The sequence below is a fragment of the Streptomyces sp. Y309 genome (genome assembly GCF_056712025.1).
The window spans coordinates 6089417-6204759 of the sequence record NZ_CM160048.1; the positions used below are offsets into that span (position 1 = coordinate 6089417).

Annotated in this window: 90 protein-coding genes and 2 tRNA genes (2 of these 92 running past the window's edge); 66 read left to right on the plus strand and 26 right to left on the minus strand. The window is 72.2% G+C overall.

Annotation, left to right across the window (positions count from 1 at the left end; all coding sequences use genetic code 11):
* Positions 1 to 298, plus strand: the 3' end of a protein-coding gene (gene clpX / locus AC0KTA_RS24975; RefSeq protein ID WP_164325049.1) for an ATP-dependent Clp protease ATP-binding subunit ClpX. 989 nt of this gene lie to the left of the window's left edge; the window shows 298 of its 1287 coding nt (coding positions 990–1287); its start codon lies off the left edge, out of view; the stop codon is at positions 296 to 298.
* A 127-nt stretch (positions 299 to 425) separates the two neighbouring features.
* Here the strand turns inward: clpX and AC0KTA_RS24980 are convergent, their stop codons facing one another.
* Both AC0KTA_RS24980 and AC0KTA_RS24985 read right to left on the minus strand, forming a co-directional pair.
* A complete protein-coding gene (locus AC0KTA_RS24980) occupies positions 426 to 1424 on the minus strand; it encodes a hypothetical protein (RefSeq protein WP_481050456.1) in 999 nt (332 codons plus the stop codon).
* Positions 1425 to 1532: 108 nt separating this feature from the next.
* Positions 1533 to 2537 carry a hypothetical protein gene (locus AC0KTA_RS24985; RefSeq protein WP_481050457.1) on the minus strand — a complete coding sequence of 335 codons (1005 nt, stop codon included), beginning with the start codon at positions 2535 to 2537 and terminating at the stop codon, positions 1533 to 1535.
* A gap of 164 nt (positions 2538 to 2701) precedes the next feature.
* Between AC0KTA_RS24985 and AC0KTA_RS24990 the strand changes: the two genes are divergently transcribed.
* Entirely contained in the window at positions 2702 to 5326 is a 2625-nt protein-coding gene (locus AC0KTA_RS24990) for a valine--tRNA ligase (RefSeq protein ID WP_481050458.1), read from the plus strand.
* A 102-nt stretch (positions 5327 to 5428) separates the two neighbouring features.
* Here AC0KTA_RS24990 and AC0KTA_RS24995 read toward each other — a convergent pair whose 3' ends face one another.
* From AC0KTA_RS24995 to AC0KTA_RS25015, 5 genes are all read right to left on the minus strand, one after another.
* Positions 5429 to 6778: a glycosyltransferase family 2 protein gene (locus tag AC0KTA_RS24995; RefSeq protein WP_481050459.1), complete on the minus strand. Its 1350-nt coding sequence runs from the start codon at positions 6776 to 6778 to the stop codon at positions 5429 to 5431.
* 121 nt (positions 6779 to 6899) lie between these two features.
* Positions 6900 to 8036 carry a non-hydrolyzing UDP-N-acetylglucosamine 2-epimerase gene (gene wecB, locus AC0KTA_RS25000; RefSeq protein ID WP_481056552.1) on the minus strand — a complete coding sequence of 379 codons (1137 nt, stop codon included), beginning with the start codon at positions 8034 to 8036 and terminating at the stop codon, positions 6900 to 6902.
* A gap of 338 nt (positions 8037 to 8374) precedes the next feature.
* On the minus strand, positions 8375 to 9055 hold the full coding sequence (locus tag AC0KTA_RS25005; RefSeq protein WP_481050460.1) for a response regulator transcription factor: 681 nt from the start codon (positions 9053 to 9055) through the stop codon (positions 8375 to 8377).
* Positions 9052 to 10308, minus strand: a complete 1257-nt coding sequence (locus AC0KTA_RS25010) for a sensor histidine kinase (protein ID WP_481050461.1) — start codon at positions 10306 to 10308, stop codon at positions 9052 to 9054. The genes AC0KTA_RS25005 and AC0KTA_RS25010 overlap by 4 nt, the downstream gene beginning before the upstream one ends.
* A gap of 12 nt (positions 10309 to 10320) precedes the next feature.
* Positions 10321 to 10959, minus strand: a complete 639-nt coding sequence (locus AC0KTA_RS25015; RefSeq protein ID WP_481050462.1) for a hypothetical protein — start codon at positions 10957 to 10959, stop codon at positions 10321 to 10323.
* A gap of 220 nt (positions 10960 to 11179) precedes the next feature.
* Between AC0KTA_RS25015 and AC0KTA_RS25020 the strand changes: the two genes are divergently transcribed.
* The gene (locus AC0KTA_RS25020; protein WP_481050463.1) at positions 11180 to 12370 is read left to right on the plus strand and encodes a sensor histidine kinase; all 1191 of its coding nucleotides are present in this window, start codon (positions 11180 to 11182) and stop codon (positions 12368 to 12370) included.
* A gap of 301 nt (positions 12371 to 12671) precedes the next feature.
* Here AC0KTA_RS25020 and AC0KTA_RS25025 read toward each other — a convergent pair whose 3' ends face one another.
* Entirely contained in the window at positions 12672 to 13679 is a 1008-nt protein-coding gene (locus AC0KTA_RS25025) for a rod shape-determining protein (protein WP_481050464.1), read from the minus strand.
* Between the two features lie 237 nt (positions 13680 to 13916).
* Between AC0KTA_RS25025 and folC the strand changes: the two genes are divergently transcribed.
* The 17 genes from folC to obgE all read left to right on the plus strand — a co-directional run bounded on the left by folC (position 13917) and on the right by obgE (position 37610).
* The gene (folC, locus tag AC0KTA_RS25030; RefSeq protein WP_481050465.1) at positions 13917 to 15452 is read left to right on the plus strand and encodes a bifunctional tetrahydrofolate synthase/dihydrofolate synthase; all 1536 of its coding nucleotides are present in this window, start codon (positions 13917 to 13919) and stop codon (positions 15450 to 15452) included.
* 5 nt (positions 15453 to 15457) lie between these two features.
* A complete protein-coding gene (locus AC0KTA_RS25035) occupies positions 15458 to 15808 on the plus strand; it encodes a DUF4233 domain-containing protein (protein WP_481050466.1) in 351 nt (116 codons plus the stop codon).
* A gap of 124 nt (positions 15809 to 15932) precedes the next feature.
* A complete protein-coding gene (ndk, locus tag AC0KTA_RS25040; protein WP_481050467.1) occupies positions 15933 to 16346 on the plus strand; it encodes a nucleoside-diphosphate kinase in 414 nt (137 codons plus the stop codon).
* Between the two features lie 271 nt (positions 16347 to 16617).
* Positions 16618 to 17637, plus strand: coding sequence for a rod shape-determining protein (locus AC0KTA_RS25045; protein ID WP_030362602.1), 1020 nt, complete (start codon positions 16618 to 16620; stop codon positions 17635 to 17637).
* Positions 17638 to 17815: 178 nt separating this feature from the next.
* Positions 17816 to 18763 (plus strand): rod shape-determining protein MreC, encoded by a 948-nt coding sequence (gene mreC / locus AC0KTA_RS25050; protein ID WP_481050468.1) that lies wholly within the window; start codon positions 17816 to 17818, stop codon positions 18761 to 18763.
* Between the two features lie 16 nt (positions 18764 to 18779).
* Positions 18780 to 19454: a rod shape-determining protein MreD gene (gene mreD / locus AC0KTA_RS25055; RefSeq protein ID WP_481050469.1), complete on the plus strand. Its 675-nt coding sequence runs from the start codon at positions 18780 to 18782 to the stop codon at positions 19452 to 19454.
* 117 nt (positions 19455 to 19571) lie between these two features.
* Entirely contained in the window at positions 19572 to 21746 is a 2175-nt protein-coding gene (mrdA, locus tag AC0KTA_RS25060; protein WP_481050470.1) for a penicillin-binding protein 2, read from the plus strand.
* A 3-nt stretch (positions 21747 to 21749) separates the two neighbouring features.
* A complete protein-coding gene (rodA, locus tag AC0KTA_RS25065) occupies positions 21750 to 22946 on the plus strand; it encodes a rod shape-determining protein RodA (RefSeq protein ID WP_481050471.1) in 1197 nt (398 codons plus the stop codon).
* Between the two features lie 71 nt (positions 22947 to 23017).
* Positions 23018 to 24646, plus strand: coding sequence for a CYTH and CHAD domain-containing protein (locus AC0KTA_RS25070; RefSeq protein WP_481050472.1), 1629 nt, complete (start codon positions 23018 to 23020; stop codon positions 24644 to 24646).
* Between the two features lie 95 nt (positions 24647 to 24741).
* Positions 24742 to 26670 carry a TIGR03960 family B12-binding radical SAM protein gene (locus tag AC0KTA_RS25075; RefSeq protein ID WP_481050473.1) on the plus strand — a complete coding sequence of 643 codons (1929 nt, stop codon included), beginning with the start codon at positions 24742 to 24744 and terminating at the stop codon, positions 26668 to 26670.
* An 89-nt stretch (positions 26671 to 26759) separates the two neighbouring features.
* Positions 26760 to 27974 (plus strand): hypothetical protein, encoded by a 1215-nt coding sequence (locus AC0KTA_RS25080; protein ID WP_481050474.1) that lies wholly within the window; start codon positions 26760 to 26762, stop codon positions 27972 to 27974.
* A 136-nt stretch (positions 27975 to 28110) separates the two neighbouring features.
* Positions 28111 to 28911, plus strand: coding sequence for a TIGR03936 family radical SAM-associated protein (locus AC0KTA_RS25085; protein WP_481050475.1), 801 nt, complete (start codon positions 28111 to 28113; stop codon positions 28909 to 28911).
* Between the two features lie 264 nt (positions 28912 to 29175).
* Positions 29176 to 33591 carry an Rne/Rng family ribonuclease gene (locus tag AC0KTA_RS25090; protein WP_481050476.1) on the plus strand — a complete coding sequence of 1472 codons (4416 nt, stop codon included), beginning with the start codon at positions 29176 to 29178 and terminating at the stop codon, positions 33589 to 33591.
* Positions 33592 to 33841: 250 nt separating this feature from the next.
* Positions 33842 to 35215, plus strand: coding sequence for a phospholipase D-like domain-containing protein (locus AC0KTA_RS25095; protein WP_481050477.1), 1374 nt, complete (start codon positions 33842 to 33844; stop codon positions 35213 to 35215).
* 217 nt (positions 35216 to 35432) lie between these two features.
* Complete coding sequence (rplU, locus tag AC0KTA_RS25100) at positions 35433 to 35753, plus strand: 50S ribosomal protein L21 (RefSeq protein ID WP_114036861.1); 321 nt, start codon at positions 35433 to 35435, stop codon at positions 35751 to 35753.
* Positions 35754 to 35767: 14 nt separating this feature from the next.
* On the plus strand, positions 35768 to 36022 hold the full coding sequence (gene rpmA, locus AC0KTA_RS25105) for a 50S ribosomal protein L27 (protein ID WP_030362615.1): 255 nt from the start codon (positions 35768 to 35770) through the stop codon (positions 36020 to 36022).
* 139 nt (positions 36023 to 36161) lie between these two features.
* Positions 36162 to 37610, plus strand: a complete 1449-nt coding sequence (gene obgE / locus AC0KTA_RS25110; protein ID WP_481050478.1) for a GTPase ObgE — start codon at positions 36162 to 36164, stop codon at positions 37608 to 37610.
* Between the two features lie 192 nt (positions 37611 to 37802).
* Here obgE and AC0KTA_RS25115 read toward each other — a convergent pair whose 3' ends face one another.
* Entirely contained in the window at positions 37803 to 39887 is a 2085-nt protein-coding gene (locus tag AC0KTA_RS25115) for a hypothetical protein (protein ID WP_481050479.1), read from the minus strand.
* 310 nt (positions 39888 to 40197) lie between these two features.
* On the opposite strand from AC0KTA_RS25115, the gene proB reads away from it, so the two are divergent.
* The 5 genes from proB to AC0KTA_RS25140 all read left to right on the plus strand — a co-directional run bounded on the left by proB (position 40198) and on the right by AC0KTA_RS25140 (position 45478).
* Positions 40198 to 41331: a glutamate 5-kinase gene (gene proB / locus AC0KTA_RS25120; RefSeq protein ID WP_481050480.1), complete on the plus strand. Its 1134-nt coding sequence runs from the start codon at positions 40198 to 40200 to the stop codon at positions 41329 to 41331.
* A gap of 264 nt (positions 41332 to 41595) precedes the next feature.
* Positions 41596 to 42099, plus strand: a complete 504-nt coding sequence (locus tag AC0KTA_RS25125; protein ID WP_481050481.1) for a hypothetical protein — start codon at positions 41596 to 41598, stop codon at positions 42097 to 42099.
* 166 nt (positions 42100 to 42265) lie between these two features.
* Positions 42266 to 43558, plus strand: a complete 1293-nt coding sequence (locus tag AC0KTA_RS25130) for a glutamate-5-semialdehyde dehydrogenase (protein ID WP_481050482.1) — start codon at positions 42266 to 42268, stop codon at positions 43556 to 43558.
* A 49-nt stretch (positions 43559 to 43607) separates the two neighbouring features.
* The gene (locus AC0KTA_RS25135) at positions 43608 to 44246 is read left to right on the plus strand and encodes an SCO2584 family spore wall biosynthesis protein (RefSeq protein WP_481050483.1); all 639 of its coding nucleotides are present in this window, start codon (positions 43608 to 43610) and stop codon (positions 44244 to 44246) included.
* A 167-nt stretch (positions 44247 to 44413) separates the two neighbouring features.
* The gene (locus tag AC0KTA_RS25140) at positions 44414 to 45478 is read left to right on the plus strand and encodes an SCO2583 family membrane protein (protein WP_481050484.1); all 1065 of its coding nucleotides are present in this window, start codon (positions 44414 to 44416) and stop codon (positions 45476 to 45478) included.
* An 18-nt stretch (positions 45479 to 45496) separates the two neighbouring features.
* On the opposite strand, the gene AC0KTA_RS25145 is transcribed toward AC0KTA_RS25140, so the two are convergent.
* Positions 45497 to 46621, minus strand: a complete 1125-nt coding sequence (locus AC0KTA_RS25145) for a M48 family metallopeptidase (protein ID WP_481050485.1) — start codon at positions 46619 to 46621, stop codon at positions 45497 to 45499.
* A gap of 102 nt (positions 46622 to 46723) precedes the next feature.
* Here AC0KTA_RS25145 and AC0KTA_RS25150 point away from each other — a divergent pair, with 102 nt between their 5' ends.
* The 7 genes from AC0KTA_RS25150 to AC0KTA_RS25180 all read left to right on the plus strand — a co-directional run bounded on the left by AC0KTA_RS25150 (position 46724) and on the right by AC0KTA_RS25180 (position 51236).
* A complete protein-coding gene (locus tag AC0KTA_RS25150) occupies positions 46724 to 46876 on the plus strand; it encodes a hypothetical protein (RefSeq protein WP_481050486.1) in 153 nt (50 codons plus the stop codon).
* Between the two features lie 206 nt (positions 46877 to 47082).
* Positions 47083 to 47247: a hypothetical protein gene (locus AC0KTA_RS25155; RefSeq protein WP_481050487.1), complete on the plus strand. Its 165-nt coding sequence runs from the start codon at positions 47083 to 47085 to the stop codon at positions 47245 to 47247.
* Positions 47248 to 47359: 112 nt separating this feature from the next.
* Entirely contained in the window at positions 47360 to 48010 is a 651-nt protein-coding gene (gene nadD, locus AC0KTA_RS25160; protein ID WP_481050488.1) for a nicotinate-nucleotide adenylyltransferase, read from the plus strand.
* Between the two features lie 16 nt (positions 48011 to 48026).
* Positions 48027 to 49784 (plus strand): LCP family protein, encoded by a 1758-nt coding sequence (locus AC0KTA_RS25165; RefSeq protein WP_481050489.1) that lies wholly within the window; start codon positions 48027 to 48029, stop codon positions 49782 to 49784.
* Between the two features lie 147 nt (positions 49785 to 49931).
* A complete protein-coding gene (gene rsfS, locus AC0KTA_RS25170; protein ID WP_481050490.1) occupies positions 49932 to 50390 on the plus strand; it encodes a ribosome silencing factor in 459 nt (152 codons plus the stop codon).
* A complete protein-coding gene (locus AC0KTA_RS25175; protein ID WP_481050491.1) occupies positions 50387 to 51028 on the plus strand; it encodes a histidine phosphatase family protein in 642 nt (213 codons plus the stop codon). Before rsfS ends, AC0KTA_RS25175 begins: the two co-directional genes overlap by 4 nt.
* A gap of 135 nt (positions 51029 to 51163) precedes the next feature.
* A tRNA-Ala gene (locus tag AC0KTA_RS25180) sits at positions 51164 to 51236 on the plus strand.
* Positions 51237 to 51361: 125 nt separating this feature from the next.
* On the opposite strand, the gene AC0KTA_RS25185 is transcribed toward AC0KTA_RS25180, so the two are convergent.
* Complete coding sequence (locus AC0KTA_RS25185; protein ID WP_481050492.1) at positions 51362 to 52399, minus strand: helix-turn-helix transcriptional regulator; 1038 nt, start codon at positions 52397 to 52399, stop codon at positions 51362 to 51364.
* Positions 52400 to 52492: 93 nt separating this feature from the next.
* On the opposite strand from AC0KTA_RS25185, the gene AC0KTA_RS25190 reads away from it, so the two are divergent.
* From AC0KTA_RS25190 to AC0KTA_RS25200, 3 genes are all read left to right on the plus strand, one after another.
* Positions 52493 to 53956, plus strand: a complete 1464-nt coding sequence (locus AC0KTA_RS25190) for an MFS transporter (RefSeq protein WP_481050493.1) — start codon at positions 52493 to 52495, stop codon at positions 53954 to 53956.
* Positions 53957 to 54044: 88 nt separating this feature from the next.
* On the plus strand, positions 54045 to 54221 hold the full coding sequence (locus AC0KTA_RS25195) for a hypothetical protein (protein ID WP_481050494.1): 177 nt from the start codon (positions 54045 to 54047) through the stop codon (positions 54219 to 54221).
* A 3-nt stretch (positions 54222 to 54224) separates the two neighbouring features.
* Entirely contained in the window at positions 54225 to 54458 is a 234-nt protein-coding gene (locus AC0KTA_RS25200) for a hypothetical protein (RefSeq protein WP_016643127.1), read from the plus strand.
* Here the strand turns inward: AC0KTA_RS25200 and AC0KTA_RS25205 are convergent.
* On the minus strand, positions 54427 to 55695 hold the full coding sequence (locus tag AC0KTA_RS25205) for a glycosyltransferase 87 family protein (RefSeq protein ID WP_481050495.1): 1269 nt from the start codon (positions 55693 to 55695) through the stop codon (positions 54427 to 54429). The two genes, AC0KTA_RS25200 and AC0KTA_RS25205, sit on opposite strands and share 32 nt — an antisense overlap.
* A gap of 115 nt (positions 55696 to 55810) precedes the next feature.
* On the opposite strand from AC0KTA_RS25205, the gene AC0KTA_RS25210 reads away from it, so the two are divergent.
* Positions 55811 to 55883 (plus strand) — tRNA-Ala (locus tag AC0KTA_RS25210).
* 164 nt (positions 55884 to 56047) lie between these two features.
* Here the strand turns inward: AC0KTA_RS25210 and AC0KTA_RS25215 are convergent.
* Complete coding sequence (locus AC0KTA_RS25215; RefSeq protein ID WP_481050496.1) at positions 56048 to 57637, minus strand: ferredoxin; 1590 nt, start codon at positions 57635 to 57637, stop codon at positions 56048 to 56050.
* On the minus strand, positions 57634 to 59208 hold the full coding sequence (locus AC0KTA_RS25220) for a ferric reductase-like transmembrane domain-containing protein (protein ID WP_481050497.1): 1575 nt from the start codon (positions 59206 to 59208) through the stop codon (positions 57634 to 57636). Before AC0KTA_RS25220 ends, AC0KTA_RS25215 begins: the two co-directional genes overlap by 4 nt.
* A gap of 416 nt (positions 59209 to 59624) precedes the next feature.
* Between AC0KTA_RS25220 and leuS the strand changes: the two genes are divergently transcribed.
* From leuS to AC0KTA_RS25250, 6 genes are all read left to right on the plus strand, one after another.
* On the plus strand, positions 59625 to 62543 hold the full coding sequence (gene leuS / locus AC0KTA_RS25225) for a leucine--tRNA ligase (RefSeq protein WP_481050498.1): 2919 nt from the start codon (positions 59625 to 59627) through the stop codon (positions 62541 to 62543).
* Between the two features lie 244 nt (positions 62544 to 62787).
* On the plus strand, positions 62788 to 63609 hold the full coding sequence (locus tag AC0KTA_RS25230) for a hypothetical protein (RefSeq protein ID WP_481050499.1): 822 nt from the start codon (positions 62788 to 62790) through the stop codon (positions 63607 to 63609).
* A gap of 132 nt (positions 63610 to 63741) precedes the next feature.
* Complete coding sequence (locus tag AC0KTA_RS25235) at positions 63742 to 64587, plus strand: DegV family protein (protein ID WP_481050500.1); 846 nt, start codon at positions 63742 to 63744, stop codon at positions 64585 to 64587.
* 695 nt (positions 64588 to 65282) lie between these two features.
* Entirely contained in the window at positions 65283 to 66251 is a 969-nt protein-coding gene (locus tag AC0KTA_RS25240) for a ComEA family DNA-binding protein (protein ID WP_481050501.1), read from the plus strand.
* Positions 66248 to 69103 (plus strand): ComEC/Rec2 family competence protein, encoded by a 2856-nt coding sequence (locus AC0KTA_RS25245; protein WP_481050502.1) that lies wholly within the window; start codon positions 66248 to 66250, stop codon positions 69101 to 69103. Before AC0KTA_RS25240 ends, AC0KTA_RS25245 begins: the two co-directional genes overlap by 4 nt.
* A 429-nt stretch (positions 69104 to 69532) precedes the next feature.
* Entirely contained in the window at positions 69533 to 70432 is a 900-nt protein-coding gene (locus AC0KTA_RS25250; protein WP_481050503.1) for a YceI family protein, read from the plus strand.
* 62 nt (positions 70433 to 70494) lie between these two features.
* On the opposite strand, the gene AC0KTA_RS25255 is transcribed toward AC0KTA_RS25250, so the two are convergent.
* The gene (locus AC0KTA_RS25255; protein WP_481050504.1) at positions 70495 to 70740 is read right to left on the minus strand and encodes a hypothetical protein; all 246 of its coding nucleotides are present in this window, start codon (positions 70738 to 70740) and stop codon (positions 70495 to 70497) included.
* Between the two features lie 137 nt (positions 70741 to 70877).
* Here AC0KTA_RS25255 and holA point away from each other — a divergent pair, with 137 nt between their 5' ends.
* Positions 70878 to 71864 carry a DNA polymerase III subunit delta gene (holA, locus tag AC0KTA_RS25260; protein ID WP_481050505.1) on the plus strand — a complete coding sequence of 329 codons (987 nt, stop codon included), beginning with the start codon at positions 70878 to 70880 and terminating at the stop codon, positions 71862 to 71864.
* Positions 71865 to 72223: 359 nt separating this feature from the next.
* Here the strand turns inward: holA and rpsT are convergent, their stop codons facing one another.
* Positions 72224 to 72490, minus strand: coding sequence for a 30S ribosomal protein S20 (gene rpsT / locus AC0KTA_RS25265; protein ID WP_481050506.1), 267 nt, complete (start codon positions 72488 to 72490; stop codon positions 72224 to 72226).
* 201 nt (positions 72491 to 72691) lie between these two features.
* Here rpsT and lepA point away from each other — a divergent pair, with 201 nt between their 5' ends.
* Positions 72692 to 74557 carry a translation elongation factor 4 gene (gene lepA, locus AC0KTA_RS25270; protein ID WP_481050507.1) on the plus strand — a complete coding sequence of 622 codons (1866 nt, stop codon included), beginning with the start codon at positions 72692 to 72694 and terminating at the stop codon, positions 74555 to 74557.
* Positions 74558 to 74926: 369 nt separating this feature from the next.
* A complete protein-coding gene (locus AC0KTA_RS25275) occupies positions 74927 to 76816 on the plus strand; it encodes an AMP-dependent synthetase/ligase (RefSeq protein WP_481050508.1) in 1890 nt (629 codons plus the stop codon).
* A gap of 105 nt (positions 76817 to 76921) precedes the next feature.
* Here the strand turns inward: AC0KTA_RS25275 and AC0KTA_RS25280 are convergent, their stop codons facing one another.
* Both AC0KTA_RS25280 and AC0KTA_RS25285 read right to left on the minus strand, forming a co-directional pair.
* Positions 76922 to 77506 carry a response regulator gene (locus AC0KTA_RS25280; RefSeq protein ID WP_481050509.1) on the minus strand — a complete coding sequence of 195 codons (585 nt, stop codon included), beginning with the start codon at positions 77504 to 77506 and terminating at the stop codon, positions 76922 to 76924.
* Positions 77507 to 77519: 13 nt separating this feature from the next.
* On the minus strand, positions 77520 to 81590 hold the full coding sequence (locus AC0KTA_RS25285) for a HAMP domain-containing protein (protein ID WP_481050510.1): 4071 nt from the start codon (positions 81588 to 81590) through the stop codon (positions 77520 to 77522).
* A gap of 654 nt (positions 81591 to 82244) precedes the next feature.
* Here AC0KTA_RS25285 and AC0KTA_RS25290 point away from each other — a divergent pair.
* Together AC0KTA_RS25290 and hemW are read left to right on the plus strand one after the other, a co-directional pair.
* Entirely contained in the window at positions 82245 to 84152 is a 1908-nt protein-coding gene (locus AC0KTA_RS25290; protein WP_481050511.1) for a SpoIIE family protein phosphatase, read from the plus strand.
* A gap of 324 nt (positions 84153 to 84476) precedes the next feature.
* Positions 84477 to 85709, plus strand: coding sequence for a radical SAM family heme chaperone HemW (hemW, locus tag AC0KTA_RS25295; protein WP_481050512.1), 1233 nt, complete (start codon positions 84477 to 84479; stop codon positions 85707 to 85709).
* 301 nt (positions 85710 to 86010) lie between these two features.
* Here hemW and AC0KTA_RS25300 read toward each other — a convergent pair whose 3' ends face one another.
* On the minus strand, positions 86011 to 86829 hold the full coding sequence (locus AC0KTA_RS25300; RefSeq protein ID WP_481050513.1) for a DUF3097 domain-containing protein: 819 nt from the start codon (positions 86827 to 86829) through the stop codon (positions 86011 to 86013).
* A 66-nt stretch (positions 86830 to 86895) separates the two neighbouring features.
* Positions 86896 to 87660 carry an MBL fold metallo-hydrolase gene (locus AC0KTA_RS25305; RefSeq protein WP_481050514.1) on the minus strand — a complete coding sequence of 255 codons (765 nt, stop codon included), beginning with the start codon at positions 87658 to 87660 and terminating at the stop codon, positions 86896 to 86898.
* A 309-nt stretch (positions 87661 to 87969) separates the two neighbouring features.
* Here AC0KTA_RS25305 and hrcA point away from each other — a divergent pair, with 309 nt between their 5' ends.
* The 16 genes from hrcA (at position 87970) to AC0KTA_RS25385 (ending at position 105637) form a co-directional block, all read left to right on the plus strand.
* Entirely contained in the window at positions 87970 to 88986 is a 1017-nt protein-coding gene (hrcA, locus tag AC0KTA_RS25310) for a heat-inducible transcriptional repressor HrcA (RefSeq protein ID WP_481050515.1), read from the plus strand.
* Complete coding sequence (gene dnaJ / locus AC0KTA_RS25315; protein WP_481050516.1) at positions 88987 to 90126, plus strand: molecular chaperone DnaJ; 1140 nt, start codon at positions 88987 to 88989, stop codon at positions 90124 to 90126.
* 442 nt (positions 90127 to 90568) lie between these two features.
* On the plus strand, positions 90569 to 91642 hold the full coding sequence (locus tag AC0KTA_RS25320; protein WP_481050517.1) for a nitronate monooxygenase: 1074 nt from the start codon (positions 90569 to 90571) through the stop codon (positions 91640 to 91642).
* Positions 91639 to 92394 (plus strand): 16S rRNA (uracil(1498)-N(3))-methyltransferase, encoded by a 756-nt coding sequence (locus AC0KTA_RS25325; protein WP_481050518.1) that lies wholly within the window; start codon positions 91639 to 91641, stop codon positions 92392 to 92394. Before AC0KTA_RS25320 ends, AC0KTA_RS25325 begins: the two co-directional genes overlap by 4 nt.
* A gap of 88 nt (positions 92395 to 92482) precedes the next feature.
* On the plus strand, positions 92483 to 92884 hold the full coding sequence (locus AC0KTA_RS25330; protein WP_481050519.1) for a VOC family protein: 402 nt from the start codon (positions 92483 to 92485) through the stop codon (positions 92882 to 92884).
* A 94-nt stretch (positions 92885 to 92978) separates the two neighbouring features.
* Entirely contained in the window at positions 92979 to 93572 is a 594-nt protein-coding gene (locus AC0KTA_RS25335) for a hypothetical protein (RefSeq protein WP_481050520.1), read from the plus strand.
* Positions 93573 to 93617: 45 nt separating this feature from the next.
* Positions 93618 to 96881 (plus strand): S41 family peptidase, encoded by a 3264-nt coding sequence (locus AC0KTA_RS25340; protein ID WP_481050521.1) that lies wholly within the window; start codon positions 93618 to 93620, stop codon positions 96879 to 96881.
* Positions 96882 to 97239: 358 nt separating this feature from the next.
* Positions 97240 to 97593: a histidine triad nucleotide-binding protein gene (locus AC0KTA_RS25345; protein ID WP_481050522.1), complete on the plus strand. Its 354-nt coding sequence runs from the start codon at positions 97240 to 97242 to the stop codon at positions 97591 to 97593.
* Positions 97594 to 97608: 15 nt separating this feature from the next.
* A complete protein-coding gene (locus AC0KTA_RS25350; protein WP_481050523.1) occupies positions 97609 to 98517 on the plus strand; it encodes a ribonuclease Z in 909 nt (302 codons plus the stop codon).
* Between the two features lie 88 nt (positions 98518 to 98605).
* Complete coding sequence (locus tag AC0KTA_RS25355) at positions 98606 to 99607, plus strand: adenosine deaminase (RefSeq protein WP_481050524.1); 1002 nt, start codon at positions 98606 to 98608, stop codon at positions 99605 to 99607.
* 144 nt (positions 99608 to 99751) lie between these two features.
* Complete coding sequence (locus tag AC0KTA_RS25360) at positions 99752 to 101053, plus strand: glucarate dehydratase family protein (protein ID WP_481050525.1); 1302 nt, start codon at positions 99752 to 99754, stop codon at positions 101051 to 101053.
* 39 nt (positions 101054 to 101092) lie between these two features.
* Positions 101093 to 102232: a carbohydrate kinase family protein gene (locus AC0KTA_RS25365; protein ID WP_481050526.1), complete on the plus strand. Its 1140-nt coding sequence runs from the start codon at positions 101093 to 101095 to the stop codon at positions 102230 to 102232.
* A gap of 144 nt (positions 102233 to 102376) precedes the next feature.
* On the plus strand, positions 102377 to 103453 hold the full coding sequence (locus tag AC0KTA_RS25370) for a PhoH family protein (protein WP_481050527.1): 1077 nt from the start codon (positions 102377 to 102379) through the stop codon (positions 103451 to 103453).
* 12 nt (positions 103454 to 103465) lie between these two features.
* On the plus strand, positions 103466 to 103963 hold the full coding sequence (gene ybeY / locus AC0KTA_RS25375; RefSeq protein WP_164325182.1) for an rRNA maturation RNase YbeY: 498 nt from the start codon (positions 103466 to 103468) through the stop codon (positions 103961 to 103963).
* Between the two features lie 4 nt (positions 103964 to 103967).
* The gene (locus AC0KTA_RS25380) at positions 103968 to 105284 is read left to right on the plus strand and encodes a hemolysin family protein (RefSeq protein ID WP_481050528.1); all 1317 of its coding nucleotides are present in this window, start codon (positions 103968 to 103970) and stop codon (positions 105282 to 105284) included.
* Positions 105281 to 105637 (plus strand): MmcQ/YjbR family DNA-binding protein, encoded by a 357-nt coding sequence (locus AC0KTA_RS25385; protein WP_481050529.1) that lies wholly within the window; start codon positions 105281 to 105283, stop codon positions 105635 to 105637. Before AC0KTA_RS25380 ends, AC0KTA_RS25385 begins: the two co-directional genes overlap by 4 nt.
* Before the next feature lie 237 nt (positions 105638 to 105874).
* Here the strand turns inward: AC0KTA_RS25385 and AC0KTA_RS25390 are convergent, their stop codons facing one another.
* Entirely contained in the window at positions 105875 to 107341 is a 1467-nt protein-coding gene (locus tag AC0KTA_RS25390) for an MFS transporter (RefSeq protein ID WP_481050530.1), read from the minus strand.
* A 123-nt stretch (positions 107342 to 107464) separates the two neighbouring features.
* Here AC0KTA_RS25390 and AC0KTA_RS25395 point away from each other — a divergent pair, with 123 nt between their 5' ends.
* The 3 genes from AC0KTA_RS25395 to era all read left to right on the plus strand — a co-directional run bounded on the left by AC0KTA_RS25395 (position 107465) and on the right by era (position 109992).
* Positions 107465 to 108370: a helix-turn-helix transcriptional regulator gene (locus tag AC0KTA_RS25395; protein ID WP_481050531.1), complete on the plus strand. Its 906-nt coding sequence runs from the start codon at positions 107465 to 107467 to the stop codon at positions 108368 to 108370.
* A 30-nt stretch (positions 108371 to 108400) separates the two neighbouring features.
* On the plus strand, positions 108401 to 108754 hold the full coding sequence (locus AC0KTA_RS25400) for a cytidine deaminase (RefSeq protein WP_189729738.1): 354 nt from the start codon (positions 108401 to 108403) through the stop codon (positions 108752 to 108754).
* Between the two features lie 275 nt (positions 108755 to 109029).
* Complete coding sequence (era, locus tag AC0KTA_RS25405) at positions 109030 to 109992, plus strand: GTPase Era (protein WP_481050532.1); 963 nt, start codon at positions 109030 to 109032, stop codon at positions 109990 to 109992.
* Positions 109993 to 110221: 229 nt separating this feature from the next.
* Here era and AC0KTA_RS25410 read toward each other — a convergent pair whose 3' ends face one another.
* The 5 genes from AC0KTA_RS25410 to AC0KTA_RS25430 all read right to left on the minus strand — a co-directional run.
* The gene (locus AC0KTA_RS25410; protein ID WP_481056553.1) at positions 110222 to 111484 is read right to left on the minus strand and encodes an MFS transporter; all 1263 of its coding nucleotides are present in this window, start codon (positions 111482 to 111484) and stop codon (positions 110222 to 110224) included.
* Positions 111481 to 112854: a GH1 family beta-glucosidase gene (locus tag AC0KTA_RS25415; RefSeq protein WP_481050533.1), complete on the minus strand. Its 1374-nt coding sequence runs from the start codon at positions 112852 to 112854 to the stop codon at positions 111481 to 111483. The genes AC0KTA_RS25410 and AC0KTA_RS25415 overlap by 4 nt, the downstream gene beginning before the upstream one ends.
* An 86-nt stretch (positions 112855 to 112940) precedes the next feature.
* A complete protein-coding gene (locus AC0KTA_RS25420) occupies positions 112941 to 114221 on the minus strand; it encodes a sialidase family protein (RefSeq protein WP_481050534.1) in 1281 nt (426 codons plus the stop codon).
* A gap of 171 nt (positions 114222 to 114392) precedes the next feature.
* A complete protein-coding gene (locus AC0KTA_RS25425) occupies positions 114393 to 115097 on the minus strand; it encodes a response regulator transcription factor (protein ID WP_481050535.1) in 705 nt (234 codons plus the stop codon).
* Positions 115094 to 115343: the final stretch of a sensor histidine kinase gene (locus tag AC0KTA_RS25430; RefSeq protein ID WP_481050536.1), read on the minus strand. The gene runs 1115 nt beyond the window's last position; 250 of the gene's 1365 nt are visible here — the last part of the coding sequence; its start codon lies beyond the right edge, outside the window; it ends in the stop codon at positions 115094 to 115096. Before AC0KTA_RS25430 ends, AC0KTA_RS25425 begins: the two co-directional genes overlap by 4 nt.

Below are 115343 nucleotides of genomic sequence, written 5' to 3' on the forward strand. Positions count from 1 at the left end.
GCGCAACGCCCTCGTCAAGCAGTACCAGCGCCTCTTCGAACTCGACGGCGTGGAGCTGGACTTCGAGCGCGAGGCCCTCGAAGCCATCGCGGACCAGGCCATCCTCCGCCAGACCGGCGCGCGCGGCCTGCGCGCCATCATGGAGGAAGTCCTCCAGTCGGTGATGTACGAGGTTCCGTCCCGCAAGGACGTGGCCCGCGTCGTCATCACGGCGGACGTCGTCCACTCGAACGTGAACCCCACACTGGTGCCGCGCGAGGTGCGGGGCCCCGGGGCCGGGGAGCAGAAGTCCGCGTAAGCCGCGCGACGGCCCGCACATGAACAGCCAAGGGCGCCCGACGAGTTGACCTCGCCGGGCGCCCTTGCTTGTGTCCTGCTTGTCCGAACGGACGGTTGCTGGTGTCCGGATGGACGGACGGATCAGATCAGATCTTGACGCGCGAGTCCTTGCGGAGCTTGGCGGTCTTCTCCGCGGCGTCCGCGAGGTCGGCGCTCTTGCCCGCCATCGCGCCGGCCACGTCGAGGTTCACGGTGAAGCCGATCGTGCTCTTGTCGCCCCAGATGCAGACAGCCGCGGACATCTCCTTGGGCGCCGAGGCTTCGGTCGACCCGCTCGAGTCGATCTTCATCTCCTGGCACTTCATGATCGCGCCGTCGAGCTCGGAGGGGTTGTACGACTTCGGGCTGCCGACCACCTTCATCTTGGTGCCGCTGCCGGCCTTGTCCTGCTCCTTCTCGGCGTTGGCGAACAACTTGTCCACGACGCTCTCGGGGTCGTCGATCTCGCCGTACACGCCACCGAAGTTCAGGGCCTTCACCGACAGCGGGTTTTCCTTGTTGCCGGCCTGGTAGTCCGCGCCGACGTCCTTGGCGTTCTTGACCCCGGCCTTCTCGGCCTTCTCCGTGTTGATGCCGTTGCCGAACCCGCCGGAGGAGCCGCTGTCCTTCTTGAACTCGCCGTCGATGACGGTCGCGGGCGTCGTGAGCTTGTGGGGGCCGTCGTCCTTGACCGAGCCGGAGCCGCCGCTGTCGCTGCCGCCGATGACGAAGTACGCGCCGACGCCGATCGCGGCGACGACGGCGACCGCGCCGATGATGAGGCCGGTCTTCTTGCCGCCGCCTCCGCCCGGCGGGGGCGGCGGGACCTGGCCGTAGGGGGCCTGGGGCTGCTGCCCGTAGGGGCCGGGCTGCTGGGGCTGGCCGTAGGCGGGCTGGCCGCCGTACGGCTGCTGCGGCGGGACGCCCTGCGGCGCCTGCTGGGGGTAGCCGTAGCCCGGCTGCTCGGGCTGCTGCTGCGGGTAGCCGTAGCCGGGCTGCTGCGGGGCCTGCGGCGGCTGGCCGTAGGGGCCGGGCTGTTGGGGCTGGCCGCCGCCGTAGGGATCGGGCTGCTGGCCGCCGTACGGGCCCGGCTGGTTGTGGCTCATTCGTGGGTTCCCCCTTCGTGATGCGGTTCTGCGTCGCTCATCGTGACGCAGGTGGGCCCCGGCCTCGGCAGCCGGGGCCCGTGCGTGCGCGCGACCCGTGTCTCGGCGTCAGAGCTTGACGCGGACTTCCTTGCGGAACTTGGCCGACTTCTCGGCGGCTTCCTCCAGGTCGGCGGTCTTGCCGGCCAGGGCATCGGCCACGTTCGCGGTGACGACGACGCCGATCGTGCTCTTGTCACCCCAGATGCAGGTGGCCATCGACATTTCCTTCGGGCCCTGGCTGCTGCCGGTCGACGAGCCGGAGCCCATCGCGTACTTCATCTCCTGGCACTTCATGACCGCGCCGTCGAGCCCGGAGGGGTTGTACGACTTCGGGCTGCCGATGACGGTGACCTTCTGGCCGCCGGGGTTGTTCTCCTTGGACTTCTCCTCCGCGCCGGCGAACATCTTGTCGATGACCGACGAGGGGTCCTCGATCTCGCCGTAGACGCCGTTGAGCTGCAGGATCTTCTGCCCGAGCGGGTTCTCCTGGGTGCCCGCCATGTACTGGGCCTTGACCTCCGTGGGGTTCTTCACCCCGTACTTCGCGGCGTTCTTGGTCTGCTCGGAGGACATGCCGCCGCCGTCGGCGCTGCCCGGCTTCTGCTTGTACTCGCTGAGGACGGTCGCGGGCGTCGTGAGTTTGTGGGGGCCGTCGTCCTTGACCGAGCCGGAGCCGCTGTCGCTGTCGCTGCCGCCGACGACGAAGTACGCGCCGACGCCGATCGCGGCGACCACCGCGACCGCGCCGATGATGAGGCCCGTCTTCTTGCCGCCGCCTCCGCCTGGCGGGGGCGGCGGGACCTGGCCGTAGGGGGCCTGGGGCTGCTGCCCGTAAGGGCCCGGCTGCTGGGGCTGGCCGTACGGGGCCCCCGGCTGCTGCGGGTAGCCGTAACCGGGCGGCTGCTGCGGCGGCACGCCCTGCGGCGCCTGCTGGGGGTAGCCGTAGCCGGGCTGCTGCGGGGCCTGCGGCGGCTGCCCGTACGGGCCGGGCTGCTGCGGCTGGCCACCGCCGTACGGTCCGGGCTGCTGCGGCTGCTGCCCGCCGTACGGGCCCGGCTGGTTGTAGCTCATTACTGGGGTTCCCCTCGAACGCCTGAGCGCGCCCACATTCTCCCGCGCGCTTATGTGTTCCAGACATCCTGACCGACGCGAGGATCCCCGTGGGCCCCGGGGCTCCAACCGTTACTGAAGATTCCGGTTTCGGGACCACTCTGTGACACCCCTAAACTGGGCCCGTGACCGAGAACGCTCAGCAGCAGCCGCCAGCGACCACCCCCGAACTCCCGACGCAGTACGCGCCGTCCGAGGTAGAAGGGGCGCTGTACGAGCGCTGGGTGGAGCGGGGTTACTTCGACGCCGACGCGAGCAGCGACAAGCCCCCGTACACCGTCGTCATCCCCCCGCCGAACGTCACCGGCAGCCTGCACCTGGGCCACGCCTTCGAGCACACCCTCATCGACGCCCTGACCCGCCGCAAGCGCATGCAGGGGTACGAGGTGCTCTGGCAGCCGGGGATGGACCACGCCGGCATCGCCACGCAGAACGTCGTCGAGCGCGAGCTCGGCAAGGAGGGCAAGTCCCGGCACGACCTGGGCCGCGAGGCCTTCGTCGAGCGCGTGTGGCAGTGGAAGGGCGAGTCCGGCGGGCAGATCTCCGGCCAGATGCGCCGCCTGGGAGACGGCGTCGCGTGGTCGCGTGAGCGCTTCACCATGGACGAGGGCCTGTCCAAGGCCGTCCAGACGATCTTCAAGCGGCTCTACGACGACGAGCTGATCTACCGCGCCGAGCGCATCATCAACTGGTGCCCCCGGTGCCTCACCGCCATCTCGGACATCGAGGTGGAGTACCAGGACGACGACGGCGAGCTGGTCTCCATGAAGTACGGGGACGGGGACGAGACCATCGTCGTCGCCACCACCCGTGCCGAGACGATGCTCGGCGACACGGCCGTCGCCGTGCACCCCGAGGACGAGCGGTACAAGCACCTCGTCGGGAAGCTCATCAAGCTGCCGCTCACCGACCGGTCCATCCCGGTCGTCGCGGACGAGCACGTCGACCCCGAGTTCGGCACCGGCGCCGTCAAGGTGACGCCCGCCCACGACCCGAACGACTTCGAGATCGGCCGGCGCCACGACCTGCCGAACATCGCGGTCATGGACGAGCACGCCGTCATCACGGCCCACGGCCCGTTCCAGGGTCTGGACCGTCTGGAGGCCCGCTCGGCCATCGTCGGCGCGCTGCGCGCCGAGGGCCGCATCGTCGCCGAGAAGCGCCCGTACACGCACTCCGTCGGGCACTGCTCGCGCTGCAAGACCACCATCGAGCCGCGTCTTTCCATGCAGTGGTGGGTCAAGGTCGGCCCGCTCGCCAAGGCCGCCGGTGACGCGGTCCGCGACGGCCAGGTCAAGATCCACCCGCAGGAGATGGAGAAGCGCTACTTCGACTGGGTCGACAACCTCCACGACTGGTGCATCTCGCGGCAGTTGTGGTGGGGGCACCGGATCCCCGTCTGGTACGGCCCGAACGGCGAGGTCGTCTGCGTCGGCCCCGACGAGCAGCCGCCCACCGGCGAGGGCTGGACGCAGGACTCCGACGTCCTCGACACCTGGTTCTCCTCCGGACTGTGGCCCTTCTCCACCCTCGGCTGGCCCGAGAAGACCGACAGCCTCGCGAAGTTCTACCCGAACTCCGTCCTGGTCACCGGCTACGACATCCTCTTCTTCTGGGTCGCCCGGATGATGATGTTCGGCCTGTACGCGATGGACGGCACCCCGCCGTTCCACACCATCGCCCTGCACGGCATGGTCCGCGACCAGTTCGGCAAGAAGATGTCGAAGTCCTTCGGGAATGCCGTCAATCCCCTTGACTGGATGGACAAGTACGGCAGCGACGCCCTCCGCTTCACGCTCGCCCGCGGCGCCAACCCGGGTACGGACGTCCCGATCGGCGAGGACTGGGTGCAGGGCTCCCGGAACTTCGCCAACAAGATCTGGAACGCCACCCGCTTCGCGCTGATGAACGGCGCCACGGTCGAGGGCCCGCTCCCGGACGCCGCCGAGATGTCGGCTACGGACCGCTGGATCCTCTCCCGCCTGAACACGGTGGTCGCCGAGGTCGACGGCCTCTACGAGGACTATCAGTTCGCGAAGCTCTCCGACGCCCTCTTCCACTTCGCCTGGGACGAGGTCTTCGACTGGTACGTCGAGCTGTCCAAGACGACGTTCATGGCGGGCGGCCCCGCGGCCGAGGTCAGCAAGCGCGTCCTCGGCGAGGTCCTGGACGTCACGCTGCGCCTCCTGCACCCGGTGGTGCCGTTCGTGACGGAGACGCTGTGGACCACGCTCACGGGCGGCGAGTCGGTGGTCATCGCCGCCTGGCCCAAGGACAGTAGCTTCCGAGACGCGGCCGCCGAGAAGGAGATCCTCTCCCTCCAGGACCTCGTCACCGAGGTCCGCCGGTTCCGCGCCGACCAGGGCCTCCAGCCCGGCCAGAAGGTCCCGGCCCGGCTGACCCTGGACGGGACGCCGTTCGCCCCGCACGAGGCCGCCGTCCGCCAGCTCCTGCGCCTCCAGCCGGAGGGCGAGGGCTTCACGGCGACGGCGACGCTGCCGGTGTCGGGCGCGACGGTCGCCCTCGACCTGTCCGGCACGATCGACGTGGCGGCGGAACGCAAGCGGCTCGCCAAGGATCTGGCGGCCGCGCAGAAGGAACGTCAGCAGGCCGAGGCCAAGCTCGGCAACGAGGCGTTCCTGGCGAAGGCTCCCGACCAGGTGGTGGACAAGATCCGCGGCCGGCTCGCCAAGGCCGACGAGGACATCGAGCGCCTCCAGGCCCAGCTCGCCAACCTCCCGGCGGCGTAAGGGAGTTCGGTAGCGTCCTGAGGGACTCCAGCAGCGTACGAAGACGAAGGCGCCCGGAACTCATCGAGTCCCGGGCGCCTTTCGCGCACCCCCATGTGCCGGTCAGGCCTCCGTCGCCACCGGCCCCGTCCCCACGGCCTCCGCGTTGCGCCGCGTCTTCGCCCAGCCGTTGCGGCCCCGGAGCAGGCGCAGGAACCCGCGCGCCGACACGACGAACACGTGGTACGCGTACAGCCACAGCGCGAGCCCCCACAACAGGCCGGTCAGACGGGAGCGGTCAGGGGCGAAGTCCCGGCGGTAGAGCGGGCCCCAGGCCACGAACGGCAGCACCGACAAGGCGCACAGGACCAGGATCAGCGGCCAGTTGCCGAGGAACGCGTCCCGCATCGAACCGCCCGCGACGACGGCGCCGAGCAGCAGCACGCTGAGGACGAGCGTCGCGACGTGCGCGAGGGGCTGCATGAAGGTGTACAGGGTTTCCAGGACGCCACGGCCCGAGTAGTGCCGGGAGCCCACGATGCGCGGCGCGTACCGCACGCACTGCAGATTGCCCTGGGCCCAGCGGGTGCGCTGGGTGAGGAAGCGGCGGGTACGCGGCAGCCCTTCCTGCGAGACATAGGTGTCCGCGATGTGGGCGACTCGATAACCCCCGAGGATCATGTGCAGGCCGAGTTCGTAGTCCTCCAGGAGCGCGTCGCGCTGCCAGGGGCGGCGCTCGGCGGCCGCGATCCGGTCGAGGGCGGTCAGCCGCGTGAACTGCCCGTTGCCGCCGAGACCGACCGAACCCGTACGCGCCCGCAGCAGCTGCATGCCCGCGTTGGACACCGTGAACTCCATGTCCTGCATGCGCACGAGCAGCCGCGCGAAGGCGTTGGCGGCCCGCCCGCGCTCCGGCAGCGGGCGCGCCTCGACGACGTTCCGCATCCGTACGCTGACCTGCACTCCGCCGGTCTCCGGGTCACCGAAACCGGCGTCGCCGCTGACCCGCGCGAGCGCGTCCGGGGCGAGCCGGCCGTCGGCGTCGACGACACACACGACGACGCGGGAGCGGTCGGCGGCCGCGGGCAGGAAGTCGTTCAGGGCGGCGTACGCCGAGTTGAGGGCCGCACCCTTGCCGACGCGGGCGTCCGGGCGGCGCCGCGAGACCAGGTGCACATTGCTGTCACCGTCGGCCAGCGCGGTGACGACGGCCGCGGTGCCGTCGTCACTGTCGTCGTCGACCACCCACACGTGGGCGTCCGGGAAGTCCGTACGCAACTGGGTGACGGTCGCGCCGATGACGGTCTCCTCGTCACGACACGGCACGAAGAAGTGCCAGTCGAAGGCGGCTGGGTCCCCGTCCGGGGTGGGCTCGCGGCGCGTGTACGCGTGCCGGGCGCCGGCCCAGTAGAGCAGGAAGCAGGCGAGGAGGAAGAAGGGCAGGGCGTAGAGGAGGTGGTGGGGGGTGAGCACGGGGTCCTCGGGGGTGTGGTGGTGGAGGGGTTGCGCGGGGTTGTTAAGCCCGTCCGGCGTTTGAGGACGAGGCCCGAAGGGCCGAAAGGCAGGGGGAGAGGGGGTGCAGCCCCCATAGGGTTCAGGCGGCGACAGAGAGACGTGCGGGCCGGCCGGAGGCCACCGCGCCCAGGAGGGCGACAATGCGCTGCGAGGCGAGCCCGTCGCCGAACGGCGAGGGAGTCTCGGCGAGGCGACGCAGGCCGGTGCCACCCTCGGCGAGGCGGCGCCGGACGGCCCGACTGATCGCCCGCCCGGGGGCGACCAACTCGGCGAAGCCGGAGACCACGGCCTCGGGCCGCTCTGTGGAGCGGCGCACCACGACCAACGGCCGCCCGAGGACGGTGGTCTCCTCCTGCACGCCCCCCGAGTCGGAGACGATCACCGCGGCATGCCGGGCAAGCGCGAGGAACTCCCCGTACCCGAGCGGAGGCAGAGAGGTGAGCGCGGCCAGCAGATGGCCGAACCCCGCGGCCTCCAGGCGGGCCTGAGTCCGCGGATGGACGGCGAAGAGCACGGGCAGCTCCGCGGCGAGGCCGGCCAACTCGGTGAGGATCGCGCGCAGCGCGGCCGGGTCGTCGGTGTTCTCGGGCCGGTGCACGGTGGCGAGGAGGTAGCGGTCGGCGGTGACGCCGTGCTCGGCGAGCAGCGCGGCGCGCTCGCCGACGGCGGGCAGGTGCTCGCGTACGGCCTCGACGACGGTGTTGCCCGTGAGGGCGACGCGTCCGGCCGGGACGCCCTCGGCGCGCAGCAAGTTCCGGTTGTCCTCGGTGGCCGCGCACAGCACGTCCGCGAGCTGGTCGATGACGACGCGGTTGTGCTCCTCGGGCATCGCGCGGTCGTGGCTGCGCAGGCCCGCCTCCACGTGGACGAGGGGGATGCCGCGGGAGTTCGCGGCGAGCGCGCCCGCGAGGGAGGCGTTGGTGTCGCCCTGCACGACCACGGCGAGCGGGGGCTCGGCAGCGAAGAGGGTGTCGAGCTGGGTGAGGGCCGTGGAGATCTGTACGGCGCGAGGCTTGCCGCCGACGCCCTGCAGGAGCGTGGGCTCGGGCAGGCCCAGCTCGGTGAGGAAGCGGCCGGAGAGGTCGGCGTCGTAGTGCTGGCCGGTGTGGACGAGGTGTGCAGCGTCGCCTAGGAGGCGGATTACGGGGGCGAGCTTGACCAACTCGGGGCGGGTGCCGAGGACGACCGCCACGGAGTTGCGGGGCAACGCGGGCATGGGGGATATCGGGGTCACCGGGGCGGTGGGCGTCACGGGGGCTCCTGGCGGGTGCTGTGCGGGGCGGACAGCAGGAGCGTGCGGTGCGGGGGTTGTCGCGGTGGGGTGTCTTCGGTTGCTCCCCGGTTGCGAGCCTTCGGCCGAGGCTGTTTTGGGGCGAAGGCCCCGGGCCATGGTCCCGTCCGGGCGGGACCTATGGCCCTGCGGCCCCCCTATGGGGGCTGCGCCCCCTCTCCCCCTGCCTTTTCGGCCCTTCGGGCCTCGTCCTCAATCGCCGGACGGGCTTAATAACCCCCGCTCGCCGGACGGGCTCGGGAACCCCCACTCACTGGACCGGCTCAAACGCCCTCGCCGCGGTAGCGGTAGCCCAAGCCCCGTACCGACTCCAAGGGGTCGTCGCTGTCCTCGACGGCGAGTTTTCTGCGCAGGCGTAGTACCGCGAACTTCACGCGTTCGCGGCCCGTCGCGTCGGGGTCGTCCCAGACGAGGTCGAGGAGTTGTTCGGTGGTGACGACGCGGCCGCGGTTGCGGACGAGGACTTCGAGGAGGCGGTACTCGATGGCGCTGAGGCGGGTCTCGTGGCCCTGCCAGACGGCCGAGCGGCGTTCGGGGACGAGTCTGAGGCCCGCCTCGACGTAGTCGCCGCGCCAGTGCTCGGGGTTGCTGCGGCGCAGCAGGGCCTCGACGCGGGCGAGGAGCTCCAGGTGGTCGAAGGGCTTGCAGAGGTAGTCGTCGGCGCCCGAGCGCAGGCCGCGGACGCGTTCGGCGGGGCTGGTGCGGCCGGAGAGGATCAGGACGGGCAGGTCGGTGAGGTCGCGGGTGCGGTCGAGGACGTCCCAGCCGTCCAGGCCGGGCAGGACCAGGTCCAGGACCATCAGGGCGGGGCGGCGGGCGAAGAGGAGCCGCAGCGCCGCCTGGCCGTCGTCGGCGGCCACGACCTCGTACCCGGCCCGGGTGAACAGGACCCGCAGCGCGAGCCCGAGGTCGGGATCGTCCTCGACGAGCAGCAGACAGGTCATGCCGTGACGGTCCCGGGCGGGCTGTCGGCCGGCGACACGTCGCTTCCGGGCGGGCCGTCGGCCGGTGGGGCACCGCTTCCGGGTGGGCCGTCGGCCGGTGGAGCACCGCTTCCCGGCGGGCCGCCCGCCGGCAGCCACACCTCCACGGCCGTGCCGTGGCCCTCCGTGCTGTGCACGGTCACCGTGCCGGCGTGCATGCGCACCGCGTCCCGTACGACGCTCAGGCCGAGCCCGGTGCCCGGGTAGGAACCGCGGCGGGCGTTCGGGGCGCGGACGAACTCGGTGAACACCTCCTCCTGGAACTCCTTGGGGATGCCGATGCCGTCGTCGCGCACCGTGAACTGCCAGCCGGGGGAGGGGAGTTCGCCGTCGGGGGCGCCACCGCCGCGGGGGCGTGCCGTCACGGCCACGGCGCCGCCCGCGGGCGTGAACTTCACGGCGTTGTCGAGCAGCGCGGCCAGCGCCCGCTCGACGCGGTCCGCGTCGGCGACGAGCGGGGGCCGTTCGGCGGGCAGGTCCAGGCTCAGGAAGACGCCGCCGCGGGTGGCCCGCGGGGTGGTGTCGGCGACGAGGCGGGTCAGGAGGGGGCCGGGGTCGAGCGGGGCGTACGCGGGCGGGGTGGTCGCGGCCTCGGCGTACCGGTGCAGGAGTCCGTCCGCCATGTCCTGCATGCGCTGGGCGCCGCGCCGGATGGTGTCGACGTAACTGCGCTGGGCCGTGCTGAGTGTCCCCGCCGCCGGGTCGGCGAGCAGCTCGCAGAAGGCGAGCACGGTGGCCAGCGGCGTACGCAGCTCGTGCGAGGTGCGGGCGGCGAACTCGGCGCGGTCGTGGGCGAGTTCGCCCAGCGTGTCGATGTGGCGGTGCAGGTCGTCCTCGTACCGGCGCTGCTCGGTGATGTCCTCGACCAGCCACAGGACGCCGAGGCGGGCGTCGCCGGTGTCGATCGGCTGGCGGCTGCGGCGCAGCGTACGGCCGTCGCGCAGCCTGAGTTCCGCCTTGCGGACGAACTGGCCGCGCAGCGCGCGCACCGAGCCGACGTCCACGTCCGGGAGGAGCCGCGCCATCGCCTCGGCGATGGGCTCGGCGGAGGCGCCCGTCGACAGGTCGACGCTCTCGATCCCGCACACCGTCGCGAACTGCGGATTGGCCGCGACGACCCGGCCGTCGTCCCCGACGAGCAGTGCTCCGAGCGGGATCGCCCGGAGCACCGCGTCCGTGAACGGGGCGTGCAGGCCCCGCGGCTCAGTCGTCACGTGGCTCAGCCGTCACGTGGCGGGCTCGGCCACCGGCAGGCCCGCCCGGCCGTGGACGGGTGCGGGCGCGAGGCCGAGGCGCTCCAGCTCGGCGTCCGCGAGCGCCTCCAGTACGCGCGGGTCGGCGCTGCGCCAGCCCTCGGCGAGGCTGCCGGGCGTGGCGTCCGGCAGGCCGGGGGTGCCGGCGAGGGCGGCGGCGGTGGCGGCCACCTCGTCGAGGGGGCGGAGCAGGGAGCGCAGGGCGAGGAGTTCGCGGCCGTCGTCGGACTCCGCGAGCTCCCGCGCGGCGACGGCCTGCCGGACCCAGCGCAGCCGGCGCGGCAGCCAGGCCACGAGGAGCAGGCCGACCGGGACCAGGAAGAGGGAGACCGCGCTCACCACGAGCCCGGCGCGCATCGTCACCGGGTCGATGTCGTCCACGAAGCCCACGACGGAGCGCAGCGCGGCGCCGACGTCGTCGCCGACGACCGGCAGGCGGGCGGCGGGGGAGCCGGAGGAGGCGACGCCCGAGTCCGGGCCGGGCCGGGTGAGCAGCACGGCGAGGCGGTACGCGACGACCGCGGCGGCGGTCCAGGCCGCGGTCCACAGCAGGACCGCGGCGTCACCGGCGAGCTGACGGGTCCGTCGACCCGGGTTCTGGGCATACCACATGGTCCGATTGGAACCCCGGGCCGCGCGGGGACGGGGCAGCCGCGCCGTGCGTACACCCGTTTCGCCGGGCGTGCTCCGGGGCTTCCGGGGGCTCGATGACATCAGATCCCTCAAGGCCCCTCAGGCCCTTCACATCCCTCAGGTACCAGGAGCGCGGGGTGACATCAGGGCCAAAAGTCCGATGTAACCGGGCCGAGGCCGCAGGGATGATGGGAGGACCATGTACGACCTGCCCGCCGCCGAGGCGCTACGCAAGGCGGCGGCCGCGGCCCGTCGCCTCGCCCGGCGTTGCGCGCGCGAACCCCGGGCCCTTGATCTGCTCACCGCCCTGGCCTGCCTCGCCCTGATGGCCCTCGACGTGCCTGGCCTGGCTGCCGCCGGTGACAATCCGCTCAACGGCGCCACGGCCGCCCTCGTCCTCGCGGCGGGCGCGGCGACGCTGCTGCTGCGGCGGGCCGTGCCGTGGGTGCCGTTCCTGGTCGCGCTGGTGCTGCTCGGCTGGCTGCACGAGCTGACGCTCGCGCAGTTCGCGCTGTACTCGCTGGCGCGGTACCGCGGGCGGCTCGCCGGGGCCGTGGGGGTCGTTCTGTACGTGGCGTTCGCGTACGTGATGTTCACGCTGCCTGGTTGGCCGGTGCACCGGGGAGACACGCTCAGCGAGTTCCTCAGCCTGGTCGTGCCGATCGGCGCGCTCGCGGCGGGGGTGGGGGTCGCGGCCAACCGGCAGGACCTAGTGCGGGCGCTGCAGGCGCAGCGGGCCGAGACGCAGGCCCTGCAGGCCGTGCAGCAGGAGCGGTCGCGGATCGCGCGGGACGTGCACGATTTCGTCGGCCGTGAGCTGACGCTGCTGAGCGTGCGCTCGCAGGTGCTCGCGCGGCGGGCCGGGGCCGCGCCGTACGCGGCCGGGTTCGACGAGCTGTCGGAGACCGCCCGGTCCGCGCACCGGATGCTCAACGAGATCATCGTGCAGCGCGGGGTGGACGGGGCGCCGACGCCCGGCCTGGAGGCGTTGCCCGAGCTGGCCGAGGCCAGTGGGCGGGCGGGCAGTCCGGTGGAGCTGGTCGTCGACGGCGCCGCGTACCGGCTGTCGCCGTTGCGGCAGGCGGCGGTGCATCGGGTGGTGCAGGAGTGCCTCACGAACGCGGCGAAGCATGCGCCGGGGGCGGCCGTGGCGGTGTCGGTCCGCGTGACCGGCGGGCGGCTTCGGGTGCGGGTGCGCAACGCCTTGCCGGCGGGGGCGGCAGGGGTGCCCGGTTCGGCTGACCCCGCGGGTTCCGCGCCGGTGTCCGCCGGGACCGGGACCGCCGGGATGGCGGAGCGGGTCCGTACGGTCGGCGGCACCTTCTCCGCGGGCCCTCACGCGGGCGCCTACACGGTCGAGGCCGACCTCCCCGCGGGCGACCTCACGTGACGCCACCGGGGGCTGCCGCCCCCGGACTCCCGCCATCGGCCTGAACGGCCTCGTCCTCAAGCGCCGGACGGGCTGTTCCCCACCCGCCCGCCCCTCCTGGGGCTCCGCCCCAGACCCCGCTCCTCAAACGCCGGAGGGGCTGGATTTTCCCGCCCGAAGGGCGAAAAGGGCGGGCGGGTGGGAGAAAGCCCGTCCGGCGATTGAGGACGAGCCGCGAAGCGGCGATCTGCGGCCACCCCGGCCCAGGGGGACCAGCCGGCCCACGGCAAGTGACACCCCGTACCCCCGCCCGGCCCGAGGGCTACGCCGCGGACATCACCCGCTCGAGCCCGTCGAAGTCCTCCACACACTTCCCGCAGCCCAGCGCCACGCTGTCCAGCGGGTTGTCGGCGACGAAGACGGGGATGCCGGTGGCGGAGGCGAGGCGGAGGTCGAGGCCGGGGAGGAGGGCGCCGCCGCCGGTGAGCACGATGCCGTGCTCCATGACGTCGCCGGAAAGCTCCGGCGGACACTCCTCCAGCGTCACCCGCACGGCCGCGATGATGGCCTCGACGGGCTCGTCGAGAGCGGCCCGCACCTCCGCCACGGTCAGCTCCACCGTCTTCGGCAGCCCGCCGACCTTCTCCCGCCCCCGCACGGTGAACGTCCGCTCCTCGAAGGCGTCTTCACCGGGCACGGGCCACGCCGACCCGATGGCGACCTTCACGTCCTCGGCGGTGCGCTCGCCGATCAGGAGCGCGTGCTCGCGGCGTACGAAGTCCGTGATCGCGGAGTCCAGGCGGTCCCCGCCGACCCGCAGGGACTGCGACGTCACGATCCCGCCGAGCGAGATGACGGCGACCTCGGACGTGCCGCCGCCGATGTCCACGATCATCGACCCGCGCGGCTCGGCCACCGGCAGCCCCGCCCCGATCGCCGCCGCCATCGGCTCCTCGACCAGATGCACGGCCCGCGCCCCGGCCCGCTGCGCGGCGTGCACGATGGCCCGCCGCTCGACCTGCGTGACGCCGCTGGGCACGCAGATCACCATCCGCGTACGCGGCCTGCGGCCGGGCACGGCCTTGCGCACGAAGTGCCGGATCATCTCCTCGGCGGCCTCGAAGTCGCTGATCACGCCGTCCTTCAGAGGGCGGATCGCGGTGATGGAGCCGGGGGTGCGGCCGATGGTCTCCTTGGCCTCCGTCCCGACGGCGAGCGCGCCGCGCGCACCGTCCTTGACGGCGACCACGGACGGCTCGTTGAGCACGATGCCCTGACCGCGGACGTAGAGAAGGGTGTTGGCGGTGCCGAGGTCGATGCCTATGTCCATGATCGCCAAGTTTGCCCGTCACATCCGGGAGACGGAGGGACCAAAGTCCCGAACAGGACAGGCCGAAAGTCCTGACGCGGTCGACGACAGCCCGCCCGAGCCGGAAATAGCCCGTCCGGCGATTGAGGACGAGGCCCGAAGGGCCAACGAAGGGGGAAAGGGGCGAAGCCCCATAGGAAGAGGCGAGCCCAGGCCTGAGGCGCCCACGCCAGACCACGCCCGAATAGACTGGCGTACGTGAGCGACCTCCCTCCGAACGACAGCCCGCGCGACGACGACCACGACCCCGCCGACGAGATCGACCGGTTCGACGAGATCGTCGGCGCCGAGACCGACCGCGACCCCGACCTCGCCGTGATCGAGGCCGGCAGCCGCACCCTGCGCACGCAGGCCGGCCCGCCCGAGGCCGACGTCCCGGCCCGCCCGGCCGACCCGGAGGTGGACAAGGCGCTGCGCGCGGTCGAGGCGGAGCTCGCGGGCCGCTGGGGCGAGACCAAGCTGGACCCGTCGCTCGCCCGCATCGCCGCCCTGATGGACGTGCTGGGCGAGCCCCAGCGGGCGTACCCCTCGATCCACATCACGGGGACGAACGGCAAGACCTCCACGGCCCGCATGATCGAGGCCCTGCTCGGCGTCTTCGAACTGCGCACCGGGCGGTACACGTCGCCCCACGTCCAGTCGATCACCGAGCGCATCAGCCTGGACGGCGCCCCGATGGCCCCCGAGCGCTTCGTCGAGGCCTACGAGGACATCAAGCCGTACGTGGAGATGGTCGACGCCAAGGAGGAGTTCAGGCTCTCCTTCTTCGAGGTCCTCACCGCCATGGCGTACGCCGCCTTCGCGGACGCCCCCGTGGACGTCGCCGTCGTCGAGGTCGGCATGGGCGGCACCTGGGACGCCACGAACGTCATCGACGCCTCCGTCGCCGTCGTCACGCCCATAGACCTGGACCACACCGACCGCCTCGGCACCACGGCCGCCGAGATCGCCGTCGAGAAGGCCGGCGTCATCAAGCCGGACGCCACGGTCATCCTGGCCCAGCAGCCCGTCGACGCCGCCCAGGTGCTCCTGAAGAAGGCCGTCGAGGTGGACGCGACGGTCGCGCGCGCGGGCCTGGAGTTCGGCGTCGCCGCCCGCCAGGTCGCCGTCGGCGGCCAGCTCCTGACCCTGCGCGGCCTCGGCGGGGAGTACGAAGAGGTGTTCCTGCCCCTGCACGGCGAACACCAGGCGCACAACGCCGCGGTGGCCCTCGCCGCCGTCGAGGCGTTCTTCGGCATCGGCGCCCAGCACGCCCGCCCGCTGGACATCGACACCGTCCGCAAGGCCTTCGCCTCGGTCGCCTCGCCGGGCCGCCTCGAAATCGTGCGCCGCTCGCCCACCGTCGTCCTGGACGCCGCGCACAACCCGGCGGGCGCCCGCGCCGCGGCCGCGGCGATCAGCGAGGTCTTCGACTTCAGCCGCCTCATCGGCGTGATCGGCGTCAGCGACGACAAGAACGCCCGCGGCATCCTGGAGGCCTTCGAGCCGATCTTCGCCGAGGTCGTCGTCACGCAGAACTCCAGCCACCGCGCCCAGGACGCCGACGCGCTCGCGGGCCTCGCCGTCGAGGTCTTCGGCGACGACCGCGTGCAGGTCGAGCCGCGCCTGGACGACGCCCTGGAGGCCGCGATCACCCTGGCCGAGGAGGAGGGGGAGTTCGCCGGCGGCGGCGTCCTCGTCACCGGCTCCGTCATCACCGTCGGCGAGGCCCGACTGCTCCTGGGGAGGGGCTGAGAGCTGTGCGCACGCTCTGTTCGTCGACCTTGATCGGCGAGTTCTTCGTCATCGGATTCGCCGGTCTGGTCGCCATGAAGGACCCGGACCTGGCCACGGGCACGGTCTGGACGGTCTGCGGCATCGCCATGGCGCTGTCCGTCCTGCTGTGCGGCATGGTCACCCGGCCGGGCGGCGTCCAGCTCGGCTGGGCGCTGCAGATCGCCCTGATCGCCAGCGGCGTCGTGGTCCCGATGATGTTCTTCATGGGCGCGATGTTCGCCGCCCTGTGGTGGGCGTCGGTGCACTTCGGCCGGCACGTCGACGAGGCGAAGGCTAGGTTCGCCGCACAGGAAGCGGAGAGGGAAGCCGCCTGACCCCGGCCGGACAGTGTCCGAAAGCTGTGGCCCCTGTTCCGCCCTGCGCAACAGCGGCCCGCACCGGGTCGGTATCGTGCTCCGCAATCCCACGTGACCGTAAAGCCACTGCTTGGAGCCGCACATGAGCCAGCGCACTCTCGTCCTTCTCAAGCCCGACGCCGTACGTCGAGGTTTGGTCGGCGAGATCGTCGGGCGTATCGAGCGCAAGGCCGACTGGAAGATCAGCGCGCTGGAGCTGCGCACCCTGGACCGCGCCACCCTGGAGCAGCACTACGCGGAGCACGTCGGCCGCCCCTTCTACGAGCCGCTCGTGGAGTTCATGCTGTCCGGCCCCGTCGTCGCCCTCGTCGTCGAGGGTGAGCGCGTCATCGAGGGCGTGCGCGCGCTCGCCGGGCCGACCGACCCGATCGCCGCCGCACCCGGCTCCATCCGTGGCGACTTCGGTGTCATCGTCCGTGAGAACCTGATCCACGCCTCCGACTCCGAGGAGTCCGCCGAGCGCGAGCTGAAGATTTTCTTCCCGGGCCTCGTCTGAGAACCGCACCCGCGCGACCTGGGACGGCCGGTGAAATCCGGCCGTCCTTTGGCATATGCGGCCCGATTGGGGGAACCCGTCCCCCCGATGGCACGTCTCCAGAAGCGGGGCGGCTCATCATCTGCTGACAATGGCGCAGACCCTCGCGCCGTGTCCGTGCGGGCGAGACTACGATGGAAGCCTCCACGCCACACAGCACCCACCTCGCCTACCTAACAAGCCATCACACGCTCCACTAGGGAAGGCCAGACGCATCCTCATGGGGAACAACATGTCGTTCATCGGCCGTGACATGGCTGTCGACCTCGGGACCGCCAACACGCTGGTGTACGTCAGGGGTCGGGGGATCGTACTCAACGAACCGTCCGTCGTCGCGATCAACACCAACACCGGCGGCATCCTCGCGGTCGGCGCCGAAGCCAAGAAGATGATCGGTCGCACGCCGGGCAACATTGTCGCGGTGCGTCCGCTGAAGGACGGCGTCATCGCCGACTTCGAGATCACCGAGCGGATGCTGCGCTACTTCATCCTGAAGATCCACAAGCGCCGCTATCTGGCCCGCCCGCGCGTCGTGGTCTGTGTGCCCTCGGGCATCACGGGCGTCGAGCGCCGCGCGGTCATCGAGGCCTCCTCGCAGGCCGGCGCCCGCCAGGTGCACATCATCGAGGAGCCCATGGCCGCGGCCATCGGCTCCGGCCTGCCCGTCCACGAGGCCACCGGCAACATGGTGGTGGACATCGGCGGCGGCACCACCGAGGTCGCCGTCATCAGCCTCGGCGGAATCGTCACGGCACAGTCCATCCGGGTGGCCGGCGACGAGCTGGACAACGCGATCATCCAGCACATCAAGAAGGAGTACTCCCTCCTCCTCGGCGAGCGCACGGCAGAGCAGATCAAGATCACCATCGGTTCCGCGTACGACATGGACGCCGACGAGCACACCGAGATCCGCGGCCGCGACCTGGTCTCCGGCCTGCCGAAGACCGTCGTGATCTCCGCGGCCGAGGTCCGCAAGGCCATCGAGGAGCCCGTCAACGCCATTGTCGACGCGGTCAAGACGACCCTCGACAAGTGCCCGCCCGAGCTGTCCGGCGACGTCATGGACCGCGGCATCGTCCTGACCGGCGGCGGTGCCCTGCTGCGCGGCCTGGACGAGCGGCTGCGCCGCGAGACCGGCATGCCCATCCACATCGCCGAGGACCCGCTGGACAGCGTGGCGCTCGGCTCCGGCAAGTGCGTCGAGGAATTCGAGGCACTCCAGCAGGTTCTCGACGCCCAGCCGCGCAGATGATGTGACGCGTCGACGTCCGCCGTACGAGTGCCTGCCACCTCGTGCGGCGGATCGTTGATATAGAGGCAACACTGAGAAAACACACAATGCCGCGGCGCGCTCGCACGCCCGCGGTTTCATAGATTTCTTTGAGTAGTTTTCCGCAGATTCCGACTTGAGGAAGGCACGGCCGCCGCACGTGAGGGACACACGAGAGAGCCGGCTGCTCCTGGTGCTGCTGATCGCCATCGCGTTCGCGCTGATCACGGTGGACATCCGCGGCGGTGAGGATTCGCCGGTCGACGGTGCCCGCCAGGCCGCCGCCACCGTCTTCGGCCCGGTCGAGGACGGCATGTCGTCCGCCGTCGACCCGATCGGAAACGCGATCGGCGCGGTCCGCGACTCCGGTGACCGCCACGACCGCATCGCCGAACTGGAGCGGCAGAACGCCGCGTTGAAGGCCAAACTCGGCAGCGACGACCGCAACCGCAGCCGGGTCAAACAGCTCGACGCCATGCTGAAGAAGGCCGGCGCGGGGCAGTACGGCATCAAGGGCGCGGAAGTCATCGGCATAGGAGCGGCCCAGGGCTTCTCCTGGACGGTCACCATCGACGCCGGCGCCAACGACGGGCTGAAGCGCGACATGACGGTGCTCAACGGCGACGGCCTGGTCGGCCGCGTCACCACCGTCGGCCCGTCCACCGCCACGGTGCTGCTCGCCAACGACCCCGACTTCACCGTCGGCACCCGCATGGAGAAGACCGACGAGCTGGGCTTCGCCTCCGGCCAGGGCGACCGCCCGCTGCGGGTCCAGCTGCTCAACGGCAAGTCGAAGGTCAAGAAGGGCGACCGCCTGGTGACCTTCGGCTCCCAGGCCGACAAGCCGTTCGTGCCGGGCGTCCCGGTCGGCGAGGTCATCCGCGTCGACCCGTCCGGCGGCGACCTCACCCGCAACGTCTACGTCCGCCCGTACGTCGGCTTCACCAAGCTCGACGTCGTCGGCGTGGTCGTCGAGGCCCCGCGCGAGGACCCCCGCGACACGGTGCTGCCGCCCAAGCCCGCCAAACCCAAACCGGCCCCCACGGTGACGGTCACGCCTTCCGGCCAGCCCCCGGCCGACGGCGCAGACAACGGCAACGAGCAGTAGGAGCACTGACACCCCCATGCGCTTCAACCGGATCCTGCTCGCCAGCACCCTCGTCGTCGTCGCCCTCGTCATCCAGGTCAGCGTCCTGGCCCGGCTCCAACTGCCCGGCGCCGTGCCCGACCTGGTGCTCCTGACCGTCCTCGGCCTCGCCCTCGTGTACGGCCACACGGGCGGCGCCCTCATCGGCTTCGGCGCCGGCCTGCTCACCGACCTCGCGCCGCCCGCCGACCATGCCGCCGGGCGCTACGCCCTGGTCCTGTGCGTCATCGGCTATCTGGCCGGCCTCGCCAAGCCCGAGACCGGCCGGCTGCGCTCGGCCAGCGGCCCGCTCGTCGTCGTGGTCGGCGCCGCCATCGGCTCCACGCTCCTGTACGCGGGCGTGGGCGCCCTCGTCGGCGACGACGCGGCCCGCCACGTCGGCCTCGGCGGACTGCTCTTCACGGCCGCGCTGTACGACCTGCTGCTCGCGCCGTTCACCATCCCGCTGATCATCGCGCTCGCCCGGCGCGCCGAGAACGACCCCCTGGGAGAGACCTCCTCGGGCGGCAAGGCGGCCGACGTCTCCTCCGGCTTCCTGTCCTCCGGCACCGGCCTGAGCATCGGCAACCAGCGCGGCGCCGGACTGCGGATGAAGGCGGCCAAGGCCCGGGTGGCCCGCGCCGGACGCATCAAGGGGGTCAAGCGCCTGTGAGCGCACGGCAGTTCACGTACCGAGCCGCCCGGCGGCCGACGTACACCAGGGGAGGAGTGCAGCAGTGACCGCCCACCCGTCGCCCACCACCACCCTTCCAAAGAATGGGCTACGCCCATGACCAATATTCCTGAGACCGGGCGCACGCCCCGCGTCCAGATCCGCCTCGTCATCATCCAGATCCTCGTCGTCTCGCTGCTCCTCACCCTCGGCGGCCGCCTGTGGTACCTCCAGGTCCGCAACGGCGACGAGTACGCCGAAGAGGCCTCCGGCAACCACGTCCAGCAGGTCGTCCAGCCCGCCGTGCGCGGCTCGATCCTCGACGCCCGCGGCGTGCCCATCGCCGACAACCAGACCCGCCTCGTCGTCTCCGCGTCCCGCACGGACCTGATGAAGATGAAGGACGACGGCAAGGGCGTCCTCGACAAGCTCGCCGCGGTCCTGAACATGACCCCCAAGGAAGTCGCCGACAAGGTCCGGCTCTGCGACTCCAAGACGCCCCAGCCCTGCTGGAACGGCTCGCCCTACCAGCCCATCCCGATCACCGACGAGGCCACGCCCAAGCAGGCCCTGCAGATCCGGGAGCGCTCCGAGGACTTCCCCGGCATCACCGCCGAGCCCACCGCCGTGCGCCGCTACGGCGCCCCCGGCAAGTCCAACACCGCGCAGGTCCTCGGCTATCTCTCGCCCGTCACCGACGAAGAGATCAACAAGGCCAAGGACACCGACTCGCCGTACCTGCGCTCCGACCAGGTCGGCCGCTCCGGCCTGGAGCGGACGTACGACAAGCAGCTGCGCGGCAAGGCGGGCGTCACCCGCTACGAGGTCGACAACCTCGGCCGGGTCATGGGGAAGGCCGACTCCGATCAGGCCCGGCCCGGCTCCAACGTCGTCACCAGCATCGACGCGCGTGTGCAGGCCGTGTCCGAGTACTGGCTGAACGACGCTATGGAGAAGGCCCGCAAGGAGTTCGACAAGAACACCGGCGAGAACTACAAGGCCGACGCGGGCGCCGTCGTCGTCATGGAGAACAAGACCGGCCGCGTCGTCTCCATGGCCTCCCAGCCGACCTACGACCCGAACGCCTGGGTCGGCGGCATCTCCGGCAAGGACTACTCCAAGCTCACCGGCAAGAAGTCCAACTACCCGCTCCTCAACCGGGCCATCCAGGGCCAGGCCGCCCCCGGCTCCATCTTCAAGGTCATCCCGACCACCGCCGCCGTCAACGCGGGCTACGAGTTCAACGGCCGCTACCCGTGCCCCAGCTCGTACTCCATCGGCGGACAGGTCTTCAAGAACTTCGAGTCCCAGGGCCACGGCTCCATCACCCTCGGCCAGGCCCTGGAGGTCTCCTGCGACACGGTCTTCTACAAGCTCTCGCACGACCAGTGGGCCAAGGACGGCGGCAACAAGCCGAAGAAGGACCCCAAGGACTGGTTCTACAAGACCGCCCACGAGTTCGGCCTCGGCAAGGAGACCGGCATCGACCTGCCCAACGAGGTCACCGGGCGCGTCCCCGACCGCCAGTGGAAGAAGGACTACTGGCAGGCCAACAAGGACGCCTGGTGCAAGCAGGGCAAGAAGGGCGGCGAGTACGCCGAGCGCATCGCGTACGAGAACTGCCTCGAAGGCATGAAGATGCGCGCCGGTGACTCCGTCAACTACTCCATCGGCCAGGGCGACACCCTCGTCACGCCGATCCAGATGGCCACCATCTACTCCGCCATCGCCAACGGCGGCACCATGTACGACCCCACCGTCGGCAAGGCGATCATCAGCGCCGACGGCAAGCACGTCGAGGAGATCGCGCCCAAGTCCCACGGCAAGCTGCCCATGGACGCGGCCCTGCGCAAGGACATAGACGGTGCCCTCGCGGACGTCGCGACCAAGGGCACCGCCGCCTGGCGCTTCGGCGGCTGGCCGCAGGACAAGATCCCGATGCACGCGAAGACGGGTACGGCCGAGGTCTACGGCAAGCAGACGACGTCGTGGTTCGCGACGTACACCAAGGACTACTCGATCGTGATGACGATCTCCCAGGGCGGCACGGGCTCCGGCGCGTCCGGGCCCGCCGTCCGCAAGATCTACGACGCGATCTACGGCCTGGACGACGACGGCAAGCAGGACCTGAAGAAGGCCCTGCTGCCCGAGCCGCAGAAGACCCTGCCCAAGATCCAGCCCGACGGCTCCATCGACGCCCCGAAGGTCAAGCCGTACAAGCCGGAGAAGCCGAAGCCGCCGACCGAGCAGACGGAACTGGCCGGGGCGCCGGCGAACGGGAGGCGTGACTAGCTCATGGCCGGCACTGGTGGCTTCTCCGTCTCGGGCTACGGCCCCGAACGCTCCACGCTCTCCCGCCTGTTCGCCCGCGACTCGATACTGCGCAGGCTCGACTGGGTGATACTGCTCTGCGCGCTCGCGCTGTCCGTGATCGGCTCCGCGCTGGTCTACTCCGCGACCCGCAACCGCACCGAACTCGTCGGCGACGACCCGTACGCCTTCCTGTTCAAGCACGTCATGAACATCGGCATCGGGCTCGCCCTGATGGCCGGCACGATCTGGCTCGGCCACCGCACCCTGCGCACGGCCGTGCCGATCCTCTACGGCATCTCGGTCCTGCTCGTGCTGCTCGTCCTCACCCCGCTCGGCGCCACCATCAACGGCGCCCACGCGTGGCTGGTGATCGCCGGGTTCTCGCTGCAGCCCTCCGAATTCGTCAAGATCACCATCATCCTGGGCATGGCGATGCTGCTCGCGGCGCGCGTCGACGCGGGCGACCGGGAGCACCCGGACCACCGCACAGTGATGCAGGCGCTCGGCCTCGCGACCGTGCCGATACTGATCGTCCTGCTCATGCCCGACCTCGGCTCGGTCATGGTCATGGTGATGATCGTGCTCGGCGTACTGCTAGCCTCCGGCGCCTCCAACCGCTGGGTGTTCGGCCTGCTCGGCACGGGCGTCGCCGGTGGCATCGCCATATGGCAGCTCGGCGTCCTCGACGACTACCAGATCGCCCGCTTCGCCGCCTTCGCCAACCCCGCGCTCGACCCGGCGGGCGTCGGCTACAACACCAACCAGGCCCGCATCGCGATCGGTTCGGGCGGCCTGACCGGCACCGGCCTGACCAAGGGCTCCCAGACCACCGGCCAGTTCGTCCCCGAACAGCAGACGGACTTCGTGTTCACCGTCGCCGGTGAGGAGCTCGGCTTCGTCGGCGCGGGCGCCATCCTGGTCCTGCTCGGTGTCGTGCTCTGGCGGGCCTGCCGCATCGCGCGCGAGACGACCGAGCTGTACGGCACGGTCGTCGCCGCCGGGATCATCGCCTGGTTCGCCTTCCAGGCCTTCGAGAACATCGGGATGACCCTCGGCATCATGCCGGTGGCGGGCCTGCCGCTGCCGTTCGTCTCGTACGGAGGGTCCTCGATGTTCGCGGTCTGGGTGGCCGTGGGCCTCCTCCAGTCGATCAAGGTGGAGCGCCCGCTGTCGGCGTAGCGGCAACGCCCGCTGCCTGAGCAGCGGACCGAGGACTGCCCAAGTCGGCCGATCGCGTCTAGATTCGGTTCATGGCGGACACGAAGCGCGAGATCGAGCGGAAGTACGACGCCGGCGCCCACGGCGGACTCCCCGACCTCAGGGGAGTCGCCGGGGTGGCCGACGTCCTCGACAAGGGCGTCGCCGACCTGGACGCGGTCTACTACGACACCGCCGACCAGCGCCTCGCCGCCGCCTCCATCACGCTGCGCCGCCGCACCGGCGGCGACGACGCGGGCTGGCACCTGAAGCTGCCGGTGCCCGAGATCGAGGGCGCCCGCGACGAGGTGCACGCCCCGCTGTCGGACGACGTGCCGCGCGCCCTCGCGGGCCTCGTCCGCTCCCGCGTGCGCGACGCCGAGCTCGCCCCGGTCGTCCGCCTCCGCTCGGCCCGCGACCTGCGCCACCTCGTCGACGAGTCCGGCACCCTCCTGGCGGAGGTCAGCCTCGACGGCGTCCGCGCGGAACGCCTCACCGGCGGCGACGGCACCACGTCCTGGACGGAAATCGAGGTAGAACTCGCGGACGGCGCCACCCCGACCCTCCTGGACAAGGTGGAGAAGAAGCTGCGCAAGGCGGGGATACACCGCTCGACATCGCCGTCGAAACTGGCGAGGGCACTGGCGGAGACGGCGGTCAACGAGCCCGTTACCGCTGTGGGCAATCGTCCCGCAGGGCGGGTTCCCGACCCTCAACTGCAGCCCCAGGCCGACGGCAAGCCTGGTAAGAGGCTCGGCAAAGGCAAGGGGCGGCAGCCCCAGGCCCAGCTCAGGGCCGACTCCGCGGGCGCCCAAGTCCTCGCGTACCTCCGCGAGCAGCGCAACGCCCTGGTGGACCTGGACCCCGCGGTCCGCCAGGACCTCCCCGACTCGGTCCACCAGATGCGCGTGGCCACCCGCAGAACCCGCAGCGCCTTCAAGACGTACGGAAAGATCCTCGACCGCACGGTCACGGACCCCCTGGGCGAGGAACTGAAGTGGCTGGCCGCCGAACTGGGCGTGGACCGCGACCGCGAGGTCCTCACCGAACGCCTTACGGAGGCCATCGCGGCGCTCCCCAGAACCCTCCTCCTGGGCCCCGTCCGCGGCCGCCTGCGGACCTGGAAGGTCGCGGGCCGCGCAGGCTCCCGCCGCAAGACGGTCGCCGTACTCGACAGCAAGCGCTACCTCGCGCTGCTCGACCGCCTCGACGCCGTCCTCGCCGACCCCCCGCTCCGCAAGGCCGCGCAGGCCCCCGCCGCCGAGGCCCTGCCCAAGGCGATGCTCAAGGACTACGACCGGCTGGCCACCCGCGTCGACCACGCCCTCGCGCTGGCCCCCGGCGCGGACCGGGACGTGGCGATGCACGAGGCCCGCAAGGCCGCCAAGCGCGCCCGGTACGCGGGCGAGGCGGCGAAGCCCGCCCTGGGAAAGCCCGCCGCCCGCTTCGCCAAGCGCATGAAGGCCGTCCAGCGGGTCCTCGGCGACCACCAGGACAGCGTCGTCGCCCGCGAGGCCCTGCGGAACCTGGCGATCCAGGCGCACGCGGCGGGCGAGTCCGCGTTCGTCTGGGGCCTGCTGTACGGCCGCGAGGAGGCCGCCGCGGCCGCACGGGAGCGGGAGCTGCCGGGGGTGTGGGAGCGGGCGTCGCGGCCGAAGGTGCGGGCGGCGCTCGGCGGCTGAGCGGCCGCGCGGGGGTCCGCCGATCGAGGTACGGAGCGTGGCCGCGGCCACGTTAGGCTTGAGGGTCACCCCTGTCAGCTCACGAAGGTCCAGCGATGTCTGTCGAGTCGGTTTTCCCGCAGCTCGAAGCCCTGCTCCCGCATGTGCAGAAGCCGATCCAGTACGTGGGCGGTGAGCTCAACTCCACCGTCAAGGACTGGGACTCCTGCGACGTCCGCTGGGCGCTCATGTACCCCGACGCGTACGAGGTCGGCCTGCCCAACCAGGGCGTCATGATCCTCTACGAGGTCCTGAACGAGCGCGAGGGCGTCCTCGCCGAGCGCACGTACAGCGTCTGGCCGGACCTCGAAGAGCTGATGCGGGAGCACAAGGTCCCGCAGTTCACGGTGGACAGCCACCGCCCGGTGAAGGCCTTCGACGTCTTCGGCCTGAGCTTCTCCACGGAGCTCGGCTACACGAACATGCTGACCGCCCTGGACCTCGCGGGCATCCCGCTGGAGTCCAAGGACCGCGGCATCGACGACCCGATCGTCCTGGCCGGCGGCCACGCGGCGTTCAACCCCGAGCCGATCGCCGACTTCATCGACGCGGCGGTCATCGGCGACGGCGAGCAGGCCGTGCTCGACATGACGGAGATCATCCGCCGGTGGAAGGCCGAGGGCCGCCCCGGCGGCCGCGAGGAGGTCCTCTTCCGCCTCGCCAAGACGGGTTCGGTCTACATCCCGGGGTTCTACGACGTCGAGTACCTCCCGGACGGCCGCATCGCCCGTGTCGTACCGAACAAGAGCGGTGTCCCGTGGCGCGTGTCCAAGCACACCGTCATGGACCTCGACGAGTGGCCCTACCCGAAGCAGCCGCTGGTCCCGCTCGCCGAGACCGTGCACGAGCGGATGTCCGTGGAGATCTTCCGCGGCTGCACGCGCGGCTGCCGCTTCTGCCAGGCGGGCATGATCACCCGCCCGGTCCGTGAGCGTTCGATCACGGGCATCGGCGAGATGGTCGAGAAGGGCCTCAAGGCGACGGGCTTCGAAGAGGTCGGCCTGCTGTCCCTCTCCTCCGCCGACCACTCCGAGATCGGCGACATCGCCAAGGGCCTCGCGGACCGGTACGAGGAGGACAAGATCGGCCTGTCCCTCCCCTCCACCCGCGTGGACGCCTTCAACGTCGACCTCGCCAACGAGCTGACGCGCAACGGCCGTCGCTCCGGCCTGACCTTCGCCCCCGAGGGCGGCAGCGAGCGCATGCGCAAGGTCATCAACAAGATGGTCTCGGAAGAGGACCTGATCCGCACCGTCGCCACCGCCTACGGCAACGGCTGGCGCCAGGTGAAGCTGTACTTCATGTGCGGCCTGCCCACCGAGACCGACGAGGACGTCCTGCAGATCGCCGACATGGCGATGAACGTCATCCAGAAGGGCCGCGAGGTCTCCGGCTCCAACGACATCCGCTGCACGGTCTCCATCGGCGGCTTCGTCCCCAAGCCCCACACCCCCTTCCAGTGGGCCCCGCAGCTCTCCGCCGCGGAGACCGACGCCCGCCTGGAGAAGCTCCGCGACAAGATCCGCGGCGACAAGAAGTACGGCCGCTCCATCGGCTTCCGCTACCACGACGGCAAGCCCGGCATCGTCGAGGGCCTGCTCTCCCGCGGCGACCGCCGCATCGGCGCCGTCATCCGCGCCGTCTACGAGGACGGCGGCCGCTTCGACGGCTGGCGCGAGCACTTCTCGTACGAGCGCTGGATGCGCTGTGCCGACAAGGCCCTCGCCCAGTTCGGCGTGGACGTCGACTGGTACACGACGCGCGAGCGCACGTACGAGGAAGTCCTGCCCTGGGACCACCTGGACTCCGGCCTCGACAAGGACTGGCTCTGGGAGGACTGGCAGGACGCCCTCGACGAGACCGAGGTCGACGACTGCCGCTGGACGCCCTGCTTCGACTGCGGCGTGTGCCCCGCCATGCAGACGGAGATCCAGGTCGGCCCGACCGGCAAGAAGCTGCTGCCGCTGTCCGTCGTCAACAAGTAGGCGTACGAGAACGACAAGTAGACGCAAACAACAAGTAGGCGTACGAGAAAGTCGGGAGCCGTACGGACGCCGTGCGCGTCTAGGACGACATGGACCTGGAGAAACGGCCCGCCGCCCGCGCGCCCGAGCAGCCCTCCGCGCAGGCGGAGGGCTGTCTCGTGGTGGCGATCAGGCTTCCGGTGCGGATCATCGCGCTGATCGTCGTCGTGCCGGTGCGGCTCGTGTGGGACGCGCTTGTCGTGGGTGGGCGGTTCGTGCGGGACACCGCGCTGCGGCCCCTGGGCCGGGGTCTCGCCTGGCTGGGGCGGACCCTCGTGGTGGTGCCGCTGAGCGCGCTGTGGAGGTACGTGCTCGCTCCGGTGGGGCGGGGGCTCGGGGCGGCCGCGGTGTTCCTCGGCAAGTGCCTGTTCGTCTGGCCCTGGGTGGGGCTGTGGCGGTATGTGGCCGTGCCGGTCGGGATGGGCATCGGCTGGCTGCTGTGGATGCTGCTCGTGGTGCCCTCCGTGTGGCTGTACGAGTATGTGCTGACGCCCGTCGGGCACGCGATCGCCTGGGCCGCCCGCGGCGTCGGCGCCGGGCTCGTGGCGCTCGGGCGGGGCGCGCGGTGGCTGCTGCGGATGCTGTTCGTGGTGCCTTCGGTGTGGCTGTACACGCGCGTGCTGACCCCCCTCGGGCACGGCATCGCGTGGGTGGCGCGAGGCGTGGGGGCAGCGTTCATGTGGCTCGCGCGGGGGATCGGTACGGGGCTCATGTGGCTCTGGGTCGGGGTGATGTGGCTGCTGCGCGGGATCGTGTTCGTCGTCGGGACGCTGCTGCGCTGGATCTTCGTGGTGCCCGTCGTGGCGGTGTGGCGGTGGGTGCTCGCGCCGATCGGGCGGGGCATCGCCGTGGTGGCGCGCGAGATCGGGGACGCGCTCGGGCACGCGTGGCGGGTCGCGGGGCATGTGTCGCGGGCTGTGGGGCGGTTCTTCGGGCAGCTCCTTCGGTGGATCTTCGTGACCCCCGCGCGCTGGGCGTACCGCACCGTCCTCACCCCGGTCGGGCACGCCGTCCGCGACCTGGTGTGGCGCCCCGCCTCCGACGCGGTCCGGGCGGCCGGACGGGCGACCCGCCAGGCCCTCGCCGCCGCCCGGCAGAGCGTGCGCCAGGCCCGCGCCGACGTGCGCCGGGCGCTGTTCGGCGCGCCCCGGGAGCGGGTACCGGCGGGAGAGGTCCCGCAGGCCCGGGGGGAACCTGCGGACGGCGAAGCACGTACCCTAGGGCACAGGGCCCGGCGCGAAATGTCCCCGCCGACGCGGGGGTGATCCCGAATACTCCCCCGGGCAAGCGCCAGCCCGGACGTCCTCCCCGCCGATGCGGGGGTAGCGTCACGGATCGCGTACACAAGGAGAAGTTCCACTGGGCAAGCGACAGCCCGAAGGCCCGCCGCCCGCACCCGCGGTGCAGCGCATCAGACTGCGCTACACCAAGCGCGGCCGCCTCCGGTTCACCAGCCACCGTGACTTCCAGCGCGCCTTCGAGCGGGCGCTGCGCCGCGCCGAGGTGCCCATGGCGTACTCGGCGGGGTTCACCCCGCACCCGAAGGTGTCGTACGCCAATGCCGCACCCACCGGCACGGGCAGCGAGGCCGAGTATCTGGAGATCGCGCTCACCGAGCACCGCGACCCGCGGAAGCTGTGGGAGCTGCTCGACGGGTCACTGCCCGACGGACTCGACATCACGGACGCCGTCGAGGCCCGCACCTCCGGCCTCGCCGACCGGCTCACCGCCTCCGTGTGGGAGCTGCGTCTGGACGGCGTCGAGCCCGCGGACGCCGAGCGCGCCGCGGCCGCCTTCCGCGCCGCCGAGACCGTCGAGGTCCAGCGCCGCACGAAGAACGGCATGCGGACCTTCGACGCCCGCGCGGCCGTCGTGAGCCTGGACGCCCTCGGCCCGGAGGCGCTCGCCTCCCGTGCCGATAGGCCGACGGACAAGCCCTGTGCGATACTGCGGCTGGTTGTACGGCACGTGACACCTGCCGTCCGACCCGACGACGTCCTGTCCGGTCTCCGAGCTGTGGCCGACCTGGCGCCGCCGGTCCCCGCAGCGGTGACCAGGCTGGCGCAGGGGCTTTTCGATGACGAGACCGGCACGGTGACCGACCCGCTCGCGCCCGACCGCGAGGCAGTCACGGCCGCCCCGGCCGATGGGCACCCCCGTTCAGGGGTCGCCCATTCTGCCGCCGCGAAGGCGCCGGAGTAGGGACAGTCCCGCGCAGGGACGTTCGCCGAGAACACCGCAGCGCCACCCTCGTACTCGGGAGCCACCTGGGTCGGGCGGCGCACTGACCAGAAGACTTTCGCCAGGCCGTCCGCACAAGAGGCGTACGGAACCGGCGAGACAAGACACAGAGAGCTCCCGTGCGGCGCCCACGCCCCCGGATGGCGGCCCCGCGCAGCAAGCGAGAGCCGCGGATACGTCCGGTACAGGCGCGGCGCCCGGGAGCGTGACGGGAGAACCGCCCGCATGCTTGAGCCGAACGACCCCACTGAGGGTTCGAACAACAGCACACCCAGCGACACCCTGCCCCCGCGCCGCCGGCGCCGGGCCGCGTCGCGTCCCGCGGGACCGCCCGCGGGCACCACCACGGACGCCGCGCCGGCCATACCGGCCACCCCCGCCACCGCCGTGGACCCCGCCCCCGTCGACCCCGACGTGGAGGCCGAGGAGTCCGAGGAGCTCACGGAGCTCGAAGAGGCCGCCGAGACGGGCGAGGCCGTTGCCGCCGAGGCGACCGCCCCCGAGCCCGCTGCCGCCGCTGAGGAGGCCGCTCCCGAGGAAGCCGCTCCCGCCCGCACGCGTCGTCGTGCGACGCGCCGGGCCTCCGCGCCCGCCGGTACGCCGCAGTCCGCCGCGTCCACCGACGCTCCGGCCGCGTCCGCGCAGGCCGCAGCCGAGCCCGCCGCAGAGCCGGTGGCCGCCGCGGCCGAGCCCGCCGCCGAGGAGGCCGCGCCTGCGCGTACGCGTCGTCGTGCGACCCGTCGCGCCTCCGCCCCCGCCGGTGCGCCCCAGACCGTCACCGGAACGGAGCAGCCGGCGGCCGCCGTGGCCGAGAGCCCGGCCGAGCCCGCCGCGGAGCCCGCGGCCCAGACCCCCGAGAGCGCCCCGCAGGACGCCCAGCCGGAGGCCGAGGCCGCCCCGCGCCGTACGCGCCGCCGTGCCGTGCGCAGCACCTCCGCGCCGACCGCCGAGGCGCAGGCCGCGGAGACGGCGGAGACCGCGGAGCCGCAGGCCACCGAGGCCGCGTCCGTGGAGGCTCCCGCAGCCGCCGGGGCGGACGAGGTCCCCGCCGCCGAGGCCGCGCCGCGTCGTGCGCGTCGTCGTGCGACCCGCAGCTCGTCCGCGCCGACCGCCGAGGCGCAGGCCGCGGAGGCCACGTCCGAGGCACCCGCTGCCGCGGCCGCCGCCGAGGCGTCGGACGCCGGTGGCACCGCCGAGGCCGAGGCGCCCCGCGCCCGCACCCGCCGCCGCGCCACCCGCGCCGCCGCCCCCGCGGCCGACGCGCAGGCCGCCGCGGACACGCAGGCCGCGGGCGACACGCAGGCCGAAGGACCCGAGCAGGCGCAGGCCGCCCCGCGTGGCCGTGCCGGCCGCGAGGCCGAAGCCGCCGAGCAGCCGGAGACCGAGGCCGCGCCGCGTGGCCGTGCGCGCCGTGAGACCGAGGCCGCCGAGCAGGCTGAGGGCGACGCCCCGCGTGGCCGTCGTCGCCGTGCCACCCGCAAGGCCGCCGCCGGGTTCACCGCGCCCGCCGCGCCGGACGCGCGGTCCGACGAGGAGGGTGAGCGGCGCCCCGCGCGTCCCGCCGTCGCCGTGTTCCAGGCGCCCGTCTTCGCCGAGCCGATGTTCCAGACCCCGGAGCGCGCCGCCGCCGCGGCCGCCGCCGAGGCGGCCGAGCAGCCCGAAGAGGCCGCGCCCGCCGCCGAGGAGGAGACCGGCGGCCCGCGCCGCCGTCGTCGCCGCCGCGCCGCCGACGAGCAGCCCGCCGCGCCCGCGCCCGCCGCGGAGGAGCCGGAGGAGCCCGCCGAGGCGGAGGCCGACGCCGAGACCGAGGCCGACGAGGCCGCGGACGACGACGCCGGTGAGCGCCAGGGCCGGCGCCGCCGCCGCGGTGGCCGTCGCCGCCGTCGCGGCGAGTCCGCCGACGCGGACGGCTCGGCCGACTCGGACGACGCCGAGCAGGGCGAGGACGAGGCCGAGGCCGAGGCCGACCAGGCCGAGGACGACTCCGACGAGGGTGCGGAGGCCAACGGCGGCGGCTCCAGCAGCAGCCGTCGCCGCCGTCGCCGTCGCCGCCGCGCCGGGGACACCGGCGAGGCCGAGCCGGGCGACGGCGACCCGGAGCGCACGGTCGTCAAGGTCCGCGAGCCCCGCAAGAAGGGCGACGACACCCCCTCCGACGAGGTGCAGTCCATCAAGGGCTCGACCCGCCTGGAGGCGAAGAAGCAGCGCCGCCGCGAGGGCCGCGAGCAGGGCCGCCGCCGCGTCCCGATCATCACCGAGGCCGAGTTCCTGGCCCGCCGCGAGGCGGTCAACCGGGAGATGATCGTCCGTCAGCACGGCGACCGCACCCAGATCGGCGTCCTCGAGGACAACGTGCTCGTCGAGCACTACGTCAACAAGGAGCAGTCGACGTCGTACGTCGGCAACGTCTACCTGGGCAAGGTGCAGAACGTCCTGCCGTCGATGGAGGCCGCCTTCATCGACATCGGCAAGGGCCGCAACGCCGTCCTGTACGCCGGTGAGGTCAACTTCGAGGCGCTCGGCATGGCCAACGGGCCGCGCCGCATCGAGTCCGCGCTGAAGTCCGGCCAGTCGGTGCTCGTGCAGGTCACCAAGGACCCGATCGGCCACAAGGGCGCCCGCCTGACCAGCCAGGTCTCGCTGCCCGGCCGCTACCTGGTCTACGTACCCGAAGGGTCGATGACCGGCATCAGCCGCAAGCTGCCCGACACCGAGCGGGCGCGGCTGAAGACCATCCTCAAGAAGATCGTTCCCGAGGACGCGGGCGTCATCGTGCGCACCGCCGCCGAGGGCGCGAGCGAGGACGAGCTGCGCCGTGACGTCGAGCGGCTCCAGGCGCAGTGGGAGGACATCCTCAAGAAGTCGAAGATGACCACGACCAGCTCGCCGAGCCTGCTCTACGGCGAGCCGGACATGACCGTCCGGGTGGTCCGCGACATCTTCAACGAGGACTTCTCCAAGGTCATCATCAGCGGCGACGAGGCGTGGGAGACCATCCACGGCTACGTCGAGCACGTCGCCCCCGACCTCGCGGACCGCCTGCAGCGGTGGACGTCCGAGGTCGACGTCTTCGCGACGTACCGCATCGACGAGCAGCTCGCCAAGGCGCTCGACCGCAAGGTGTGGCTGCCCTCGGGCGGCTCCCTCGTGATCGACAAGACCGAGGCGATGGTCGTGATCGACGTCAACACCGGCAAGTTCACCGGTCAGGGCGGCAACCTCGAAGAGACCGTCACCAGGAACAACCTGGAGGCGGCCGAGGAGATCGTGCGCCAGCTGCGGCTGCGTGACCTCGGCGGCATCGTCGTCATCGACTTCATCGACATGGTCCTGGAGTCCAACCGGGACCTGGTCCTGCGCCGGATGCTGGAGTGCCTGGGCCGGGACCGGACCAAGCACCAGGTCGCCGAGGTCACCTCGCTGGGTCTGGTGCAGATGACCCGCAAGCGCGTCGGACAGGGCCTCCTGGAGTCCTTCTCCGAGACCTGCGTGCACTGCAACGGCCGCGGCGTGATCGTCCACATGGACCAGGCGACGACCGCCGGTGGCGGCGGCAAGCGCAAGAAGCGCGGGCGCGGCGGCGACCAGGCCGCGGCGCTCGAGGCCGCCGAGACGGCCGGGACCGAGACCGCCGAGACGGTGGCCGAGGTCGCGGCCGAGATCGCCGAGCCGATCGCGCTGCCCGAGCCGGCGTTCGTGCCCGACGAGGACCTGTACAGCAGCCCGGCCGAGGCCGAGGCCGCCGCCACCCGCGGCCGTTCGCGGCGCCGCGCCACGCGGCGGGCGTCCGCCCCGGCGGGCGCGCCGAAGTCGGAGACGGCCGAGGCGGGCACGTACGAGCGCGAGGAGAAGCCCGAGCGCGAGGAGAAGCCCGAGAAGGCCGGGCGCGCCGAGAAGAAGGCCAAGTCCCGTGCGGGCAGGGCCAAGGCGGAGGCCGCCCCGGCCGCCGCCCCGGTCGAGGAGACCGTGGCCGCCGAGGCCCCGGTCGCTCCCGCCGCCGAGGCGCCCGCCGCCCCCGTCGAGGACGAAGTGGCCCCCAAGGGGCGTACGCGGCGTCGCGCGACGCGTAAGGCGACGGCTCCGGCCGGCTCGCCCAAGGTCGCGGCCGAGGGCGGCGAGGTGATCATCGCGGAGCCGGCCAAGCCGGAGCCGGAGGCGGTCACCGAGGCGCCGGCCGCCGCCGAGCCCGTCGCGCAGGCCGCCCCGGCTGCCGCCCCGGTCGAGGAGACCGTGGCCGCCGAGGCCCCGGCGCGTCCGCGCCGCCGTGCCGTGCGCAAGGCGACCGCGCCGACCGCGCCGGAGGAGACGGCCGTCGTGGTCGTCCCGGCATCGGACAAGGCTGACAAGCCCGCCGAGGCCGCCGCGGAGCGGCCGTCCGAGGGCCAGGCCGAGGCGCCCGCCGCCGAAGCCGCCGAGGAAGCCGCTCCGGCCGCCAAGAAGGCGGCGCGCAAGACGGCCAAGAAGGCCACCGCCAAGAAGGCCGCGACGAAGAAGACCGCGGCCAAGAAGACGGCGGCGAAGAAGACGGCCGCCAAGAAGACGACGGCCAAGAAGGCGGCGAAGACCACGACGTCGAAGACGTCGAAGAAGGCCGCCGCCGCGGAGCAGTCGGAGGCCCCGGCTCCGGCCGACGCCGGCTGACGGCACGTCACGCGTCACCGCACGGTGCCCCCGCACGGCGATCTCGCCGGGCGGGGGCACCCGCGCGTCGGGGCGCAGTGTGGCGGGCCGGCGCGCTCAATGCGCCGTTTTCAGCCGCCACTTGGAACTGACAGGCTCACCTGTAAGACTCATGCGGTTTGCTGTCCGTGAAGAATTGTTGTTGATCGTGAAGACATGACGCGGGCGCGCCGTGGGGAGCCGCGCGCCGGGGTCAGGGGAGGGATGCACCATGGCGCAGTCGCGCCTCAGAGGCACGGGCCGCCACCGCGCCGTGAAGCCGGTCAAGGGAGGGCGGCAGGCCGCGGCGATCGCCACGGTGCTCTCCGCGGCGGCGAGCCTTCAGGCCGCGGGTGCGGGCGCCGCGGGCGCCGCCCCGGACGGCCGGGCCGCGGCCACGCCCACCTGGACCGAGGGCCCCGTCTTCAACGACCCGCTCGGCACGGAAGAGGCCCAGCACACGATCCGCACCCGCCTGATCCAGCTCACCGACGCGGCCGTGCCCGGCTCCACCATCAAGGTCGCCGTCTACCACGTGTGGGAGGCCCCGGTCGTCGAGGCCCTCCTGAACGCCCGCGAGCGCGGCGTCCACGTACAGATCCTGCTGGACTCCACGAGCCGCACGGACCGCCCGGACAACCCGTCGTACGCCAAGCTCGCGACGTCGCTCGGCACGGACCGGACGAAGAAGTCCTTCGTCCGGCTGTGCCCCACGGACAAGTCGTGCCTGGGCGACCCGCGCCACGGCAAGTCGATCATGCACAACAAGTTCTGGCTGTTCTCCGAGGTCAAGGGCGCCCGGGACGTCGTCGTACAGACCACGTCGAACTCGACGCCGTCCGCGCACACCAAGTTCTTCAACGACGCGCTGCTGCTGCCGGACAACCCCGCGATGTACGACGCGTTCGCCGAGTACTTCGACGACATGGTGCGCAAGGACTGGCGGAACTGGGACTACCGCACGGCCAGCAACGGGCTCTACAAGGCGTACTTCTTCCCGCGCGAGGGCACGGTCAACGAGACCGACACCATGTACTCGGTCCTGAACAACGTCTCGTGCACCTACAAGGACGCGAACGGCGTGAAGCGGCAGACTAAGGTCCGCGCCTCCATCTTCAAGATCACGCGCAAGCAGATCGCCGACAAGCTGGTGTCCCTGAAGAAGGCCGGCTGCGCCGTCGACCTGGTGTACGCCGAGACGGACAGCGCCAAGAGCCAGGGCGGCACCCCCGGCACCTGGGAGGCGCTGCACAAGCGCGGCGGGCCGACCCTGCGCTGCTACAACGACGACCGGGACCCCCTCGTGCCCGGCCAGAAGCTGACCACGCCGTACATCATCCACAGCAAGTACGTCCTCATCGACGGCGTGTACGACGGCAAGCGGAACAAGGTCTCCTTCACCGGTTCGCAGAACTACACGGCGCCCGCGCTGCGCGAGAACGACGAGGTGATCGTGAAGGTCGACGACGACTCGGTGCACGACACCTACCGCAGGCACTTCGACCGGGTGAAGAAGGTGGCCTGGCCGGGCACCAACGACAAGACGGACCTGTGCCGGGGTGTGAAGCCGCTGCCGCCGGACGGCGAGAAGCCCACGCCCCGCTAGCGGGCGCGGGCGCCGCCGGGGACCCGGTTTGACCCGTCCGGGTGTGCCCCGTAACCTTGACCGTCGGCGTGTTCCTATGCACGCCCAACCCCTGTAAACCTCATTCCTCCCGGAAATCGCGCGGTCGTCCGCACGGAATCGGGGAGAGGCCGTTCGCGCCCTCGGCGCGGGGCGGCTGGACTGCGGGGGTCCCGTTCCGAGCGAGAGAGAGATCCGCGTGTACGCCATCGTGCGCAGCGGTGGTCGCCAGCACAAGGTTGCTGTCGGCGACATCGTTGAGGTTGACAAGATTTCCACTGCCAAGGTTGGCGACACGGTCGAGCTCTCGACCCTGCTCGTTGTCGACGGCGACGCCGTGACGAGCGACCCGTGGGTCCTTGCCGGCATCAAGGTCACGGCCGAGGTCGTGGACCACCACAAGGGCGCGAAGATCGACATCCTTCGCTACAAGAACAAGACCGGCTACCGCCGTCGCCAGGGTCACCGTCAGCAGTACACGGCGATCAAGGTCACCGGCATCCCCACGGCTGCGAAGTAAGGGACTGAGACAAGATGGCACACAAGAAGGGCGCATCGTCCACTCGGAACGGGCGCGATTCCAACGCTCAGCGGCTCGGTGTGAAGCGCTTCGGCGGTCAGACCGTCAACGCCGGTGAGATCCTGGTCCGCCAGCGCGGCACCCACTTCCACCCGGGCACGGGCGTCGGCCGCGGCAAGGACGACACCCTGTTCGCGCTGGACGCCGGTGCGGTGGAGTTCGGTACGCACCGCGGCCGCAAGGTCGTGAACATCGTTCCGGTCGCCTGAATCCGTCTTTCTGACTGACCAGGCGCTCGTCGAGCGATTTCTGCGAGGGCGGACCTCTCTTCCCGGTTATCGGGAAGCGGGTCCGCCCTTCGCGTGTTACGCAGAAGACATTTCCGTACGTATCTGGAGGCACTGAACCATGACCACCTTCGTGGACCGCGTCGAGCTGCATGTCGCCGCGGGTAGCGGAGGCCACGGCTGTGCCTCCGTTCACCGTGAGAAGTTCAAGCCGCTCGGCGGCCCGGACGGCGGCAACGGCGGCAGGGGCGGCGACGTCATCCTCGTCGTCGACCAGTCCGTGACCACGCTGCTCGACTACCACCACAGCCCGCACCGCAAGGCCACCGCAGGCAAGCCCGGCGAGGGCGGCAACCGCTCCGGCAAGGACGGCCAGGACCTGGTCCTGCCGGTCCCGGACGGCACGGTCGTCCTGGACAAGCAGGGCAACGTGCTCGCGGACATGGTCGGCCACGGCACCTCGTACGTCGCCGCGCAGGGCGGCCGCGGGGGCCTCGGCAACGCCGCGCTCGCCTCCGCCCGCCGCAAGGCGCCCGGCTTCGCGCTGCTCGGCGAGCCCGGCGACAGCGGTGACGTGGTCCTGGAGCTCAAGACGGTCGCGGACGTCGCGCTCGTCGGCTACCCGAGCGCGGGCAAGTCCTCGCTGATCTCGGTGCTCAGCGCCGCCAAGCCGAAGATCGCCGACTATCCGTTCACGACCCTGGTGCCCAACCTCGGCGTGGTCACCGCCGGCGCCACCGTCTACACGATCGCCGACGTGCCCGGTCTCATCCCCGGCGCCAGCCAGGGCAAGGGCCTCGGCCTGGAGTTCCTGCGCCACGTGGAGCGGTGCAGCGTGCTCGTGCACGTCCTGGACACGGCGACGCTGGAGTCCGACCGCGACCCGCTGTCCGACCTCGACGTGATCGAGGCCGAGCTGCGGGAGTACGGCGCGGGGCTCGAGAACCGGCCGCGTCTGGTGGTCCTCAACAAGGTCGACATCCCCGATGGCCAGGACCTGGCCGACCTGGTGCGGCCCGACCTGGAGGCGCGCGGTTACCGCGTCTTCGAGGTCTCCGCGGTCGCCCACAAGGGCCTCAAGGAGCTGTCCTTCGCGCTCGCCGGGCTCGTCGCCGAGGCGCGGGCCGCCAAGCCCCAGGAGGAGGCCACGCGCATCGTCATCCGGCCCAAGGCCGTCGACGACGCGGGCTTCACCGTCACGCGCGAGGACGACGAGGGCGAGGCGCTGTACCGCGTGCGCGGCGAGAAGCCGGAGCGCTGGGTCCGCCAGACCGACTTCACCAACGACGAGGCCGTCGGCTACCTCGCGGACCGGCTCAACCGCCTCGGCGTCGAGGACGAGCTGATGAAGGCCGGCGCCCGGGCGGGCGACGGCGTGGCCATCGGCCCCGAGGACAACGCGGTCGTCTTCGACTGGGAGCCTTCGCTGTCCGCCGGAGCCGAGATGCTCGGGCGGCGCGGCGAGGACCACCGCTTCGAGGCGCCCCGTCCCGCCGCGCAGCGGCGCAGGGACCGGGACGCGGAGCGGGACGAGGCGGAGCGCGCCTACGACGACTTTGAGCCCTTCTAGGCCGTAGGCCTTGGGCGGGGCGGCAACCCTTCCCCGCCGCTTCGCGGCGGGGTCTCCCACCCGCCCGCCCGTTACTGTCGGACCCGTCTTGCCGTAGGGACGAAGCTGTCGGACGCCGTCCGCGGTCCTGGTCCCACACGAAGGGCCCCGGAGCGAACGATCGCTCCGGGGCCCTTTCGCGTCAGCTGCGGGCTACGCCGACTCCAGCTCCTCCGCCGCGTCCATCGCGGCTTCCGCGGCCTCCGCCGTCTCGGTCGACTCCTCGCGCTGCCCGGGGATCTCCGCGCCCTGGCGGGCCGCCACGCGGGCGCGGCGGGCGTCGGACTTGGCGGACAGGGCGAGGGCCGCCGCGTTGAAGCGGACCAGGGAGGGCGGGTCGGACGGGCCGAGGAGGTGCTCCTTCAGCTCGGCGCGGGCCTCCGCGTACGCGTCCTTCTCGGGGACGCGCACGGCCTCCAGGAGGGCGGGCACGCCGTCCGCCTCGGGCGCGAGGATCGCCGCGGCGCGCACGGTCGGGAAGCCGGAGCGGAAGTCCGCCTCGCTCATCCCGGAGGTGTTGGCCACGGCGTACGGCTTCTCGCTGCTCAGCCAGTCCGAGACGACCGAGGAGACATCGCTGATCAGCAGGTCGGCCTGGTTGAAGCAGGAGAAGATCGCCGGGCGGGACTCGGTGATGATCTGGTGCTCCCACTCGGGCAGCGAGGCCCAGTACGCCGACTCCCACGCGGCGGTCGCCTCGGCGATCGCGGCCCGGCTGTCGCCGTCGGGCATGCCCTGGAGCATCATCCGCTCCATCTCGTCCACGCTCTTGCGGAACTTCTTCGCGGTGAGCAGGTTCAACGCGTCCGTGCGGCGGGCGAGTTCGGCCGCCGCCTCGGGGCCGGGGCGGGCGCCGGAGCGCCGCGTGTTGGCCTCGCGGATCATGGCCTTGATGCGCTCGTTGGCGGCGCCCGCCGCCGGGTTCTGCGAACCGGTCATCGGGTGCGGCTTGTAGACGAGGCGCACGGCGGGGTCGGAAAGCAGGTGCCGGACGATGTTCTCGCCCGCGAGGACGACCGAGGTGTTGCCGGGGTTGCCGTCCCAGCCCTCCCAGGTCGGGGCGTACAGGACGGTCGTGTACGCGCCCGTGGGAGCGCCCGCGTACGGCCGGATCGGCGAGAGCTGGGGGCGGCCGACCTCGACCACGTCCTTGTCCTCGACGCCGATGTCGGCGAGCTGGTAGCGCTCGCGCGCGGCGGGCCCCGCGACCCACACCTCGTCGTACGCCTTCGCGTACGGGTTGCAGGACGACAGCTTGTCGCTCTCGCCGTGGTTGATGAAGGCGTGCTTGAGCGAGGGGATGCGCAGGACCTGCGAGGTCTTCGCGGCGTTCGCCGGGTGCAGCATCATCTTCAGCGTCGACGTCTCCAGCGAGAACATCGTGGCGACCTTCGGGAAGCAGATGATCGGCACGTCCGTGGAGTCGATCTTCTGGACCATGAAGCGCTCGCGCAGCACGATCAGCGGGTTGCCGTCGAGCTGCGACAGCGTGGAGAGCCACATGTTCGCCTGGTACGCGGACGTGGTGCCGCCGGAGAAGTACATGGCGACGGTGGGCTGGTACTCGGCCAGCCACTTGTCGAGCCACTCCATGACGGCCTGGTCGCTCTTCGCCCGCTTCTTCGGCAGCAGCCAGGTCGCCAGGTACGCGGCGCCGCCGCCCATCATGACGACGGAGACGCCGAGACCGATGACGCCCCAGTACGCGTCCGTGGTGGCCGCCGTCAGGACCAGGCCGGCCGTCGCCGGCACGGAGAAGCTGAGCAGGCGGCGCGCCTGCTGGCGGGCCAGTATGCGCGGCGGGGCGGCGCTCAGGTGCAGCGCGGAGGTGTCGATGTTGCGCGTGACGATCGGCAGCGTACGGGCGCGGCGGACCATGACGGCGACGGCCTGGCAGAAGAAGTGCAGGGCGTAGAACGCGAGCAGCGTGATGGTCAGCGGCGACTGCTCGGCGAGCGGCTCGATGCCGTCGATGCGCAGCAGGCCGACCAGGACCAGCATGTCGCGCAGCAACTGCCGGACGGTGACGTCGAACCGGATCTTGCCGAGGAGGGAGAGCAGACCCGGCTGCTTGTACTGCAGATAGATGTCGAGCGCGAGGTTCGCCGCGGACGCGGCGACGAACACCGGTACGTACGGCACGAGCGCGGAGACGAGCTGCGCCGTGAAGAGTGCGAACATCGACAGCAGCGCTGTGAGCTGTACGACGCGGCGGGGGGCGAGTCCGGCGGAGGGCACGGGCTGGGGCTCCTGGCGGGGGGCGTGTCGGACGGGGGAAGGGCTGTGCGGGGTCCGGATGTGTGGACGACACCTATCCGGATAAGTGGTCGACACCCATCCGGATGAGTGGAAGACCCCTGACCGTATGACGCTCGGTGCCTCCGTAGCAATCTTCCGTGACGCCAATCACCGGATAAAGGGGCAAAGGTCACGGATCGCCGAGACCCGCGTCCGCCAGCCGAAACGTACGGGCGCCCCCGCCGCGTACTCACGTAGATTGCTGGTCCACAGCACATGGGGACCATTGGGGAAGCGCGTGACAAGGGCCGTGACAGGGACAAAGGGGCGGGCGGACGTCGCTGGGGCCCACCGGGTCGTCGTGAAGGTGGGGTCGTCGTCCCTGACCACCGCGTCGGGCGGGCTCGACGCCGACCGCGTCGACGCGCTCGTCGACGTACTGGCCAAGAGCAGGAGCGGCGGGGAGCGCGAGATCGTGCTCGTCTCCTCCGGGGCCATCGCCGCCGGGCTCGCCCCGCTCGGCCTGCGCCGCCGCCCCAAGGACCTGGCCCGCCAGCAGGCCGCCGCGAGCGTCGGCCAGGGCCTGCTCGTCGCCCGCTACACCGCCTCCTTCGCGCGCTACGGCGTCCGCGTCGGCCAGATCCTGCTCACCACCGACGACACCAGCCGCCGCGCCCACCACCGCAACGCCTCGCGCACCCTCGACAAGCTGCTCGCGATGGGCGCCCTGCCCGTCGTGAACGAGAACGACACGGTGGCCACCGACGAGATCCGCTTCGGCGACAACGACCGCCTCGCCGCCCTCGTCGCCCACCTCGTCCGCGCCGACCTCCTTGTGCTCCTGTCGGACGTGGACGGCCTGTACGACGGCGACCCGACCGCCCCCGGCACCGCGCGGATCGCCGAGGTCACGGGGCCCGGCGACATCGAGCACGTCAAGATCGGCAGCGCGGGCCGGGCGGGTGTCGGCACCGGCGGCATGGTCACCAAGGTCGAGGCCGCCCGGATCGCCGCGGCCGCCGGCATCCCCGTCGTGCTGACCTCCGCGAGCCAGGCCGCGGACGCCCTCGCGGGCCGCGACACCGGCACCCACTTCCACCCCACGGGACGCCGCTCGGCCGACCGCCTGCTGTGGCTCCAGCACGCCTCCGCGCCGCGCGGCGCCCTCACCCTCGACGACGGGGCGGTGCGGGCGGTCGTCGAGGGCCGCAAGTCGCTGCTGCCCGCCGGCATCGCGGCGGTCGAGGGCGAGTTCATCGCGGGCGACCCGGTGGAGCTGCGGGACACCGCGGGGCGGGCCGTCGCGCGCGGCCTGGTGAACTTCGACGCCAAGGAACTGCCACGCCTGTTCGGCCGTTCCACGCGCGAGCTCGCCCGCGAGCTCGGACCCGCCTACGAGCGCGAAGTGGTGCACCGGGACGACCTGGTCCTCCTGCATCCCTGACGTTCCGGAACAGCTGCACCACAAGCCCGGCGGAAAGTGCACCACGAACCCCCGGAGACGGTGCACCACTAGTCCCGCCCGTCCCATGGGCACCAGCGGAAATCAGGCCGAAAACAGGCGCGAACGCCGTGTCACGGCTGGCTCGGGCGAGGTGAAACTCCGCAAAACCGCCCCGCGGGACCTCTTGTCCTGCTCAACTTTGTTGCAAGGCAGTTCCGCACGACCGTTGCATATCCGCACCACCACTGGTTGAAGGAGGCCGTCGTGAGACGAGTGCGCCCAGGGGCGGCGTCCCGCGGGTCGGCCGAGCGCGCGCTGACCAGCGTCGCCGCGGGGGCGGCGTACGGCGGTGACACGGCCGACGGCCACGACCGGGAGGCGCGCGAGCGGCAGGCGGGGGACGGCGAAGGCGGCGAGCCGGCCGACGCACCCCGCCTGTGGCACGTCACGCTGAGCGTGTCCGGCGCCAAGGCGCCGCTGCAGGAAGTCCGCCGCGGCCTGGAACAGCTCGCCCACGACCACCCCTTTCTCCTCACCAGCCGGTACGCCCACGACCACGCGGAGATCCGCTACTGGGAAGAGGCCCGCGACCTGCACGACGCCGCCGCGGTCGCGCTGCGGCTGTGGGGCGAGCACCGGCAGAGCGCGCAGCTCCCGCCGTGGGAGATCGTCGGGCTCGAAGTGATCGACCGCGACACGTATCACCACCGGATCGCGGAGGGGTACGGACCGCTGCCCGCTACCCCGGTGGGGGTCCACCCGTTCTGACGCGCGGTGGCACGTGACCCCAGTGGTCAATACCGGCCATGTCTCACCCGGCGGGCCACCCGGCGGCCCCCACGCGTCGTACCCCGCCTCGCACCACGTCCCGCGCCCCGTCTCGCAGGGCGGAATACCATCTGGCCGCCCCCCGGCGCGAGGTTACGCTGCCTTCATGACCGCGCTCTCGCCGCTCTCCCCGTACGACAACATGTCCCCGGTCGCCCAGGCCGCCTACCGGTCCCGCGCCGCCGCGGCCACCCTCGCGCCACTGCCGCGCGCCGAGAAGGACGACGCGCTGCTCGCCATCGCCGATGCCCTCGAAGTGCGCACGGCGGAGATCGTCGCGGCCAACGCCAAGGACGTCGCGCGGGCCCGCGAGGCCGGCACCAGCGAGGCGATCGTCGACCGCCTCACCCTCACCCCCGAGCGCGTCCGCGCCATCGCCGCCGACGTGCGGGACGTCGTCGCGCTGCCCGACCCGGTCGGCGAGGTCGTCCGCGGCTCCACGCTGCCCAACGGCATCGACCTGCGCCAGGTCCGCGTCCCCCTCGGCGTCGTCGGCATCATCTACGAGGCCCGCCCGAACGTCACCGTGGACGCCGCCGCCCTCTGCCTGAAGTCGGGCAACGCGGTGCTGCTCCGCGGCTCGTCCTCGGCGTACGAATCCAACACCGCGCTGGTGCGGGTGCTGCGCGACGCCGTGCACGGCGCGGGACTGCCCGCCGACGCCGTCCAGCTCGTGCCTGGCGAGAGCCGCGAATCCGTACGCGAGCTGATGCGGGCGCGCGGCCTCGTCGACGTCCTCATCCCGCGCGGCGGCGCCTCCCTGATCAGGACCGTCGTCGAGGAGTCCACCGTCCCGGTCATCGAGACCGGCACCGGCAACTGCCACGTCTACGTGGACGCGCACGCCGACCTCGACATGGCCGTCGACATCCTCATCAACTCCAAGGCGCACCGCGTCAGCGTCTGCAACGCCGCCGAGACCCTGCTCGTCCACGCCGACATCGCCGACGCCTTCCTGCCCCGCGCCCTCGACGCGCTCGCCGAGGCCGGCGTCACCGTGCACGCCGACGAGCGCGTCCAGGCGTACGCCCCCGGCTCCAAGGCCACCGTCGTGCCCGCGACCGCCGAGGACTGGGAGACCGAGTACCTCTCGTACGACATCGCGGCCGCCGTCGTCGACTCCCTCGAGGAGGCCGTCGAGCACATCCGGCTGTGGACCTCCGGACACACCGAGGCCATCGTCACCACCTCGCAGCAGGCCGCCCGCCGCTTCACGCAGCTCGTGGACTCCACGACCGTCGCCGTGAACGCCTCGACCCGCTTCACCGACGGCGGCCAGTTCGGCTTCGGCGCCGAGATCGGCATCTCCACGCAGAAGCTGCACGCGCGCGGACCCATGGGCCTGCCGGAGCTCACGTCGACGAAGTACATCGTCACGGGCGACGGCCACATCCGCTGAATTCCCGCTGCGCCTGCCCAAATCGCCCCTCCAGGTCTACGCTGGACGCGTGCCGGAGGACGTGGGGGGCGTGCCGTTTCCCGACGGCTGGGAGCCCGACGACGACCGTGACCACGGGGATGCGGACGAGGAGTTCGCCTCCGTGGTCTTCGACGAGGATTTCGTGCGGGCCGCCGAGGTCCACGAGCCCACCGCGGTGGAGCGGCTGCTCGCCGCCGCCCAGGCGCGCGCCGAGGCGTCCGAGGCCGAGGCCCGCCGCGGCCGCGCCCGCCGCCGCGGCCCGGACACCCCGGACGACGAGTACGAGGAGCACCCCTACGAGGGGTACGGCCCGGACGGCTTCGGCCCCGACGGCGACCGGGACGACTGGGGCGACTGGGACGCCCGCGACGACTGGGAGGGCCGCGAGTTCCTCCAGGACGGCCACGGGCGCTACGGCCGCCGCGGCGCGCCGGTCCGCTGGCACCGCCCGGTGGCCTGGATGCTCGCCCTCCTGATGGGCATAGGCATGGTCGCCTTCGCCTTCGTCGCGGTGTACCGGGGCGCGTCGTCCGGCCGCCAGGACCGGATACCCCCGCCCGCCACCACCGAGGTCGACCAGACCGCGGGACCGGGCGACTCCGGCCACCCCTCCGCGTCGGCGGAGTTCGGCCAGCCCGCGGTGCCCGCCGAGCCCCGCACCCCCTGACCGCCGCCCCCGCGCCCCCCGGCGGCGCCGCAGCCCCGGCGCGTCCCACCAGGTCAGACCCTCCGCGCGCACCCTGGCGGCCAACTCGGCGGCACGCGTGAGGAGTTGTCAGAACTTGTCGTGTACCAGGGCGTTTACCTCACGGCCCGGAGACCTACCCTGAAGGTATGGGCGGGCCAGGAGAACCACCTGCGGGGACACCCGAGGGCGCTCCCGGTGGTGAGGACGAGTACCGATCCGTCGTCTTCGACGAGTCGTTCGTGCGCGCTGCGCGGCTGCAGGAATTCTCCGCACAGGAACGGATGGGCGATCACGCGCGCGCCGTGCGCCGCAGGCCGAGCCCCCACCGCCGCCTCTCCCGGCAGGTGATCGTCCTCGTCGTCCTCATCGCCGTCGCCTTCGGCACCGCGATCTACATGGGCGTGCGCCACCCCTACGGCACCCCGGCCGCCAAACGCCCCGACCCGCTGCGGATGACCGTCATCCCGCTCGCGCCGCAGGGCCGCGTACCCGGCAGCGACAACGTCGCCGAGCTGTTCGCGAAGAGCCCGGCCGCGCAGTTCCGCGTCGGCGCGGGCGGCATCAACCTGCCCGCCGCCCGGCGCACCGCGCACTTCTCCGAGGACCAGGTCGTCTCCGCGCTCACCACAGCCAAGGACTACCTCGTCGAGTCCTCGCTCGACCCGGACGTGCTCATGGGCCGCGCCGTGCGCTCCGCGCGCGTCCTGCTCGACCCCGGCCAGCTCGACCAGTTCGACCGGAGCTTCGCGCACCCCGCCGCCGACGGCCGGCACGCGCCGACGGGCTGGCTGGTGCGGTTCGACCCGGCGAAGACGGCGCTCGCCCAGCCGGGCGTGCGGGTCCAGGGCACCCTGCGGGCCGGCGAGACGGACAAGGACACCCTCGAGGTCGCCTCGGACCACACCTTCGTCTACGCGCTGCGTCCCGCCCGCGCCGACGACCACGCCCGTGCCTCGCTGTTCACTGTCCGGCGCGAGCTGCACTTCCGCTTCGACCGCGACGACCTGCGCATGCACCAGGCCGAGCTGCTCATCTCCTCCGTCCAGGCCGGCCCGCTGGCCTGCTCCGCCGACACCACCCGGGTGCTGCGGCCGCTGCTCGCGGACGAGCGCGCGAAGGCGGGCGGGCCCGCGGGCACGGATCCGTATGCGACCGGGGGTGCGACGGCGCTGTGCGGGACGCTGGCGCGGTCTGCCCAGCCTGCGGTGTGACGCTCTGTTCCTTGCGCGCTACTCGCCGCCGGACGGGCGGTCCGAGGGGCCGCCGGACGCGCCGCCGCCGTTGCCCTGCCCCGTGAACTTCCCGCGCAGCTTGCCGCCCAGGTCGCCCGCGCCGCCCGCGATGTCGGTGACCAGCTTCATCAGCGGGTCCTTGCTGGTGCGTACGTCATCGGCGTACGCCGAAGCGGACTGGCGGAAGGAGTCGGTGACCGACGTGTCGGTGTCCTCGTCGCGGCGCGGGTAGTGGCCGTCCATGATGCGCTGGTAGTCGCGGGTCGCGGCCCACTTCTTCAGCTCGGCGGCGCGCACGGTGGTGAAGGGGTGCGAGCGCGGCAGCACGTTCAGGATCTTCAGTACGGAGTCGCGCAGGTCGCCCCCGGCCTCGTACTCCTCGGCCTGCTCCAGGAACGCGTCCACGTTCATCTCGTGCAGGTGGTTGCCGCCCGCGATCTTCATCAGGCCGCGCATGGACGCCTGCAGGTCCTGGCCGACCAGCAGGCCCGCGCGGTCCGCGGACAGCTCGGACTTGCGGAACCACTCGCGCAGCGCCGTCACGATCGCCATGATCGCGACATTGCCCAGCGGGATCCACGCGACCTTCAGGGCGAGGTTGGTGAGGAACAGCAGGATCGTGCGGTACACCGAGTGGCCGGAGAGGGCGTGGCCCACCTCGTGGCCGACGACCGCGCGCATCTCCTCCTCGTCGAGCAGCTCGACCAGGCCGGTCGTGACGACGATGATCGGCTCGTCGAGGCCGATGCACATCGCGTTCGGCTTCGGGTCCTGCTGGACGTACATCGCCGGGACCTTCTCCAGGTCCAGGATGTAACAGGCGTCCCGCAGCATGGTGTTCAGGTGCGCGAACTGGGCGTCGGAGACCCGCACCGAGTCCGAGAGGAACAGCAGCCGCAGGCTGCGCTCGGGCAGCAGCCCGCTCAGCGCCTTGAAGACCGTGTCGAAGCCGGTGAGCTTGCGCAGCGCCACCAGGGCCGAGCGGTCCGCCGGGTGCTCGTACGCCCGGGACGAGATCCCGGGGAAGCGCCTGCGCTGCCGGCTGGGCACGTTCTCCTGGCCGCTGCCGCTGCCGCTGCTGCCGCCACCGCCGTCGTGGTCGTCGTGATTGCCGTTGGTCATGGCGCCATCCCCCATGTCGTGTCCTCGTTCCTGCCCCCGAGACGGTCCCCAGCCTAGGCGGAGATACCGTGACAGGGCAGCACACAGAAGGAGTCATCCGCCATGGAGCACATCTCCGCAGCCCACGCCCTCGTCCTGGCCGCAGGCACCCAGGACGACCCAGGCCTCGGCAACCTGCTGCGCGTCGTCCTGATCGTGATGGTGGTGGGGTGCGTGCTGGTGGGGTGGCTGTTGCTGCGGGGGTACAGGAAGTGAGCCGGTACCCATTCAGCCCGTCCGGCGTTTGAGGACGAGCCGCGAAGCGGCGATAGCGGGGGTCCAGGGGGCGGCAGCCCCCTGGTTACGGGAAGGGGCGGGCTTGGGGAGCCTCCCGGCAGGGCGACGTGGCCCCCGCCAAGCCCCCCGCATACGATGGCCCCGTCTTTATCCCGATCCCACACCCCGGATAGGTCCTGCTGACGATGAGCCTCCCCAGCACCGCCACCGCCCAGCTCGTCTCCCTCGCCTCCGAGGGTGAGCACACCGGCAACCACGAAAGCCTCAGCCCGTACATCACCGGCGGCGGCGCCCTCCTCGTGCTGCTCCTGCTCCTCTGGATCACCACCCGCTTCAACCGCGACCGCTGAGCCCTCGCGGCCGGGGCCGGCACGGCTGAGCCCCGCGGCCGGGAGGGCCGAGACCCCGGGCCGGGACGGCTGAGACCGGGGCCCGTCGGCAGGGCCGGTAGTGTCTGCACGCATGGGAGAGCAGGACATGCCTACCGGCCCGCAGGGCGCCCCGGGCTCCGGCCCGGCGAGCACCGCCAAGCGCCGCCTGGGCGTCATGGGCGGGACATTCGACCCGATCCACCACGGACACCTGGTGGCGGCCAGTGAGGTCGCCGCCCAGTTTCACCTCGACGAGGTCGTGTTCGTACCGACCGGGCAGCCGTGGCAGAAGAGCGACAAGAAGGTCTCGCCGGCCGAGGACCGCTATCTGATGACGGTCATCGCGACCGCCGAGAACCCGCAGTTCTCGGTCAGCCGCATCGACATCGACCGCGGCGGCCCCACCTACACCACGGACACCCTGCGCGACCTGCGCCGTCTCAACCCCGAGACCGACCTCTTCTTCATCACGGGCGCCGACGCCCTCGGCCAGATCCTCACCTGGCGCGACACCGAAGAGCTGTTCTCGCTGGCCCACTTCATCGGCGTCACCCGGCCCGGCCACACCCTGGCCGACCCCGGCCTGCCCGAGGGCGGCGTCTCACTGGTGGAGGTGCCGGCCCTGGCGATCTCGTCCACGGACTGCCGTGCGCGCGTCGCCAACGGAGACCCCGTCTGGTACCTGGTGCCGGACGGCGTGGTGCGTTATATCGACAAGCGCGAGCTGTACCGCGGCGAGTGAGCCGAGAGGGGCACCGGTGAACGACCGACAGTACGACCCTTATGCGGGCCAGGACCCGTATGCGGGCCAGTACGCGGGTGACGCGGCGAACCAGGCGGACCAGTACGAGGTCGTCGGGTACGACGAGTACGGGCAGCCGGTGTACCAACTGGTGCGGCAGCCCCAAGTCCCGCCGCAGGCAGGGCCTTCGTACGACACGTACGACGCGCACGACACGTACGCGACGCAGCACACGCAGCAGCAGTGGCCGCAGCACCAGTCGCAGCCGGAGCCACAGTCGCAGGGCTACGGCTATGACCCGTACGCCACCGGGACGTCCTACGGCACCGGGGAGCAGACGGGATGGATCCCGCAGCAGCAGCAACCTCAACAGCCGCAGCCGCAACAACATCAGCAGCCGCAGCAGCCGGTCACGCCGGAGCAGACCCACAAGGCTCACGAGCACCGTGAGGGGCAAGAGCACCACGAGCCCCAGCAGCACCAAGAGCCCCAACGGCACCACGAGCCCCGCGAGTACCGCACCGAGCAGTTCTCGTTCATCGAGGAGCCGGACGAGGACTCCGAAGACGTCATCGACTGGCTGAAGTTCACCGAGAGCCGCACCGAGCGGCGCGAGGAGGCCAGGCGGCGCGGCCGCTCGCGCGTCGTCGCCCTGGTCGTGGTGCTCGCGCTCGCGCTGGTCGGCGGCGCCGGCTATCTGTGGTTCGCGGGCAAGCTGCCCGGCGGGTCGGACGAGAAGTCCGGCGCGCAGGCCGCCGCCGGACCCCAGAAGCGCGACGTGGTCGTCGTCCATCTGCACAACACCAAGGGCGGCGGCACCTCCACGGCCCTCCTGGTGAACAACACCACCACCAAGCGCGGCGCCACCGTCCTGCTGCCCAACTCCCTCGCCCTGACCGGCGACGACGGCGCGACGACGCTCGCCAAGTCCGTCGAGGACGACGGCTCGACCGGCACCCGCGAGGAGATCGACACCGCGCTCGGCACCCACGTGGAGGGCACCTGGCGCCTGGACACCCCCTACCTCAACAACCTCGTCGAGCTCGTCGGCAACATCGACATCGACACGAACGCCGACGTCCCCGACCCGAAGGCGAAGAAGAAGGGCGAGGCGCCGCTCGTCAAGAAGGGCGAGCAGCAGACCCTCAGCGGCCCGATGGCCGTCGCGTACGCCACCTACCGCGCGCCCGGCGAGGCCGAGACCGCGCAGCTCACCCGGTTCGGGCAGGTCATGCAGGGCGTGCTGCGCAAGCTGTCGTCCGACCCGCAGGCCGCGACCGTCACCGTGCAGTCGCTCGCGCAGATCCTCGACCCGTCCCTGAAGGAGAAGGACCTCGGCACCTTCCTCGCCAAGCTCGCCGACCGCGCCAAGGGCGGCGACTACGCCACCGCGCTGCTCCCGGTCCGGCAGGACGGGACGCTCACGGAGAAGGCCAGTGCCAGTGTGGTCAAGGACGTACTCGGCGGTGCTGTGAAGAGCCCGGAGCAGGGCGCGGCCGTACGGGTCGGTGTGAAGAACGCCACCGGTGAGAAGGGCGCCACGGAGAACGCCCGCATCGCCCTGGTCAACGGCGGCTACACCTTCGTCGACGGCGGCTCCGGCACCGGGTCGTCGGCGACGTCGCAGGTCACGTACGCCGACACGGCCAAGAAGGCGGAGGCGGAAGAGGTCGCCAAGACCCTCGGCCTGCCCGCCGGCGCGGTCCGCAAGGGCAAGACCGCGCCGAACGCGGACGTGTCGGTGGTGCTCGGCGGGGACTACGACGCCGGGTGAGCCGCGGGGGAGGCCCCGTCCCGGTGGGCGGGGCTCTCCGAAGCCGTCGATAGCCGTCGATATCGCGGCCGGAACAATCTTCTGGGGAGCCGTGCGCGGTCCGTGAGACCCTTGGTGAGTATTGCCCACCTGAAGGAAAGCTCACTAGTGACCGCCACGGACCGCTCCACCGAGCTCATCACCGTCGCCGCCCAGGCGGCGGCCGACAAGCTCGCGCACGACATCATCGCGTACGACGTCAGCGACGTGCTGTCGATCACGGACGCCTTCCTGCTCGCCTCCGCGCCCAACGACCGCCAGGTCAAGTCGATCGTCGACGAGATCGAGGAGCGCCTCAACAAGGAGCTCGGCGCCAAGCCGGTGCGCCGCGAGGGCGACCGCGAGGCCCGCTGGGTCCTCCTCGACTACGTCGACATCGTCGTGCACGTCCAGCACAGCGAGGAGCGCGTCTTCTACGCGCTCGAGCGCCTGTGGAAGGACTGCCCCGAGATCGACCTGCCGGCCGACGCCAAGGCCACCCGCGGCAAGGCCGCCGAGTACGCCGACCGGCAGCAGGCGGCGGAGGAGGCCGGAGCACTGCGCGAGCTGGGCGGTGAGCTGCGGTGAGCAACCGCGGCTGCCGGATCATCCTGTGGCGGCACGGCCAGACCGCCTGGAACCTGGAACGCCGCTTCCAGGGCACCACGGACATCGAGCTGACCGACGAGGGCCTCGCCCAGGCCCGGCGCTCCGCCCGGCTGCTCGCCTCGCTGAAGCCGGACGCGATCATCGCGTCCGACCTGAGGCGGGCCGCCGCCACGGCCGCCGAGCTGGCCGCCGTCACGGGCTTGGACGTCACCCACGACGAAGCCCTGCGCGAGACCTACGCCGGGGCCTGGCAGGGCCTGACCCACGACGAGATCATCGGCATCCACGGCGAGCAGTACGCCGCGTGGAAGCGGGGCGAGCCCGTGCGCCGCGGCGGCGGTGAGCTGGAGACCGAGGTCGCCGACCGGGCCGCCCCCGTCGTCCTGCGCCACGCGGAGAAGCTGCCCGACGACGGCACGCTCGTCGTGGCCAGCCACGGCGGCACGATCCGCACGACCATCGGCCGCCTCCTCGGCCTGGACCCGCACCACTGGGAGGGCCTCGGCGGGCTCTCCAACTGCTGCTGGTCCGTCCTCGGCCAGGGCGCCCGCGGGTGGCGCCTGCTCGAGCACAACGCGGGCACGCTGCCGGAGCCGGTACTCGGCGACGACGACTAGCCCTCCGGGCGGGTGGCGGGCCTCGCCGCCCGGGGCGGCTCGGGTGCCGCTCACCGGCAGGAACCCGGATTTCGCGTTCGGGCAGGTCGCAGGCTAAAGTTCTTCTTGTTCGCCCGCCGAGCGAGACGAACACCCGGGGCTATAGCTCAGTTGGTAGAGCGCCTGCATGGCATGCAGGAGGTCAGGAGTTCAATTCTCCTTAGCTCCACTCAATCGACAAGCGACGTGTGCTCACGAAAAGCGTGAGCAGCGTCGCTTTCGTCGTCTTTGCACGGACTTCGTCCGTGCGCGGCGGGGGCTTCGCCACCCGCACCCCCTGTGCCCCGGCGTTCCTCACGCCGACGGGGTGCCGACCCCTCCCACCAAGGCGACCTCGTCGCGCCGCAGCGTCCGCAGCCGCTCCGTCCGCTGCCGTGTCTCCTCGTCGTCCGGCGTGTACGCCACGATGCGGCACTCCGGCATGCCGTTGATCGACAGCGACACCGACGTCATCCGCAGCTCACCGACCGCCTCGTGCCGGAACGTCTTCACCCGCGGGCCCGGCGGCACCACGTCCCCGCTCGCCCACAGCCGCGCGAACTTCGGGCTGGCCGCGGACAGTTCCCGTATGAAGTCCTCCCAGGCGGGCTCGCCCACATGCCTGCCGTACTCCCCGCGCAGCGTCGCCACCATCACCGGCAGCTCCGAGTCCCGGAAGACCAGGGGGCAGTGCGGCTCGGGCACGACGAACAGCGTCCACAGCACGTTCGCCACGCCTATCGCCGCGACCTCGGGGACGACGAAGACGTCTTCGTAGGCGGGGTTGGTGGCGAGGATGTCGTACCGCGAGTTGTAGACCGCCGCCGGGTGGGGGTCCAGGGCGTCGATGATGCCCTGGATCTCCGGGCCGACCGCCTTCGCGGCCGCCTCGTGCCGTGCGGCGTACGGCACCTCCGCGAGGTGGTAGAGGTGCTCGCGCTCGGCCTTGTCCAGGCGCAGGGTGCGGGCGACGGCGTCCAGGACCTGGGCGGAGGCGTTGATGGGGCGGCCCTGTTCCAGCCACGTGTACCACGTGACGCCGACGCCGGAGAGCTGGGCGACCTCCTCGCGGCGCAGGCCCGGGGTGCGGCGGCGCGGGCCGGGCGGCATGCCCACGTCGGCGGGGGTGACGCGGGCTCTGCGGCCGCGCAGGAACGCGGCCAGCTCGGGACGGCGGCGGGTGGGCACGGGGGTGGGCGTGCCGCTGAGCGTGGGCGTGCCGCCGAGGGCGGGCGGTGTGCTCGCCGGTGCCGGGCGCGCGGGCAGAGTGCTCGCCGGTGGCGTGCGCGTGGCGCGTGTCGAAGGCGTCGCCGCCGTCGTCCCCCTCATGTCCATCGTCGTCACATCCCCCATCGTCAGTGCCCGCCCCGGCCCTTGCCAGGTGCTGTCAGTACCAGCATCGGCGGGCTCTCACTACCTGTACCGAGCCGGGATCACGCTCAGGGCATGACGACAACGACCCGGCCGGTGGCGGACCCCGCCCCAACTCCTGGATCCAGTAAAGACCCTGGCACTGACAATCGCCGCGGCCGCCTGCTCGCGGCCGTGCTCACCGCCCAGTTCATGGCGCTGCTCGACGTGTTCATCGTCAACGTCGCGGCGCCCACGATCCGCGTCGAGCTGCACGCGTCCGGCGCCGGTCTCCAACTCGTCATCGCCGGCTACACCATCTCGTACGCCGTCCTGCTGATCACCGGCGCGCGCCTCGGCGAACGGCTCGGCCACCGCCGGGTCTTCCTCGCCGGGCTCGCCGTGTTCACCGCCGCCTCGCTCGCCTGCGGGCTGAGCCAGAGCACCGGCCAGCTCATCGCCTTCCGGCTCGTGCAGGGCGCGGGCTCCGCCGTCCTGATCCCGCAGGTGCTCAGCCTCATCCAGCGGAACTTCACCGGTGAGGCGCGGATGAAGGCGCTCGGCGCGTACTCGGCGGTGCTCGCCACCGGCGCCGCCGCCGGGCAGGTCGTCGGCGGCGTCCTCGTCAGCGCCGACCTGTTCGGCGCCGGCTGGCGCCCGGTGTTCCTGGTGAACGTGCCCGTCGGCGTGGTCCTGCTGTTCCTCGCGGCGCGCGTGCTGCCCCGCGACGACCGGAGCGAGCCGGGGCGTGCGCGCGGGCTCGACCTGTCGGGGCTCGTGCTGCTCGGCGCCGCCGTCTCACTGTTCACGGTGCCGCTGGTGCTCGGCGAGCAGGAGGGCTGGCCGCTGTGGACCTGGCTGTCGCTCGGGGCGTCGGTCGTGGTCTTCGTCCTGTTCTGCGGCTTCGAAGGGCGCCTGGCCCGGCGCGGCGGGGCGCCGCTGATCGCGCCGCGGGTCCTGCGCGTGCCGGGCATGGGCCTGGCCGTGTTCCGGCTCGGCGCGGTGATGGCGGTCAACTCCGGTTTCCTGTTCGTGCTCTCCCTGCACCTGCAGGGCGGACTCGGCTACAGCGCGCTGCGCGCGGGGCTGACGTTCGGGCCGTCCGCGATCGTCTTCGGGGTGGTCGGCCTGACCTGGCGCAAGTGGCCCGCCGTGCTGCAACGGGCGCTGATTCCGGGCGGGTTCGCGGTGGCGGCGGTGTCGTGCGTCGCGGTGGGGCTGCTGCTGCGGGACGGCGGCGACGGCGGGCTGTGGCTGTACGTGGCGTTCGTGGGTGGCGGCGTGGGGCTCTCGCTCGGGTTCAGCCCGACCCTCACGCGCGCGCTCGCGACGGTCGGGCCGCAGGACGCGGCGGACGCCAGCGGGCTCCTCGCCACCGTCACCCAGCTCGGACAGCTCACCGGTGTCGCCGTCTTCGGCGCGATTTTCCTCGGCCGGATTGAGTCGCAGGGGGCGCCTGGGGCGTATTCATCGGCGGACGCGCTCCTGGTGTGCTTCTACGCGCTCGCCGTGGCGGCGGCCCTGGGCGCCGTGTCCGGACTGGTACGTATGCGTCGCTGACCGGCTTGCCGTGGTCGTGGCAGAATCGACGGGCCGGAAGGGGACTGGACCACTGCGCCGACGGTGACCCGACGGGAGGGAGAGCGCGATGCCTGCGAGCATCCTCGAAGAGGCCGGCCGCCTCTTCGAAGCGGCGGACACACGAGCCGGCGAGCCCACGATCCTGCGCTGCCCTTCCTGCGGTTCGGCCCATGTGGCCCAAGTCCTCGGCGACAACGGCGGAGTCAGTTACGTGTGCACGGCCTGCGGCCACATCTGGAGCTGATCGATGGGTGCACACAGGCGTAAATGCGACTGGTGCGGCAGCGGTACGCCGATCGTCCGCGACATGGAGCCGGTCAACCCGGACTACCAGTACTGGTGCGAGGAGTGCGCGCGGGCGCTGATCATAAAGGGCGACCCCATCGAGACGTACCGCGAACTCGAAGGGGAGCCGATCTACGGCCGCCTGCTCGACGAGCACTGCACCCTCAAGCGCTTCTACTCTTTCGCCACCGCCTGACCCACCTCAGCGGCCTCACGGGTGCCGTGCCCGTGCGCCGCAGAGCGGTGCCCGTGGCGACGGCGAGGAAGCCCGCGGCGGCCAGCGGATAGACCGCCGACAGCGTCATCTGGCCAAAGTTCTGGGACAGTTCCGGCCGTCCGTGGCTGTGCGGCACCCACCACAGGGCGTACGAGGAGAACGCCAGGGCGAGCCCGCCCGCCGCCGCCCAGCGCACCGCGCCGCCCCGCCGCTCCGCGCGCGTCCACAGCAGCAGCGCCATCGGCACGCACCACACCCAGTGGTGCGACCACGACACGGGGCTGACGAGCAGCGCGGTCGCCGCGCAGGCGGCCACGCCCCAGGCCCACTCCCCGCGCACCGCGGCGGTCACCGCGACGGCGAGACCGGCCACGCAGACCACCGCCGCACCGGCCACCCACCACGCGCCGGGCTCCGCGGCGTGCAGCAGCCGGGCGAGCACGCCGCGTACCGACTGGTTCGCGGTGTTCTCCGCCCGCCCGACCCGGCCCGCCTCGAAGACCACCCGGGTCCAGAAGTTCCGCGAGTCGCCCGGCAGCACCACGGCCGTGACGAGCGTCGCCCCCAGGAACGCGCCGACGGCCACGCACGCGTGCCGCACGACCGGCCGCCACACCCCCCGCCGTACCGCCTCGACGGCACCGATCACCAACAGGAAGACCGCGAACAGCGCGGGGGTCAGCTTGATCGCCGCGGCGATCCCGATGCCCACGCCGGCCCACCGGTGCCCCGGGCGCCGCGTCAGGTCCCACAGCACCAGCACGGCGAGCAGCAGATTGACCTGCCCATAGCGCAGCGTCGTCCACACCGGCTCCGACCAGACGGCCAGCGCCGACACCCACAAAGCGGTCTCCACGCGTGCGTGCCCCCGCACACCGGCCAGCCGCAGCGACAGCCGCACGAAGGCCACGAGGAGCAGCAGGTTCCCGAGCGTCGCCAGGATGCGCATGTCCGCCGGATCGAGCAGCGTCAGCGGCGTGAACAGCAGCGCCGCGAACGGCGGATAGGTCATCGGGAGGTCGTGCTCGGTGGCACGCAGCGCGTACAGATCGGCGCCCGCGCGCACGGCGTCGCCCTCCGCCCGGTAGACCATCAAGTCGATCATCGAGACGTCGGCCGCGCGCTGCACGGCCCAGAAGACGGCGAAGGACAGCAGGCAGCCCCCGGCGGCCAGGGGCACGCGGCGGCGGACGACTGCGGTGGCGAGCACGGTCACGAGGCGGGACAGTAGCGGCCCCGTGTGTCCAGGACGGAAACGATTTGGTGGAGCACCGGGGGGACGGTGTAATGTTGGCGCAGCCGCCGGGGGAACCGGGCGGAGCAGCAAGCAAGGGGCTATAGCTCAGTTGGTAGAGCGCCTGCATGGCATGCAGGAGGTCAGGAGTTCAATTCTCCTTAGCTCCACAGCAGATGAGCGGGCCACCCGGATCGGGTGGCCCGCTCTTTCGTGTGCCGTCTCCGTTGTGCGCTCTCCCTTGTGCGTGCTCTCCCTCGTGTGCGCTCTCTCCTGTGTGCCCGTGCGGGGCGCGTCGCCGCTGCCGCCGGTTACCGCAGTGACGCGGTCCGCGTCACTGCCGTCCGCTGCCGAGCGCCCTGCGCCCGCGCCCGCGCGGCAGCATCGGCAGAGCCGTGGGCGGCGGCGGGGCCGCCCCGGGGTCCTCCTCGATGCGCAGGGCGAGCGCGGGACAGCGGCGCACCGCACGCTGGGCGCGCGCCTCCGAGTAGCGCGGCACCGCGGCCTCCGCGACCGACGGAAAGCCGTCCGGACCGAGCTGGATCAGCTCGGGCACGATGTCCGCGCACAGCCCGTGGCCCTGGCACAGCGTCCAGTCGACGGCGAGCCTGCGGCCGCTCGGTGTCTCGCCCTGCGGACCCTCGTCCTGGAGCGGCAGCACGCCCTCCACGGGGCGGCCGCAGCCGTCACCCAGGACGTGCGCGGCCAGATCGTCCGTGAACGCCGCGATCGAGGACTCGATGAACGCCGCCGAGCCGTCCGGGTGCTTGCACGCCCCGCGCCGCTTCACGGCCCGCGTCACCTCGCGCAGCGCCTCCAGGGCGGTCGGCCCGCCGCCGTCCAGGACGTCGGAGAGGCCGCGCGCGGCCGCCGGGAGGCCCAGGTAGCAGGGGCCGCACTGACCGGCGCTCTCGGCCGCCAGCCAGTTCGCCACGTGCAGAGCCTCGCCCAGCGGACAGGTGCCCGGACCGATCGGCAGTATCGCGCCCGCCCCGAGGGTGCCCCCGCAGGCCTCCAGGGCGGCCCGGGAGACGACCGCGTCATGCGCGGTGACCGCGTCCAGCCACTTGCCGTGATAGCCGCCCGTGAGGACGCCCTGCGGCAGCGGCGGCGCACCGGCGAGCTGCAGGACGTACCGGAGGGGCACGCCCGTCGGGACCTCCAGGACCATGGGCCGCGTGACCGCTCCGGAGAGGGTGAGGAGCACCGTGCCCGGCTCGTCGCGCAGGCCCGTGCGCCGGTAGCGGTCCGCGCCGATGCGGGCGGCGACGGCGAGCTGCGCGAAGGTCTCCGCGTTCGACAGGAGCGTGGGCGCGCCGCCCACTCCGGAGTCGGAGGTGTGCACCTTGCGCCCCGGGGGCAGCGGCGGGCCGCCGTCCGCGGAGCGCACCAGCGCCGAGGACTCGCCCGTGACCATGCGCACCGGATTGCGCTGCACGCGCGCGCGAAGGCTCGACCCGCGCCGGTTGCCGAGGCCGCGCTCCGCCAGCGCGGACTGCATCGACGCCTCCGTGGAGTCGCGTGTCACACCGACGACGAGCGTGCGGGCGCCGAGGGCCTCGGCGGCCAGGAGCGCGCCGTCCAGGACGAGATGCGGGGCGCGGTTGATCAGGACGGTGTCCTTGCGGCACGCGGGTTCGTCCTCGCTGCCGTTGACGACGACCACGGGACGTACGCCGCGGCGGATCGCGGACTCCGCGACGGCCCGCAGCTTCTTGGCGAACGGGAAGCCCGCGCCGCCGCGGCCGCGCAGCGAGATCTGTTCGGCGAGCGCCGCGAGATGTTCGCCGGCGATCGGTTCCAGCGGGCCGTGCACCTTGAGGTGCATGGCCAGGTCGAGACGTTCGACCAGATCGAATCCCGAGGTCAGGAGCGGAAGCCCGACGACGCGGACTTCGGGGACGTCGGGCAGGGACGCGTTCACTTGCTGCCTCCGGTGGACGCGTTCCAGGGTTCGCCCGAACTGGGCGCCTGGAAGGGGCCGGGTAGCTGTTGGGTGGCGGGGCCGTCGTCGTACGCGGCGTCGTGCAGGGGGTCGCAGGCAGGCTCACGCACGGGGTCGTGGGCGGCTTCGTGCGCCGGTGGGGGTGTGGGCGGGGGAGAGTCCGGTCCGGGCGCGGGCGGGTGGTAGACGGGCCGGGGTCCGGTGTCGTACGGATCGGCGCCGACGGAGCCGAATCCCCTGTCTCCGTAGTCGTGTTGGGTGTCCAGGCCGTCCAAGGTGTCCAGGAAGGGGTCGTGCCCGGCGCCTGGGGAGCCGTATCGCGGGTCTCGCGTGTCTACGGAAGGGTGGCCCAGGACGGTGGGGTCGTACCGCGTGTCCGGGGAGCCGTATCGCGTGTCTACGGAGGGATGGCCCAGGACGGTGGAGTCGTAACCCGCGTCTACGGAGTCGTATCCGTTGTCTACGGAGTCGTGCGGGAACGGGGTCGACGGGGCCTCCGCCGGCGGTGGGGGTGAGGGGGCCGGCCAGCGGGGGGCCGTGGTGGGCAGGGTCTCGGTGGGCTGGAGGTGCGGGGGCAGCGCCGAGTCGGGATCGGAGGGGGCGGCCAGGGCGCGGTAGGCGGCGGCGATGCCGACGACCGGGGGCTGGTCGGGCGGGACGGTGACGCGGCCGGAGGCCGTGCCGGGCAGCGGGGCGGACGCGGTGTCCCGGGTGGGTGTGCCGGGCTCGCGGCGCCGGGAGCGGCCCGCGGCGGGCTGTGCGTCCGGTTCCAGGAGGGCGAAGATCCGGGCGGCCACCTTGCGCTTGACGGGGCGCGGGGCCGCGCGCAGCGCCACCGCCCCGGCGACCGCGACCAGGCACAGGCAGTACAGGGCCACCACCCACGGCTTCGGGGCGCGGCCCGCGTACAGGCCGTGGATCAGGGCCGCGCACCAGGCCGGGTAGGCCAGCGTGTGCAGCGCCCGCCACCGGGACGCGACCTGGACCGGAGAGGCGAAGGCGCTGCGAAGGGCGCCGGTGACGCTGGTGGTGATCATGAGGAGCCCGGCGAGCGAGCCCAGGCCGATGAGCCCGTCGCTGCCTGAGAAGCCGAGGCCGAACGGCACCAGGGCGCCCACGAACGACACGTGGTCGAGCGCGAGCTTCACGGTGCCGTGCAGCAGCAGGAAGCCCACCGACGCGATCGCCGTGGCCCGGTGCACGGCCTGGGCGAGCAGTCGCTGGCGGGAGCGCAGGAAGAGCCGGTCGGAGGCGACCAGGCCCCACATCACCGAAGCGGTCAGGGCGACGAGCGACAGGACGCCGGTGGTGAAGTCGAGGGCGGCACGGAAGTCGTCGCCGCCCGCGAACACGAGCAGGGGGATCAGCAGCAGCGCGGCCGTGGTGACGATGCCGCGGGCCGCTCTGCTCGGCTCGCGGAAGGCGGGGAACGCCGGTGCCGAGGGCGGTGCCGACGGCGGGAAGGGTGCGGACGCCGGGGAGGAGCGCGGCGACGACGTGGGTAAGACGGGACTCTTGGGGCTCTTGCGGTGCGGGTTCAGAGGGTTCATGGGGGCGACTCCGAAATGGTCCGGTCGCCGCATGCTAAGTCGCGCCATACCGACGGGTACGGGGTTTGAGTTATTGCGTTGTTATCAAAGCGCGACTCGATCTTGGTGTTGCCCCGATAGTGGTCGGTACGCGGAGTAACCCTTGGCCAATGATCGGGTTCCGGCCCCGGTGCGGGTGAGGTTCCGGCGTCCACCGCGGCACCGGACAAAGCGCGTCGCCCCGCTCCGGAGCGCTGCGGTACCCTGACGCCATGCGTGCCGTACGCCTTCTGCTTAGCGGGCCGCGCTGATCAGTCCCGACCGCCCAGTGAGCGTGGTCGGAATCGGCGCGGCGTCCCCTCCTGTGCGAGGGGCATTTTTGTTTGGCCGTCCGGCCAATTCCGCAGGCAGAGACGATCGATGGAGCTTTGAGGACCATGAGCGAGACGAATTCCTCCGCCACTGCTGAAGGCGCGGCAGGCGCGGGGGGCGCCCCTTCCGCCGCCGAGGCGGCAGCGCCGCACCGCTACACGGCCGCCCTCGCGGCCGAGATCGAGGCGCGCTGGCAGGACTTCTGGGACGCGAACGGCACGTACGAAGCGCCCAACCCGAGCGGCGACCTGGCCGGTGACCGGGCGGTCGTCGAGCGGCCCAAGAAGTTCATCATGGACATGTTCCCTTACCCCTCCGGTGCGGGCCTGCACGTCGGCCACCCGCTGGGCTACATCGCCACGGACGTCTTCGCCCGCTTCCAGCGCATGACCGGCCACAACGTCCTGCACTCCCTGGGCTTCGACGCCTTCGGCCTGCCCGCCGAGCAGTACGCCGTGCAGACGGGCACGCACCCGCGCGTGTCCACGGAAGCCAACATCGAGAACATGAAGGCGCAGCTGCGCGCCCTGGGTCTGGGCCACGACCAGCGCCGCTCCTTCGCGACGATCGACCCGGACTACTACAAGTGGACCCAGTGGATCTTCCTGCAGATCTTCAACTCCTGGTACGACGACGAGGCGAGGAAGGCACGCCCCATCGCCGACCTGGTCGCGCAGTTCGAGAGCGGTGATCGTGCCGTACCGGGCTCCACGCGCGCGTGGCACGAACTGAATCCCATGGAGCGCGCCGACGTCCTGAGCGGCTTCCGTCTGGCCTACGCCTCCGACGCCCCCGTCAACTGGTGCCCCGGCCTGGGCACCGTCCTGGCCAACGAGGAAGTCACCGCCGACGGCCGCTCCGAGCGCGGCAACTTCCCCGTCTTCAAGGCCAAGCTGCGCCAGTGGAACATGCGCATCACCGCCTACGCCGACCGCCTGCTGGACGACCTGGACGCGCTGGACTGGCCCGAGGCCATCAAGCTGCAGCAGCGCAACTGGATCGGCCGCTCCGAAGGCGCACGCGTCGACTTCCCCGTCGGCTCCGAAGGCGACGCCATCACCGTCTTCACCACCCGCCAGGACACCCTGTTCGGCGCGACCTACATGGTCCTGGCGCCCGAGCACGAACTGGTCGACGCGATCGTCCCGGCCGCCTGGCCCGAGGGCACCCACGACGTGTGGACGGGCGGCCACGCGACCCCCGCCGAGGCCGTCGCCAAGTACCGCGCGTTCGCCGCCGCCAAGTCCGACGTGGAGCGCCAGGCCGACGCCAAGGAGAAGACCGGCGTCTTCACGGGCGCGTACGCGACGAACCCCGTCAGCGGCGAGCGCGTCCCGGTCTTCATCGCCGACTACGTCCTGATGGGCTACGGCACCGGCGCCATCATGGCCGTCCCGGCCCACGACTCCCGCGACTTCGCCTTCGCGCGCGCCTTCGAGCTGCCGATGCGCTGCGTCGTCGAGCCCTCCGACGAACGCGGCACCGACCCGTCCGCGTGGGACGACTCCTTCGACTCCTACGAGGCGAAGATCATCAACTCGTCCGGCGCCGAGGTCTCCCTGGACGGCCTGGTGGTCGTCGACGCCAAGGCGCGCATCACGGAGTGGCTGGAGCGCAAGGGCATCGGCCAGGGGACCGTCAACTTCCGCCTGCGCGACTGGCTGTTCAGCCGCCAGCGCTACTGGGGCGAGCCCTTCCCGATCGTCTACGACGAGGACGGCGTCGCGCACTCGCTGCCCGAGTCGATGCTGCCCCTGGAGCTGCCGGAGGTCGACGACTACAGCCCGCGCACCTTCGACCCGGGCGACGCCGACACCCAGCCGGAAACCCCGCTGTCCCGCAACGAAGAGTGGGTCAACGTCACGCTGGACCTGGGCGACGGCCCCAAGAAGTACCGCCGCGAGACCAACACCATGCCCAACTGGGCCGGTTCCTGCTGGTACGAGCTGCGCTACCTGGACCCGCACAACGACCGGCAACTGGTCGCCCCCGACATCGAGCGCTACTGGATGGGCCCCCGCGCGGGACAGCCGACCGGCGGCGTCGACCTGTACGTCGGCGGCGCCGAGCACGCCGTACTGCACCTGCTGTACGCGCGCTTCTGGTCGAAGGTCCTGTTCGACCTGGGCCACATCTCGTCCGCCGAGCCGTTCCACAAGCTGTTCAACCAGGGCATGATCCAGGCCTACGTCTACCGCGACAGCCGCGGCTTCCCGGTGCCCGCCGCCGAGGTCGAGGAGCGCGACGGGAAGTTCTTCTTCGAAGGCGAGCAGGTCAAGCGCGAGCTGGGCAAGATGGGCAAGTCCCTGAAGAACGCCGTCACTCCGGACGAGATCTGCGCGGAGTACGGCGCGGACACGCTGCGTCTGTACGAGATGGCGATGGGCCCGCTGGACGTCTCGCGCCCGTGGGACACGCGCGCGGTCGTCGGCCAGTACCGGCTGCTGCAGCGCATGTGGCGCCTGGTCGTCGACGAGGCCACCGGCGACGTGACCGTCGCGGACACCGAGCCCGACGAGGACACGCTGCGGGCGCTGCACAAGGCGATCGACGGCGTACGTCAGGACCTGGACGGCATGCGGTTCAACACCGCCATCGCCAAGATCACCGAGCTGAACAACCACCTGACCAAGGCGGCCGGACCGGTGTCCCGCTCCGTAGCCGAGCGCCTGGTCCTGCTGGTCGCGCCGCTGGCCCCGCACATCGCCGAGGAGCTGTGGCGCAAGCTGGGCCACACCGACTCCGTCGTCCACCAGGACTTCCCGGTCGCCGACCCCGCGTACGTCGTGGACGAGACCGTGACCTGCGTCGTGCAGATCAAGGGCAAGGTCAAGGCCCGTCTGGAGGTCCCGCCGGCCATCTCCGAGGAGGAGCTGGAGAAGGTGGCCCTGGGCGACGAGCGCGTGGTCGCCGCGCTGGACGGGGCGGGGATCCGCAAGGTGATCGTGCGGGCGCCGAAGCTGGTGAACATCGTTCCGGCCTAAGCCGGCCCGGACCCACCCCTGCGGGGCCGACGGCCAACTGCGTGTCTGCCGAAGCGCATCGGGGTAGTCCCCTACGGGCAGCTTGGGGGTTCCGCTGGAACCCTCGGGCTGCCCGTTGCGTTTACCGTGGAGAAGGCGGGCGGACCGCGTACGCCGCGCTGTGAACGCCGCACTGTCGCGCGCCGCAGACCGAGCCGCACACCGAACACCGAACATCGAATCGCCGGGCCGAAGGAGAAGCATCGTGGAAGCCGTGATCGCAGTGGTCGCGCTGCTCTTCGTGCTGTTCCTGGCGGTGGGAGCGTATGCGACGGTCAAGGTGGTCGGCGCGGCCCGCCGCGGGATGGACCGCACGATCACGCAGGCCCGCCGCAGCGTGGAGGACACCACGCTGCGCGCCAGAACGCTCGCGCAGCCCGGCGCCGTCGGCGAGCTGGCCCAGCTCCGCCTCAAGCTGCGCACGTCGATGCGCGCCACGCAGGACTCCCTGCGCGCGGGCGTCGCCGAGGACTCCTCGCTGCACGAGTCCCTGGCGCTCTTCCAGCGTCTGAGCGCGCACGGCCACGAGCTGGACGACGAGCTCAAGCGCCTGGAGCGCGAGCCCGACCGGATCGAGCTCAGCCAGCGCCTGCCCGGCCTGCGGGATCGCACCGAGCAGATCGTCAAGGCCGCCGACTCACTCCGCTGGGCCGCCCGCGACCGCGCCAACAAGTTCGCGGACGACGACCTCGACCTGCTCAAGGAGCAGATCGACATGGAGACGGGCGCGCTGCGGCACTGGACGACGGAACCCACCGACGACCAGCCCCTCACCTCCTGGTCCGACCCCACGCCGACGGCCGGGACCGGCCAGGCGAAGGCCGGGGCGAGCCCCGCGGCCGACATGAAGAAGCCCGCCCAGCCCCAGTCCGAGTCGCAGCGCCGGCCCCAGCCGTCGCAGGCGTCCGCCCGTGAGGAAGAGGCCGAGCGCACCGCCCAGGAACCCACCCGTCCCGCGATCACGCCGCCGTCGCCGCAGCCGACGTATCCCTGGCAGAAGAAGCCCAAGCCCGAGAGCACCACCTGACCGCATGCCCTTCCGTCGGCGTTCCAGCACGGCCTCCGCATGCCCGCGGCCTCGTCGGCGGGCATGGGCTCCGTCCCCCGCGTGAAGGGGCCGGACTGCCGCACCGGGGTTCCTGCGGGTAATCTCCAGCTCATGTCCCGCCATGTCGCGATCGTCACCGATTCAACGGCCTACCTGCCGCAACGGACGATGGAGCGGCACGACATCACCGCGGTGCCGCTGACCGTGGTGCTCGGCAACCAGGCGCTCGAAGAGGGCACCGAGATCTCCGCCCGCTCACTCGCCCTCGCCCTGCAGAAACGCCACCCCGTCACCACCTCGCGGCCCAGCCCCGAAGTCTTCGCGCAGACCTACCGCAAGATCGCGGAGGCGGGCGCCACCGGCATCGTCTCGCTCCACCTGTCGGCTGAATTCTCCGGAACGTACGACGCCGCCGTCCTCGCCGCACGCGAGGCGCCGGTGCCGGTACGTGTGGTGGACACCGGCATGGTCGCGATGGCCCTCGGCTTCTGCGCGCTGGCCGCGGCCGAGACCGTCGAATCGGGCGGCTCGATGGACGAAGCCGTGACGGCCGCCGAGAAGCGGGCCGCGGCCACGTCCGCGTACTTCTACGTCGACACCCTCGACTACCTCCGCCGCGGCGGCCGCATCGGCGCCGCCCAGGCGCTCCTCGGCTCCGCACTCGCCGTGAAACCGCTGCTCGCGCTGGACGGCGGCCGCATCGAGATGCTGGAGAAGGTACGCACGGCGTCCAAGGCGATCGCCCGCCTGGAGGAGATCGTGGTCGAGCGGGCCGGAGCCCACGACGTGGACATCGCCGTCCACCACCTGGCCGCGCCCGAGCGCGCGACGACCCTCGCGGACCGCCTCCGGGACCGGGTCCCGGGCCTCGCCGAGCTGCATGTCAGCGAGGTGGGGGCGGTGATCGGGGCGCATACGGGGCCGGGGTTGCTGGGGGCTGTGGTTTCGCCTCGTTGAGGGTTCTGGCCGGGGGCCTTGGGCGGGGCTGGGTGCCCGGTGCCTGGGCTCGGCGTTCTGGCGGACGCCACGAATGGGTGACGGGGTTATCCACAACTACCGGGTAATCCCCGGGAATTGAGCAAGATCAACAACTTCTCGTCGTGACGCCTAGCGTTTTCGACATGGCACTTCGATCACCTTCACGAACGACAAGCGGAGCCACGCCGTCGCGGGCGGCGGGCGCGGTTCCGGGGGCATCAGGCGTGGAACGCCGCGTGGCTGTGGGTCAGTTGACGCACCGCCACGCTCGGAAGCGGGCCCGGCGCAGGCGCGCGGCAGCGGAAGCCATGCGGTTGCGGGCCGAAGCGCTCTTCACGGGGCCTGGTGTGAGGCCTGGCGAGCAGGCGCCGCGCGCGCCGGCGGGGGATGTGGGGCATGTGCGGCGGAAGGATGTCGAGCAGGTAGCGCCGGTGGACATCGAGCGTGTGCGGCCGGAGGCTGTTCGGCTTCGAACTCCCGGGTGGGCTCGGGGCGTTGGCGGCCCAGGGCCTGGAGGTGGTGCGGGAGCTGGGGGCCGCGGTGGGGGTGCTGCAGCCGGTGGGGGCGCGACCCGCACGGGTGGGATCGCGGTTCCGGCTGTGCCGGAGGGGGCGGTTGCGTCGGGTGCAGCCGGGGCTGAGCGTGCACCGAGCGCGGTGAATGGGTCGGGGCTGGTGAGCGCGGCAGTCCCGGTGAGCGCATCGGCCCCGGTGAGCGCGGTGGGCGCAGTGGGCGCGGTGGGCGCGGTCGGCAGGGCGGACGTGGGGGCCGCTGTGGACGACGGTTCTGGTGCCGCCGCCCCGGTGGAGCCGTCGTGGCGGATGCGGGTCGGGCTCGCGGTGCGGGAGCGGCTCCCGCTCTGGCTGCGGTTGCGATGCGGCCTGGAGCGGCGGAGTGTCGTCGCCCTCGGCCTGGTCCTCCTCGTGGCGGCGGTCTTCGCGGCGCAGCACTTCTGGACGGGACGGACACAGCCGGTCCGGGCGCCGGACGTGGTGGGCGAGGCGGCGGGGCCGGGCGGTGAAGCCGGGCCGTCCCCTTCGCCCGGGGCGCCCCCGGGGCCCGACGGAGACTTCGCGGCGGGTGCCGCCACGGAAGCGGGGAGGGGCGCGGGTGGCGCGGGCGCGGCGGACGGCGGGGTCGTCGTGGACGTCAGGGGCAAGGTCCGCAGCCCGGGTGTGCAGCGGCTGCCTGCGGGCTCCCGCGTGGCCGACGCGTTGCGGGCGGCGGGCGGGGTCCGCCCCGGGACGAAGACGGACGGGCTCAACCGCGCCCGGTTGCTCGTCGACGGTGAGCAGGTTGTGGTGGGTGGCCCGGTACCCCCGGGAGTGGGAGCAGGCGTCGGTGCGGGTGCGGGTGCGGGTGCGGGTGCGGGTGCGGGACCGGGTGCCGGTTCGGGTCCCGCGGCCGGTGGCACGGCAGCCGGGGCGGCCGGAGTCGATGGTGCGGCGGCCGGACCCGTCGGGCTCAACACCGCCACCGCCGAACAGCTCGACACCTTGCCGGGCGTGGGCCCGGTCCTGGCACAGCACATCATCGACTACCGCACGGAGCACGGCGGCTTCCGTTCGGTCGACGAACTCCGGGAAGTGAACGGCATCGGCGAGAAGCGCTTCGCGGACCTGCAGAATCTCGTGCGGCCATGAGGCGCGCGGCGGCTCGCGCCGCTGCCGGGGGTGCCGCTGGCGCCGGGGGTGCCGGTGGTGTCGCGCCCGGCCGGCGGCACGGCAGGCTCGGTGTGGCAGACCCACGTCAGGAGGGCCCCGTGGACCTCCGCCTGGTTCCGCCCGCTCTCGGGGCCTGGGCCGCGGCGGCCCTCGCGTTGACGGCTCCCCCTCGCCTGGTGGTCGGCGCGGTCGTGGTGTGCGTGGTGGTGGCCGGGGTCCTCCTGGTGACGTGGACCGCGCGGGGGAGAGGAGGCGGGCGTGGGCGGGTGGATCCGCAGGCGAACAGCGGCTCCTCGGGGCGGGGTGATGCGGGGGCGCGGAGGCAAAGTGCCTTAGCCCGGAGGCGGGGTGGCTTCGCGTGGGGGCGGGTGAGTGTCGCCGCCGTGCTGCTCTGCGCCGCGGCGTCGGCAGCGTCCGCCGGACTGCACGGGGCGGATCTGCACCGAGGCCCGGTCCCCGCACTCGCCCAGCGGTATGCGGAGGTGACGGCGGAAGTGGAGGTGACGTCGGACCCGCGCCGCACCAGACCCCGGGTGACCGGCGACCGCGCGGCGCCGCCGTCCATCGTCCTGAACGGGGAGGTGGTCCGCGTGACGGAGGCCGACGGCACGACGAGCGTGACCCGGGCGCCGGTGCTGGTCATCGTGCGGGAGGAGGCGAACGAGCGGAGCGAATCCGGCTCGTCCCGGGCACCGGGGCCGGGGTCGCCCAAGTGGCAGGGAGGCGCCCCTGGCCTCCCGAAGGCCGAAGGGCCAGCCAGTCGGTCGGGGGTGTCATCGGACGGAGAGACGGCCACGCAGGCGCGCCCGCAAGGAGAAGCCGTCACGCCGCAGCGCCCGCGTGGCTCGGCGTGGTTGGATCTGTTGCCGTCCACGCGGCTGCGGGTGCGGGGCAGTCTCGCGGTGCCGCTGGGGTACGGTGAGCGGATCGCGGCGGTGTTGCGGGTGCCGGAGGGGCAGGCGCCGGAGGTGGTCGGGGCGCCGTCCGGGGTGCAGCGGTTCGCGGGGGAGTTGCGGGCGGGGCTGCGGGAGGCGACGGACGGGTTGCCGGACGACGCGCGGGCGCTGTTGCCGGGGCTGGTGATCGGGGACACGTCGCGGGTGCCGCCGGACCTGGACCAGGCGTTCCGGGCGACCGACCTGACGCACCTGCTCGCGGTGAGCGGGGCCAACCTCACCATTGTCCTGGCGCTGCTCATCGGCCCGCCCGGCACGGCCCACCGTGCGGAACGGCGAGGGCTGGCCCCCAGATTGGGGATCCCGCTGCGGACGACCGCGCTGCTCGGCGGCGGCCTCACGCTCGGCTTCGTCGTGGTGTGCAGACCGGAGCCGAGCGTACTGCGGGCGGCGGCCTGCGGACTGATCGTGCTGCTGGCCATCGGCACAGGACGGCGCAGGTCACTGCTGCCCGCGCTGGCCGCAGCGGTGCTGTTGCTGGTGCTGTACGACCCGTGGCTGTCGCGGAGTTACGGCTTCCTGCTCTCCGTCCTGGCGACGGGTGCGCTGCTGACGCTGGCGCCGAGGTGGAGTGCGGCGCTGCGGCGGCGCGGAGTTCCGGGGCGGGCGGCGGAGGCGCTGGCGGCCGCCGCGGCGGCGCAGGCGGTGTGCGCGCCGGTCGTGGCGGTGCTTGCGGCGCGGGTGAGTCTGGTCGCGGTGCCGTGCAATCTGCTCGCGGAGTTCGCGGTCGCGCCGGCGACGGTGCTGGGGTTCGCGGCGCTGGCGGTGGCTCCGGTGGGGATGCCGGTGGCCAAGGCGATCGCGTGGTGCGCGAGTTGGCCGGCGGGCTGGATCGCGGGGATCGCGAGAGCGGGGGCGGCGCTGCCCGGGAACGGGATCGACTGGCCGGGCAGTTGGGGCGGGGCGCTGCTGCTGGCGGTCGTGACGGTCGCTGTCGTCCTGGCCTGCCGCAGGCTGGCCCGGCACCCGTGGCTGAGCGTGGGGTGCGTGCTGCTGCTCCTGCTGGTGGTCGTCCAACCGCCGCCCCTCACCCGGGTGATCGCGGGCTGGCCGCCGCCGGACTGGCGGCTGGTGATGTGTGACGTGGGGCAGGGGGACGCGACCGTGCTCGCGGCGGGCGGGGGAGCCGGAGTGGTGGTCGACGCGGGCCCCGATCCTGTCCTGGTCGACCGGTGCCTGCGTTCGCTCGGGGTCACGCGGGTGCCGCTCGTGCTGCTCACGCACTTTCACGTGGATCACGTGGCGGGTCTGCCGGGGGTGCTGCGGGGGCGGTCCGTGGGGGCGATCCAGACGACGGGGTTCCAGGAGCCGCCGGGGCAGGCCGAGTTCGTGCGCGGGCAGGCGGCGGTGCGGGGGATTCCGGTGACGCGGGCCGTGGCCGGGGAGCGGCGGCGTACGGGCGCGCTGGAGTGGCGGGTGCTCTGGCCGCCGCCCGGTCCGGCGGCGCGGCCGGAAGGGCCGAACGACGCGAGCGTCACCCTGCTGGCGCGGATCGCGGGCCTCACCGTGCTCCTGCTGGGCGACCTCGAACCACCTGCTCAGCGCGCCCTGTTGCGTACGCCGGTCGCCGCGGCGCTGCCGAGGGTGGACGTGCTGAAGGTCGCGCATCATGGTTCGGCCTACCAGGACCCGCTGCTCCTGCGGAGAGCCGGACCGCGCCTCGCACTGATCTCGTGCGGCGCGGACAACCCGTACGGGCACCCCTCGCCCCGGACGGTCGCGGCGCTGCGGGCCGGGGGCGCGCAGGTGGAGCGGACGGACACCAGCGGCGCCATCGCGGTCACCGGAGGCAGGGCCGGGGCGCGAGCGGAGCCGCCGGGACGGAGGCCGACTGCGGGCGAGGAGGCCGACCTGGCGGTGACGACACGGAGGTAACGGCATGGAGGTGACGGCACGGCGGTCACGACTCGGAGGTGACGGCACGGCGGTGAGGGCGGTCGGCGCCGGTCAGTGGTGGGTGCTCTCGTACGGCCCACAGGCAGCCGTGGGGCGCTGCCACTCCCGACCGCGTGGACGCGCAGATCTCCGGGACGCCCTGCGTCCCTGCGTCCCGCGTCCCCGCGTCCCCGCGCCCGCGGGGAGGTCGTCCTGCCTCCTGGTTACGGTCGGTTACGTCCACGCGTGAGTCTCCGTGGTGTGAAGTGGGGCGGAATGATCAATTCGGGTCAGGGGGACAGTGGGGGCGGTGAGGCTATTTCCGCAATGTTCTTGATGAAGTGGCCGCGTTTGCATCGAATGCCGCAACGGTGATCGAATGCCTCTTTGTTGCAGGTGTTGTCAAGGCCCGCGGGGGTGTGTCGCAAAGTGTTCGGCCGTTGGCTGGGAAACCGTTCGGGCCGGGCCGGGCGGTCCGGTCCGCTGTCGGCGATGGCGGTGCCGACCGGCGCGGGGGTGCTGAGCTGCCGGGTGCTCGACCCCGTCAACGAACCGGTACGGCACGCGGAGCTGACCGTCAGCGACACCATGGGCCGCAAGATTGTGAGCGGGGGGACGGATCCGTTCGGGTCGTTCGTCGCGACGGTTCCGGCGGGGGAGTACCGGCTCGCGGTGTCGGCGGAGGGTTTCACTCCGTATCGGGCGAATGTCACGGCGGGTGACGGTGCGCACGCGTCGATGGGTGATGTGACGCTGCAGATCGCGCAGCTTCCGGCGCTGCCCGAGCCCGGGGACTGGGACATCGATCCGATGCACTCCTCGATCGGGTTCACGGCGCGGCACATCGGGCTCGCGCGGATCCACGGCCGGTTCAACACCTTCGCGGGGGCGATACGGCTGGCGGAGCGGATGGAGGACTCCGCGATGCATGTCGTGATCGACGCGTCGTCCATCGACACGGCCGTGAAGATGCGTGACGACCATCTGCGGTCGGGCGACTTCCTGGATGTGGCGCGGTTTCCGACGATGGAGTTCTACAGCGACAAGTTCGTGCACAAGGGCGGCACGCGCTGGGCGATCACGGGGGCGCTGTCGCTGCACGGTGTGACGCGGACGGTCACGCTGGACACGGAGTATCTCGGCGTCGGGTACGGCCTGGAGGGCGAGACACGGGCCGCGTGCCGGGCGACGACCGAGCTGCACCGGGACGACTTCACCATCACGTGGCAGACGATGCTCGCCCGGGGGATCGCGGCGGTCGGCGCCAGCATCACCATCGACCTCGACATTCAGGTCCTGCCCAAGAGCCAGGTCCCGCCCAAGAGCTGAGCCGGGGCCCACGGCCTGAGCCAGGGCCCACGGCCACGCGGCCCGCCCCGGGCCACGGCGGGCTACGGTGCCTCCAGCCAGCCCTCGAACTCGGCTGCCAGCGCGTCAAGTTCCGTCGGGTCGAGGCGCCGCTGCGGATCCTCCACGACCACCAGCCACTGGGCGTCCTCGGCGTCGTCCTCGCCGGCCAGGGCGTCGCGGACGAGCTGGGGTTCGTCGGGGACGCCGAAGCGGTCGGGGAGTTCTTCGGCGACCTGCTCGGCGGCGTCGCGGTCGGGCAGCACCAGGACATGTCGTACGTCGGTCACCTGGACATTCTCCGGTACCGCCGGGCCCGGCCGCGCCCCGCCCTCGCAGGCCCCATGCCCCCGCCCTCGCAGGCCCCATGCCCCCGCCCCCGCAGGCCGAGCCGGGCTGTCAGTGGCGCGTGGGATGCTTGACCGCGATGGCCAGGAAGAACGCAAACGACAATCCGCTCGCTCCTCTCACGGTCGCCGTGGGGCAGGAGGACCTGCTGCTCGACCGCGCCGTGCAGGAGGTCGTCGCCGCGGCCCGCGCCGCCGACGCCGACACGGATGTGCGGGACCTCGCGCCCGACCAGCTCGCGCCCGGCACGCTCGCCGAGCTGACCAGCCCGTCGCTGTTCGCCGAGCGCAAGGTCGTCGTCGTGCGCAACGCGCAGGATCTGTCGGCGGACACCGTCAAGGACGTGAAGGCGTATCTGGGGGCGCCCGCCGAGGAGATCACGCTCGTGCTGCTGCACGCGGGCGGCGCCAAGGGCAAGGGCCTCCTGGACGCCGCGCGCAAGGCGGGGGCGCGGGAGGTGGCCTGCCCGAAGATGACCAAGCCGGCGGACCGGCTCTCGTTCGTGCGGGGCGAGTTCCGGGCGCTCGGGCGGTCGGCGACGCCCGAGGCGTGCCAGGCCCTTGTCGACTCCATCGGCAGCGATCTGCGTGAGCTCGCCTCCGCCACGGCGCAGCTCGTCGCGGACGTCGAGGGCACGATCGACGAGGCGGTCGTCGGGCGGTACTACACGGGGCGGGCCGAGGCCTCCAGCTTCACCGTGGCCGACCGGGCCGTGGAGGGGCGGGCGGCGGAGGCGCTCGAGGCGCTGCGGTGGTCGTTGGCGACCGGGGTCGCGCCCGTGATGATCACGTCTGCGCTGGCGCAGGGGGTGCGGGCGATCGGGAAGCTGTCCTCCGCCCGGGGCGGGCGGCCCGCTGATCTTGCCCGTGAGCTGGGGATGCCGCCGTGGAAGATCGATCGGGTGCGGCAGCAGATGCGGGGGTGGACCCCGGATGGGGTCGCTGTCGCGTTGCGGGCCTGTGCGGAGGCTGACGCGGGCGTCAAGGGGGGCGGGGACGATCCTGCGTACGCGTTGGAGAAGGCCGTCGTCGCCGTTGCCCGGGCGGCTCGGCTCCGCCGGGGGTAGGTTTCCCTCGCCTCGTTGGGCCGGTGTGGGGTTGGCACCGCCGGGGTGGTTTGTTCATGATTGCTCGCCGCTGCGGCGGGATTTTTCTTTCCCCAATCCCGCCCCTTCCCGAAACCGGGGCTCCGCCCCGGACCCCGAACGCCCAGGCGGACCCGGAGGAACCGGTAGCCCCCAGAACCCCAAAAACCCCGTGTCCCGTCCGGGGAAGGACGAGGCACGGGGTCTTCGGTTCAAGCTCTTCAAAGATCCACACCCGCGTGGCGAACGCAGGCCGCGTGTGGATCGGGTTGCCGGGCGGGAGCGGAAGAGAGAGGGCCCGCTCTGGTCCGTCCGGCGGTTACATCAACTGGTCAAACTGGTCAGCCCTTGAGGGTCGCGACCTTCGAAGCAAGCGCCGACTTCTTGTTGGCGGCCTGGTTCTTGTGGATGACGCCCTTGGAGACGGCCTTGTCGAGCTGGCGCGAAGCCTCGCGGGTCAGCTCGGTCGCCTTCTGGGAGTCACCGGCGGCAGCGGCCTCACGGGCCTTGCGGATCGCGGTCTTCAGCGAGGACTTGACGGCCTTGTTGCGCAGGCGCGCTTTCTCGTTGGTCTTGTTCCGCTTGATCTGGGACTTGATGTTCGCCACGAAAGAGCCTTCTCAGGTTCAGGTACTGCTGATTTCTCTGACATGCGCCTCGCGCCGAGAGGGCTGTGAGACACAGCTGCCCACGGTACCAGCCGCCGTCCGACCGGCCCAAACCGATCCCAGGGTCCCACCCGTGGGACGATGGAGGCTACGTATCGATCCGACCCGAGGCATAAGGCGCCTCAAGAGACAGGACCCTGCGTGCCCGCGACCCCTAAGACTGTGCCCGAGCCGAGCCGTACCGCCCCGGCTCTGATCCGCAATTTCTGCATCATCGCGCACATCGACCACGGCAAGTCCACGCTCGCCGACCGCATGCTGCAGCTGACCGGCGTGGTCGAGCAGCGGCAGATGCGCGCCCAGTATCTCGACCGCATGGACATCGAGCGCGAGCGCGGCATCACGATCAAGTCCCAGGCGGTGCGTCTGCCCTGGGCCCCGTCCGAGGGCCCCGACCAGGGCACGACGCACATTCTGAACATGATCGACACCCCCGGCCACGTGGACTTCACGTACGAAGTCTCACGCTCGCTCGCGGCCTGTGAGGGCACGATCCTCCTGGTCGACGCGGCCCAGGGCATCGAGGCGCAGACCCTCGCCAACCTGTATCTGGCGATGGAGAACGACCTCAAGATCATCCCGGTGCTGAACAAGATCGACCTGCCGGCCGCGCAGCCCGAGAAGTTCTCCGAGGAACTGGCGAACCTCATCGGCTGCGACCCCGCCGACGTGCTGAAGGTCTCCGCGAAGACCGGGCTCGGGGTGGAGGCGCTGCTCGACCGGGTCGTGGCCGAGGTCCCGCCGCCGGTCGGCGTCGCGGACGCGCCCGCCCGCGCGATGATCTTCGACTCGGTCTACGACTCGTACCGGGGCGTGGTGACGTACGTACGAGTCGTCGACGGCCAGCTCAGCAAGCGTGAGCGGATCCGGATGATGTCGACCGGCGCCACCCACGAGCTGCTGGAGATCGGGACGAACTCGCCCGAGATGCTCGCCGCCGACGGCCTCGGCGTGGGCGAGGTGGGTTACCTCATCACCGGCGTGAAGGACGTGCGGCAGTCGAAGGTCGGTGACACGATCACCAGCCTGCACAAGGGCGCGACGGAGGCCCTCGGCGGCTACAAGGACCCGAAGCCGATGGTCTTCTCGGGCCTGTATCCGCTGGACGGCTCCGACTACCCGGAGCTGCGGGACGCGCTGGACAAGCTGCAGCTCAACGACGCCGCGCTGGTGTACGAGCCGGAGACCTCCGCCGCGCTCGGCTTCGGCTTCCGCGTGGGCTTCCTCGGCCTGCTGCACCTGGACGTGATCCGCGAGCGCCTGGAGCGCGAGTTCGGGCTCGACCTGATCGCGACCGCGCCGAACGTGGTCTATCGCGTGATCATGGAGGACGGCACCGAGCACACCGTCACCAATCCGAGTGAGTTCCCCGAGGGGAAGATCCAGGAGGTGTACGAGCCGGTCGTGCGGGCCACGATCCTCGCGCCCTCCGAGTTCATCGGCTCGATCATGGAGCTGTGCCAGAACCGGCGCGGTGTGCTGCTCGGCATGGACTATCTGTCCGAGGACCGCGTCGAGATCCGGTACACGCTGCCGCTCGCGGAGATCGTCTTCGACTTCTTCGACCAGCTGAAGTCCAAGACGCGCGGGTACGCCTCGCTGGACTACGAGCCGACCGGCGAGCAGTCCGCGCAGCTCGTCAAGGTCGACATCCTGCTGCACGGCGACAAGGTCGACGCGTTCTCGGCGATCACGCACAAGGACGCGGCGTACGCGTACGGCGTGCGGCTCGTCGCCAAGCTGCGCGAGCTGATCCCGCGGCAGGCCTTCGAGGTGCCCGTGCAGGCCGCCATCGGCTCCCGGGTCATCGCCCGCGAGACCATCCGCGCCATCCGCAAGGACGTCCTCGCCAAGTGCTACGGCGGTGACATCTCGCGTAAGCGCAAGCTGCTCGAGAAGCAGAAGGAAGGCAAGAAGCGGATGAAGATGGTCGGCTCCGTGGAGGTCCCGCAGGAGGCCTTCATCGCGGTGCTGTCCAGCGACGAGAGCTCCGCCAAGAAGAAGTAGCCCGTCCCGCGGATGCCGTATGCGGAGCGCCTGCCCGGTCACCGGGTGGGCGCTCCGTGCGTTCGGCGGCACGCGCTCCGTGCGTTGAGCGGGCGCTCCACGCGTTCGGCGGCACGCGCCCGACCGGCGGGTCCGCACGCGGCGGACCCAGCGTGTCCTCACGCGGCGGACGAAGCCGGCGTGAGAAAGAACCTGTAGGAAGTGACAGGCGGCAGCCCCTTACGTACCAGGCGTCCGGCCTCTACTCTGATCACTGCTCGGAGGTTACTCGCAAGTTAAACAAGCGCCTGGAGAGGCGTGAGAGCGCGGTAGCCGCAGCCAGTGAGCAGGCAGCCAGTAGGACGCACCGTCGCGGGCCCGGAGGATGTCGTGAGCGACACACAGACCTTGATCGAGAACCGACCGCCCTCCGTGGCGCACCTCTTCCTGGAGCGGGTCGCGGCCACACCCGACGCCGAGGCCTACCGCTATCCCGTCCCGGCGGCGTCCGGCGAGGGCCCCGACGACTGGAAGACGCTGAGCTGGGCGGGCGCCGCCGAGCGGGTCTTCGCCATCGCGGCCGGCCTGATCGACCTGGGCCTGCGCCCCGAGGACCGGGTGGCCCTCGCCTCCGCGACCCGCGCCGAGTGGATCCTGGCCGACCTCGGCATCCTGTGCGCCGGCGCGGCCACGACGACGGTCTATCCGCAGACCAACGCCGAGGAGTCCGCGTTCATCCTCGGCGACTCCGGCAGCCGCGTGCTGATCGCCGACAACGCCGAGCAGCTCGCGAAGGCGCGCGAGCAGCGGGCGAACCTGCCCGAGCTGAAGCACGTCGTGGTCTTCGACGGGGACGGGGTCGAGCCCGCGGCGGACGACCCCGAGGGCTGGGTCCTCACGCTCGCCGACCTGGAGGCCCGAGGCGCCGCCTACCTGGAGGAGCACCCGGAGGCGGTCAAGGAGCGCATCAAGGCGATCAAGTCCGATCACCTCGCGACGATCATCTATACGTCGGGGACGACGGGCCGCCCCAAGGGCGTGCGGCTCCCGCACGACAACTGGTCGTACATGGCCAAGGCCATCGCGGCGACCGGGCTGCTCACGTCCGAGGACGTGCAGTACCTGTGGCTGCCGCTCGCGCACGTCTTCGGCAAGGTGCTGACCAGCGGGCAGATCGAGCTCGGCCACGTCACCGCCGTCGACGGCCGCGTGGACAAGATCATCGAGAATCTTCCGGTGGTGCAGCCGACGTACATGGCCGCCGTGCCGCGGATCTTCGAGAAGGTCTACAACGGCGTCGCGGCCAAGGCGCGGGCCGGTGGCGGCGCGAAGTACAAGATCTTCCAGTGGGCGGCCGAGGTCGCGCGCGAGTACGCGAAGGTCAGCCAGGACAACTTCCGCCGCACCGGTGTCGCCTCGGTGCCGTTCGGGCTCGGCGCCAAGCACACGGTCGCCGACAAGCTCGTCTACGCCAAGCTGCGCGAGGCCTTCGGCGGGCGGCTGCGGGCAGCGGTGTCCGGCTCGGCGGCGCTCGCGCCCGAGATCGGCTACTTCTTCGCGGGCGCCGGCATCCACATCCTGGAGGGCTACGGCCTCACCGAGACCTCCGCCGCGTCCTTCGTGAACCCCGGTGAGGCCTACCGCACCGGCACCGTCGGCAAGCCGCTGCCCGGCACCGAGGTGCGCATCGCGGACGACGGCGAGATCCTGCTGCGCGGCCCCGGGGTCATGGAGGGCTACCACGGCCAGCCCGAGAAGACCGCCGAGGTCCTGGAGTCCGACGGCTGGTTCCACACCGGCGACATCGGCGAGCTGTCCGCCGACGGCTATCTGCGCATCACCGACCGCAAGAAGGACCTGATCAAAACCTCCGGCGGCAAGTACATCGCGCCCGCCGAGGTCGAGGGCCAGTTCAAGGCGGTCTGCCCGTACGTCTCCAACATCCTCGTGCATGGCGCCGACCGGAACTTCTGCACCGCGCTGATCGCCCTGGACGAGCCGTCCATCATGGCCTGGGCCGAGGAGAACGGGCTCGGCGGCAAGTCCTACGCCGAGGTGGTCGCCGACCCGGCGACGGTCACGCTGGTCGAGGGGTACGTGAAGCAGCTCAACGACGGCCTGCAGCGCTGGCAGACCATCAAGAAGTTCAAGCTGCTCCCGCGCGACCTGGACATCGAGCACGGCGAGCTGACCCCGAGCCTGAAGCTGAAGCGGCCCGTCGTGGAGCGCGAGTACAAGGGCCTGATCGAGGAGATGTACGCGGGCTCGCGCGAGGCCTGAGCCGACTGCGGCGGGAAGGCCTGAGCCGACGGCGGCGGAAGGCCCGAGCCGACGGCGGCGGGACCGGGCCGCCGTCAGAGGCCTGATCCCGGCCCGGCCGGGGACTCACGTGCCCCGGCCGCGCCGCATCTCGCCGAGGAGTTCCTCCATGTGCGCGACGTGGTGCCGCAGTTCGAGGACGTCCGTCAGGCTGCTCGCCGCCATGTGCCGCTCGATGGCGGCGAGCCGCTCGGACAGCTCGTCGAACTGTTCCTGCTCACGCGCCAGCATGCGCTCCAACTGCCGGTTCTTGCGGTGCAGTTCGAGGAAGACCGTGACCTTGGCGCGCAGCACCCAGGGGTCGAAGGGCTTGGTGAGATAGTCCGCCGCGCCCGTCGCGTACCCCCGGAAGGCATAGCCCGCGTCGTTGTCCGTGCCCGTCAGGAAGATGATGGGCACGTCCTTCGTCTGGTCCAGGCGCTTGATGTTGGACGCGGTCTCGAAGCCGTCCATCCCCGGCATCCGCACGTCGAGCAGGACCACGGCGAAGCGCTGCCGCAGCAGGGCCTTCATCGCCTCCTCGCCGGAACGGGCGCGGACGAGGGGCTCGTTGAGGGAGCCCAGGACCGCCTCCAGGGCCATCAGGTTGTCCTCCATGTCATCGACCAGGAGGATGCTGGCGCGGTTGTCGGTCGGCGCCTCTGTGCTCATGGTGACAAGTGCCTCACTCGGTGACTTCGGCAGGTTGATCGGGCGGGGAAGCGGACTGCTTGTAGGCCGCCGCGCCCTCGGGGTCCAGGAGCGCGCAGACGACGGTGAGCAGCTGGTCCACGTCCACCGGCTTCGGTACGTAGTCGGTGGCGCCCTGCGAGATGGCCTTCTCGCGGTCGCCGGGCATGGCCTTCGCGGTCAGCGCCACGATGGGCAGGCCCGTCCAGCGGGGGGTGCGGCGGATGGCGGCGATGGTCTCGTACCCGTCCATCTCCGGCATCATGATGTCCATCAGGATCAGGTCGGTGTCGGGGTTGCGCTCCAGGGTCTCGATGCCCTCGCGGCCGTTCTCGGCGTACAGCACCACCAGGCCCACGCGGCTGAGGACATGGGTCAGCGCGAAGACGTTGCGGATGTCGTCGTCGACGATGAGGACCCGGCGGCCCGGCAGTATCCGGCCCGCGCGCCCCTCCTTCCACGTCTCCAGTTTGGCCGGCGCCGGCCAGTTGTCGTCCGCCTCCGGCAGGGTGTGGGTCATCGGGGCGGTGTCGTCCTGCGGGACCGACGGCGGCGTCACGCGCGCGGAGGCGTACGCCGCGGCCGCCGCGCCGTGTCCGGGGTGCACCACGGGAACGTACAGCGTGAAGGTGGAGCCCTCGCCGGGCCTGCTCTCCGCGGTGATGCGGCCGCCGAGCAGTCCTGCGATCTCACGGCTGATGGACAGGCCGAGGCCGGTGCCGCCGTACTTGCGGTTGGTGGTGCCGTCGACCTGCTGGAACGCCTCGAAGATCACCGGGAGTTGTTCGGGCGGAATGCCGATGCCGGTGTCCTGCACGGAGAAGCTGATCAGGTCGCCGCGCTCGCTGAGCAGCGGATCGGGGGAGTGCCTGACGTGCTGCACGCGCAGCTCGACGCGGCCGTTGGAGGTGAACTTGACCGCGTTCGACAGCAGATTGCGCAGGATCTGCTGGAGGCGCTGCTCGTCGGAGAACATCTCGCGCGGCACGTCGTGCCCGACCGTCACGTCGAAGGCGAGGCCCCGGTCGAGCGTCAGCGGGCGGAACGTGGCGTGCACATAGTCCAGGACCTTGATCAGCGGGAGCTTCTTGGGGCGTACGTCCATGCGGCCCGCCTCGATCTTCGACAGGTCGAGGATGTCGTTGATGAGCTGGAGCAGGTCGGAGCCCGAGCGGTGGATGGTGGTCGCGAACTGCACCTCCTGGTCGGAGAGATGGCTGTCGGGGTTGTCGGACAGCAGCCGGGCCAGGATCAGCAGGGAGTTCAGCGGGGTGCGCAGCTCGTGCGACATGTTCGCCAGGAACTCCGACTTGTACTGCGAGGACGTGGCGAGCAGGGCCGCCTTCTCCTCCAGTTCGGCGTTCGAGCGGCGCAACTCGGCCTGCTGGCGCTGGAGTTCGTCGGAGCGCTCCTGCAACTGCGTGGCGAGCCGCTGGGACTCGCTGAGCAGCGACTCCGTACGGGAGTTGGCGATGATGGTGTTGATGGCGACGCCGATGGTGTTCACGAACTGGTCGAAGAACGCCAGGTGGACGTCGGAGAAGCGGGAGAACGTGGCCAGCTCGATGACGCCGAGCAGCTTGTCCTCGAAGAGGATCGGGATGATGACGACGCTGGCCGGTGAGGCGTCCCCGAGCCCTGAGTGGATCTTGATGTAGTCGGGCGGCACCTCGTCGAGGAGGATGCGCTTCTTCTCCAGGGCCGCCTGCCGCACCAGGCCGTGCGCGGGCATCCCGGCGGTGTCGACGAGGAAGCCCTGCTCCTCGGTGGCGCTGCCCTGCGCGGAGCCGTAGCCGGCGATGAAGGCGAGACCCTTGGCGGGCGAGGTCTGCAGCGGCGCAGTGCCGTCGGCGTCCGGGTCGGCCAGGAAGAACGCGCCGTACTGGGCGTTCACCAGCGGCGTCAGCTCGCGCAGGATCAGGTCGGCGACCTCCATCAGGTCCCGGTGGCCCTGCATCAGGCCCGCGAGCCGGGCGAGGTTGGACTCCAGCCAGTCCTTGGCGCGGGTGGTCTCGCGGAGGTTGGACACCATCAGGTTGATGTTGTCCTTCAGCTCGGCGACCTCGCCGCGCGTCTCGACGGTGATGGAACGGGACATGTCGCCCTGCGCCACCGCGGAGGCGACCTCGGCGATCGCACGGACCTGCGTGGTCAGGTTCAGCGCGAGTTCGTTCACGTTCGTGGTCAGCCGCTTCCACGTGCCGTACACGCCCTCGACCCGGGCCTGACCGCCCAGCTGCCCCTCCGAACCGACCTCGCGGGCCACCCTGGTCACCTCGGACGAGAACGACGACAGCGTGTCCACCATCGTGTTGATGGTGGTCTTCAGCTCCAGGATCTCGCCGCGCGCGTCCACGTCGATCTTCTTCGACAGGTCGCCCTGCGCCACGGCGGTCGCGACCTGCGCGATGTTGCGGACCTGCCCGGTGAGGTTGTCCGCCATGTAGTTGACGTTGTCGGTGAGGTCCTTCCAGACGCCCGACACGCCGAGCACCTGCGCGCGGCCGCCGAGGCGCCCGTCCGTGCCGACCTCGCGGGCCACCCGCGTGACCTCGTCGGCGAAGGCGCGCAGCTGCTCCACCATCGTGTTGACGGTGTCCTTCAGCTCCAGGATCTCGCCGCGCGCCGTCACCGTGATCATCTTGGACAGGTCGCCGTTGGCGACGGCGGTGGTGACCTGCGCGATGTTCCGCACCTGCGAGGTCAGGTTGGACGCCATGAAGTTGACGTTGTCCGTCAGTTCCTTCCATACGCCGCTGACGCCCCGCACCTGCGCCTGACCGCCGAGGTTCCCCTCCGTGCCGACCTCGCGGGCGACGCGGGTGACCTCGTCGGCGAACGCGGAGAGCTGGTCGACCATCGTGTTGATCGTCGACTTCAGCTCCAGGATCTCGCCCTTCGCCTCCACCGTGATCTTCTTCGACAGATCGCCCTGGGCGACGGCCGTCGACACCAGCGCGATGTTGCGGACCTGCGAAGTGAGGTTGTCCGCCATGAAGTTGACGTTGTCGGTGAGGTCCTTCCACACCCCCGACACGCCGCGTACGTGGGCGCGGCCGCCGAGATTGCCCTCCGTGCCGACCTCGCGGGCGACGCGGGTGACCTCGTCGGCGAACGCGGAGAGCTGGTCGACCATCGTGTTGACGGTGTCCTTGAGCTCCAGGATCTCGCCGCGGGCGTCCACGGTGATCTTCTGGCTCAGGTCGCCGTTGGCGACGGCGGTGGTGACCTGGGCGATGTTCCGCACCTGCGAGGTCAGATTCGACGCCATGAAGTTGACGTTGTCGGTGAGGTCCTTCCACACCCCGGAGACGCCGCGGGCCTGGGCGCGCCCGCCGAGCCGTCCCTCGGTGCCGACCTCCCTCGCCACCCGGGTCACTTCGGCGGCGAACGCGGAGAGCTGCTCGACCATCGTGTTGACGGTGAGCTTCAGTTCGAGGAGTTCGCCGGTGGCCTCGACGGTGACCGTGCGGGTCAGGTCGCCCTGGGCGACGGCCGTGGTGACCAGGGCGATGTCGCGCACCTGGGCGGTCAGCCGGGACGCCATCGTGTTGACGGCCTCCGTCACGTCGCGCCAGCTCCCGGACAGGCCGCGGACCTTGGCGCGCCCGCCGAGCCGCCCCTCCGTGCCGACCTCGCGGGCCACCCGCGTGACCTCGCCCGTGAAGAGTGACAGCTGGTCGACCATCGTGTTGACGGCGCGGCCGAGCCGCCGCAGGTCGCCGCGCAGCTCACGGGACCCGTCGTGCAGGTCGACGCGCTGGGTGAGGTCGCCGCCCGCGACGGCGTTCAGGACGCGCGTCGCGTTCGTGGCGGGCGCGACCAGCGAGTCCAGGAGCGAGTTCACCTCGAAGATCCGGGTGGCCCAACTGCCCTGCCCCGGGCTCGCCGTGAACCGCTCGTCGAGCCGACCGTGGCGGACCATCTCACGGCGTACGCGAATCAGCTCGCCGTCGAAGTGCGTGGAGCGGTCCACCAGTTCGTTGAACACCGTGACCAGCTCCGCGACCAGACCGGAGCTGGTGTGCGGGGCCTTGGTGAACTTGCCGTCACGGGCGCCCCGCATGGCGGCGAGCAGGACGCGGAGATCGGCGGCCGAATCCGCGGAGGACGCTTGCGGCTTGGCCGGCGCCGGGGGTGGGTGCGGGGGCGGGATCTTGGCGCGGGCGGAGGTGACGGGGGAGCGCTCGGCGGGGAGACACCGGGAGGCCTGGGTGGCCTGAGGGGTGACCCGGGAGGCCTGAGGCGTGACCGGCGAGGAGGCCTGAGGGGTGACCGGAGAGGCTAAGGGGCTGTCCGACGAGGCGTCAGACTCCGCTATGCCGACGGCAGTTGACGGTGACAGAGGGTCAGGGCGAGTCGGCTCAGGTGGCGGCGGAGCACCGTCGGGCGGCGCGCCGCACGGTGGCCGGATCCCGTCGGGCGCCTCGGCCGCCGCACCGGACAGGTTTCGGCCGCTTGGGTCCGAGGGAGCGGCCGATGGGGGAAGTGGGCCGGGCACCGGTGCGGCGCCCGGGGCCGAAATCCGTACAGAGCTCGCCGGAGCGGCGGATGTCGGAATCTGACCGCGTCCGAGCGCGGGCATAGCACTGTTCTCACTCATCGTGGCCCACTTCGGTAACTCGGTGCTTATGGGCCCAGCCAGTCTGTCACTCTGTCCGTGTCGCCTGAGGCCTATTCGTCCGAACTGCTCAGGAGCCGCACAGTGGGGGCCATTCCAATGCAACGGGAGACTGCTTTTCGTGCTTCCGCCCAGCCCGCGGCCCGCCCCGGGCCACCACCCGTGGTCCGCACGTCCCTGCCCGGAAACCCGCTCGCGCCCGCCGCGGCACGCCGGTTCGTGCGGGCGGCGCTCGCCGACTGGACGGAGCTCGGCGCGCCCGCCGCGGCCGGCATCACCGACCGGCTCGCCGACGACTCGGTGCTGCTGGTCAGCGAGTTGGTGACGAACGCGGTGGTGCACGCGGGCACGGCGGTCGAGGTGCTGTGCCGGTTCGACGAGGGACCGCCGGGCGAGAGCGCCGAGGTCCTGGTCATCGAGGTGTCCGACCACCACCCGGCGCGCGCCGTCCGCAGCGAGCCCCGCACCCCGCAGCCCGACACCCCGGAGTACGGCCGCGGCCTGCAACTCGTCGCCACGCTCTCCGAGTCCTGGGGCATCACCTACCGCTCCGGCACCAAGACGGTGTGGGCGCGGCTGCCCGTCGAAGGGCTCCCCGCCGTACAGGAGATAGAGACGTACGCGGGCGAACAGGCCCTGCAGCGCGGGCTGCGCGCCGCGGAGATACTGGCGCCGCTGCCCAAGAGAACCACCCACGACACGGAGTGGATCAACCGGGGCGCGCTCACGTTCCTCGCCGAGGCCTCCGATCTGCTCGCCGGGCAGTTCGACGAGAACCTGGTCGCGGCGCTCGCCGGTCAGTTGCTCGTGCCACGGCTCGCGGACTGGTGCGCGGTGTGGCTGGACGACGAGGCGGAGGGCCCCGGGCGCGCCGTCGACGGACGCGCGCCCGGCACGCGCCTCGCGCGCGTGTGGCACACCAGTGAACAGCGGATAGAAGAGCTGCGGCGGCTCCTGGAGAAGGAGCCGCCGCGGCTGACGGAAGCGGCGGGATCGGGCGCGGTGGCGGTGCCGTGGCCCGGGGAGGCGCTCGGCGGCGGCGAGTCGGCGGGCGCGGCCCTCGCCTACCGCCTGGTGGCGGGCGGGCGGCAGCTCGGCACGCTGGTGATCGGCCGGGCGGGCCTGGTGCGCTTCCCCGACGAGGCCACGGGTCTCGTCGAGGACTTCAGTCGCCGGGTCGCCCTCGCGATCAGCGCGGCCCGGCGCTATCAGCGCCAGGCCACCATCAGTCAGGTCCTGCAGCGCGGGCTGCTGCCGAGCGCCGTCGCGGAGATCCCCGGCGTGGAGAGCTGCGTGGTGTACGAGCCGCGGGAGCAGGGCGGTCCCGGCGGCGACTTCTACGACGTGTTCCCCGCCGGACAGGGGCGCTGGTGCTTCGCGCTCGGCGACGTCCAGGGCAAGGGGCCCGAGGCGGCCGTCGTCATCGGGCTCGCCCGGCCCTGGCTGCGGCTGCTCGCCCGCGAGGGATACCAGGTCGCGGAGGTCCTCGACCGCCTCAACCAGCTCCTCCTCGACGACGCGACGGAGGCCGCCGACGCGGCCGCGGCCGTCCTCGCCGTCGCCGGCGGCCAGGACGAACCGACCGACGGTCCCACCTCCCGCTTCCTCTCCCTCCTCTACGGCGAGCTCGTTCCGTACGAGGGCGGGGTGCGGTGCACCGTGGCGTGCGCGGGGCATCCGCTGCCGCTGCTGCTCGGGGGTGACGGGCAGGTGCGGGCTGTTGCGGCGCCGCAGATGCTGCTCGGGGTCGTCGACGACGAGACGTACACGAGCGTGAGCTTCGATCTCCTTCCCGGGGACACGCTGCTGTGCGTCACGGACGGGGTGACGGAGCGGCGGTCCGGGCGGCATCTCTTCGACGACGGGGACGGGCTTGCCCACGCGCTGGCCGGCTGCGCGGGGCTCGACGCCGGTCTCGTCGCCGAACGCATCCGCCGCCTGGTCCACGAATTCTCCCAGCGGCCGCCGGACGACGATTTGGCTTTGCTGGTGTTGCAGGCCAGGTGAGGGGCCCTGCCGGGGGGCTCCCCTGAACGGCCTCGTCCTCAAACGCCGGACGGGCTGAGGGGGCTGGGGTGGAGTGGGTGTCCTGGGTGGGTGGGAGGATCCCCCGCAGGTCGGCCTGCGGCCTCGTCCTCAATCGCCGGACGGGCTATAGCTTCGCGGCGCGGGCCAAAGCTTCGCGGTGCGGGCTGAGGCTTCGTCGCGCGGGCTGTTCCGGCAGGTAGTAAGGGCGGGTGGGTGGGGAAAAGCCCGTCCGGCGATTGAGGACGAGCTCGGCGCAGCCGGCGATCGGCGGGGACCACGGACGCGTACGGGACAATGGCAGGTATGCCTTCCGCACTGCCCGATGGTGAGCCCATGCCCGAGGACGGGGCGCTGCCCGCGTCCGCCCTGGTCGGAGCGGGTGAGCGACCGCTCGGGTGCTATCTGCACGTGCCGTACTGCGCGACCCGCTGCGGCTACTGCGACTTCAATACGTACACCGCCACCGAGCTGCGCGGCACCGGCGGCGTCCTCGCCTCCCGCGACAACTACGCCGACACCCTCGTCGACGAGGTCCGCCTCGCGCGGAAGGTCCTCGGCGACGACCCCCGCCCGGTGCGGACCGTGTTCGTCGGCGGCGGTACGCCCACGCTGCTCGCCGCCGACGATCTCGTACGCATGCTGGGAGCCGTCCGCGACGAGTTCGGGCTCGCGGACGACGCGGAGATCACGACGGAGGCGAACCCGGAGTCGGTCGGCCCCGCCTATCTGAGCGCGCTGCGCGAGGGCGGCTTCAACCGGATCTCCTTCGGCATGCAGAGCGCCAAGCAGCACGTCCTGAAGATCCTCGACCGTACGCATACGCCGGGGCGGCCCGAGGCGTGCGTCGCGGAGGCGCGCGCGGCGGGCTTCGAGCACGTCAACCTCGACCTGATCTACGGCACCCCTGGGGAGACGGACGACGACTGGCGGGCCTCGCTGGACGCGGCGATCGGGGCGGGGCCCGACCACGTGTCGGCGTACGCGCTGATCGTCGAGGAGGGGACGCAGCTCGCGCGGCGGATTCGGCGCGGGGAGGTCCCGATGACCGACGACGACGTGCACGCGGACCGGTATCTGATCGCCGAGGAGCGGCTCTCCGCCGCGGGGTTCCAGTGGTACGAGGTGTCGAACTGGGCCACGTCCGAGGCGGGGCGGTGTCTGCACAACGAGTTGTACTGGCGGGGCGCCGACTGGTGGGGGGCCGGGCCGGGGGCCCACAGCCATGTGGGGGGTGTGCGGTGGTGGAACGTCAAGCATCCCGGTGCGTACGCGGCCGCACTCGCGGGTGGGAGGTCGCCCGGGGCCGGGCGGGAGGTTCTCGCCGATGAGGATCGGCGGGTCGAGCGGGTGCTGCTTGAGCTGCGGCTTCGGGAGGGGTGCCCGTTGGTCCTCCTGAAGGAGGCCGGTCTTGCCGCGGCGCGGCGGGCGCTGGCTGATGGGCTGCTTGAGGCTGCGCCCTATGCGGCGGGGCGGGCCGTGCTGACCCTGCGGGGGCGGTTGCTGGCCGACGCGGTTGTCCGGGACCTGGTGGACTAGGCGGCCGCCGAGCTTCCGTTGGCCGGGTTGCCGCACGTCGTCACGGCACCGTCGGCCTGGGCTGCCTTGAGGGTCGGGAGCCGCCCTGCGGCACGACTGCCCACAGCGCGGAGCAGCGGGCGGGGCAGCTGCCGACAGCGGGGAGCGGCGGAACGGGGCGGCTGCTCGCAGCAGGGAGCGGGACAGTTTTAGCCCCTCCGGCGTTTGAGGAGCGGGGTCTGGGGCGGAGCCCCAGTTACGGGAAGGGGCGGGACTGGGGAGCCCCCGGCAGGGCCCGCCCACAACGGTCGGCAGGGCCCCGCTATGGGGCTGTTACGAAGTCGATCAGCTCCTCTACTCGGCCCAGTAGGGCCGGCTCCAGGTCCTTGTAGGTGCGTACCGAGCCCAGGATGTGTTGCCAGGCTGCGCCTGTGTTGGGGGGCCAGCCCAGGGCTTGGCAGATGCCGGTTTTCCAGTCCTGGCCGTGGGGGACGCGGGGCCAGGCGCGGATGCCGAGTGAGGAGGGCTTCACGGCCTCCCAGATGTCGATGTAGGGGTGGCCGACGACGAGGGCGTGGTCGCTGCTGACGGCCGCGGCGATGCGGGACTCCTTCGTGCCGGGCACGAGGTGGTCCACGAGGACGCCGAGGCGCGCGTCGGGGCCGGGGGCGAATTCGTCGACGATGGCGGGCAGGTCGTCGATGCCTTCCAGGTACTCGACGACGACGCCCTCGATGCGCAGGTCGTCGCCCCAGACCTTCTCGACCAGCTCGGCGTCGTGCCGGCCCTCCACATAGATGCGCCCCGCACGGGCCACCCGCGCCCGCGCCCCGGGAACGGCGATCGAACCGGAGGCGGTGCGCGCGGGCCTGCGCGGCGCGGCGGCGGCCGTCGGACGGACCAGGGTGACGACCCGGCCCTCGAGGAGGAACCCGCGCGGAGCCATCGGGAACACGCGGTGCTTGCCGAAGCGGTCCTCCAGGGTGACCGTCGGCCCCTCGGCCGTCTTCTCGCAGCGGATCACCGCACCGCAGAAGCCCGTCCCGACCTCCTCCACGACCAGGTCGGCCTCGGCGGGCACTTCGGGGACGGGAGCCGGCTTCTTCCAGGGCGGCGTCAGGTCCGGGTTGTAGCTGCGCATGGGCCAGACGTTATGGCATGCCGTCGGGCGACGCCGAATGGCAGGGCGGTCAGGACGGCACGGCGGTCAGGCCACGCCGAACCGCCGGGCCAGCTCGTCGCGTTGGGCGCGGACGAACGCGGCGTCGACGACGGCCCCGTGCCCGGGCACGTACACCGCGTCCGCGCCGCCCAGATCGAGCAGCCGGTCGAGCGCGGCGGGCCAGTGCCGGGGCGCCGCGTCGGGCCCGGCCTGCGGCTCGCCGGACTCCTCGACCAGGTCGCCGCAGAAGACGATCTCGGGCTCGCTCGGGCCGCCGGGCACGAGGACGGCCAGGTCGTGGCCGGTGTGCCCGGGGCCGACGTTGGCGAGCAGCACCCGCACCCCGCCGCCCAGGTCCAGCGTCCACTCCCCGCACACCAGGTGGCGGGGGCGGACGAGCAGGTCGGCGGCCTCGGCCGCGGCGGCCGGGTCGAGGCCGTGGGCGACGGCGTCGGCGGCGAGGGCGTCGCGCCCCACGTCAAGCACGGTGTCGATGCCGACGGCCCCGAACACCTCGACGCCCGCGAACGCCGCCGCCCCGAGGACGTGGTCGAAGTGGGGGTGGGTGAGCACGAGATGGGTGACGCGACGGCCGCCGCCGAGCAGCGCCCGGGCCTCGGCGCGCAGCCGGGAACCCTCGCGCAGGCCGGACCCGGCCTCGACCATGAGGGCGGCGTCGTCGCCGACGACGAGCCCGGCCGTGCAGTCCCACACGGGCAGCCGGCACCGGCCCACGCGCGCGGTGAGCCGTTCCCAGCCCGCCTCCTCCCAGGCCGGGGCCGCGACGGGGGCCGGCGTGCTCGTGTCCATGGGGTGACGCTAGCGCCGACGGGGCGGGGCGGCAGTACGGCCCCCGGCATCGGCGGACGTACGGCCCCGGGCATCGGCGGCAGCCCCGGGCACCGGCGGCAGCGCACCCTCCGGGACGATGCCGCACGTCGTCGGCGGCCACGTCGGTGGCCACCCGTCGGCATGACAAAGGGGTCGGCCCTTGCCGGGCCTGTACCCACCGGCCGTACACTGATTCGTTGAAGGCTGGCACTCGCCGCGGGTGAGTGCCAGGGTGAGGGGCCACCGCGGGGGGCTCAGGGCGAGGGACAAGGGCTGGAGGTGTGCGCGATGCTCAGTGAACGCAGGCTCGAGGTGCTGCGCGCCATCGTCCACGACTATGTCGGCACGGAGGAGCCCGTCGGCTCCAAGGCGCTCACCGAGCGCCACCACCTCGGTGTCTCGCCGGCCACAGTCCGCAACGACATGGCGGCGCTGGAGGAGGAAGGGTTCATCGCCCAGCCGCACACCAGCGCCGGGCGCATCCCCACCGACAAGGGGTATCGCCTGTTCGTCGACAAGCTCGCGGGCGTCAAGCCGATGACCGCGCCGGAGCGCCGCGCGATCCAGAATTTCCTGGACGGCGCGGTGGACTTGGACGACGTGGTCGGGCGGACGGTGCGGCTGCTCGCGCAGCTCACCAGGCAGGTCGCGGTGGTGCAGTATCCGTCGCTGACCCGCTCGACGGTGCGGCACGTGGAACTGCTCTCGCTGGCTCCGGCCCGCCTGATGCTGGTCCTGATCACCGACACCGGCCGGGTCGAGCAGCGCATGATCGACTGCCCGGCGCCGTTCGGCGAGACATCCCTTGCGGATCTGCGGGCGCGGCTCAACAGCCGGGTCGCGGGCCGTCGGTTCTCGGACGTGCCGCAGCTCGTGCAGGACCTCACCGAGTCCTTCGACAAGGACGACCAGGCCACGGTGGCCACGGTCCTCTCCACCCTCCTCGAAACGCTCGTGGAGGAGACCGAGGAGCGGCTGATGATCGGCGGCACCGCCAATCTCACCCGCTTCGGACATGACTTTCCCCTCACGATCAGGCCCGTCCTCGAGGCACTCGAGGAACAGGTCGTCCTCCTCAAGTTGCTTGGTGAGGCGACGGATTCGGGTATGACCGTAAAGATCGGCCACGAGAACGCCCACGAGGGACTCAGCTCCACGTCGGTGGTCTCGGTCGGCTACGGTTCGGGGAGCGAGGCAGTCGCCAAGCTCGGCGTGGTCGGACCGACCCGCATGGACTATCCGGGAACGATGGGAGCAGTACGCGCAGTGGCACGTTACGTCGGACAGATCCTGGCGGAGTCGTAAGTGGCCACGGACTATTACGCCGTACTCGGCGTGCGCCGCGACGCTTCCCAGGACGACATCAAGAAGGCCTTCCGGCGGCTCGCGCGCGAGCTGCATCCGGACGTCAACCCTGATCCGAAGACGCAAGAGCGCTTCAAGGAGATCAACGCCGCGTACGAGGTGTTGTCGGACCCGCAGAAGAAGCAGGTCTACGACCTCGGCGGCGACCCGCTGTCCCAGGCCGGCGCCGGTGGTGGCGCGGGCGGCTTCGGAGCGGGTGGCTTCGGCAACTTCTCCGACATCATGGACGCGTTCTTCGGTACGGCGTCGCAGCGCGGGCCGCGCTCGCGCACCCGGCGCGGCCAGGACGCCATGATCCGCCTGGAGATCGACCTCGAAGAGGCGGCCTTCGGCACCACGAAGGACATCCAGGTCGACACCGCCGTCGTCTGTACGACGTGCTCCGGTGAGGGCGCCGCGCCCGGGACCTCCGCGCAGACCTGTGACATGTGTCGCGGCCGCGGTGAGGTCTCGCAGGTCACGCGGTCCTTCCTGGGCCAGGTCATGACGTCCCGGCCCTGCCCGCAGTGCCAGGGCTTCGGCACCGTGGTGCCCACGCCGTGCCCCGAGTGCGCGGGCGACGGCCGGATCCGGTCGCGGCGCACGCTCACCGTGAAGATCCCGGCCGGTGTCGACAACGGCACCCGGATCCAGCTCGCGGGCGAGGGCGAGGTCGGGCCCGGTGGCGGTCCTGCCGGTGACTTGTACGTGGAGATCCATGAGTTGCCGCATGCCGTGTTCCAGCGGCGCGGGGACGATCTGCACTGCACGGTCACCCTGCCGATGACGGCGGCGGCGCTCGGTACGAAGGTGCCGTTGGAGACGCTGGACGGCATGGAGGAGGTCGACATCCGGCCCGGTACGCAGTCGGGGCAGTCGATCCCGTTGCACGGGCGGGGCGTCACGCACCTGCGGGGTGGCGGCCGCGGTGACCTCATCGTGCACGTGGAGGTCCTCACGCCGTCCAAGCTGGACCCCGAGCAGGAGCGGCTGCTTCGTGAGCTCGCCAAGGCGCGCGGCGAGGAGCGCCCTACCGGGCAGTTTCAGCCGGGGCAGCAGGGACTGTTCTCCCGCCTGAAGGACGCGTTCAACGGGCGCTAGCGCCTTGAGCGGCCCGGGGTGAGCGTGGTCTTCATGCTTGCCCCGGGCCGACTTGCGTGGTCACCCCGCGCGGTGACGGCCCCCGGGGCTTGTCCGGGTCACCGCCGCCCTAACGCCCGCGTCGGCCTGGGCTGTGCCCACCCGTGCCGCCCCTGGCGGCCCAGCTGCCCACAGCGGGGACGGGGACCGGGCGGTTGCCCTTGGCCGGTGTGCCCACAGCGGGTAGCCGCCGGACGGCCCTTCCCGGCACCGGCACCCCGGCATGGCGGGGTGGCAGGGCGGCGGTGCCACACTTCCGGCCCGAAGCCCTCGGTGTGCTGGAAACGGGTGGGCGGGTGGGAAAGGATCCGCCGCGAAGCGGCGGGACAGGGAAGCCCCCCACGGCGGGAAAGCCGAAGGACCCCGCACAAGGCGCCCCCGCCAGACGTGGCACGATGCCGGTATGTCCTCCGCGCTCACCGACCTCTGTCGTTATCCGATCGTGCAGGCCCCGATGGCGGGCGGGGCCTCGACCCCGCAGCTCGTGGCCGCCGTCTGCGAGGCGGGCGGGCTCGGGTCCCTGGCGGCGGGGTACAAGACCGCCGACGGGATGTATCAAGAGATCAAGCAGGTCAGGGGACTGACGGCGCGCCCCTTCGGGGTGAATCTCTTCATGCCGCAGCCCGAGTACGCCGACCCGGCGGCCGTGGAGGTCTACCGGAACCAGCTCGCCGGCGAGGCCACCTGGTACGAGACGCAGCTCGGCGACACCGACGGCAAGCGCGACGACGGCTACGACGCCAAGCTGGCGATCCTGCTCGACGACCCGGTGCCGCTGGTGTCGTTCACGTTCGGCTGCCCCACCCGGGAGGTCGTCCAGGCCTTCGACCGGGTCGGCACCCGCACGGTCGTCACCGTGACCACGCCGGAGGAGGCCCGGGCGGCCCAGCGGGCGGGCGCCGACGCCGTCTGCGTACAGGGCATCGAGGCGGGCGGCCACCAGGGCACGCACCGGGACAACCCGGAGGCGGACGGCTCGGGGATCGGCCTGCTCAGCCTGGTCGCGCAGGTCCGCGAGACCGTGCGGCTGCCCGTGATCGCGGCGGGCGGCCTGATGCGCGGCGCCCAGATCGCCGCGGTCCTCGCCGCGGGCGCGGACCTCGCGCAGCTCGGCACCGCGTTCCTGGTCACCCCGGAGTCCGGCGCGCAGCCGCTGCACAAGCAGGCCATGACGAACCCGCTGTTCGGCCACACGGAGCTGACCCGGGCCTTCTCAGGTCGCCCCGCCCGCGGCCTGGTCAACCGCTTCATGCGCGAGCACGGCCCGTACGCCCCGGCGGCGTACCCCCAGATCCACTACCTGACCGCGGGCCTGCGCAAGGCCGCCGCCAAGGCCGGTGACCCGCAGGCGATGGCGCTGTGGGCCGGGCAGGGCCACCGCCTTGCGCGGGCGCTGCCGGCCGGGGAGCTGGTGGAGGTCCTGGTGGCCGAACTCGAAGAGGCGAAGGCGGCGTTCGCGGCGCGGGGTGCGGTGTGACGGCGCCGGTCTTCGTCGTGGCGGAAGAGGACTTCCGGGGCGTGGCCGCCGGGAGCCGTTTCGTACTCGACGGGCCCGAGGGGCGGCACGCCGTGTCGGTGAAGCGGCTGCGCGCGGGCGAGGACGTCGTCCTCACCGACGGCGCCGGACGCTGGGCGGGCGCCGTCGTCGCGGCCACCGAGGGCAAGGACCGCCTGGTCGTGTCCCTCGACGACGGCGGCGTACGCGAGGAGGCCGAGGCGACGCCCCGGATCACCGTCGTGCAGGCGCTGCCCAAGGGCGACCGCGGCGAGCTGGCCGTGGAGACCATGACGGAGACCGGCGTGGACGCGGTCGTGCCGTGGGCCGCCGCGCGCTGCATCACGCAGTGGAAGGGCGAGCGCGGCCAGAAGGCGCTCTCCAAGTGGCGGGCGACGGCACGCGAGGCGGGCAAGCAGTCCCGCCGGGTGCGCTTTCCGGAGGTCGCCGAGCTCGCGACGACGAAGCAGGTGGCGACGCTCCTGTCCGGCGCCGACTTCGCCGCCGTCCTGCACGAGGAGGGCAGCGAGCCGCTGGCCACCGCCGAACTGCCCGCCGCCGGGCACATCGTGCTTGTCGTCGGGCCGGAGGGCGGCGTGTCCCCGGACGAGCTGGCGGCGTTCGCGCAGGCGGGTGCCAAGCCGTACCGGCTCGGGCGTAGCGTGTTGCGTACGTCGACCGCGGGCACCGCGGCGGCGGCCCTGCTCCTCGGCCGGACGGGACGCTGGTCCTGACCGGCCGCGCCCAGGTCCGGCCGACACATCGAAACCCCCGGCCGACGGCACGTCCCGAACGTCCCGAACGTCCCGAAAGGCAACTCCCGTGGAACTCGCCCAGGTCCGCCTGCTCGTCACGGACTTCCCCGCCTGCTACCGCTTCTACGCCGACGTGCTCGGCCTGAAGCCCCAGTCGGGCGCGGCGAACGGACCGTACGAGAAGTTCAGCCCCACCGCCGGCTCCGCGGGCATCGCGCTGCAGGACCGGGCGATGATGGCCGAACTCCTCGGTGAGCTGGCCGAGTCGGCGACGGGACACCGCTCCCTGGTGGTGCTGCGGGTCGACGACCTGGACGCGTACTGCGCGCGGATCGCCGAGCGCGGCGCGGAGCTCGTGCACGGTCCCGCGCCGATGACGGACCGGATGCGGGTCGCCCATCTCAAGGACCCCGAGGGCAACTTGGTGGAGCTCCAGGAGTGGCTGCTGCTGCGCACGGACCGCGCCTGACCCCTGATGCCGTCCCGTCGCACCGGACGGACGACTGGACAAATGGCCACAAGCGGTCTACCGCCGGGCCGCCCGCAGTGGCACGCTGCCGCTCATGGGGGCGTTGAGGCGGATTCCGCGCATACGGCGGGCGCGTCACGTACTCGTCGCCGTGACGGCCACGGCGGCGGCCGGTCTCGGCCTGGCCGCCTGTGACCCCGTCGAGGGCAACATGAGTACGTCCGCGGTCGCGATCACCACCGACAAGATGGGCACCCGCGAGCTGGAGCGGCAGCACGCCGAGGTGGACTGGCTGACCTGCACGGCTTCGTACATCGGCAAGGGCAAGAAGGTCTCCGAGTCCGACGAGCCGCGGGACGCCGAGGTCGACTGCCGGGGCCAGACCGACGACGACAAGGACATCACCATCAAGGGCCGGGTCACGGACGTGACCAACGGGGCCTGCGTACGCGGCAATCTGACCGCCGAGATCGGGCGGGAGGAGTGGTTCCGCGTCGACGTCCTGGGCAATTGCGACAGCACGCCCGACGACGGCAACGGCAATGACGACGCCAACGGCAACGACGGGAACGACGGCGACCAAGGGCACGACGGCAACAACGGCAACGGCTGCCACGACAAGCCCGATCCCTGCCCCGCTGCCACCGTCACCGTGACCGAACGGCCAGGCGAGGAACAGGGCAAGTGATCCAAAACGCCCCCGCCCCGCGCGGCGCCTGCTTAGGCTGACCGTGTGACACAGCCTGCCTACCTCCGGTTTCCGCACGTACGCGGCGAGTTGATCGCCTTCACCGCCGAGGACGACGTCTGGGTCGCCCCGCTCGACGGCGGCCGCGCCTGGCGGGTCAGCGCCGACAACGTACCCGTGACCCAGCCACGGATCTCCCCGGACGGCACGACCGTCGCCTGGACGTCCACGCGCGACGGCGCCCCCGAGGCGCACATAGCGCCCGTGTCCGGTGGCCCCTCCAAGCGCCTGACGTACTGGGGCAGTTGGAAGACGTCCGTGCGCGGCTGGACGCCCGACGGGCGGGTCCTCGCGATCAGTACGCACGGCGAGGCGTCGCTGCGCCGCACCCGGCCGCGCGCGGTGCCGCTGGACGGCGGGCCGGACGAGGTGCTGCCGTACGGCCTCGTCGGGGATGTCGCGTACGGGCCGGGGGAGCAGGTGCTGCTGCTGTCCGCGCCGATGGGGCGCGAGGCCGCCTGGTGGAAGCGGTACCGGGGCGGCACGGCGGGCAAACTGTGGATCCGGCGCCCCGCCGAAGAAGCCGAAGAAGCCGCAGCTGCCGAGGCCGCCGAGAACGGCTTCGTACGCGTCCACGAGGACCTCGACGGCAACATCGAGTACCCCCTGTGGGTCGGCGACCGCATCGCCTTCCTCAGCGACCACGAGGGCGTCGGCGCCGTCTACTCGTCGCTTCCCGACGGCGGCGACCTGCGCCGCCACACGCCGATCGACGGCTTCTACGCCCGGCACGCCGCCACCGACGGCACCCGCGTGACGTACACCTCCGCGGGCGAACTCTGGCTCCTGGACGACCTGGTGGGCGCCGAGCCGCGCCGCCTGGACATCCCGCTCGGCGGGCAGCGCACCGACCTGCAGCCGCACCCGGTGAGCGCCGCCCGCTGGTTCGGGGCCGCCGCGCCCGACCACACCGGGCGGGGCAGCGCGGTCGCCGTGCGCGGCGCCGTGCACTGGGTCACGCACCGCGAGGGGCCCGCCCGCGCGCTCGCCGCCGAACCGGGGGTGCGGGCGCGGCTGCCGCGCACGTTCCGGGTGGACGGCGAGGAGCACGTGGTGTGGGTGACGGACGCGGAGGGCGACGACGCCCTGGAGTTCGCGCCCGCCACGGGTCTCGCGCCGGGAGCGACGCCGCGCCGGCTCGCGGCCGGCCAGCTCGGCCGGGTCCTCGCGCTCGCCATGGCGCCCGACGGCAGCCGGGCGGCGGTGGCCGCGCACGACGGCCGGGTGCTCTTCGTGGAGCGTGAGAGCGGCGAGGTGCGCGAGGTGGACCGCGCCGAGCACGGCGAGGCCACCGGGCTCGTCTTCTCGCCCGACTCGGCGTGGCTCGCCTGGTCGCACCCCGGGCCGCGCCCGCTGCGCCACCTCAAGCTCGCCAACACCGCCGACCTGTCGGTGTCGGAGGCGACCCGGCTCAGATTCCGGGACTACAGCCCGGCGTTCACGCTCGACGGCAAGCACCTGGCGTTCCTGTCCGCGCGGGCCTTCGACCCCGTCTACGACGACCACGTCTTCGACCTCGCGTTCGTCGGCGGCGCGCGGCCGCACCTGATCACGCTCGCGGCCACCACGCCCTCGCCGTTCGGGCCGCAGCGGCACGGGCGGCCCTTCGAGGCGTCGGAGGGGCCGCACGCGGAGACGCCCGACAGCGAGGGCACGCCCGCCACCCGCGTCGACCTCGACGGGCTCGCCGAGCGTGTCGTGCCGTTCCCCGTGGAGGCCGCGCGGTACTCCACGCTGCGGGCCGCCAAGGACGGGCTGCTGTGGCTGCGCCATCCGGTGCGCGGCGTGCTCGGCGCCTCGCGGGCGACGCCGACGGACCCGGACCCCAGCTCCGAGCTGGAGCGCTACGACCTCGCGCAGCACCGCGTGGAGGAACTCGCGGGCGACGCCGACCACTTCGCGGTCACCGGCGACGGCAAGCGGGTGCTGCTGTGGGCCGACGGCAAGCTGAAGGTGGTGCCGAGCGACCGGCGGGCGTCCGCCGACGAGGACAGCGACACGAACATCACCGTCGATCTCGGCCGCGTACGTCAGTACGTCGACCCGGCCGCCGAGTGGCGGCAGATGTACGACGAGGCGGGCCGCCTCATGCGGGACAACTTCTGGCGGCCCGACATGGGCGGCGTCGACTGGGACGGCGTCCTGGAGCGCTACCGCCCGGTGCTCGCCCGCGTCGCCACCCACGACGACCTCGTGGACCTGCTGTGGGAGGTGCAGGGCGAACTCGGCACCTCGCACGCCTATGTGTTCCCGCGCGGCGGGTGGGGCGGGGCGGGGACCCGGCAGGGGCTGCTCGGCGCGGACCTCTCGCGCGGCGAGGACGGCACCTGGCGGGTCGACCGCGTGCTGCCGTCCGAGACGTCCGACCCGGCCGCGCGCTCGCCGCTGGCCGCGCCCGGCGTCGCCGTGCGGGCGGGAGACGCGATCCTCGCCGTGGGCGGGCGGGCCGTCGATCCGGTGACCGGGCCCGGGCCGCTGCTCGTGGGCACCGCGGGCAAGCCCGTGGAGCTGACCGTGTCGCCCGCGGGCGGGGGCGATCCCCGGCACGCCGTCGTCGTCCCCGTGGACGACGAGGAGCCGCTGCGCTACCACGCGTGGGTCGCCGACCGGCGGGCCTACGTCCACGAGCGCTCCGGCGGGCGGCTCGGCTATCTGCACGTGCCGGACATGCAGGCGCCCGGCTGGGCGCAGATCCACCGCGACCTGCGGATCGAAGTGGCCCGGGAGGGCCTGGTCGTGGACGTCAGGGAGAACCGCGGCGGGCACACCTCGCAGCTCGTCGTGGAGAAGCTGGCGCGCCGCATCGTCGGCTGGGATCTGCCGCGCGGCTCCGGGCCGCTCAGCTATCCCGGGGACGCGCCGCGTGGGCCCGTCGTCGCCGTCGCCAACGAGTTCTCCGGCTCCGACGGGGACATCGTGAACGCGGCGATCAAGGCGCTCGGCATCGGGCCCGTGGTCGGTACGCGTACGTGGGGCGGCGTCGTCGGCATAGACAGCCGGTACCACCTGGTCGACGGGACGCTGGTGACGCAGCCCAAGTACGCCTTCTGGATGGAGGGGTACGAGTGGGGCGTGGAGAACCACGGCGTCGACCCGGACGTCGAGGTCGTGGTCACGCCCGACGACTACGCGGCCGGGCGGGATCCGCAGCTCGACGCGGCTGTTCGGGTCGCGTTGGAGGCGTTGGGCACCTCGCCCGCGAAGGCTCCGCCCGTCGTTCCTGGTGGGCCTGTGGCGCCCTCGGCCTGACGGTGGCCCTCCGGCCCGGGGCGCCTGCCCTTGGGCCGGACCCGCCTGCCCCGTCGGCCTGGGGCCCCGGTCCGTTCCGCCGCTCCGCGGCGGTTCTCCCACCCGCCCACCCGTCTCGGTCGGACTCCGGGTCGCCGCCGCGGCCTTTGCCCGCCACCCACCCGTCGGCCCCGACTCTCCGTCGGCCGCGCCCCGGCCCGTTCCGCCGCTCCGCGGCGGTTCTCCCACCCGCCCACCCGTCTCGGTCGGACTCCGGGTCGCCCCCGCGGCTTCCGCCCGCCACCCACCCGTCGGCCCCGTCCCGCCCCTCCCGGATAGCATGCGACCGTAACCGACCAGTGACCCAGGAGGGTGCCCCATGGCGGGAGAACCGCAGGCCGATTGTCTGTTCTGCAAGATTGTCGCGGGGGAGGTGCCGGCGACCGTCGTGCGGGACACGGAGACGACGCTGGCCTTCCGTGACATCAACCCCCAGGCGCCGACGCACATTCTGGTGATCCCCAAGGTGCACCACCCGGACGCCGCCTCGCTCGCCGCCGCCGAGCCGCAGATCGCCGCCGACGTGCTGCGCGACGCCGGTGAGGTCGCCGCCGAGGAGAAGGCGGAGAGCTACCGCATCGTCTTCAACACCGGCTCCGGCGCCGGGCAGACCGTCTTCCACGCGCACGCCCACCTCCTGGGCGGCCGCGGCCTCCAGTGGCCCCCCGGCTAGCCGGGACAGCGCGCTTTGTCCGTACGTGAATTGGTGGTGCTCGGCACCGCGAGCCAGGTCCCGACCCGGCACCGCAACCACAACGGGTACGTCCTGCTCTGGGACGGCGAAGGCATCCTCTTCGACCCGGGCGAGGGCACGCAGCGGCAGATGCTGCGTGCCTCCGTCGCCGCGCACGACCTGAACCGCATCTGCGTCACCCACTTCCACGGCGACCACAGCCTGGGCCTCGCGGGCGTCATCCAGCGCATCAACCTGGACCGCGTGCCGCACCCCGTGACCGCCCACTACCCCGGCTCGGGCCAACGCTTCTTCGACCGGCTGCGGTACGCCACCGCGTACCGCGAGACCGTCGACCTGCTGCAGGCGCCGGTGACGGCCGACGGGGTCCTCGCGAGCACGCCGTCGTACCGCCTGGAGGCCGCGAAGCTCTCCCACCCCGTGGAGTCGTACGGCTACCGACTCGTCGAGCCCGACGGGCGGCGCATGCTGCCCGCGCTGCTCGCCGAACACGGCATCAAGGGGCCCGAGGTGGGCGTGCTCCAGCGCGGGGGCAGCCTCCGCGGGGTCACGCTCGACGAGGTCAGCGAGGTGCGGCGCGGGCAGCGCTTCGCCTTCGTGATGGACACCCGGCTGTGCGACGGCGTGCACGCCCTCGCCGAGGGCTGCGACCTGCTCGTCATCGAGTCGACCTTTCTGGATGAGGATCTTCGACTCGCGTCCGATCATGGGCACTTGACGGCCGGTCAGGCTGCTGGTGTGGCCCGGGACGCCGGTGTGCGTCACCTCGTCCTCACCCACTTCAGCCAGCGCTATCCCGACCCCGCCGTCTTCGAACAGCAGGCGCGGGCCGCCGGGTTCGAGGGCGAACTGACCGTCGCCCGTGATCTGCTGCGCGTACCGCTGCCGAAGCGCGCCACCTGAGCCCGGTCGGAAGCAGCAGCACCCCCTGAGTCACCGCTGGAAGCAGCAGCGTCACCACCTGAACCACCCCGGAAAGCCGAGAACCACCATGCCGCTCCCCAAGGCCGAACTCCACCTCCACATCGAGGGCACCCTCGAACCCGAACTCGCCTTCGCGCTCGCCGCCCGCAACGGCGTCCACCTCCCGTACGCCGACACCGAAGAGCTCCGCAAGGCCTACCTCTTCGAGGACCTCCAGTCCTTCCTCGACCTCTACTACGGCCTGATGGCCGTCCTGCGCACGGAGGCCGACTTCGAGGAGCTCGCCGACGCCTACCTCGCGCGCGCCGCCGAACAGGGCGTGCGGCACGCGGAGATCTTCTTCGACCCGCAGGCGCACCTCGCGCGCGGCATCGCGATGGGCACGGTCGTCGAAGGCCTCGGGCGCGCCCTGGACCGCAGCGAGGAGCGGCACGGCATCTCCACCCGCCTCATCATGTGCTTCCTGCGCGACGAGTCCGCGGAGTCGGCCCTGGCGACCCTGGAGGCGGCGAAGCCGTACCTGCACCGGATCACCGGCGTCGGCCTCGACTCCGCCGAAGTCGGCCACCCGCCCGCCAAGTTCGCCGCCGTGTACGAGGCCGCGGGCGCGCTCGGGCTGCGCAAGGTGGCGCACGCGGGGGAGGAGGGGCCCGCAGCGTACGTCCGCGAGGCGCTCGACGTGCTCGGGGTCGAGCGGATCGACCACGGGCTGCGGTGCATGGAGGACCCGGAGCTCGTGGAGCGGCTCGTGCGCGAGCGCGTGCCGCTGACGCTGTGCCCGCTGTCCAACGTGCGGCTGCGGGCCGTCGACATCCTGGAGGAGCACCCGCTGCCCCGGATGATGGCCGCCGGGCTGCTGTGCACCGTCAACTCCGACGACCCCGCGTACTTCGGCGGCTACGTCGGGGACACCTTCCACGCCGTCCACGAGGCCCTCGGCATCGGTCCCGAGGGGCTGCGCGAGCTGGCCAGGAACTCCTTCGAGGCGGCGTTCCTGGACGGCAGCGCGCAGGAGGAGGCGCTGCGGGAGCGGTATCTCGCGGAGGTCGCGGCGTACGAGTTCGAGTGACGGGCGGCCGGGAACGTGGGGCGGGGGCCTGCTCGCCCATGGCGGAGGCCTGTTCGCGCCATTGACGGACGCGCGTTCGCGTCCTTAGGCTCCGTTCCCATACATGGACGGCACGTGGACGTCACTCCGGTCGGAGGCACAGGGATGAGCACGGCAGCGCACACCATCACGGACGTCCGGCTCACCCCGGTCCTCGTCGCCGACCCGCCGCTGCTCAACACCCAGGGCCTCCACCAGCCGTACACGCCGCGCCTGATCGTCGAGGTGGAGACGGCCGACGGCACGACGGGTGTGGGGGAGACGTACGGGGACGCCAAGTATCTGGACCTGGCGCGGCCCCTCGCGGCCGCGCTGGTGGGCCGGGCGATATCCGACCTGAACGGGCTGTTCACACTCGCGGACAAAGTGTCCGTGGACGCGGCCCGCGTGGACACCGCCGTCGACGTCGGCGGACTGCGCGGCGTGCAGACGGCCGACAAGCTGCGCCTGTCCGTCGTGTCCGGCTTCGAGGTCGCGTGCCTGGACGCGCTCGGCAAGACGCTCGGCCTGCCGGTGCACGCACTGCTCGGCGGCAAGGTGCGCGACAGCGTCGAGTACAGCGCGTACCTCTTCTACAAGCACGCCGAGCACCCGCCGGGCATCGCGGGCGAGCCGGACGACTGGGGCGCGGCCCTCGACCCGGCCGGAGTGGTCGCGCAGGCCCGGCTCTTCGAGGAGCGGTACGGCTTCACGTCGTTCAAGCTGAAGGGCGGCGTCTTCCCGCCGGAGCAGGAGGTCGCTGCGGTACGTGCACTCGCCGCCGCCTTCCCCGGCCGCCCGCTGCGGCTCGACCCCAACGGCGCCTGGTCGGTGGAGACTTCGCTGAAGGTCGCGGCCGAACTCGGCGACGTACTGGAGTATCTGGAGGACCCGGCGCTCGGGACGCCCGCGATGGCCGAGGTCGCGGCGCGCACGGAGGTGCCGCTCGCGACGAACATGTGCGTGACGACGTTCGCGGAGATACCGGAGGCCTTCACCAAGGGGGCCGTGCAGGTGGTGCTCTCCGATCACCACTACTGGGGCGGGCTGCGCAACACGCGTGAACTGGCCGCGGTCTGCCGCACGTTCGGCGTCGCCGTCTCCATGCACTCCAACACCCACCTGGGCATCAGCCTCGCCGCGATGACGCACGTCGCGGCGACCGTGCCGGACCTCGGGCACGCCTGCGACTCCCACTACCCGTGGCAGTCCGAGGACGTGCTGACGAACCGGCTGCGGTTCGAGGGCGGGCACGTCGCCGTGAGCGACGCGCCGGGACTCGGCGTCGAGCTCGACCGCGACCGGCTCGACGCGCTGCACCGGCGCTGGCTCGACGAGGACTTCGCGCACCTGCGGGAGCGGGACGACGCGGCGGCGATGCGCCGCCTTGAACCGGAGTGGACAACTCCGCTCGTGCCTCGCTGGTAGCGACGGGTTCCTGTCGCAGGCCTGGGTTACGTTGCCTTCATGGCCGTACCACCTGGCGCACCACCGGACCCACTCGCCGCGGCTGCGGAGACCGTCGTCGATCCGCTGAAGTCGACCCGGCGCGCGGGCGATCCGCCCTGCGACGTCTATCTCACCGGGACCGTCTTCCTCGACATCATCTTCACCGGCCTCGACTCGGCGCCCGTGCGCGGCACCGAGTCGTGGGCGCGCGGCATGGGCTCGAGCCCCGGCGGCGTGGCCAACATGGCGACCGCCCTGGCCCGCCTCGGGCTGCGCACCTCGCTCGCCGCCGCCTTCGGGGACGACCACTACGGGGAGTACTGCTGGGACGCCCTGGAGCGCGGCGAGGGCATCGACCTCGCCTCGTCACGGACCGTGCCCGGCTGGCACTCGCCGGTGACGGTCTCCATGGCGTACGAGGGCGAGCGGACCATGGTCAGCCACGGGCACGAGCCGCCGCCCGACGCGGACTCGCCGGACGGCGGCGCCCCGAAGTGCCCGCCGCGGGCGCGTGCCGCCATCGCCTCGCTGGTGCCCGGGGCGGGCGCGCCGTGGATCGCGGCGGCCGCGCGGCGCGGGACGCGGATCTTCGCGGACGTGGGCTGGGACGACACCGGACGGTGGGACCTGGGCTCACTGCCCGACCTGAAGCACTGCGAGGCGTTCCTGCCGAACGCCGAGGAGGCCATGCGGTACACGGGCACGACGTGCCCCCGGGCCGCCGCGCACGCCCTCACCGAGCACGTGCCGGTCGCCGTGGTGACCCTCGGTGCCGAGGGGGCGTACGCGGTGGACGGGCGCAGCGGCGTGACGGCGTCCGTGCCCGCCATCGAGGTCGAGGCGCTCGACCCCACCGGGGCCGGGGACGTCTTCGTCGCGGGCTTCGTCACCGGCACGCTGGCCGGCTGGCCCCTCGACGACCGGCTCGCCTTCGCCGGCCTGACCGCCGCCCTCTCGGTGCAGGAATTCGGCGGATCGCTGTCGGCGCCCGGCTGGGAGGAGGTCGGCGCGTGGTGGCGGCGCGTCCGCGAAGTGGACCGGCAGGACCCGGTGGCCCTGCGCCGCTATGCCTTCCTGGAGGCCCTGCTGCCCGAACCGACCCGCACCTGGCCGCTGCGCCGCGCGGTCCCGACGATCGGCTTCCGCAGGTCGCTGTAGGGCCCACTCGCCCCCGTGCGGTTTCCTCCGGCCCTGGAAAAGGGCTTAGGCCTTGTCAGTGGACCGTCGTACGCTTGGCAGTGCAGAAGTCGCCTCACGGCGAGCACCTGACGAGGAGGGTTGAGCAGGCCACAGAGCCGGCCCATGACGCAGACACCGACGGCACAGACCCCGACAGCTCAGACCCCTGCGCAGAACCAGGCGAAGGCCCATTTCACAGTCCCGGCCAAGCACCCGATGGTGACGGTCCTGGGTTCCGGGGACGCCCTGCTGCGAGTGATCGAGAAGGCCTTCCCGGCGGCCGACATCCACGTCCGGGGCAACGAGATCAGCGCGGTCGGTGACGCCCACGAAGTCGCCCTCATCCAGCGCCTGTTCGACGAGATGATGCTGGTGCTCCGCACCGGACAGCCGATGACGGAGGACGCAGTGGAACGCTCGATCGCCATGCTCAGGGCGGACGACAGCGGCGAGGCCGACGGCCAGGAGACCCCCGCCGAGGTCCTGACGCAGAACATCCTCTCCTCCCGGGGCCGCACCATCCGCCCCAAGACCCTCAACCAGAAGCGGTACGTCGACGCGATCGACAAGCACACGATCGTGTTCGGCATCGGCCCCGCCGGCACCGGCAAGACGTATCTGGCGATGGCCAAGGCGGTCCAGGCCCTGCAGTCCAAGCAGGTCAACCGGATCATCCTGACCCGCCCCGCGGTGGAGGCGGGCGAGCGCCTCGGCTTCCTGCCCGGCACGCTCTACGAGAAGATCGACCCGTACCTGCGCCCGCTGTACGACGCGCTGCACGACATGCTCGACCCGGACTCGATCCCGCGCCTCATGGCCGCGGGCACCATCGAGGTCGCCCCGCTGGCGTACATGCGCGGCCGGACGCTGAACGACGCGTTCATCATCCTGGACGAGGCGCAGAACACGAACCCCGAGCAGATGAAGATGTTCCTCACCCGCCTCGGCTTCGACTCGAAGATCGTGATCACCGGCGACGTCACCCAGGTCGACCTGCCGAACGGCACGAAGTCCGGCCTCCGCCAGGTCCAGCACATCCTGGAGGGCGTCGACGACGTGCACTTCTCGCGGCTCACGTCGCACGATGTCGTCCGGCACAAGCTCGTCGGCCGTATCGTCGACGCGTACGAGAAGTACGACAACGAGAACGGCACGGAGAACGGCTCCCACCAGAGCCGCGGCCGGTCCAGAGGGAAGTAGCGGAACAGCACCATGTCGATCGACGTCAACAACGAATCCGGAACCGAGGTCGACGAGCAGGCGATCCTCGACATCGCCCGCTACGCCCTCGCGCGGATGCGGATCCACCCGCTCTCCGAGCTCTCGGTGATCGTCGTGGACGCCGGCGCCATGGAGCAGCTCCACATCCAGTGGATGGACCTGCCGGGCCCCACGGATGTCATGTCCTTCCCGATGGACGAGCTGCGCCCGCCCATGAAGGACGACGACGAGCCCCCGCAGGGCCTCCTCGGGGACATCGTGCTCTGCCCCGAGGTGGCGCTCAAGCAGGGCCAGGAAGCCCCGACGCAGCACTCCATGAACGAGGAGCTCCAGCTCCTGACCGTTCACGGAGTGCTGCACCTGCTCGGGTACGACCACGAGGAGCCGGACGAGAAGGCCGAGATGTTCGGCCTGCAGGCGGCCATCGTCGACGGCTGGCGCGCGGAGCAGGGCCTGACCGGCCCGTCCCCGGCGCCCACCGTCTCCTAGGCCCATGTCCGTCCAGCTCATCGCCGGCGCGGTCGCCCTGATCGTGGTGGCCTGGCTCGCCGCGTGCGCCGAGGCCGGCCTCGCCCGCGTCTCCAGCTTCCGGGCCGAGGAGGCGGTGCGCTCCGGGCGGCGCGGCAGCGCGAAGCTCGCGCAGGTCGCCGCCGACCCCGTCCGCTATCTGAACGTGGCGCTGCTCGTGCGGGTGGCGTGCGAGATGGCGGCCGCGGCTCTGGTGACGTACGCCTGCTTGAAGGCCATCGATGTGACGTGGGAGGCGCTCGCCGTCGCCATCGGCGTGATGGTGCTCGTCAGCTATGTCGCCGTCGGGGTGTCCCCGCGCACCATCGGCCGCCAGCACCCGCTGAACACGGCGACGGCCGCGGCGTACATCCTGCTGCCGCTGGCCCGCGTCATGGGCCCCATCCCGCCGCTGCTCATCCTCATCGGCAACGCGCTCACGCCCGGCAAGGGCTTCCGGCGCGGCCCGTTCGCGTCCGAGGCCGAACTGCGCGCGATGGTCGACCTCGCGGAGAAGGAATCCCTCATCGAGGACGAGGAGCGCCGCATGGTGCACTCCGTCTTCGAGCTCGGCGACACCCTCGTACGCGAAGTCATGGTCCCGCGCACCGACTTGGTCTCCATCGAACGCTTCAAGACCATCCGCCAGGCCCTGACGCTCGCCCTCCGCTCGGGTTTCTCCCGCATCCCCGTGACGGGCGAGAGCGACGACGACGTCGTCGGGATCGTGTACTTGAAGGACCTCGTCCGCAAGACGCACATCAACCGCGACTCCGAGAACGAGCTGGTGTCGACGGCGATGCGGCCCGCGACGTTCGTGCCGGACACGAAGAACGCGGGGGATCTGCTGCGGGAGATGCAGCAGGAGCGCAACCACGTCGCCGTCGTCATCGACGAGTACGGCGGCACGGCCGGCATCGTCACCATCGAGGACATCCTCGAGGAGATCGTCGGCGAGATCACCGACGAGTACGACCGTGAGCTGCCGCCCGTCGAGGAGCTGGAGGGCGGCTGCCACCGCGTCACCGCCCGCCTCGACATCGGCGACCTCGGCGAGCTGTACGGCCTCGAGGCCTACGACGACGAGGACGTCGAGACCGTCGGCGGGCTGCTCGCCAAGGCGCTCGGACGGGTGCCGATCGCCGGGGCCTCGGCGGTGGTCGACCTGCCCGACGGGCGGGCGCTGAAGCTCACCGCCGAGTCGGCGGCCGGGCGGCGCAACAAGATCGTGACGGTCCTCGTGGAGCCGGTGCTGCCGGGGGCCTCCGGCGGAGCGGGGGAAAGGGAACGGGACTTGCGATGATGCCCCAGGAACTGCGGGAGCTGTGCCTCTCCTTCAACGACGCGGCCGAGGAATTCCCCTTCGGGCCCGAGGCGTCGGTCTTCAAGGTGGCCGGGAAGATGTTCGCGCTGAGCCGGCTGGACGCCGAGCCGCTCACCGTGAACCTGAAGTGCGAGCCCGACATCGCCGTGCAGTTGCGGGCCGCGCACCCCGAGATCGTGCCGGGGTGGCACATGAACAAACGCCACTGGAACACCGTGACCGTCTCCGGCACCCTCCCCGACCACCAGATCCGCGAACTCGTCGAGGACTCCTACGACTTGGTGGTCGCGGGCTTGCCCCGAGCGGTACGCCTACGCTTGTCCCGCCCCTGAAGTTCCTGGCCGTAGGCCTTGTGCGGTGACCCCGTGTGTTTCCTGACCGTGGGCCTGGGCCGCCGTGACCGCCCGCCTTCGGCGGGCGGTTTTCCCCCACCCGCCCGCCCTTTCAGGGCGAGCGGATGGCTCCGGGTGCCCCAGGGGTGGCGGCGGCGGGCCAGGACGAGGTCCGCACTCGCGAGACGGCCGCACCGGCCGGGTGGGTGGGGGAACCCGTCCGCCGCGAAGCGGCGGTCAGAGCCTCCGGCGGAGGCCGACGGCCACCAATACCGCCGCGGCGAGGACGATTCCCGCGTCCAGGATGAGGACGGTACGCGTACCGGCAAGAACGTCCTCCGTCGTGGTGGCGAGGATGCCGAGCAGCGGGATGCCGATGGTGATGCCGACCTGCTGGGTGGACGTCACCAGGCCGGTGGCCAGCCCCTGTTCCGTGTCGGGGACGCCCGACGTGACAGTGACCCCGTACGAGACGATCGCACCGAGGTGGAACATGCTGGCCACCGAGACGGCGGCCGTTGCCAGCCACACCGACCAGGCCCCCTCGCCCACGGCGACCAGAGACGCCACGAACACGCCCTGCCCGAGCAGCGACCCGACCAGCGTGCGGCGCGGCCCGAAGCGGCCGATGACCTTCGGGGCGTACATGCCCGCGACGACCGACAGGACGCCCTGCACGCCGAAGACGAGACCGGTCTGGAAGGCGGAGAGACCGAGGACGTCCTGGAGGTAGAGGGTGAGGACGAAGACGACCGTCGACATCATCGAGAACGTGACCAGGCCGCCCAGGTTCCCCCACGCCACCGTGCGGCGCCGCAGCATCGGCAGCGACACCAGCGGAGCCGCGGCCCGCGACTCGACGTAGCCGAAGGCGAGGAGCAGGGCGATACCGGCGACGAGCGTGACGAGCACGTCGGCGCCGCCGAAGCCGCGCTCGGCGGCGGTGGACAGGGCGTAGATCAGGGCGAGCAGCCCGCCGGTGACGGTGACGGCGCCGGGGACGTCGAGCCGGGGACGGTCCGGGGTGCGGGACTCGGGCAGCAGGCCGGGGGCCAGGGGCAGCACGATCAGGGCGAAGAGCGTGAGCAGGCCCATGGTGGAGCGCCAGCCGAGGGTGTCGGTGAGGACACCGCCGAGCACCATGCCGACGGTGAAGCCGAGGGAGAGCAGCGTGCCGGAGATGCCGAGCGCGCGGTCCCGCTGCGGACCTTCGGGGAAGGTCGTGGTGAGCAGGGACATGCCGGTCGGTACGATCGCCGCCGCACCCACGCCCTGCAGCGCCCGCCCGGCGAGGAACGACGCCGGGTCCCAGGCGAGGGTGGCGAGCAGCGAGGCCGCCCCGAACAGCGCGAGCCCGGCGAGGAACAGCCTGCGCCGCCCGAAGAGGTCGCCGAAGCGGCCGAAGAGCAGCAGGAAGCCACCGGACGGCAGCGCGAAGGCGGTGACCGCCCACTGCAGCGCGGCATGGCTCATGCCGAGATCCGAACCGAGCACGGGCAGCGCCACGTTCAGTACGGAGAAGTCGAGCGCGACCATGAACTGCGCGGCGCAGAGGACGAAGAGGATGAGCCGGTCGCGGCGGGAGAGCCGGGGCGGCGGCCCGGCGGCAGCGGCGGCCTTCGCGGCGTCAGCGTGGGTCGGGGCCTCGGCGGCGGCCGGGGAGGAAGCGGCGGTCGGGGAGGGAGCGGAAGTGTCTATCGCCATGGTCGACAGCGTCCGTCGGCCGGAATAGCCGTGGGGAGCGGGAACTTATGCTGGTGGTGCGAACACCAGGTACGACGACCGCGTACGCATGAACCGCGTACGCATCGTGCGGACCGCGTACGGATGACAGGGGGAGCGGTGGCCGGCCAGGTCGAGGAGCGGGCCGACGGGGCGAAGGCGCGTCGCCGCAGCGAGCTGCGGGACTTCCTGATGAGCCGCCGGGCCCGGGTGAGCCCGGCGGAGGCGGGCCTTCCGGAGGGCGGCCGCCGCCGCACCCCGGGGCTGCGTCGCGAAGAGGTCGCGGTCCTCGCGGGCGTGGGGGCGTCCTGGTACCAGTGGCTGGAGCAGGGCCGGGACATCTCCGTGTCCCCGCAGGTCCTGGACGCCGTGGCCCGGGTCCTGAAGCTGTCCGGCACCGAGCGCCGCCACCTGTACATGCTCGCGGGACTCAACCCGCCCGTGCCGCGGGCCGAGGAGGGCACCGCGGACATGTGCGAGGGCCTGCGGCGGCTCATCGACACGTGGATGCCGTACCCGGCCCACATCATGGACCGCTACTACAACTGCGTCGTCTACAACGACGCGGCCGCGACGGTCCTCGGCATGCGCCCCGAGATCACCCAGAACTGCCTCCTCGACTTCTTCACCGACCCCATGTACCGCTCGCGCAGCATGAGTTGGGAGCAGAACGCGGAGACGCTCGTCGCGCAGCTCCGCGCGGCCTGCTCCGAGCACCCCGAGGACGAGGGCTTCCAGGAGCTGCTCGCCCGGCTGCACGACACGGGCGAGGAGTTCACCTTGCTGTGGGAGCGCCAGGACATCCGGCCCGCGGGCCAGGTCCACAAGGAGCTCGACCACCCGCTCGTGGGCATCCTGCACGTGGAGTCGACCTCCCTGAAGGTGCCCGCGCGGCCCGACCTGACCGTCGTGCTGCACACCCCGCTGCCGCTGGCCGACACCGCGGCGAAGCTGGCGTGGCTCGCGTCGCCGGAGGCGCGGCGCGGGGCGATGTACCGGGTGGCCGGGTGAGCGCCGGGCACGGCTCCTTATGCTCGTGCCATGACTGAGCGCACCGACCTCGCCGCCGAGGACCAGAAGATCGTCACCCTTGCCCGCTCGGCCCGCGCCCGCAACGGCGTGCCGGAGGGGGCGGCGGTGCGGGACGAGACGGGACGTACGTACGTCGCCGGGACGGTCGCCCTCGACTCGCTCCGGTTGTCCGCGCTGCGCACGGCCGTCGCGATGGCCGTGGCGTCCGGGGCGGAGTCGCTGGAGGCGGCGGCGGTCGTGTCCGCCGAGGAGGCGCTTCGCGCGGAGGATCTGGCGGCGGTGCGGGATCTCGGCGGGGCCGGTACACCGGTGTTCCTCGCGGGGGCGGACGGGGCGGTACGCCTGACGGCCGCGGCGGGCTGATCCCTCGCGGGGCGCCCCAGTCCCACCCCTTCCCGTAACCAGGGGGCTCCGCCCCCTGGACCCCCGTATCGCCGCTCCGCGGCTCGTCCTCAAACGCCGGACGGGCTAAAAGAGGTGCCGGTGCGGAGCCCCAGGAGAAGGGCGGGTGGGTGGGGGAAAGAGCCCGCCCGGCGTTTGAGGGCGAGGCGCGGAGCGCCGAAAAGCGGGGGCGAGGGGGCGCAGCCCTCACCCGGGACCACCGCCCAAGGCGCCCGCGCCCGAAAACATCGGGGACAATGGGCCCCATGAGCGTGCGTACCCAGTCACCCCAGCCCTCCGAGCAGGCCGTCCACCGCGCCGGTTTCGCCTGCTTCGTCGGCCGCCCCAACGCGGGCAAGTCCACCCTTACGAACGCTCTGGTCGGCAAGAAGGTGGCGATCACCTCGAACCGGCCGCAGACGACCCGGCACACCGTGCGCGGCATTGTGCACCGGCCCGACGCCCAGCTGATCCTGGTGGACACCCCGGGGCTCCACAAGCCGCGCACGCTGCTCGGCGAGCGGCTGAACGACGTCGTCCGGACCACCTGGGCCGAGGTCGACGTCATCGGGTTCTGCCTGCCCGCGAACGAGAAGCTCGGGCCCGGCGACCGGTTCATCGCCAAGGAGCTGGCGTCGATCAAGAAGACGCCGAAGGTCGCGATCGTCACGAAGACGGACCTCGTGGACGGCAAGACGCTCGCCGAGCAGCTCATCGCCGTCGACCAGCTCGGCAAGGAGCTGGGCTTCGAGTGGGCCGAGATCGTGCCCGTCTCGGCGGTCGGCGAGAAGCAGGTCGGCCTGCTCGCGGATCTGCTGGTGCCGCTCCTGCCGGAGGGGCCCGCGCTGTATCCCGAGGGTGACCTCACGGACGAGCCCGAGCAGGTCATGGTCGCGGAGCTGATCCGCGAGGCCGCGCTCGAAGGCGTACGGGACGAGCTTCCGCACTCCATCGCCGTGGTCGTCGAGGAGATGCTGCCCCGGGAGGACCGGCCCGCCGACAAGCCGCTGCTCGACATCCACGCCTTCGTCTACATCGAGCGGCCCAGCCAGAAGGGGATCATCATCGGTCCCAAGGGGAAGCGGCTCAAGGACGTCGGAATCAAGTCCCGCAAGCACATCGAGGCCCTCCTCGGCACGCCGGTCTACCTCGACCTCCACGTCAAGGTGGCCAAAGACTGGCAGCGGGACCCCCGCCAGCTCCGCAAGCTGGGCTTCTGAGCCTTCGCGGGGCGCCCCGGTCCCGCCCCTTCCCGCAACCGGGGGCTGCCGCCCCCTGGACCCCCGCTGATCGCCGCTTCGCGGCTCGTCCTCAATCGCCGGACGGGCTAAAACTCAGCCGCACCGGCGAAAGTTCTAGCCCCTCCGGCGTTTGAGGAGCGGGGGTCTGGGGGCGGAGCCCTCAGTTTCGGGAAGGGGCGGGACCGGGGCGCACCCGCGAGGCCCCCGCCTACTCCACCCCCCGAACCCTCCCCACCAACACCGCCCCCGCCAAGCCGACCCCCGCCGCCACCCCGTACAGCACCCGGTACCCGCCCAGATGCGTCACGATCGGCGCGGCCAGGGCGGGGGCCGCCACCTGGGGCAGGGAGTTGGCGATGTTGATGACGCCGAGGTCCTTGCCGCGGTCGCGGGCCGCGGGGAGGACGTCCGTCATCAGGGCGAAGTCCACGGACGTGAACACGCCGAAGCCGACGCCGAGCACCGCCGCCGCGACGATCGCCCCGGGCCAGGTCTGCCAGACGGAGAGCAGTGCCGTCGCCCCGGCCATGAGCACCCCGGACCCCAGCACGAACGGCTTCCTGCGGCCCACCCGGTCCGACCAGGCGCCACCCACGACCACCGTCGCGAGCAGGGTCAGGCCGTTCACGGCGGTCAGGATCAGTACGCCCTCCTCGGGATCCGGGTGGTCGAGGCGGTCCCGCAGGTAGTACAGGAGGTACAGCAGCACCAGGGAATTGCTGAGGTTGATCAGGAAGCGGGTCAGCCAGGCCCAGCCGAGGTCGGGGTGGCGGCGCGGGCTCAGCCAGAAGCCGGCCCAGAAGGCCCGCCGGTCCCAGGGCGGCCGGTCGGCCGGGTCGAGCCGCAGATCCCGGTGGCGTACGACGTACGGCAGGACGCCCACCAGCGTGAACACCGCGCACGCCGCGTACCCGCCCACCGTGCCGCCCGCCAGCGTCGCGAGCCCCGTCCCGCCCACCACGCCGAGCAGCTGCGCCGCCCCGAGCCAGCCGCCGACCGAGCCCCGCTGGAGCCGCGGCACCCGGTCCGGGACCGCCGCCGTGACCGCCGCGAACGCCGCGTTCAGGGTGAGCTGGACCAGGCACCAGCCCGCCGCCATCCACCACACCGAGTCCGCGGCGGACAGCAGCAGCAAGGATGCCGCGCCGCCCGTCGCGCCCGCCACTATCCACGGGCTGCGCCGCCCCCACCGCGCCGTCGTGCGGTCCGACACCGCGCCGAACAGCGGGTTCGCGACCACCGACACGACCGCGCCGACACCCGTCACCCACGCGAGCACCGTCTCCTTGGACGTGCCGGACGGTGCCAGGTCCTCGGCCTGCACGGCGAGCAGGATCTGCAGCGGCCCGTACCAGCCCACCCAGATCGCCCCGTTGGCGAGGGAGAGCGCCGAGATCCAGCCGCGGCCGACCCGCTCGGACGGCTCCGCGAGGGCGCCCGCGCCCGTAGCCCGCGGGACACCGCGGCTCACCCCCGGGCCGCCCGCAGCTCCTTGCGCAGCCACTCGTACGACGCCTTCGGCGTGCGCCGCTGCGTGGCGTAGTCGACGTGGACGAGGCCGAAGCGCTGCCGGTAGCCCTCCGCCCACTCGAAGTTGTCCAGGAGGGACCACACGAAGTAGCCGCGCACGTCGACCCCGGCCTCCAGCGCCCGGTGCAGCGCCCGCAGGTGGCCGTCCAGGTAGTCGATGCGTTCCTGGTCGTCCAGGCCCTCGTACGAGCAGCCGTTCTCGGTGATGACCAGGGGTGGGAGGCGGTCGCCGTAGCGGTCGCGGAAGGTCAGGAGGAGTTCCGTCAGGGACTCGGGGACCACCGGCCAGCCGAAGTCCGTCGTGGGGCGGCCCTCGATTTCCCTGGGGGAGAAGGGGAGTTCGGGTGGCAGGGCGAGTCCCGAGAACTCGGTGACGGTGGCGTCCGGCCGCGGGGCGCCCACCTTCGTCGGCTGGTAGAAGTTGATGCCGTACCAGTCGAGCGGCTGCCCGATCAGCTTCAAGTCGGCGTCCAGGTCCGGGACTTCGGCGCCGAGCAGCTCCGCGATCACTTCCGGGTAGCGGCCCGTGATCAGGGGATCGGAGAACATCCGGTTCAGGAGCACGTCGTAGAGGTCCGCCGCCTCGCGGTCCTCGGCGGCGTCCGATGCGGGCCAGGTCGGGCCGTGCGAGTTCGCGATGCCGATGTCGTCCGCGCCCGCCGCGCGCAGCGCCGCCACCGCGAGCCCGTGGGCCAGGAGCTGGTGGTGGGCGGCCGGCAGCGCGTCGAACAGGAGCTGCCTGCCGGGGGCGTGCTGCCCGAGGGCGTGGCCGAGCAGGGCGTGCTCGGCGGGCTCGTTGAGGGTGATCCACTTCGGTACGCGGTCACCGATGCGGGCCGCGACGACGGCGGCGTACTCGGCGAAGCGCTTGGCGGTGTCCCGCCGCAGCCAGCCGCCCGCCTCTTCGACCGCGAGCGGGGTGTCCCAGTGGAAGAGGGTCGGCACGGGCCGCACCCCCGCCGCGCACAGCTCGTCGACGAGCCGGTCGTAGAAGTCCAGGCCGCGCTCGCTGACCTCGCCGGTGCCCCGCGGCAGCACCCGCGGCCAGGAGACCGAGAAGCGGTACGCGCCCACGCCCAGGTCGCGGATCAGCGCCACGTCCTCGCGGTAGCGGCGCACGTGGTCGCAGGCCACGGCGGCCGTCGTGCCGTCCTTGACGTTGCCGGGCAGGGCCGTGAACGCGTCCCACACCGAGGGCCCGCGCTCGTCGGCGGAGCCCTCGATCTGGTGGGCCGATGTGGACACTCCCCACAGGAAGCCGTGGGGGAAGCGGGGCAGCGGTGCGCGCGTCGTCGCCATGCGCGCGATCATCCGTACCGGCCGGTACGGAAGTCAACGCCCGTGCGGCAAGCGATTTCCAAGGACTCGCTGGGTCCTTTCGCCGTGGCCCGTACTCGCTACACCACCACCCGTCGCCACACCACCCGTTCGTACGTCCCCGTGACCCCCGTCTCGTACAGGAGGCCGATCGCCCGGGGGCCCACCTGGACGAGGTCCGAGTAGCCGGCCCGGTCCTGGGACAGGGTCAGGAGCTTGGTGAAGGTGAGGCCCGTGTCGCGGCTGCGCCAGAGGGACATGGCCTGGCGGGCGGTGGGGACGGAGGGGCCGGAGAAGAGGAGGGAGCCGCCCCAGCCGCTCGTGTGGAGGACGCTCGCCTGCACGACGGGAACGTCGTTGAGGGTGGGCTGAACGGCGTAGGGCCGGTCGAGGGTGCGCCCGCCGTCGGAGGAGTAGGAGTCGAGCCGGTTGCCGACGGCGACACCGTGCTGGTCACGGGAGCTGAAGTACAGGCGGCCGTCGGGAAGCTGCGCGGCACTGGACTCGTTGGAGTTGTGCACCCCGTCGTAGGAGTCGTCCACGAACCCGATCCGCCAGGACTGCCCGTGGTCGTCGCTGTAGAGGGCGTGCCCGCCGTAGTACTTGGGCTCCTGCCCGTTGTCGGAGGAGCCGGGCGCGGGCGCGGCCGAGTGGTTGGCGGGCACGACGAGCCGCCCGGCGTGCCGCCCGCGGGTGAGCGCGACGGCGTGCCCGGGCCCCGTCGCGTACCACCGCCATTGGGGCCGCTTCACGGCGGACGTGATCTCGCGCGGCACGGAGAAGGTGCGGCCGTCGTCCCGGCTGCTCTGCACGAAGACGCGGCGGCTCTGCGCGGCCGTGACCTCGCCGCGCATGATCTGCCCCTCGGTGACGGCACCGCTGTTGTAGGAGGTGAGCAGGACGACGCGGCCGGTCCTGGGGTCGACGACGGGCGCCGGGTTGCCCCGGGTGTCGCCCTTGCCCGCGGCGACCACGGCGAGCGGCCCCCAGGTGCAGCCGCCGTCGGTGGAGCGCCGCAGGACGACGTCGATGTTGCCGGTGTCGGAGTCGCTGGCGCGCCGCCCCTCGGCGAAGGCGAGCAGCGTGCCGCGGTCGGTGCGGACGACGGCGGGGATGCGGAAGGTGTCGTAGCCGTAGGTGTCGGCGGTGTACGGCACGGAGCTGGAGCAGCCGGGCGCGCGGCCCCCGGCGGAGGCGGCGGCGGGCGGACCGCCGAGGCCGGCGAGTGCGGTGAGCCCGGCCGCGGCGGCCAGGGCCACGGCACCGGCGGCGAAGCGGTGGCGTACCGGGACTGAGGGACGTCTGCTGCGGATCGCGCGGGTCATACGGCTCAGGTGGCTCATACGGCTCGTGCGGCTCATACGGCTCCTCACGGCGGGACGTGGGACGTAGGACGTCCCGCGTGAAGCTAATGCGCCTCGGGCGGTACGACAATACCCCTGCGTCGCGACAGAGTTGACGCTGTGTTGACGCACCTGAGTGACGGCCGCGCATTCGAGGGAGCCCGCCGGGGTGCCGTCCGCGAGCTCCCGTCAGGGCGTCAGGCCGGGTGTCACCAGGCCCGATTCATAGCCCAGGATCACCAGCTGGGCCCGGTCCCGCGCCCCCAGCTTCCCCATGATCCGGCTGACGTGTGTCTTCGCGGTGAGCGGGCTGAGCCCGAGCGCCTCGGCCACCTCGGTGTTGTTCAGGCCCCGCGCGACCAGGGTGAGGACCTGCCGCTCGCGGTCGGAGAGGGCGCCGAGCGAGGAGGGCGCGGGCCCCTCGGCCTCCGGGGTGGCGGGCTGGCGCAGCACGCGGGCGATGAGGCACGCGGTGGGGCCCGGCGAGAGGAGCGACTCGCCCGCGGCGACGGTGCGGATCGCGTCGAGCAGGTCGGCGGGCCTGGTGTCCTTGACCAGGAAGCCGGACGCCCCGGCGCGCAGCGCCTCGACGACGTGCTCGTCGGTGTCGTACGTGGTGAGCATCAGGACCTTCACGCCGGCCAGGTCCTCGTCGGCGGCGATCAGGCGGGTGGCCTCGATGCCGTCGAGGTCGGGCATGCGGATGTCCATGACGACGAGGTCGGCGCGCTCGGTGCGGGCCAGGTCGACCGCCTCGCGCCCGGTCCCGGCCTGCGCGACGACCTCCATGTCCCGCGCGGACTCCACGAGCATGGCGAAGGCCGCCCGCACGAGCGCCTGGTCGTCGGCGAGCAGCACCCGTATCGCCCTGTCCTCCTGGTGCACCGGGCTCACCCGTCCCCCCGTTCCAGCGGCAGCACCGCGGCCACCTCGAAGCCCGGGGCGCCGTCCGCCCTGGGTCCCGCCTCCACCGTTCCGCCCACGCTGCGGGCCCGCTCCCGCATCCCGATGAGCCCGAAGCCGGGCGCGTCCCCGGCCGCCTTCCCGGCGGGAGCCGAGGCCGAAACAGAGGCCGACGCCGCCCGCCCCGCCCCCGCCGGAACCAGCGCCGCCCCCGAGGACACCCCCACCCCGTCGTCC

Coding starts and splice junctions, on each gene's coding strand:
- AC0KTA_RS24980 (WP_481050456.1), bottom strand. CDS start 1,424: ATGAGCCACAACCAGCCGGGCCCGTACGGCGGCCAGCAGCCCGATCCC.
- AC0KTA_RS24985 (WP_481050457.1), bottom strand. CDS start 2,537: ATGAGCTACAACCAGCCGGGCCCGTACGGCGGGCAGCAGCCGCAGCAG.
- wecB (WP_481056552.1), bottom strand. CDS start 8,036: ATGCCCGCGTTGCCCCGCAACTCCGTGGCGGTCGTCCTCGGCACCCGC.
- AC0KTA_RS25005 (WP_481050460.1), bottom strand. CDS start 9,055: ATGACCTGTCTGCTGCTCGTCGAGGACGATCCCGACCTCGGGCTCGCG.
- AC0KTA_RS25015 (WP_481050462.1), bottom strand. CDS start 10,959: ATGTGGTATGCCCAGAACCCGGGTCGACGGACCCGTCAGCTCGCCGGT.
- AC0KTA_RS25020 (WP_481050463.1), top strand. CDS start 11,180: ATGTACGACCTGCCCGCCGCCGAGGCGCTACGCAAGGCGGCGGCCGCG.
- AC0KTA_RS25025 (WP_481050464.1), bottom strand. CDS start 13,679: ATGGACATAGGCATCGACCTCGGCACCGCCAACACCCTTCTCTACGTC.
- ndk (WP_481050467.1), top strand. CDS start 15,933: ATGAGCCAGCGCACTCTCGTCCTTCTCAAGCCCGACGCCGTACGTCGA.
- AC0KTA_RS25045 (WP_030362602.1), top strand. CDS start 16,618: ATGTCGTTCATCGGCCGTGACATGGCTGTCGACCTCGGGACCGCCAAC.
- mreD (WP_481050469.1), top strand. CDS start 18,780: ATGCGCTTCAACCGGATCCTGCTCGCCAGCACCCTCGTCGTCGTCGCC.
- mrdA (WP_481050470.1), top strand. CDS start 19,572: ATGACCAATATTCCTGAGACCGGGCGCACGCCCCGCGTCCAGATCCGC.
- rodA (WP_481050471.1), top strand. CDS start 21,750: ATGGCCGGCACTGGTGGCTTCTCCGTCTCGGGCTACGGCCCCGAACGC.
- AC0KTA_RS25070 (WP_481050472.1), top strand. CDS start 23,018: ATGGCGGACACGAAGCGCGAGATCGAGCGGAAGTACGACGCCGGCGCC.
- AC0KTA_RS25075 (WP_481050473.1), top strand. CDS start 24,742: ATGTCTGTCGAGTCGGTTTTCCCGCAGCTCGAAGCCCTGCTCCCGCAT.
- AC0KTA_RS25080 (WP_481050474.1), top strand. CDS start 26,760: ATGGACCTGGAGAAACGGCCCGCCGCCCGCGCGCCCGAGCAGCCCTCC.
- AC0KTA_RS25090 (WP_481050476.1), top strand. CDS start 29,176: ATGCTTGAGCCGAACGACCCCACTGAGGGTTCGAACAACAGCACACCC.
- AC0KTA_RS25095 (WP_481050477.1), top strand. CDS start 33,842: ATGGCGCAGTCGCGCCTCAGAGGCACGGGCCGCCACCGCGCCGTGAAG.
- rpmA (WP_030362615.1), top strand. CDS start 35,768: ATGGCACACAAGAAGGGCGCATCGTCCACTCGGAACGGGCGCGATTCC.
- obgE (WP_481050478.1), top strand. CDS start 36,162: ATGACCACCTTCGTGGACCGCGTCGAGCTGCATGTCGCCGCGGGTAGC.
- AC0KTA_RS25130 (WP_481050482.1), top strand. CDS start 42,266: ATGACCGCGCTCTCGCCGCTCTCCCCGTACGACAACATGTCCCCGGTC.
- AC0KTA_RS25140 (WP_481050484.1), top strand. CDS start 44,414: ATGGGCGGGCCAGGAGAACCACCTGCGGGGACACCCGAGGGCGCTCCC.
- AC0KTA_RS25145 (WP_481050485.1), bottom strand. CDS start 46,621: ATGACCAACGGCAATCACGACGACCACGACGGCGGTGGCGGCAGCAGC.
- AC0KTA_RS25150 (WP_481050486.1), top strand. CDS start 46,724: ATGGAGCACATCTCCGCAGCCCACGCCCTCGTCCTGGCCGCAGGCACC.
- AC0KTA_RS25155 (WP_481050487.1), top strand. CDS start 47,083: ATGAGCCTCCCCAGCACCGCCACCGCCCAGCTCGTCTCCCTCGCCTCC.
- nadD (WP_481050488.1), top strand. CDS start 47,360: ATGGGAGAGCAGGACATGCCTACCGGCCCGCAGGGCGCCCCGGGCTCC.
- AC0KTA_RS25185 (WP_481050492.1), bottom strand. CDS start 52,399: ATGGGGGATGTGACGACGATGGACATGAGGGGGACGACGGCGGCGACG.
- AC0KTA_RS25190 (WP_481050493.1), top strand. CDS start 52,493: ATGACGACAACGACCCGGCCGGTGGCGGACCCCGCCCCAACTCCTGGA.
- AC0KTA_RS25195 (WP_481050494.1), top strand. CDS start 54,045: ATGCCTGCGAGCATCCTCGAAGAGGCCGGCCGCCTCTTCGAAGCGGCG.
- AC0KTA_RS25200 (WP_016643127.1), top strand. CDS start 54,225: ATGGGTGCACACAGGCGTAAATGCGACTGGTGCGGCAGCGGTACGCCG.
- AC0KTA_RS25220 (WP_481050497.1), bottom strand. CDS start 59,208: ATGAACCCTCTGAACCCGCACCGCAAGAGCCCCAAGAGTCCCGTCTTA.
- leuS (WP_481050498.1), top strand. CDS start 59,625: ATGAGCGAGACGAATTCCTCCGCCACTGCTGAAGGCGCGGCAGGCGCG.
- AC0KTA_RS25235 (WP_481050500.1), top strand. CDS start 63,742: ATGTCCCGCCATGTCGCGATCGTCACCGATTCAACGGCCTACCTGCCG.
- AC0KTA_RS25245 (WP_481050502.1), top strand. CDS start 66,248: ATGAGGCGCGCGGCGGCTCGCGCCGCTGCCGGGGGTGCCGCTGGCGCC.
- holA (WP_481050505.1), top strand. CDS start 70,878: ATGGCCAGGAAGAACGCAAACGACAATCCGCTCGCTCCTCTCACGGTC.
- AC0KTA_RS25280 (WP_481050509.1), bottom strand. CDS start 77,506: ATGAGCACAGAGGCGCCGACCGACAACCGCGCCAGCATCCTCCTGGTC.
- AC0KTA_RS25285 (WP_481050510.1), bottom strand. CDS start 81,590: ATGCGGGGCGCCCGTGACGGCAAGTTCACCAAGGCCCCGCACACCAGC.
- AC0KTA_RS25290 (WP_481050511.1), top strand. CDS start 82,245: ATGCAACGGGAGACTGCTTTTCGTGCTTCCGCCCAGCCCGCGGCCCGC.
- hemW (WP_481050512.1), top strand. CDS start 84,477: ATGCCTTCCGCACTGCCCGATGGTGAGCCCATGCCCGAGGACGGGGCG.
- AC0KTA_RS25300 (WP_481050513.1), bottom strand. CDS start 86,829: ATGCGCAGCTACAACCCGGACCTGACGCCGCCCTGGAAGAAGCCGGCT.
- AC0KTA_RS25305 (WP_481050514.1), bottom strand. CDS start 87,660: ATGGACACGAGCACGCCGGCCCCCGTCGCGGCCCCGGCCTGGGAGGAG.
- hrcA (WP_481050515.1), top strand. CDS start 87,970: ATGCTCAGTGAACGCAGGCTCGAGGTGCTGCGCGCCATCGTCCACGAC.
- AC0KTA_RS25320 (WP_481050517.1), top strand. CDS start 90,569: ATGTCCTCCGCGCTCACCGACCTCTGTCGTTATCCGATCGTGCAGGCC.
- AC0KTA_RS25335 (WP_481050520.1), top strand. CDS start 92,979: ATGGGGGCGTTGAGGCGGATTCCGCGCATACGGCGGGCGCGTCACGTA.
- AC0KTA_RS25345 (WP_481050522.1), top strand. CDS start 97,240: ATGGCGGGAGAACCGCAGGCCGATTGTCTGTTCTGCAAGATTGTCGCG.
- AC0KTA_RS25355 (WP_481050524.1), top strand. CDS start 98,606: ATGCCGCTCCCCAAGGCCGAACTCCACCTCCACATCGAGGGCACCCTC.
- AC0KTA_RS25360 (WP_481050525.1), top strand. CDS start 99,752: ATGAGCACGGCAGCGCACACCATCACGGACGTCCGGCTCACCCCGGTC.
- AC0KTA_RS25365 (WP_481050526.1), top strand. CDS start 101,093: ATGGCCGTACCACCTGGCGCACCACCGGACCCACTCGCCGCGGCTGCG.
- AC0KTA_RS25370 (WP_481050527.1), top strand. CDS start 102,377: ATGACGCAGACACCGACGGCACAGACCCCGACAGCTCAGACCCCTGCG.
- ybeY (WP_164325182.1), top strand. CDS start 103,466: ATGTCGATCGACGTCAACAACGAATCCGGAACCGAGGTCGACGAGCAG.
- AC0KTA_RS25380 (WP_481050528.1), top strand. CDS start 103,968: ATGTCCGTCCAGCTCATCGCCGGCGCGGTCGCCCTGATCGTGGTGGCC.
- AC0KTA_RS25385 (WP_481050529.1), top strand. CDS start 105,281: ATGATGCCCCAGGAACTGCGGGAGCTGTGCCTCTCCTTCAACGACGCG.
- AC0KTA_RS25390 (WP_481050530.1), bottom strand. CDS start 107,341: ATGGCGATAGACACTTCCGCTCCCTCCCCGACCGCCGCTTCCTCCCCG.
- AC0KTA_RS25395 (WP_481050531.1), top strand. CDS start 107,465: ATGACAGGGGGAGCGGTGGCCGGCCAGGTCGAGGAGCGGGCCGACGGG.
- AC0KTA_RS25400 (WP_189729738.1), top strand. CDS start 108,401: ATGACTGAGCGCACCGACCTCGCCGCCGAGGACCAGAAGATCGTCACC.
- era (WP_481050532.1), top strand. CDS start 109,030: ATGGGCCCCATGAGCGTGCGTACCCAGTCACCCCAGCCCTCCGAGCAG.
- AC0KTA_RS25415 (WP_481050533.1), bottom strand. CDS start 112,854: ATGATCGCGCGCATGGCGACGACGCGCGCACCGCTGCCCCGCTTCCCC.
- AC0KTA_RS25420 (WP_481050534.1), bottom strand. CDS start 114,221: ATGAGCCGCACGAGCCGTATGAGCCACCTGAGCCGTATGACCCGCGCG.